The sequence below is a fragment of the Leisingera sp. ABM4_101 genome (assembly GCF_056158725.1).
This window is the reverse complement of sequence record NZ_JBSWTV010000002.1, coordinates 3,335,323-3,445,322: the sequence shown is the minus strand read 5'-3', so window position 1 is coordinate 3,445,322 and position 110,000 is coordinate 3,335,323. Positions and strand designations below refer to the sequence as shown.

The 110,000-nt window shown below is 61.3% G+C and carries 110 protein-coding genes, 5 tRNA genes and 1 pseudogene; 67 read left to right on the top strand and 49 right to left on the bottom strand.

What is annotated here, in order from left to right:
* Positions 1 to 84 precede the first annotated feature (84 nt).
* On the bottom strand, positions 85 to 1,140 hold the full coding sequence (locus ACXAEK_RS18045) for a glycosyltransferase family 2 protein (protein WP_475045306.1): 1,056 nt from the start codon (positions 1,138 to 1,140) through the stop codon (positions 85 to 87).
* Between the two features lie 321 nt (positions 1,141 to 1,461).
* Between ACXAEK_RS18045 and ACXAEK_RS18040 the strand changes: the two genes are divergently transcribed.
* The 9 genes from ACXAEK_RS18040 to ACXAEK_RS18000 all read left to right on the top strand — a co-directional run bounded on the left by ACXAEK_RS18040 (position 1,462) and on the right by ACXAEK_RS18000 (position 11,059).
* The gene (locus tag ACXAEK_RS18040) at positions 1,462 to 2,379 is read left to right on the top strand and encodes an AAA family ATPase (RefSeq protein ID WP_475043974.1); all 918 of its coding nucleotides are present in this window, start codon (positions 1,462 to 1,464) and stop codon (positions 2,377 to 2,379) included.
* Between the two features lie 58 nt (positions 2,380 to 2,437).
* The gene (locus ACXAEK_RS18035; protein WP_475043973.1) at positions 2,438 to 3,688 is read left to right on the top strand and encodes a vWA domain-containing protein; all 1,251 of its coding nucleotides are present in this window, start codon (positions 2,438 to 2,440) and stop codon (positions 3,686 to 3,688) included.
* A 111-nt stretch (positions 3,689 to 3,799) separates the two neighbouring features.
* A complete protein-coding gene (locus ACXAEK_RS18030; RefSeq protein WP_475043972.1) occupies positions 3,800 to 4,351 on the top strand; it encodes a YeeE/YedE thiosulfate transporter family protein in 552 nt (183 codons plus the stop codon).
* A gap of 3 nt (positions 4,352 to 4,354) precedes the next feature.
* Entirely contained in the window at positions 4,355 to 4,945 is a 591-nt protein-coding gene (locus ACXAEK_RS18025; RefSeq protein ID WP_475043970.1) for a DUF6691 family protein, read from the top strand.
* A gap of 145 nt (positions 4,946 to 5,090) precedes the next feature.
* The gene (locus ACXAEK_RS18020) at positions 5,091 to 6,074 is read left to right on the top strand and encodes an XdhC family protein (protein WP_475043969.1); all 984 of its coding nucleotides are present in this window, start codon (positions 5,091 to 5,093) and stop codon (positions 6,072 to 6,074) included.
* Entirely contained in the window at positions 6,071 to 7,072 is a 1,002-nt protein-coding gene (locus ACXAEK_RS18015) for a molybdopterin-binding protein (RefSeq protein WP_475043967.1), read from the top strand. Before ACXAEK_RS18020 ends, ACXAEK_RS18015 begins: the two co-directional genes overlap by 4 nt.
* 164 nt (positions 7,073 to 7,236) lie before the next feature.
* Positions 7,237 to 7,722, top strand: coding sequence for a (2Fe-2S)-binding protein (locus ACXAEK_RS18010; protein WP_475043966.1), 486 nt, complete (start codon positions 7,237 to 7,239; stop codon positions 7,720 to 7,722).
* A 98-nt stretch (positions 7,723 to 7,820) separates the two neighbouring features.
* A complete protein-coding gene (locus tag ACXAEK_RS18005) occupies positions 7,821 to 10,184 on the top strand; it encodes a xanthine dehydrogenase family protein molybdopterin-binding subunit (RefSeq protein ID WP_475043965.1) in 2,364 nt (787 codons plus the stop codon).
* Positions 10,185 to 10,270: 86 nt separating this feature from the next.
* Positions 10,271 to 11,059, top strand: a complete 789-nt coding sequence (locus tag ACXAEK_RS18000) for an FAD binding domain-containing protein (RefSeq protein ID WP_475043963.1) — start codon at positions 10,271 to 10,273, stop codon at positions 11,057 to 11,059.
* A 54-nt stretch (positions 11,060 to 11,113) separates the two neighbouring features.
* On the opposite strand, the gene ACXAEK_RS17995 is transcribed toward ACXAEK_RS18000, so the two are convergent.
* Positions 11,114 to 11,749 (bottom strand): methyl-accepting chemotaxis protein, encoded by a 636-nt coding sequence (locus ACXAEK_RS17995; RefSeq protein ID WP_475043961.1) that lies wholly within the window; start codon positions 11,747 to 11,749, stop codon positions 11,114 to 11,116.
* 136 nt (positions 11,750 to 11,885) lie between these two features.
* The gene (gene infC, locus ACXAEK_RS17990; RefSeq protein WP_337589023.1) at positions 11,886 to 12,347 is read right to left on the bottom strand and encodes a translation initiation factor IF-3; all 462 of its coding nucleotides are present in this window, start codon (positions 12,345 to 12,347) and stop codon (positions 11,886 to 11,888) included.
* Positions 12,348 to 12,792: 445 nt separating this feature from the next.
* On the opposite strand from infC, the gene ACXAEK_RS17985 reads away from it, so the two are divergent.
* Positions 12,793 to 13,410, top strand: a complete 618-nt coding sequence (locus tag ACXAEK_RS17985; protein WP_475043960.1) for a hypothetical protein — start codon at positions 12,793 to 12,795, stop codon at positions 13,408 to 13,410.
* Between the two features lie 72 nt (positions 13,411 to 13,482).
* Here ACXAEK_RS17985 and ACXAEK_RS17980 read toward each other — a convergent pair whose 3' ends face one another.
* From ACXAEK_RS17980 to cobA, 8 genes are all read right to left on the bottom strand, one after another.
* Positions 13,483 to 14,001, bottom strand: a complete 519-nt coding sequence (locus ACXAEK_RS17980; protein WP_475043959.1) for a hypothetical protein — start codon at positions 13,999 to 14,001, stop codon at positions 13,483 to 13,485.
* 131 nt (positions 14,002 to 14,132) lie between these two features.
* A complete protein-coding gene (locus tag ACXAEK_RS17975) occupies positions 14,133 to 15,803 on the bottom strand; it encodes a calcium-binding protein (protein WP_475043957.1) in 1,671 nt (556 codons plus the stop codon).
* A gap of 138 nt (positions 15,804 to 15,941) precedes the next feature.
* Positions 15,942 to 16,808 (bottom strand): ferredoxin--NADP reductase, encoded by an 867-nt coding sequence (locus ACXAEK_RS17970; RefSeq protein WP_475043955.1) that lies wholly within the window; start codon positions 16,806 to 16,808, stop codon positions 15,942 to 15,944.
* Positions 16,809 to 16,956: 148 nt separating this feature from the next.
* Positions 16,957 to 17,352, bottom strand: coding sequence for a DUF934 domain-containing protein (locus ACXAEK_RS17965; RefSeq protein WP_475043953.1), 396 nt, complete (start codon positions 17,350 to 17,352; stop codon positions 16,957 to 16,959).
* Between the two features lie 5 nt (positions 17,353 to 17,357).
* Positions 17,358 to 18,119, bottom strand: coding sequence for a phosphoadenylyl-sulfate reductase (locus ACXAEK_RS17960; RefSeq protein WP_475043951.1), 762 nt, complete (start codon positions 18,117 to 18,119; stop codon positions 17,358 to 17,360).
* 4 nt (positions 18,120 to 18,123) lie between these two features.
* Entirely contained in the window at positions 18,124 to 19,788 is a 1,665-nt protein-coding gene (locus ACXAEK_RS17955; RefSeq protein WP_475043949.1) for a nitrite/sulfite reductase, read from the bottom strand.
* The gene (locus ACXAEK_RS17950) at positions 19,781 to 20,089 is read right to left on the bottom strand and encodes a DUF2849 domain-containing protein (RefSeq protein WP_475043947.1); all 309 of its coding nucleotides are present in this window, start codon (positions 20,087 to 20,089) and stop codon (positions 19,781 to 19,783) included. The genes ACXAEK_RS17955 and ACXAEK_RS17950 overlap by 8 nt, the downstream gene beginning before the upstream one ends.
* The gene (gene cobA / locus ACXAEK_RS17945) at positions 20,089 to 20,844 is read right to left on the bottom strand and encodes a uroporphyrinogen-III C-methyltransferase (protein WP_475045304.1); all 756 of its coding nucleotides are present in this window, start codon (positions 20,842 to 20,844) and stop codon (positions 20,089 to 20,091) included. Before cobA ends, ACXAEK_RS17950 begins: the two co-directional genes overlap by 1 nt.
* Positions 20,845 to 21,054: 210 nt before the next feature.
* Between cobA and ACXAEK_RS17940 the strand changes: the two genes are divergently transcribed.
* Entirely contained in the window at positions 21,055 to 21,522 is a 468-nt protein-coding gene (locus ACXAEK_RS17940; protein ID WP_475043945.1) for an Lrp/AsnC family transcriptional regulator, read from the top strand.
* A gap of 47 nt (positions 21,523 to 21,569) precedes the next feature.
* Here ACXAEK_RS17940 and ACXAEK_RS17935 read toward each other — a convergent pair whose 3' ends face one another.
* Positions 21,570 to 21,716, bottom strand: a complete 147-nt coding sequence (locus tag ACXAEK_RS17935) for a hypothetical protein (protein WP_475043943.1) — start codon at positions 21,714 to 21,716, stop codon at positions 21,570 to 21,572.
* Between the two features lie 239 nt (positions 21,717 to 21,955).
* On the opposite strand from ACXAEK_RS17935, the gene ACXAEK_RS17930 reads away from it, so the two are divergent.
* Entirely contained in the window at positions 21,956 to 22,864 is a 909-nt protein-coding gene (locus ACXAEK_RS17930) for a LysR substrate-binding domain-containing protein (protein ID WP_475043941.1), read from the top strand.
* Positions 22,865 to 23,048: 184 nt separating this feature from the next.
* Here the strand turns inward: ACXAEK_RS17930 and ACXAEK_RS17925 are convergent, their stop codons facing one another.
* Complete coding sequence (locus ACXAEK_RS17925; RefSeq protein WP_475043939.1) at positions 23,049 to 24,233, bottom strand: cytochrome P450; 1,185 nt, start codon at positions 24,231 to 24,233, stop codon at positions 23,049 to 23,051.
* Positions 24,234 to 24,292: 59 nt separating this feature from the next.
* On the opposite strand from ACXAEK_RS17925, the gene ACXAEK_RS17920 reads away from it, so the two are divergent.
* The 5 genes from ACXAEK_RS17920 (at position 24,293) to ACXAEK_RS17900 (ending at position 31,077) form a co-directional block, all read left to right on the top strand.
* Positions 24,293 to 26,038: a sensor histidine kinase gene (locus ACXAEK_RS17920; protein ID WP_475043937.1), complete on the top strand. Its 1,746-nt coding sequence runs from the start codon at positions 24,293 to 24,295 to the stop codon at positions 26,036 to 26,038.
* Positions 26,035 to 27,264, top strand: a complete 1,230-nt coding sequence (locus tag ACXAEK_RS17915) for a sigma-54-dependent transcriptional regulator (protein WP_475043936.1) — start codon at positions 26,035 to 26,037, stop codon at positions 27,262 to 27,264. The genes ACXAEK_RS17920 and ACXAEK_RS17915 overlap by 4 nt, the downstream gene beginning before the upstream one ends.
* Before the next feature lie 657 nt (positions 27,265 to 27,921).
* Entirely contained in the window at positions 27,922 to 28,923 is a 1,002-nt protein-coding gene (locus ACXAEK_RS17910; protein WP_475043935.1) for a DctP family TRAP transporter solute-binding subunit, read from the top strand.
* Positions 28,924 to 29,023: 100 nt separating this feature from the next.
* Complete coding sequence (locus tag ACXAEK_RS17905; protein WP_475043933.1) at positions 29,024 to 29,701, top strand: TRAP transporter small permease; 678 nt, start codon at positions 29,024 to 29,026, stop codon at positions 29,699 to 29,701.
* Positions 29,701 to 31,077, top strand: coding sequence for a TRAP transporter large permease (locus tag ACXAEK_RS17900; protein WP_475043931.1), 1,377 nt, complete (start codon positions 29,701 to 29,703; stop codon positions 31,075 to 31,077). Before ACXAEK_RS17905 ends, ACXAEK_RS17900 begins: the two co-directional genes overlap by 1 nt.
* A 179-nt stretch (positions 31,078 to 31,256) precedes the next feature.
* On the opposite strand, the gene tpiA is transcribed toward ACXAEK_RS17900, so the two are convergent.
* The 4 genes and pseudogenes from tpiA to ACXAEK_RS17880 all read right to left on the bottom strand — a co-directional run bounded on the left by tpiA (position 31,257) and on the right by ACXAEK_RS17880 (position 34,359).
* Positions 31,257 to 32,006: a triose-phosphate isomerase gene (gene tpiA / locus ACXAEK_RS17895; protein ID WP_475043930.1), complete on the bottom strand. Its 750-nt coding sequence runs from the start codon at positions 32,004 to 32,006 to the stop codon at positions 31,257 to 31,259.
* Positions 32,007 to 32,144: 138 nt separating this feature from the next.
* A pseudogene (locus ACXAEK_RS17890) lies at positions 32,145 to 32,505 on the bottom strand (HesB/IscA family protein).
* A 178-nt stretch (positions 32,506 to 32,683) separates the two neighbouring features.
* Positions 32,684 to 33,892 carry a glycerophosphodiester phosphodiesterase family protein gene (locus ACXAEK_RS17885; protein ID WP_475043928.1) on the bottom strand — a complete coding sequence of 403 codons (1,209 nt, stop codon included), beginning with the start codon at positions 33,890 to 33,892 and terminating at the stop codon, positions 32,684 to 32,686.
* Between the two features lie 104 nt (positions 33,893 to 33,996).
* A complete protein-coding gene (locus ACXAEK_RS17880; RefSeq protein ID WP_475043927.1) occupies positions 33,997 to 34,359 on the bottom strand; it encodes an SUF system Fe-S cluster assembly protein in 363 nt (120 codons plus the stop codon).
* A gap of 247 nt (positions 34,360 to 34,606) precedes the next feature.
* On the opposite strand from ACXAEK_RS17880, the gene ACXAEK_RS17875 reads away from it, so the two are divergent.
* Entirely contained in the window at positions 34,607 to 35,383 is a 777-nt protein-coding gene (locus tag ACXAEK_RS17875) for a hypothetical protein (RefSeq protein ID WP_475043925.1), read from the top strand.
* 255 nt (positions 35,384 to 35,638) lie between these two features.
* Here the strand turns inward: ACXAEK_RS17875 and ACXAEK_RS17870 are convergent, their stop codons facing one another.
* The 3 genes from ACXAEK_RS17870 to ACXAEK_RS17860 all read right to left on the bottom strand — a co-directional run bounded on the left by ACXAEK_RS17870 (position 35,639) and on the right by ACXAEK_RS17860 (position 40,864).
* Positions 35,639 to 39,058 carry a Calx-beta domain-containing protein gene (locus ACXAEK_RS17870; RefSeq protein WP_475043923.1) on the bottom strand — a complete coding sequence of 1,140 codons (3,420 nt, stop codon included), beginning with the start codon at positions 39,056 to 39,058 and terminating at the stop codon, positions 35,639 to 35,641.
* Positions 39,059 to 39,698: 640 nt separating this feature from the next.
* A complete protein-coding gene (locus ACXAEK_RS17865) occupies positions 39,699 to 39,974 on the bottom strand; it encodes an NfeD family protein (protein WP_475043921.1) in 276 nt (91 codons plus the stop codon).
* On the bottom strand, positions 39,974 to 40,864 hold the full coding sequence (locus ACXAEK_RS17860; protein ID WP_475043919.1) for an SPFH domain-containing protein: 891 nt from the start codon (positions 40,862 to 40,864) through the stop codon (positions 39,974 to 39,976). Before ACXAEK_RS17860 ends, ACXAEK_RS17865 begins: the two co-directional genes overlap by 1 nt.
* Before the next feature lie 447 nt (positions 40,865 to 41,311).
* Between ACXAEK_RS17860 and tgt the strand changes: the two genes are divergently transcribed.
* From tgt to lon, 3 genes are all read left to right on the top strand, one after another.
* The gene (gene tgt, locus ACXAEK_RS17855; protein WP_475043917.1) at positions 41,312 to 42,442 is read left to right on the top strand and encodes a tRNA guanosine(34) transglycosylase Tgt; all 1,131 of its coding nucleotides are present in this window, start codon (positions 41,312 to 41,314) and stop codon (positions 42,440 to 42,442) included.
* Positions 42,443 to 42,571: 129 nt separating this feature from the next.
* Positions 42,572 to 43,708, top strand: coding sequence for a Hint domain-containing protein (locus tag ACXAEK_RS17850; RefSeq protein WP_475043915.1), 1,137 nt, complete (start codon positions 42,572 to 42,574; stop codon positions 43,706 to 43,708).
* Between the two features lie 237 nt (positions 43,709 to 43,945).
* On the top strand, positions 43,946 to 46,357 hold the full coding sequence (gene lon / locus ACXAEK_RS17845) for an endopeptidase La (protein ID WP_475043913.1): 2,412 nt from the start codon (positions 43,946 to 43,948) through the stop codon (positions 46,355 to 46,357).
* A gap of 320 nt (positions 46,358 to 46,677) precedes the next feature.
* Here the strand turns inward: lon and ACXAEK_RS17840 are convergent, their stop codons facing one another.
* A complete protein-coding gene (locus ACXAEK_RS17840; protein WP_475043911.1) occupies positions 46,678 to 47,733 on the bottom strand; it encodes a Glu/Leu/Phe/Val family dehydrogenase in 1,056 nt (351 codons plus the stop codon).
* 132 nt (positions 47,734 to 47,865) lie between these two features.
* On the opposite strand from ACXAEK_RS17840, the gene ACXAEK_RS17835 reads away from it, so the two are divergent.
* From ACXAEK_RS17835 to ACXAEK_RS17815, 5 genes are all read left to right on the top strand, one after another.
* A complete protein-coding gene (locus ACXAEK_RS17835; protein WP_475043909.1) occupies positions 47,866 to 48,321 on the top strand; it encodes an Lrp/AsnC family transcriptional regulator in 456 nt (151 codons plus the stop codon).
* A gap of 148 nt (positions 48,322 to 48,469) precedes the next feature.
* A complete protein-coding gene (locus ACXAEK_RS17830) occupies positions 48,470 to 49,000 on the top strand; it encodes an HU family DNA-binding protein (protein WP_475043907.1) in 531 nt (176 codons plus the stop codon).
* A 13-nt stretch (positions 49,001 to 49,013) separates the two neighbouring features.
* A tRNA-Val gene (locus tag ACXAEK_RS17825) sits at positions 49,014 to 49,088 on the top strand.
* 115 nt (positions 49,089 to 49,203) lie between these two features.
* Positions 49,204 to 49,773, top strand: a complete 570-nt coding sequence (locus ACXAEK_RS17820; protein ID WP_475043905.1) for a histidine phosphatase family protein — start codon at positions 49,204 to 49,206, stop codon at positions 49,771 to 49,773.
* Between the two features lie 75 nt (positions 49,774 to 49,848).
* Positions 49,849 to 49,924: transfer RNA gene (locus ACXAEK_RS17815), tRNA-Val, on the top strand.
* A 75-nt stretch (positions 49,925 to 49,999) separates the two neighbouring features.
* On the opposite strand, the gene ACXAEK_RS17810 is transcribed toward ACXAEK_RS17815, so the two are convergent.
* The 9 genes from ACXAEK_RS17810 to ACXAEK_RS17770 all read right to left on the bottom strand — a co-directional run bounded on the left by ACXAEK_RS17810 (position 50,000) and on the right by ACXAEK_RS17770 (position 55,188).
* On the bottom strand, positions 50,000 to 51,001 hold the full coding sequence (locus tag ACXAEK_RS17810) for a tyrosine-type recombinase/integrase (protein ID WP_475045303.1): 1,002 nt from the start codon (positions 50,999 to 51,001) through the stop codon (positions 50,000 to 50,002).
* Entirely contained in the window at positions 50,887 to 51,171 is a 285-nt protein-coding gene (locus tag ACXAEK_RS17805) for a helix-turn-helix domain-containing protein (protein ID WP_475043903.1), read from the bottom strand. The genes ACXAEK_RS17810 and ACXAEK_RS17805 overlap by 115 nt, the downstream gene beginning before the upstream one ends.
* On the bottom strand, positions 51,172 to 51,462 hold the full coding sequence (locus ACXAEK_RS17800; RefSeq protein ID WP_475043901.1) for a hypothetical protein: 291 nt from the start codon (positions 51,460 to 51,462) through the stop codon (positions 51,172 to 51,174). It abuts the gene before it with no gap.
* A complete protein-coding gene (locus tag ACXAEK_RS17795; RefSeq protein ID WP_475043899.1) occupies positions 51,459 to 52,139 on the bottom strand; it encodes a hypothetical protein in 681 nt (226 codons plus the stop codon). Before ACXAEK_RS17795 ends, ACXAEK_RS17800 begins: the two co-directional genes overlap by 4 nt.
* Positions 52,140 to 52,280: 141 nt before the next feature.
* Complete coding sequence (locus ACXAEK_RS17790; protein WP_475042550.1) at positions 52,281 to 52,622, bottom strand: hypothetical protein; 342 nt, start codon at positions 52,620 to 52,622, stop codon at positions 52,281 to 52,283.
* Complete coding sequence (locus tag ACXAEK_RS17785; RefSeq protein ID WP_475042552.1) at positions 52,619 to 53,029, bottom strand: hypothetical protein; 411 nt, start codon at positions 53,027 to 53,029, stop codon at positions 52,619 to 52,621. The genes ACXAEK_RS17790 and ACXAEK_RS17785 overlap by 4 nt, the downstream gene beginning before the upstream one ends.
* Positions 53,029 to 53,718, bottom strand: a complete 690-nt coding sequence (locus tag ACXAEK_RS17780; RefSeq protein ID WP_475042553.1) for a hypothetical protein — start codon at positions 53,716 to 53,718, stop codon at positions 53,029 to 53,031. Before ACXAEK_RS17780 ends, ACXAEK_RS17785 begins: the two co-directional genes overlap by 1 nt.
* The gene (locus ACXAEK_RS17775) at positions 53,715 to 54,416 is read right to left on the bottom strand and encodes a lambda exonuclease family protein (RefSeq protein WP_475042555.1); all 702 of its coding nucleotides are present in this window, start codon (positions 54,414 to 54,416) and stop codon (positions 53,715 to 53,717) included. Before ACXAEK_RS17775 ends, ACXAEK_RS17780 begins: the two co-directional genes overlap by 4 nt.
* A 403-nt stretch (positions 54,417 to 54,819) precedes the next feature.
* A complete protein-coding gene (locus ACXAEK_RS17770) occupies positions 54,820 to 55,188 on the bottom strand; it encodes a hypothetical protein (protein ID WP_475042556.1) in 369 nt (122 codons plus the stop codon).
* A 421-nt stretch (positions 55,189 to 55,609) separates the two neighbouring features.
* Here ACXAEK_RS17770 and ACXAEK_RS17765 point away from each other — a divergent pair, with 421 nt between their 5' ends.
* From ACXAEK_RS17765 to ACXAEK_RS17725, 9 genes are all read left to right on the top strand, one after another.
* Positions 55,610 to 55,819, top strand: coding sequence for a hypothetical protein (locus ACXAEK_RS17765; protein WP_475043898.1), 210 nt, complete (start codon positions 55,610 to 55,612; stop codon positions 55,817 to 55,819).
* 243 nt (positions 55,820 to 56,062) lie between these two features.
* Positions 56,063 to 56,299 carry a hypothetical protein gene (locus tag ACXAEK_RS17760; protein WP_475043896.1) on the top strand — a complete coding sequence of 79 codons (237 nt, stop codon included), beginning with the start codon at positions 56,063 to 56,065 and terminating at the stop codon, positions 56,297 to 56,299.
* A gap of 15 nt (positions 56,300 to 56,314) precedes the next feature.
* Positions 56,315 to 56,686, top strand: a complete 372-nt coding sequence (locus tag ACXAEK_RS17755) for a hypothetical protein (RefSeq protein WP_475043894.1) — start codon at positions 56,315 to 56,317, stop codon at positions 56,684 to 56,686.
* A 519-nt stretch (positions 56,687 to 57,205) separates the two neighbouring features.
* Complete coding sequence (locus ACXAEK_RS17750; protein WP_475043892.1) at positions 57,206 to 57,631, top strand: hypothetical protein; 426 nt, start codon at positions 57,206 to 57,208, stop codon at positions 57,629 to 57,631.
* A gap of 137 nt (positions 57,632 to 57,768) precedes the next feature.
* On the top strand, positions 57,769 to 58,614 hold the full coding sequence (locus tag ACXAEK_RS17745; RefSeq protein ID WP_475043891.1) for a hypothetical protein: 846 nt from the start codon (positions 57,769 to 57,771) through the stop codon (positions 58,612 to 58,614).
* 57 nt (positions 58,615 to 58,671) lie between these two features.
* Positions 58,672 to 58,929 (top strand): hypothetical protein, encoded by a 258-nt coding sequence (locus ACXAEK_RS17740; RefSeq protein ID WP_475043889.1) that lies wholly within the window; start codon positions 58,672 to 58,674, stop codon positions 58,927 to 58,929.
* Positions 58,930 to 58,960: 31 nt separating this feature from the next.
* Positions 58,961 to 59,386: a hypothetical protein gene (locus ACXAEK_RS17735; RefSeq protein WP_475043887.1), complete on the top strand. Its 426-nt coding sequence runs from the start codon at positions 58,961 to 58,963 to the stop codon at positions 59,384 to 59,386.
* A gap of 22 nt (positions 59,387 to 59,408) precedes the next feature.
* Positions 59,409 to 59,831, top strand: coding sequence for a hypothetical protein (locus tag ACXAEK_RS17730; RefSeq protein ID WP_475043885.1), 423 nt, complete (start codon positions 59,409 to 59,411; stop codon positions 59,829 to 59,831).
* Between the two features lie 38 nt (positions 59,832 to 59,869).
* Positions 59,870 to 60,331, top strand: coding sequence for a hypothetical protein (locus ACXAEK_RS17725; RefSeq protein WP_475043884.1), 462 nt, complete (start codon positions 59,870 to 59,872; stop codon positions 60,329 to 60,331).
* A 420-nt stretch (positions 60,332 to 60,751) separates the two neighbouring features.
* On the opposite strand, the gene ACXAEK_RS17720 is transcribed toward ACXAEK_RS17725, so the two are convergent.
* Positions 60,752 to 61,141 carry a helix-turn-helix domain-containing protein gene (locus ACXAEK_RS17720; RefSeq protein WP_475043882.1) on the bottom strand — a complete coding sequence of 130 codons (390 nt, stop codon included), beginning with the start codon at positions 61,139 to 61,141 and terminating at the stop codon, positions 60,752 to 60,754.
* Positions 61,142 to 61,515: 374 nt separating this feature from the next.
* On the opposite strand from ACXAEK_RS17720, the gene ACXAEK_RS17715 reads away from it, so the two are divergent.
* Positions 61,516 to 61,974 (top strand): hypothetical protein, encoded by a 459-nt coding sequence (locus ACXAEK_RS17715; protein ID WP_475043880.1) that lies wholly within the window; start codon positions 61,516 to 61,518, stop codon positions 61,972 to 61,974.
* A gap of 131 nt (positions 61,975 to 62,105) precedes the next feature.
* Here the strand turns inward: ACXAEK_RS17715 and ACXAEK_RS17710 are convergent, their stop codons facing one another.
* On the bottom strand, positions 62,106 to 62,360 hold the full coding sequence (locus ACXAEK_RS17710; RefSeq protein ID WP_475043878.1) for a hypothetical protein: 255 nt from the start codon (positions 62,358 to 62,360) through the stop codon (positions 62,106 to 62,108).
* Between the two features lie 303 nt (positions 62,361 to 62,663).
* Here ACXAEK_RS17710 and ACXAEK_RS17705 point away from each other — a divergent pair, with 303 nt between their 5' ends.
* From ACXAEK_RS17705 to nusG, 6 genes are read left to right on the top strand one after another with little or no spacing between them, the layout of a single operon-like run.
* Positions 62,664 to 62,930, top strand: coding sequence for a hypothetical protein (locus ACXAEK_RS17705; RefSeq protein WP_475043876.1), 267 nt, complete (start codon positions 62,664 to 62,666; stop codon positions 62,928 to 62,930).
* Positions 62,930 to 63,142 (top strand): hypothetical protein, encoded by a 213-nt coding sequence (locus tag ACXAEK_RS17700; protein WP_475043874.1) that lies wholly within the window; start codon positions 62,930 to 62,932, stop codon positions 63,140 to 63,142. Before ACXAEK_RS17705 ends, ACXAEK_RS17700 begins: the two co-directional genes overlap by 1 nt.
* Complete coding sequence (locus tag ACXAEK_RS17695; protein ID WP_475043872.1) at positions 63,139 to 63,525, top strand: hypothetical protein; 387 nt, start codon at positions 63,139 to 63,141, stop codon at positions 63,523 to 63,525. Before ACXAEK_RS17700 ends, ACXAEK_RS17695 begins: the two co-directional genes overlap by 4 nt.
* Positions 63,525 to 64,433: a hypothetical protein gene (locus tag ACXAEK_RS17690; RefSeq protein WP_475043870.1), complete on the top strand. Its 909-nt coding sequence runs from the start codon at positions 63,525 to 63,527 to the stop codon at positions 64,431 to 64,433. The genes ACXAEK_RS17695 and ACXAEK_RS17690 overlap by 1 nt, the downstream gene beginning before the upstream one ends.
* Positions 64,430 to 64,642 carry a hypothetical protein gene (locus ACXAEK_RS17685; protein ID WP_475043868.1) on the top strand — a complete coding sequence of 71 codons (213 nt, stop codon included), beginning with the start codon at positions 64,430 to 64,432 and terminating at the stop codon, positions 64,640 to 64,642. The genes ACXAEK_RS17690 and ACXAEK_RS17685 overlap by 4 nt, the downstream gene beginning before the upstream one ends.
* Positions 64,639 to 65,247: a transcription termination/antitermination protein NusG gene (nusG, locus tag ACXAEK_RS17680; protein ID WP_475043866.1), complete on the top strand. Its 609-nt coding sequence runs from the start codon at positions 64,639 to 64,641 to the stop codon at positions 65,245 to 65,247. Before ACXAEK_RS17685 ends, nusG begins: the two co-directional genes overlap by 4 nt.
* Before the next feature lie 146 nt (positions 65,248 to 65,393).
* Here the strand turns inward: nusG and ACXAEK_RS17675 are convergent, their stop codons facing one another.
* A complete protein-coding gene (locus ACXAEK_RS17675; RefSeq protein ID WP_475043864.1) occupies positions 65,394 to 66,305 on the bottom strand; it encodes a LysR family transcriptional regulator in 912 nt (303 codons plus the stop codon).
* Positions 66,306 to 66,439: 134 nt separating this feature from the next.
* Here ACXAEK_RS17675 and ACXAEK_RS17670 point away from each other — a divergent pair, with 134 nt between their 5' ends.
* Together ACXAEK_RS17670 and ACXAEK_RS17665 are read left to right on the top strand one after the other, a co-directional pair.
* Complete coding sequence (locus ACXAEK_RS17670) at positions 66,440 to 67,363, top strand: SDR family NAD(P)-dependent oxidoreductase (RefSeq protein WP_475043862.1); 924 nt, start codon at positions 66,440 to 66,442, stop codon at positions 67,361 to 67,363.
* 25 nt (positions 67,364 to 67,388) lie between these two features.
* On the top strand, positions 67,389 to 67,763 hold the full coding sequence (locus ACXAEK_RS17665) for a DUF4345 family protein (RefSeq protein ID WP_475043860.1): 375 nt from the start codon (positions 67,389 to 67,391) through the stop codon (positions 67,761 to 67,763).
* A 452-nt stretch (positions 67,764 to 68,215) separates the two neighbouring features.
* Here the strand turns inward: ACXAEK_RS17665 and ACXAEK_RS17660 are convergent, their stop codons facing one another.
* The 3 genes from ACXAEK_RS17660 to ACXAEK_RS17650 all read right to left on the bottom strand — a co-directional run bounded on the left by ACXAEK_RS17660 (position 68,216) and on the right by ACXAEK_RS17650 (position 72,292).
* Complete coding sequence (locus tag ACXAEK_RS17660; RefSeq protein ID WP_475043858.1) at positions 68,216 to 68,926, bottom strand: hypothetical protein; 711 nt, start codon at positions 68,924 to 68,926, stop codon at positions 68,216 to 68,218.
* 427 nt (positions 68,927 to 69,353) lie between these two features.
* A complete protein-coding gene (locus ACXAEK_RS17655) occupies positions 69,354 to 70,958 on the bottom strand; it encodes an ATP-binding protein (protein WP_475043857.1) in 1,605 nt (534 codons plus the stop codon).
* 368 nt (positions 70,959 to 71,326) lie between these two features.
* A complete protein-coding gene (locus tag ACXAEK_RS17650; protein WP_475043855.1) occupies positions 71,327 to 72,292 on the bottom strand; it encodes a GAF domain-containing protein in 966 nt (321 codons plus the stop codon).
* Between the two features lie 878 nt (positions 72,293 to 73,170).
* Between ACXAEK_RS17650 and ACXAEK_RS17645 the strand changes: the two genes are divergently transcribed.
* Complete coding sequence (locus ACXAEK_RS17645; protein WP_475045301.1) at positions 73,171 to 73,353, top strand: WYL domain-containing protein; 183 nt, start codon at positions 73,171 to 73,173, stop codon at positions 73,351 to 73,353.
* A gap of 131 nt (positions 73,354 to 73,484) precedes the next feature.
* Here ACXAEK_RS17645 and ACXAEK_RS17640 read toward each other — a convergent pair whose 3' ends face one another.
* The gene (locus tag ACXAEK_RS17640) at positions 73,485 to 73,826 is read right to left on the bottom strand and encodes a hypothetical protein (protein WP_475043853.1); all 342 of its coding nucleotides are present in this window, start codon (positions 73,824 to 73,826) and stop codon (positions 73,485 to 73,487) included.
* A 142-nt stretch (positions 73,827 to 73,968) separates the two neighbouring features.
* Between ACXAEK_RS17640 and ACXAEK_RS17635 the strand changes: the two genes are divergently transcribed.
* Entirely contained in the window at positions 73,969 to 74,706 is a 738-nt protein-coding gene (locus tag ACXAEK_RS17635; protein WP_475043852.1) for a hypothetical protein, read from the top strand.
* Here ACXAEK_RS17635 and ACXAEK_RS17630 read toward each other — a convergent pair.
* Positions 74,644 to 75,312 carry a hypothetical protein gene (locus ACXAEK_RS17630; protein ID WP_475043850.1) on the bottom strand — a complete coding sequence of 223 codons (669 nt, stop codon included), beginning with the start codon at positions 75,310 to 75,312 and terminating at the stop codon, positions 74,644 to 74,646. The two genes, ACXAEK_RS17635 and ACXAEK_RS17630, sit on opposite strands and share 63 nt — an antisense overlap.
* A gap of 723 nt (positions 75,313 to 76,035) precedes the next feature.
* On the opposite strand from ACXAEK_RS17630, the gene ACXAEK_RS17625 reads away from it, so the two are divergent.
* From ACXAEK_RS17625 to ACXAEK_RS17605, 5 genes are all read left to right on the top strand, one after another.
* Entirely contained in the window at positions 76,036 to 76,173 is a 138-nt protein-coding gene (locus ACXAEK_RS17625) for a hypothetical protein (RefSeq protein ID WP_475043848.1), read from the top strand.
* A gap of 116 nt (positions 76,174 to 76,289) precedes the next feature.
* Complete coding sequence (locus ACXAEK_RS17620; protein ID WP_475042943.1) at positions 76,290 to 76,850, top strand: terminase small subunit; 561 nt, start codon at positions 76,290 to 76,292, stop codon at positions 76,848 to 76,850.
* Positions 76,828 to 77,865 (top strand): phage terminase large subunit, encoded by a 1,038-nt coding sequence (locus tag ACXAEK_RS17615; protein ID WP_475043845.1) that lies wholly within the window; start codon positions 76,828 to 76,830, stop codon positions 77,863 to 77,865. The genes ACXAEK_RS17620 and ACXAEK_RS17615 overlap by 23 nt, the downstream gene beginning before the upstream one ends.
* A protein-coding gene (locus ACXAEK_RS17610) for an IS3 family transposase (protein ID WP_475038988.1) occupies positions 77,810 to 78,936 on the top strand; the annotation gives its coding sequence in 2 pieces (ribosomal slippage) (positions 77,810 to 78,074 and positions 78,074 to 78,936; 1,128 coding nt in all). The genes ACXAEK_RS17615 and ACXAEK_RS17610 overlap by 56 nt, the downstream gene beginning before the upstream one ends.
* Before the next feature lie 118 nt (positions 78,937 to 79,054).
* Complete coding sequence (locus ACXAEK_RS17605) at positions 79,055 to 80,719, top strand: calcium-binding protein (RefSeq protein WP_475043843.1); 1,665 nt, start codon at positions 79,055 to 79,057, stop codon at positions 80,717 to 80,719.
* Between the two features lie 263 nt (positions 80,720 to 80,982).
* Here the strand turns inward: ACXAEK_RS17605 and ACXAEK_RS17600 are convergent, their stop codons facing one another.
* The gene (locus ACXAEK_RS17600; RefSeq protein WP_475043842.1) at positions 80,983 to 81,270 is read right to left on the bottom strand and encodes a hypothetical protein; all 288 of its coding nucleotides are present in this window, start codon (positions 81,268 to 81,270) and stop codon (positions 80,983 to 80,985) included.
* 587 nt (positions 81,271 to 81,857) lie between these two features.
* On the opposite strand from ACXAEK_RS17600, the gene ACXAEK_RS17595 reads away from it, so the two are divergent.
* The 5 genes from ACXAEK_RS17595 to ACXAEK_RS17575 all read left to right on the top strand — a co-directional run bounded on the left by ACXAEK_RS17595 (position 81,858) and on the right by ACXAEK_RS17575 (position 84,334).
* Positions 81,858 to 82,220 carry a helix-turn-helix domain-containing protein gene (locus tag ACXAEK_RS17595; protein ID WP_475045299.1) on the top strand — a complete coding sequence of 121 codons (363 nt, stop codon included), beginning with the start codon at positions 81,858 to 81,860 and terminating at the stop codon, positions 82,218 to 82,220.
* A 365-nt stretch (positions 82,221 to 82,585) separates the two neighbouring features.
* On the top strand, positions 82,586 to 82,780 hold the full coding sequence (locus ACXAEK_RS17590) for a hypothetical protein (protein WP_475043840.1): 195 nt from the start codon (positions 82,586 to 82,588) through the stop codon (positions 82,778 to 82,780).
* Between the two features lie 1,160 nt (positions 82,781 to 83,940).
* Positions 83,941 to 84,017, top strand: a tRNA-Asp gene (locus tag ACXAEK_RS17585).
* Positions 84,018 to 84,099: 82 nt separating this feature from the next.
* Positions 84,100 to 84,176, top strand: a tRNA-Asp gene (locus ACXAEK_RS17580).
* A gap of 81 nt (positions 84,177 to 84,257) precedes the next feature.
* Positions 84,258 to 84,334: transfer RNA gene (locus ACXAEK_RS17575), tRNA-Asp, on the top strand.
* A gap of 51 nt (positions 84,335 to 84,385) precedes the next feature.
* Here the strand turns inward: ACXAEK_RS17575 and ACXAEK_RS17570 are convergent.
* The 4 genes from ACXAEK_RS17570 to ACXAEK_RS17555 form a co-directional block, all read right to left on the bottom strand.
* Positions 84,386 to 84,787, bottom strand: coding sequence for a nuclear transport factor 2 family protein (locus ACXAEK_RS17570; RefSeq protein ID WP_475043838.1), 402 nt, complete (start codon positions 84,785 to 84,787; stop codon positions 84,386 to 84,388).
* Between the two features lie 58 nt (positions 84,788 to 84,845).
* Positions 84,846 to 85,067: a hypothetical protein gene (locus tag ACXAEK_RS17565; RefSeq protein ID WP_475043837.1), complete on the bottom strand. Its 222-nt coding sequence runs from the start codon at positions 85,065 to 85,067 to the stop codon at positions 84,846 to 84,848.
* 123 nt (positions 85,068 to 85,190) lie between these two features.
* Entirely contained in the window at positions 85,191 to 86,069 is an 879-nt protein-coding gene (locus ACXAEK_RS17560; RefSeq protein ID WP_475043835.1) for an alpha/beta fold hydrolase, read from the bottom strand.
* Between the two features lie 302 nt (positions 86,070 to 86,371).
* Entirely contained in the window at positions 86,372 to 87,763 is a 1,392-nt protein-coding gene (locus tag ACXAEK_RS17555) for a M20/M25/M40 family metallo-hydrolase (protein WP_475043834.1), read from the bottom strand.
* A gap of 381 nt (positions 87,764 to 88,144) precedes the next feature.
* Here ACXAEK_RS17555 and hemA point away from each other — a divergent pair, with 381 nt between their 5' ends.
* From hemA to ispG, 3 genes are all read left to right on the top strand, one after another.
* Complete coding sequence (gene hemA / locus ACXAEK_RS17550; protein WP_475043832.1) at positions 88,145 to 89,380, top strand: 5-aminolevulinate synthase; 1,236 nt, start codon at positions 88,145 to 88,147, stop codon at positions 89,378 to 89,380.
* 130 nt (positions 89,381 to 89,510) lie between these two features.
* Positions 89,511 to 90,719: a helix-turn-helix domain-containing protein gene (locus tag ACXAEK_RS17545; protein WP_475043830.1), complete on the top strand. Its 1,209-nt coding sequence runs from the start codon at positions 89,511 to 89,513 to the stop codon at positions 90,717 to 90,719.
* 105 nt (positions 90,720 to 90,824) lie between these two features.
* On the top strand, positions 90,825 to 91,946 hold the full coding sequence (ispG, locus tag ACXAEK_RS17540; protein ID WP_475043828.1) for a flavodoxin-dependent (E)-4-hydroxy-3-methylbut-2-enyl-diphosphate synthase: 1,122 nt from the start codon (positions 90,825 to 90,827) through the stop codon (positions 91,944 to 91,946).
* Positions 91,947 to 92,025: 79 nt separating this feature from the next.
* On the opposite strand, the gene ACXAEK_RS17535 is transcribed toward ispG, so the two are convergent.
* Both ACXAEK_RS17535 and ACXAEK_RS17530 read right to left on the bottom strand, forming a co-directional pair.
* Positions 92,026 to 92,790 carry a DsbA family protein gene (locus ACXAEK_RS17535; RefSeq protein WP_475043826.1) on the bottom strand — a complete coding sequence of 255 codons (765 nt, stop codon included), beginning with the start codon at positions 92,788 to 92,790 and terminating at the stop codon, positions 92,026 to 92,028.
* Complete coding sequence (locus ACXAEK_RS17530) at positions 92,787 to 94,166, bottom strand: M48 family metalloprotease (RefSeq protein ID WP_475043824.1); 1,380 nt, start codon at positions 94,164 to 94,166, stop codon at positions 92,787 to 92,789. Before ACXAEK_RS17530 ends, ACXAEK_RS17535 begins: the two co-directional genes overlap by 4 nt.
* On the opposite strand from ACXAEK_RS17530, the gene ACXAEK_RS17525 reads away from it, so the two are divergent.
* From ACXAEK_RS17525 to ACXAEK_RS17510, 4 genes are all read left to right on the top strand, one after another.
* Entirely contained in the window at positions 94,165 to 95,310 is a 1,146-nt protein-coding gene (locus ACXAEK_RS17525) for a pyridoxal phosphate-dependent aminotransferase (RefSeq protein ID WP_475043822.1), read from the top strand. The two genes, ACXAEK_RS17530 and ACXAEK_RS17525, sit on opposite strands and share 2 nt — an antisense overlap.
* 70 nt (positions 95,311 to 95,380) lie before the next feature.
* A complete protein-coding gene (locus tag ACXAEK_RS17520; RefSeq protein WP_475043820.1) occupies positions 95,381 to 96,610 on the top strand; it encodes an N-acetylmuramoyl-L-alanine amidase in 1,230 nt (409 codons plus the stop codon).
* Positions 96,611 to 96,619: 9 nt separating this feature from the next.
* Entirely contained in the window at positions 96,620 to 97,408 is a 789-nt protein-coding gene (locus tag ACXAEK_RS17515; protein WP_475043818.1) for a phosphodiesterase, read from the top strand.
* 130 nt (positions 97,409 to 97,538) lie between these two features.
* Positions 97,539 to 100,040: a penicillin-binding protein 1A gene (locus ACXAEK_RS17510; protein ID WP_475043816.1), complete on the top strand. Its 2,502-nt coding sequence runs from the start codon at positions 97,539 to 97,541 to the stop codon at positions 100,038 to 100,040.
* Here the strand turns inward: ACXAEK_RS17510 and ACXAEK_RS17505 are convergent.
* Positions 100,034 to 102,034, bottom strand: coding sequence for a Hint domain-containing protein (locus ACXAEK_RS17505; protein WP_475043815.1), 2,001 nt, complete (start codon positions 102,032 to 102,034; stop codon positions 100,034 to 100,036). The genes ACXAEK_RS17510 and ACXAEK_RS17505 overlap by 7 nt on opposite strands.
* 225 nt (positions 102,035 to 102,259) lie before the next feature.
* Between ACXAEK_RS17505 and prfB the strand changes: the two genes are divergently transcribed.
* The 3 genes from prfB (at position 102,260) to ACXAEK_RS17490 (ending at position 105,932) form a co-directional block, all read left to right on the top strand.
* Positions 102,260 to 103,387, top strand: coding sequence for a peptide chain release factor 2 (gene prfB / locus ACXAEK_RS17500; protein WP_475043813.1), 1,128 nt, complete (start codon positions 102,260 to 102,262; stop codon positions 103,385 to 103,387).
* Positions 103,388 to 103,577: 190 nt separating this feature from the next.
* Positions 103,578 to 104,987 carry a calcium-binding protein gene (locus ACXAEK_RS17495; protein ID WP_475043811.1) on the top strand — a complete coding sequence of 470 codons (1,410 nt, stop codon included), beginning with the start codon at positions 103,578 to 103,580 and terminating at the stop codon, positions 104,985 to 104,987.
* Positions 104,988 to 105,161: 174 nt separating this feature from the next.
* A complete protein-coding gene (locus ACXAEK_RS17490; protein WP_475043810.1) occupies positions 105,162 to 105,932 on the top strand; it encodes a DUF2189 domain-containing protein in 771 nt (256 codons plus the stop codon).
* 2 nt (positions 105,933 to 105,934) lie between these two features.
* Here ACXAEK_RS17490 and ACXAEK_RS17485 read toward each other — a convergent pair whose 3' ends face one another.
* Entirely contained in the window at positions 105,935 to 106,732 is a 798-nt protein-coding gene (locus ACXAEK_RS17485) for a helix-turn-helix domain-containing protein (protein ID WP_475043808.1), read from the bottom strand.
* 236 nt (positions 106,733 to 106,968) lie between these two features.
* Between ACXAEK_RS17485 and ACXAEK_RS17480 the strand changes: the two genes are divergently transcribed.
* The gene (locus ACXAEK_RS17480) at positions 106,969 to 107,325 is read left to right on the top strand and encodes a S1 domain-containing protein (protein WP_475043807.1); all 357 of its coding nucleotides are present in this window, start codon (positions 106,969 to 106,971) and stop codon (positions 107,323 to 107,325) included.
* A gap of 31 nt (positions 107,326 to 107,356) precedes the next feature.
* Here ACXAEK_RS17480 and ilvN read toward each other — a convergent pair whose 3' ends face one another.
* Entirely contained in the window at positions 107,357 to 107,917 is a 561-nt protein-coding gene (gene ilvN / locus ACXAEK_RS17475; RefSeq protein WP_475043805.1) for an acetolactate synthase small subunit, read from the bottom strand.
* Positions 107,918 to 108,002: 85 nt separating this feature from the next.
* Positions 108,003 to 109,754: an acetolactate synthase 3 large subunit gene (locus ACXAEK_RS17470; RefSeq protein ID WP_475043803.1), complete on the bottom strand. Its 1,752-nt coding sequence runs from the start codon at positions 109,752 to 109,754 to the stop codon at positions 108,003 to 108,005.
* Positions 109,755 to 110,000 lie beyond the last annotated feature (246 nt).

Here is a 110,000-nt window from a genome sequence, read left to right as displayed (position 1 = left end):
TTAAGGCCAAAATTGGAAAAACCCATGCCTGAATGCGGCACCGCAGGGCCAATTCGGCGGCGTCCCGCCCGCCGGCAAAGACGGCTAGCGCTTGCCGGGGCCTGCCTCCGGGTCCTGGGCTGCAAATCCGCGCAGCATCGCCGCCGCGGCGGGGCTGATCAGCCGCGCAGGCGGCGCCATCAGCAGCCGCGCAAACAAGGCCCGGTACGGCTCCTGCGCCATCAGCGCGGCAAAGCGCGCCTGGCGCCAGGCCACCGCCTCCAGGTGCAGCCGCTGCAGCTGGGCATTCTCCAGCAGCTCCGCCTGCAGCGTGTTGCGCGCATCGGCATAACGGCCGGCAGAGGTGTCATGGGCCGTGCAGAAGTTCCGCTCCACCCAGTAATCCATACCCAGCTCCGCCTGCCGGTTGACCCGCCCGCGGTCGGCCTTCAGCACATAGCTTTCCATCGCGCCCAGCGGATAATGGTTCAGCTGCGCCAGCCTGTGGTTGGGCTGGCCGTAATCGGAGAACAGCCGCTTGGTCCGGAACGCCGGGCCCAGCTCGCGCCCTTCGCAGTCGAACCAGCGGAACCGCTCCAGCCGCGCCGGATCCCGGACGCTGCGCGGCCGGTGCACACCGCATTTGCGATAGGTGCCGTCATTGCGGTACAGCGTCTTGAACATCACCGCCCGCCAGGGCCAGTGAACCACCTCCGGAATGCAGCGGGTGAATTGCTCTGTCACCGGCGCATCCACATAGCGCACCACACCGCCATTGCCGAACAGCCGCCAGGTCAGCGTCACCGCATCCGCCTGCGGCAGGGCGGCCAGCAGGCCGGGCACCGTGCCATCGCCGGTCTTAATGCAGACAAATTCGTCGATATCCAGCACCAGCACCCAATCCGCCGCTTTCATCAGCGGATGCTTGTCCGCCGCCTTCAGCGCGGTGAACTGGATGCCGTTCTTGTCATAGGGGCCTTCGTTGCGCAGATGGGTCAGCTGCCCCATCGCCTGCAACTGGTCCAGCATTTCATCGGTGCCATCCTGGCAATCGTTTGAAAACACCAGGAAATCGGTGAAGCCCGCTGCCCTGTGGTGGGCCAGCCACTCCAGCAGGAACGCGCCTTCGTTGCGCACGCAGAGAACCGCCAGGATCCGCATCGCCGTCAGCCCCGCCGCCCGCAGGCCAGACCGCGCAGCACCGCCTGCGCCGGGCGCCAATGATGTGGATTGCTCATGCCTCAGCCTTGTTTCGTCTTTTGCGGCAGTGTTGCCTGTTGCAGCCCCTGGGGCAAGGCAGCAATGCCGGTGATCCGCAATCCGCACCCGGCTGTTGCGCCGCTGCCTGCGCGCTGCGGATCCTTGCCCTGGCCGCCGCATCCGCCGCAGCGGAACCGGCGCCCGCTTGCAGCTGCGGGTTGACCGCTGCGCCTGCCCGTGGCCTGTTGGCAGGGCAATCCAGCCGGGGCAAGGAGGCACCGCATGCAGGCACAATCCATCGAACAGGTGCAACAGCTGCTGTCGCAGCAGGGCTATGTCTGCGGCCGGGCGCTGGCCACGGTGGTGTTTCTCTCGCTGAAACTGGGCCGGCCGCTGTTCCTCGAGGGTGAAGCGGGCACCGGCAAGACTGAGATCGCCAAGGCGCTGGCCGCCAGTCTCGGCCGCCGCCTGATCCGGCTGCAATGCTACGAGGGGCTGGATGCCGCCAGCGCTGTCTATGAATGGAACTTCGCCGCCCAGATGGTTGCCATCCGCACGTCTGAAGCTGCGGGCGAGGCTGCAGGCAGCGCCGGCCGCGCCGCGCTGCAGAACGAGCTGTTCTCTGCCGATTACCTGATTGAACGCCCGCTGTTGCAGGCGATGCGCCCCGATGAAAACGGCGCGCCTGTCCTGCTGATCGACGAACTCGACCGCACAGACGAACCGTTTGAGGCTTTCCTGCTGGAGGCGCTCTCCGATTTCCAGGTCACGATCCCTGAGCTTGGCACCATCCAGGCGCCGGAGCCGCCAATTGTCATCCTCACCTCCAACCGCACCCGCGAAGTGCATGACGCCCTCAAACGCCGCTGCCTCTACCATTGGGTCGACTATCCGGACTTCGACCGCGAGATCGAAATCCTCCAAGCCCGCGCCCCCCAGGCCAGCCGGCAGCTCAGCCGCGAAATTGTCGCCTTCGTGCAGGCTTTGCGCACCGAGGATCTGTTCAAGAAGCCGGGTGTGGCCGAAACCATCGACTGGGCCAACTGCCTCTTGGCGCTCGACGTGATCGCCCTCAGCCCCGAGGTGATCGCCGACACCCTCGGTGCGATCCTCAAATACCAGGACGACATCGCCCGCCTGCACGGCTCCGAGGCTAAGCGCATTCTCGACCAGGCCCGGGCCAGCCTCGACGCCGCCTGATGCTTCATCTTTCTGGAAATACTCCGGGGGTATGGGGGCAGCGCCCCCATGAGCGCTAGTGCCTGACTACCCGCCGCTCACCCTGCCGGACAATCCCAAGCTGCTCCGCAACATCACCCATTTCGCCCGCGCATTGCGCAAGGCGGGCCTGCCCATCGGCCCGGGCCGGGTGCTGGACGCGGTCCAGGCCGTGGCGGCGGCAGGCTTTACCAGCCGGCAGGATTTCTATTGGGCGCTGCACGCCTGTTTCGTCACCAAGCCGGAACAGCGGGTTGTGTTTGCCCAGGTCTTCCGCCTGTTCTGGCGCGACCCGCGCTATCTGGAGCACATGATGGCCGCGATGCTGCCCGCGATCCGCGGCGTGCAGGAGGAGCGCGCCGCAAAACCGGCTGAAAAACGCGCGGCTGAAGCGCTGCTGGACGGAATGCTGGACCTGCCGGACACGCCGGAGGAAGAGCCTGAAGGAACCGAAATCGAGTTCGACGCCACCCTCACCATGTCGGCCGAGGAACGCCTGCGCAGTCTTGATTTCGAACAGATGAGCACCGCTGAAATTGCCGCCGCAAAACGCATTCTTGCGCAGCTGAAACTGCCGGTCACACCCATCCAGTCCCGCCGCCTGATGGCCTCGCCCAAGGGGCAGCGGGCCGACTGGCGCCGCACCTTGCGCAATGCCGCGCGCCAGGGCGGCGACCTGCAACAGATCGCCCGCGCCAGGCGCCGCATCCGCTGGCCCAATCTGGTGGTGCTCTGCGACATCTCCGGCTCGATGAGCCAGTACAGCCGCATCATCCTGCATTTTCTGCACGCAGCCGCAAACGCGAAGGGGCAGGGCTGGGCGCGGGTGCATGGGTTCACCTTCGGCACCCGCCTCACCAATATCACCCGCCACCTCGCACAGCGCGATGTGGATGCCGCCCTGGCCGCCGCCGGCGCGGAGGCGCAGGACTGGGAGGGCGGCACCCGCATCGGCGACTGCCTGCACGCCTTCAACCGCGACTGGTCGCGCCGGGTGATGGGGCAGGGGGCGGTGGTGCTGCTGATCACCGACGGTCTCGACCGCGGCGACCCGGAAGGGCTGGCGCGCGAAATGCAGCGCCTGCAGCTGTCGTCGCGCCGTCTGATCTGGCTTAACCCCCTGCTGCGCTGGGACGGCTTTGCCCCCAAGGCCCAGGGCATCCGCGCCATGCTGCCCTATGCCGACAGCTTCCGCGCGGGCCATTCCATCGCCTCGCTGCAAGACCTGGCGCAGGTGATCTCCAGCCCCCATGACGCGGGCGAGAAGGCGCGGCTGATGGCCCTGCTCTGATGCGGCATTAAAAGAATTCCAAAGTTGGAATGTGTATTGATCTGAATCAACCCGGCTTCCTGCGTCCTGTTATATTCTGAACTTGGAATGTAACGTGCGAAAGGAGCAAACATGCCACTCAACTGGAAAGCCGGGGGGCTCCTGCTGGGGCTGGTGTTCTTCCTGGCGGTGCTGCTGGTCAAACCGATCGGCGTATCCACGCAATTCGTGATCCTGAACGGAATTGCCGCAGATGCGGTGTCCCCGGATCTGGTGACGCAAACCGCCGAAGGATACACCTCCAGCAACGCCTACCTGGCGAAATCGGATGGCAAATATGCCAAGGCCGTGGCCAATCCGCTGAACTACAGCTTTGTCTTTGTGCTGGCGATGGCGCTGGGCGAACTCTTGTCAGCCAAGCTGCGCGGCGGCATCGCCAAGGGGGACCGCAGCATCCCCGCCCTGTGGCGCGCCAATTTCGGAGACTGCAAGGTCAAACGCTACGCCGGAGCCTTCTTGGGCGGGTTCATCGTGCTCTACGGCGCGCGGCTGGCGGGCGGCTGCACCTCCGGCCACATGATGTCGGGCATGATGCAGACCGCATTGTCGGGCTACATCTTCGCCGCCGGCGCCTTTGCCGCCGCCATCCCCGTGTCCATGATCATGTTCAAACAGGAGGCCTGAGCCATGACCACCATCATCCTGGCAATTGTCATCGGCGCCGCCTTTGGCGCGGTGCTGGACCGGATCGGGGCCTCGAACCCCACGGTGATCGGCAAGATGCTGAACCTCACCAATGTGAACCTGGCGAAATCCATCCTGCTGGCGATCGGCACCGGCTCGGTGCTGATGTTCGGCGGCCAGATGGCGGGGCTGGTTGACGTGGGCCACATGTCGGTCAAGACCGCCTATGCCGGTGTTTTCCTCGGCGGACTGCTGCTGGGCGCGGGCTGGGCCATTGCGGGCTATTGCCCGGGCACCGGCGTGGTGGCCGCTGCCACGGGGCGCAAGGACGCGCTGTTCTTTATCGCGGGCGGCCTCTTGGGTGCGGCTGCCTATATGGCCACCTATCCGGCCTGGAAGGCCAGCGGCCTCCTGGACAAGATCGCAGGCGGCAAGGTCACCCTCGGCACCGTTCCCGGCGCCAAGTATGAGGGGCTGATGGCGCTGCCCGGCGACCTTTTGGGCATCGTGCTGGGCCTTGGCTTCATCGCGCTGGCCTTTGCCCTGCCGGAACGGCTGGTGCCGCAGAAGGCTGCCGCGCAGCCGGCGCAGTAAGCCGCGCCAAGGGCAGAGGGAGCGCCCGCCGTGGGGGACGGCGGGCGTTTTCCTGTGTCCTGGGGCGGCTTCCGGCTTGAAACTTCCCGTGCCAGCGCCGAGGTTTAGGGGCAAGCGCCGCCCAAGCGGCTGGGGAGGACGCAAGATGCAGCAGCAAAGCACCCAATTCGAAAACGCGCCGGAAACTGCGCTGGACTGGCACCGCGCGGGCAGCGGCGGCGCCCTGGCCACCGTGGTACAGACCTGGGGTTCTGCGCCGCGCCGCACCGGGTCGCAGCTGGCGGTCTCCGGCGACGGGCAGATCCAAGGTTCCGTTTCCGGCGGCTGCGTCGAAGGTGCAGTGGTCATAGAGGCGCTTGAGGCGCTTCAGGACGGCCGGCACCGGCTGCTGGAGTTCGGCGTCAGCGACGAGGATGCCTTTGCCGTCGGCCTTGCCTGCGGCGGCACCATCAAGGTGCTGGTGGAACCCATCGGCACAGCCCTGCCTGAGGCGCTGCTGCAGGACCTGGTGCAGGCCCGAGCCAGCCGCACCCCCGTGGCTTATGAAGTGAACCTGGCGACCGGCACCCGCCGCCTGGTGCGCGGCGGATACAAGGACCGGATGCACATGGACCGCTCCGGGCTGGAGGAGGACGGCAAGACCTTCGTGGCGATCCACAATCCGCCCCTCCGGCTGGTGGCGGTGGGCGCAGTCCACATCACGCAAGCCTTGGTGCCGATAGCGCGGCTTGCGGGCTATGACCCGGTGATCATCGACCCGCGCGCCGCCTTCGCATCCCCCGAACGCTTCCCCGGCGAGACGCTGATGGACGATTGGCCGGACGAGGCGGTCGAAAAGCTGGGCCTCGACACACGCACCGCGCTTGTGCTGCTGACCCATGACCCGAAACTGGATGATCCGGCCTTGCAAGCCGCGCTTAAGGCAGATGTCTTCTACATCGGCGCGCTGGGTTCCAGGAAAACCCACGCCGCCCGCACTGCCCGGATGCAAGAGGCCGGTTTCACCGAAGACCAGATCAACCGCATCCACGGCCCCATCGGGCTGGATATCGGTGCTGCGGGACCGGCGGAAATCGCGGTTTCCATCCTGGCGGAAATGACCGCCGTCCTGCGCGGCAAACAGCCATGAGGTTCGGCCCGGTTCCCCTCAAGGACGCCGAAGGCGCAATCCTTGCCCACTCCCTGCAGGGTACCGCTGGCAAGGTGGCAAAGGGCACGGTGCTGAGCGCCGCAGACCTCGCAGGCCTCGCCGCCGCAGGCCATGATACGCTGACAGTTGCCCGGCTCGACCCCGCCGACCTGCACGAGGACGCCGCGGCCCAAGCACTGGCAAACGCTCTGGTACCGGACCCGTCCGCGCAGGGCATACGCATCTCCGGCGCAGGCACCGGGCGGGTGAACCTCTATGCCACCGGCGCCGGGCTGGTGCGGCTGGAGCGGGACAAGCTGGAGGCGGTGAACGCAGTTGACCCGATGATCACCGTTGCCACCGTGCCGGACTATCACCGCGCCGATGCGGGGGGCATGCTGGCGACGATCAAGATCATCTCTTACGGCGTGCCCGCCGATGCCATACGCCGTGCCAGCGCGGGCGCCGGCGATGCGATCCGGGTGCTGCCGCCGGTGTTTTCCTCCGCCACGCTGATTGAAACCACCGTGACCGCGGACACTCCACCGGACAAGGGGCGTGCCGCCATGGCAGGCCGGCTGCACCGGATGGGGATCACACTGTCGCCGCGCGTGGTAGTGCCCCATCAGGAGGACGCCCTGGCTGGGGCCATTGCCGCCGCGCCGGGGCAGCTGGTGCTGGTGCTGACCGGCTCCGCCACCTCCGACCCGCTGGACGTGGCTCCGCAGGCGCTGCGCAACGCAGGCGGCACCGTCACCCGGTTCGGTATGCCGGTAGACCCCGGCAACCTCTTGTTTCTGGGCGTCTTTCAGGACAAGCCGGTGATCGGCCTGCCGGGCTGCGCCCGCTCCCCGGCTCTCAATGGCGCCGACTGGGTGCTGGAGCGGGTGATCTGCGGCCATCCGGTGAGCGCGCAGGATATCGCCGCGATGGGAGTTGGCGGGCTCTTGAAAGAGATTCCCACCCGCCCGATGCCGCGCCGCGACGCAGAGGGATGAATGCGGCACTGCAGCAGGGGATTTGTGACGCAAGGTCACAACCATAGGTAAGCCCTGCTGACGCGAATTTGCGCAGGTTCCCCGCCGGAAAACACTTCGCGGAACGGGGTCGCCCGTGCTTAACTCCCCTCAGCCAGACAAAAACAAGCTAAAGGGAGGGTACTATGGCCAAGGTCTCCATGACCGTGAATGGCAAGGCTGCCAGCGGCGACGTCGAAGGGCGCACGCTTCTGTCTTCATTCCTGCGCGAGGAACTGGGCCTCACCGGGACCCACGTGGGCTGCGACACCAGCCAGTGCGGCGCCTGTGTGGTGCATGTGGACGGCAAGGCGGTGAAAGCCTGCACCATGCTGGCGCTTGAGGCCGAGGGTGCGCAGGTTGCCACCATCGAAGGGCAGGCCAATGCCGACGGCTCGCTCAACACCATCCAGCAGGCATTCCAGGACCATCACGGGCTGCAATGCGGCTTCTGCACGCCGGGCATGGTGATGTCGGCAGCAGCACTTCTGAAAGACAATCCCAAGCCCAGCGAGGCGGAGATCCGCGAATACCTTGAAGGCAACCTCTGCCGCTGCACCGGCTACCACAATATCGTCAAGGCGATCATGGCGGCCTCTGGCCAGGATGTTTCCTCCATCGCGGCGGAATGACAGGACGATCCCAGGCCGGCACCCGGCCTGAGCTGAACAAGGAGTGATTACCAAGAGGTGCGCCACAGGCAGCACCCTCCAGGGAGGAAGATCCAGACATGCCCAAAGATAACGGCATCGGCGCCAGCCCCAAGCGGCGCGAGGACGTGCGGTTCCTGACAGGAGCCGGCAACTATACCGACGACATCAACGTGCACGGCCAGGCCCATGTGCATTTCCTGCGCGCGGATGTGGCCCACGCAACCATCAATTCCATCGACACATCTGCGGCTGAGGCGATGCCTGGCGTGGTGAAGATCTTCACCGGCACCGATTTCGCTGAGGTGGGCGGCATCCCCTGCGGCTGGGGCGTGACCGACCGCCACGGCAACCCGCAGCAGGAGCCGCGCCACCCGATCATCGCCGATGGCACCATCCGCCACGTGGGGGAGATCGTCGCCGCCGTGGTCGCCGACACGATGGAGCAGGCCCGCGATGCGGCCGAGGCGATTGAGCTGGACCTGGGCGACAAGCCCGCGGTGGTCGATATGGCTGCCGCACTGACCGAAAGCAGCCCCAAGGTGCATGAGGATCTGACCTCAAACCTTTGTTATGACTGGGTGTTCGGCAATGACGATGATGCCGCCGTGCAGGCGGCCTTTGACAGTGCTGCACATGTGACGACGCTGGAGCTGGTCAACAACCGCCTGGTTGCCAACCCGATGGAGCCGCGCGTGGCGATCGGCGAATATAGCCGCGGGACGGATGAATACACGCTCCACACCACCAGCCAGAACCCGCATGTGATCCGCCTCCTGATGTGCGCCTTCGTGCTGGGCCTGCCCGAACACAAGGTGCGGGTGGTGGCCCCGGATGTGGGCGGCGGCTTCGGCTCCAAGATCTTCCACTATGCCGAGGAAGCCTTTTGCACCCATGCCGCCAAGGCCTGCGGGCGGGCAGTGAAATGGACCTCCACAAGGTCCGAGGCGTTTATCTCCGACGCCCATGGCCGCGACCATGTGACGAAGATTGAGCTGGCGCTGGACGCGGACAACAATTTCACCGCGCTGCGCACCAATACGATGGCCAATATGGGCGCGTATCTCTCGACGTTTTCGACCTCGGTTCCCAGCTACCTGCATGGCACCCTGATGGCCGGCAACTACAAGACGCCGGTGATTCAGGTGAACGTGAAGACGGTCTTCACCAACACGGTGCCGGTGGACGCCTACCGCGGCGCAGGCCGGCCCGAGGCGACCTTCCAGCTGGAGCGGGTGATCGACAAGGCCGCGCGCGAACTCGGCGCCGACCCGATTGCCCTGCGCCGCCAGAACTTCATCAGTGAGTTCCCCTATGAAACCCCGGTGGCGCTGACCTATGACACCGGCGATTACACCGCGACCATGGACAAGCTGGAAGCGGTGGCCGATGCGGCTGGCTTTGCTGCACGCCGCGCCGAGAGCGAGAAGAACGGCAAGCTGCGCGGCTTTGGCATCAATTGCTATATCGAGGCCTGCGGCATTGCACCCTCTAACATCGTTGGCATGCTGGGCGCGCGCGCGGGCCTTTATGACGCTGCCACCGTGCGGGTGAACGCGACCGGCACCATCAGCGTCTTTGTCGGGGCGCATTCCCACGGGCAGGGGCATGAAACCTCCTTCCCGCAGGTGGTCGCCGACATGATCGGCATCGACGAGAGCATGGTCGACATCGTGCATGGAGACACCGGCCGGGTGCCGTTCGGCATGGGTACTTACGGGTCGCGCTCCATCGCGGTTTGCGGTTCGGCCATGGTGCGGGCGACCGAGAAGATCATCGCCAAGGCCAAGAAGATCGCCGCCCATCTGATGGAGGCCTCCGACGCTGATATCGAGCTGAAGGACGGCCAGTTCACAGTGGCGGGTACCGACAAATCGGTGGCCTGGGGCGATGTGACCCTGACCGCCTATGTCCCCCACAACTACCCGCTGGAGGAGCTGGAGCCGGGGCTGGAGGAGACCGCGTTTTATGATCCGGCCAACTTCACCTATCCCTCCGGCGCCTATGCCTGCGAGGTGGAGGTGGATCCCGACACCGGCAAGGTGACGATCGAACGCTTCTCGGCCGCCGATGATTTCGGCAATATCATCAACCCGATGATCGTCGACGGCCAGGTTCACGGCGGGCTGGGGCAGGGCATCGGCCAGGCTTTGCTGGAGAATGCCGCCTATGATGAAGACGGCCAGCTGCTGTCGGCCTCCTTCATGGATTACGCGATGCCGCGGGCGGATGATGTGCCGTTCTACCAGGTGGACCATTCCTGCCAGACGCCGTGCACCCATAACCCCTTGGGGGTGAAGGGCTGCGGCGAGGCCGGCGCCATCGGCTCGCCGCCGGCGGTGGTCAATGCGGTGATCGACGCGCTGCAGTCGGGTGGCAAGGATGTGGCCCATATCGACATGCCGCTGTCGCCTGCGCGGGTCTGGGCGGCGATGAATGGATGAGGTGTTCGCGGGGGCGCTGCCCCCGCACCCCCGGGATATTTCCAGCCAGAAGAAGAGCCCGAACGCTCTTTGGAAAGGAAAAGAAGATGTATGAATTCGAGTTCGAGAAACCCTCAACCGTCGCCGAGGCCGTGGCCGCGCTGGCGGATGAGGACGCGCAGGCGCTGGGCGGCGGGCAGACGCTGATCCCGACGCTGAAGCAGCGGCTGGCGATGCCGTCGAAACTGGTGAGCCTTGCGGGCATCGCGGAGCTGAAGGGTGTCAGCGGCGGCGATGGCGTGGTCAGCATCGGCGGCGCCACAACCCATGCGGACGTGGCCGAGGCCGCGGCGGGCGCCTATCCGGCGCTGGCGGAGCTGGCCAGCCACATCGGCGATCCGGCGGTCAGGAACCGCGGCACCATCGGCGGCTCGCTGGCCAACAACGACCCGGCCGCCTGTTACCCGGCGGCGGCGCTCGGCAGCGGCGCCACCATCGTCACCAACACACGCGAGATCACCGCCGATGATTACTTCCGCGGGCTGTTTGAGACTGCGCTGAACGAGGGCGAGATCATCACCGCAGTGCGGTTCCCGGTACCGGAAAAGGCCAATTACCAGAAATTCCTGCAGCCCGCGTCCCGCTTTGCCCTGGTCGGTGTGTTTGTGGCGAAATACGCCGCGGGCGTACGCGTTGCCGTGACCGGCGCCTCGGAAGAGGGGGTGTTCCGCTGGGCAGAGGCGGAGGCGGCGCTGGATGCCAATTTCGCCCCGGATGCGCTGGATGGGCTGAGTGTGGATGCCGGCGGCATGATCGGCGATCTGCACGGTTCCAAGGCGTACCGCGCCCATCTGGTGGGGGTGATGGCCAAACGTGCGGTGGCCGCGGCGGGCTGATCCGCCAGGCCAGAACACATGCGCAGGCACCGGCAGACCGGTGCCTGTTGCACGTCAGTGCTTCAGATAGCTGGACATTTCCTCCAGCAGGGTCTGGGTCTTGCCGGACAGATCGCGGATTTCGCTGGCGATGACGGCAAAGCCCTTGCCCATGTCGCCGATCCGCGCGGCCTCGATCGAGGCATTGAAGGAAATGAACTTGATATTGCGGCCCACGCCCTCCGCATGGGCAATGGTGGCGCGCATGTTCTCCTCGCGGGCCTCCTCCCGCTGCTGCTGGGCGCCGCGCAGGCAGGCCACCATATCCTTGAGAAAGGCAGAGACCGCAGGCTCCAGCCGGTAGAGGCACAGCCCTGCCAGATCCGGGATCCGGCGCACCTCCTCCAGCGCGTCGCCGCCGGACTGGGTGACGGCGCGGTGAAGCGGCGCCAGCATTTCCAGGCAGGCCTGGCGCTTGTCCGCCAGCTCCTGCGGCAGGCTGTAGCTGCAGTCCGCCAGCAGCGCATCCAGCCCGCTGCTGAGCATGGCATGGGCGGCGGAAATCCGTTGCACCGACAGCGCCAGCGCGTCCGCGGCGGGCCCCTCGCCGGTGCCGTCGTGCTGCGCCAGCGCCAGCAGCGACAGCGCCGCAATGCGGCTGGGGCCGATGGCCATAAAAGCGGTGTTCTGGACGTCGGATAAACTGTTCATGCCTGCACCTTTGGGAACCTTGGCACCCTTGTACCGTGCAAGCGTTAAGGCAGCGCTAACCGCAATTGCGGCAGGCCATGAAAAAGCCCCGCAGGCATATCTGCGGGGCTGAATGGCGGTACCGTTCTGAGACGGATTATTTCTTGGCCAGCGGGCCGATCAGCATGATCATCTGGCGGCCTTCCATCTTGGGGAAGTTCTCGACCTTGCCGATTTCCTTGGTGTCCTCGGCGACCCGTTCCAGCAGCTCGCGGCCGAGGTTCTGGTGCGCCATTTCGCGGCCGCGGAAGCGCAGGGTGACCTTCACCTTGTCGCCGTTTTCCAGGAACTTGACCACATTGCGCATTTTCACGTCGTAGTCATGAGTGTCCGTATTGGGACGGAACTTGACCTCTTTGACCTCGATGATCTTCTGCTTCTTGCGGGCTTCGCTCTCGCGCTTTTGCTGTTCGTACTTGAACTTGCCGAAGTCCATGATCTTGCACACGGGCGGGTTGGCATTGGGCGAGATTTCAACCAGATCCAATCCGGCCTCTGCCGCCATGTCCATGGCCTTGGCCGGGTGCACAACCCCGACGTTTTCGCCATCGGCGCCGATCAGGCGGATTTCGGGGGCGCGGATTTTTTCGTTGACGCGCGGGCCGGTGTCGCGTTGCGGCGGCGCGTTATGAGGTCTGCGGGCTATGACTGCGATCCTTCTGTCATTGCAAAAAGTGCGGGAACGCTACTGCCCCCGCGCGTGTGATTCAAGGCTTATGGGCGGTATGGCGGCAGGAAAGCCGCTTTTCAAGGCCGCATGTTGCAAAAGGCCCTTAAAACAGGCGCAAAAGGCGGTTTGGCCGCGCCAAGGCAACGGTTTGAAAACACAGGATTGCGGCGGCGTTCCGCCAGTTTTGCACCTGGCGGCGGCAGCGGCCCGCCCGTGACGCCGAAAGCGCGAACTTCCCCCTTGAGCCGGGCCGGGCGGAGCGCCATGTGGCAGGCAGACGCCGCAGAGGACGCGGCCCGGCCCGGGTGCGGCCGGAAGAAGGAAGGAGTGGAATATGAAACAGCTAGTTATCCTGATTGCCCTGGGGGCCGCGGCAGTGGGCGGCTATGTGCTGCTGACAGGCCAGGAGGCGCAGGAGCCGGTGCCGGCGGATGCGCAGGAACAGCCGGCGCTGCAGGAAGAGCAGAGCAGCACCGAGCCGGAAGCGGCTGAGGAGCCCGCGGCGGCTGCCGAGCAGGCGGCGGAGGATGCCGCCACCGCTGTGGAAGAGGCGGTTGAGGCCGGTGCCGAGGCCGCAGGGGCCGCGGCGGATGCGGTGCAGGACACGGTGAATGAAGCGGCCGGTGCAGCAGCAGAGGCCGTGAACGGCGCAGTTGATGCGGCGCAGGGCACTGCGGATGCCGCCTCGGGCGCGGTGCAGCAGGGGGCGGATGCGGCCTCGGACAGCGCTGATGCCGCGGCGGATGCGGCGTCTGATGCGGCCAATGCGGCCGGCAGCGCTGTGGATCAGGCGGGCGAGGCTGCCAATGCCGCCGCTGATGCCGGCACAGCAGCAGCGGAGGCGGCGCAGGACGCGGCCTCTGAGGCGCTGGACAGCGTCAATGAGGCGGTGGAGGGCCTGCTGGAGCAGCCCGGCACCGCGGAGACCGACAGCACCGCAGGCAGCAACTGACAAGGCCGGGCGTTCGCCCTGGCAAAACAAAACCGGCGGCGGGCGGATCCGGGCGCCGGTTGCAAGACAGGATCAGTGGGGACGGGCCTGGGCCTGCTGGGCGACGCGGGCCATGTGATCCATGGGGGAGTGCGCTGCGGTTTGCGGCTGCGGCGCCAGGAAGGCGAGGAAGCTTTCCCAGCCGCCGGCGCTGCCGCCTGACTTGCGGGCGCGCTGGATCTGCAATTGCGCCACGCCTGCCAGGTCCAGCGGTTTCGACCCGTCATAGGCGCTGCCGGTGAGGCCGGCCAGATGGCTGCGGAATTTCAGCCCCATGGAGTTCAGCAGCAGCATCGGCGCGGTCACCGGCTGGCCCGCCTGCACCAGCGCATCGAACATCTCATCAATGCCGGCGGGGGTGATGGCGCGGGCGTCATAGCGTGCCTTGACCGCCGCGATCTTCTCCGGGATGGAGGGCTGCACCTGGCCGGGGCGGTTCTGAAACCCTGCCAGAGCCGCCTTGACTCGGGCTTTGCCCGCCTCGGTGCGGACGGACTGGAAGACGGGGGATTGCCCGGTGGCCATTTCATTCTGCATTGTCAGCTGCTCCATTCTGGATCTCAGCAACCGGAATACAGAATCATCCCCAACAAATGATAAACGGGACGCGGCAGCCGCCCGTCAATTCAGTGTCAAAAATGGGGCAGGCACCCCGCCTGCTTGTCCCCTCTCAAGGCCCGCCCCTACAGGAAATTGCCGGCATCATAGAGCGTGTCCACGGTCATGTTCAGGACAGTGATATCCAGCAGCCCGTCGTCGCTGGTAATCTCCACGGCGCCGTTTCTTTCGGCAAAGTTCAGCTCCTCAAATCCGCCGTAGCCAAGAAGAGAGAGCTTGTCCGATCCGGCCCTGAAGTCGGTGATCACATCGCCGCCGGTCTCCCCGTGGAACAGAAAGACGTCGTCGCCCCGGCCGCCGGTCAGCCGGTCGTTGCCGGTGCCGCCGTCCAATGTGTCCGAACCGCTGCCGCCCGCCAGGCGGTCGCTGCCGCTGCCGCCTTCGAGGCTGTCGTTGCGGCTGCCGCCCTTGAGCTTGTCGCGGCCATCACCGCCCTGCAGCCGGTCAAAGCCGCCGCCGCCCAGCAGCTTGTCCCTGCCGCCGCCGCCCAAAAGCGTGTCGTTGCCGCCGCCGCCTTTCAGCGTGTCGCGCCCGTCCAGCCCCAGCAGCATGTTTGCCTCGCCATTGCCGGTGATGCTGACCCGCTCAATGGATGTAAAGGCCATCGTGGTGGTGCCGCCGTCCCGGTTCCATTGGCCGGACAGGGTTTCGTTGCGGTAGCCGAAGCGGGCCTCGCCCTGCATCCCGCGCAGGTCCAGAACCAGACGGTCGTTGCCTTCGCCGGCCCGCCACTCATAGGCGCCCGCATCCAGCGCGGAGAGGCGCAGCGTGTCATTGCCGCCATGGCTGATCAGGCTGAAGTTTTCAAAGTTCCGCGCCGTCATCCCGTCCTCCAGGACAAGATCCTGACCGGACCGGAAGGCAATGTCCCTGTGTGCGTCCCCGGCGATTGCCAGCACCAGGTGGTCCAGGCCGGCGCCGCCGTCGGCGGATTCCTGATCGCCGCCCGTGGCGATGGTGTGGACCATGCTCACGGTGTCGTTTCCGGTGCCGCCCAGAATCCGGTCCAGGCCGGACCGGTCTATGCCGGTGGCGGAGAAATTGTAAATGTTGCCAAGCCGGTCGTTGCCGCCGCCGCCGGTCAGGGTGTCATCGCCAAAGAAACCCGCAATCGAGTCATCTCCGCCATTTCCGTGCAGTTCGTCGTTCCAGGCGAATCCGCTCAGCGTGTCGTTGCCGGATCCGCCAATCACATGAGCGCGTTCTATGCCGTCTGTGATCGGAAGGGATGCGCCTTCCTCCCATTGAACGCGCGGAAGCAAGACGCTGAGGGTTGTCTCGCCGTTGTCAATGATCCGGAGGCTGCCGCCACGCGAAGCAAAGCCTGGACCGAACACGGCTCCGGCAGAGGCCCAGGACAGATCGGCAACAAATGTGTCGGTGCCCCAGCCGCCGCTCACGCTTTTACTGCCGGGACCGTCCACATGCAGGACGTCATCGCCATCGCCGCCGTCCAGGGTGTCGCCGCCGTCACCGGAAAACAGCGTGTCGCTGCCGTCTGCGCCGATCAGCATGTCGTCGCCCGCGCCGCCGCTCAGGCTGTCGTCCCCGGTGCCGCCGTTGAGGGTGTCATTGCCGCCGCCGCCTTCCAGCGTGTCATGCCCGTTTTCCCCGGCAATGGCATCGTCCCCGCCGAAGCCGCGGATCCGGTCATTCCCTGCCTTGCCGTTTAACTGATCCGCCTCTGCGGTGCCGTCATAGAAGTCGCCATTCAACGTTCCAATCCAAACAGCCATTAAAAAACACCTTCCAATAATAAACCATAAATTGTCCCAATGCGATCTTTGCGAATGTTTTGGAAATTGACAAGTCCAACGAAAAAGGCCGCACCAGAACCGGTGCGGCCTTTGAGGAATGCTGTCTGGCTTTGCGGATCAGTCCAGGAAGGCTTTTTCCACCACAAAGTGCGCTGGCTTGGAGTTGGCGCCTTCTTCGAGCCCGTAGGTGTTCTCGAACAGATCCTTAAGCTCGAGGTTGAAGGCCAGGTTACCGCAGATCATCGCCCGGTCGCTTTCCGGGTTCAGCGGCGGCACGCCGAGATCGGCAAAGGCCTCGCCGGAACGCATCAGGTCGGTGATGCGGCCCATCTTGGGGCTCTCTTCGCGGGTGGTGGTCGGGTAGTATTTGATCTTCTTCCAGAAACCTTCGCCGATCACCTCGTTCAAGAGCTCGTCGTCCTTCAGGCTCTCGATCAGTTCGCGGCCATAGGTCAGCTCGCCTGCTTCGCGGCAGGTGTGGGTGATGATCACCTCGTCGAATTTCTCATAGGTTTCCGGCTCGCGCAGCAGCGAGGCAAAGGGGGCAAAACCGGTGCCGGTGGCAAAGAACCAGATCCGCTTGCCCGGAACCAGCGCGTCATGCACCAGGGTGCCGACGGGCTTGGGGCGCAGGATGATCTCGTCGCCTTCCTTGATGTGCTGCAGCTTGGAGGTCAGCGGGCCGTCCTGCACCTTGATCGAGTAGAACTCCATTTCCTCGTCCCAGGAGGGCGATGCGATGGAATAGGCGCGCAGCAGCGGCTTCTGCTTGCCGGTCTTGGGGTCCGGGTCGCCCATCAGGCCGATCATCACGAACTCACCGGAGCGGAAGCGCAGGGAGGCAGGCCGGGTGCAGCGGAAGGAGAACAGCCGGTCGGTCCAGTGTTTCACCTGGGTGACGGTCTGCGCGTCGGGCAGGGCCGGCACGGCTTTGGCCGGTTTCGGGTCGGTTGCTGTGTCGGTCACGGGTGTCATCTCATTCATCGGTTGCACTGCCGGAGGAGTAGCCGGCACCTCTGATTAGTCTTTGATACATGTCAGGGAAACCCCTTGTTTTGCGAAACCGGCCCCGTGCTGGACGCAACGGAACCGGTCTGGCAAAGGATTTCCCCGGGTTCGGGGGCTGGCTGGCTTAGCGGGCAGCGGTGCTGCCGCGCAGGCGGGCCTGGTAGCTGTGGTCCTTCCAGTTGGCACGGGCCAGCCACTGGTCTTCGGGCTGGCGTGCGGCCAGCTCATCACTCAGTTCCACCTCGTCAAAGCCGGAACGGCGGGCCATGGCGTATTGGTCGGCGATCACATGGCCAAAGGCGCGCAGGCGGCCCTCATAGCCTTTCAGCCGCAGCTGGCGGGCCAGGGTAAAGCCGCGCCCGTCTGCAAAGCTGGGGAAGCTGATCCGCACCAGCTCCACGCCGTCCAGCGACACCTCGTTCAGGTTGGCATCCGAGGCCAGCTCCAGCACGTTGGCGCCGTCAAAGCCGCCGGTCCAGTCGTCGGCAGCAAAGCCAGTGTCGGTCACGATAACAGTCATCTCACTCACGCTCCTGTGCGTACGAATTGGCCGTCCACCACGTGGATGCCGCATTCTTCCTTGTTCTCGCCGCGCCACCGGCCGGCGCGCGGGTCTTCGCCTTCCTTGACCGGGCTGGTGCAGGGCGCACAGCCGATCGAGGGATAGCCCTTGGCCACCAGCGGATGGCGGGGCAGGCGGTTTTCATCCATATAGGCGCGCACGTCCTCGGGCGCCCAATGGGCCAGCGGGTTGATCTTCAGCCGCCCGGTGCCGTCCTCGACTTCAAAGAACTCGAGCGCAGCGCGGGTGCCCGACTGGAACCGCTTGCGCCCCGTAATCCAGCCATCGTAGTTCGCTAGCGCCTTTTGCAGCGGCACCGTCTTGCGCAGGGTGCAGCAGGCGTCCTTGTCGCTGAACTTAAGAGCCCCGTAGGGGTCCTTCTCGGCGATGTCGTCGGCGCGGATGATGCGCACATTGCGCAGGCCCAGGCGTTCGCTCACCTCCTGCTGATAGATCAGCGTTTCGGTGAACAAGAGCTCGGTGTCCACGAACACAACCGGCGTCATCGGGTCGATGATCGCGGCCATGTGCAGCAGCACCACGGATTCCGCGCCGAAAGAGGAGACCAGGGCGATGTGGCCTGCGTCCCGCAATGCGCCCTCCATCACCGAGGTGGCCGAATGGTGGCGGAAGCGCGCATTCAGCGCCTCCGCCTTGGCGGCCAGCTCCCGGTCCCGGAGAAGCTCTGCTTCTCCGGCGGGCTTGTTTCCGGCTGTCTGGAACATCAGATCAGGCGACTTTCTTTGCAGCCTCGGGGTAAAGCGCGGCCTTGAAGGGATCCATGCCAACCCGGCGGTAGGTCTCGATAAAGGTCTCTTCCGCGTGCTCGCGCACTGCCAGATAGGTCTCCACGATCCGCTCCACCGCAGGCACGATCTCGTCATAGGCGAAACCGGGGCCGGTGCGGGTGCCGATGGCGGCGTTCTCCGAGGCGTCGCCGCCCAGGGTGATCTGGTAGTTCTCGACGCCGGCGCGGTCCAGGCCCAGGATGCCAATGTGGCCCACATGGTGGTGGCCGCAGGCGTTGATGCAGCCCGAGATCTTGATCTGCAGGTGGCCGATGTCATGCTCCAGCTTCAGTTCGTCAAAGCGGGTGGCAATCTCCTGCGCGACCGGGATCGAGCGGGCGGTGGCCAGGTTGCAGTAATCCATGCCGGGGCAGGCGATGATGTCCGAGATCAGACCCAGGTTGGCGGTGGCCAGCCCGTGCTCTTTCAGCTTGGCGTGGATCGCAGGCAGGTCCGACTTGTGGACATGCGGCAGGATCACGTTCTGCTGGTGGCTGATGCGCAGCTCGCCATAGCCGTACTGCTCGGCCAGGTCCGCCATCACGCGGATCTGCTCGGCGCTTGCGTCGCCCGGGGTTGCGCCATGCGCCTTGATCGAGATGGTGGCGATGGCGTGGCCTTCGGCGCGGTGCTGATCCAGGTTGGTGTCAGCCCAGGCGCGGAACACCGGGTCGTTCTCATAGGCGGTGTCGAACGCCTCAGTGGAACCAGAGCGGAACTCCGGCGCGGTGAAATGCGCCTTGATCTCTTCCAGCAGCTGCTGGTCGGTGCCGTCGTACTGGCCGCGGATGGTGAGGAAGGCTTCCTCGGTCATCGCGCGGTAGGTGTCGATGCCGTTTTCCGAGACGGTGATCTTGATGCGCGCCTTGTACTTGTTGTCGCGGCGGCCCAGCACGTTGTAGACGGTCAGGACCGACTCCAGATAGGGCAGCAGATCCGCCTGCGGCAGGAACTCGCGCAGGGTCTTGCCGATCATCGGGGTGCGGCCGAGGCCGCCGCCAACGATGACCTTGAAACCGATCTGGCCGTCCTGCTCAACCACCTGCAGGCCCACGTCATGCGCCTTGATCACGGCGCGGTCAGTGTCGCTGCCGGTGATGGCGATCTTGAACTTGCGGCCCAGGAACTGGAATTCCGGGTGGTCGGTGGACCACTGGCGGATCAGCTCGGCATAGGGGCGCGGGTCGGTGACTTCTTCCGCAGCCGCGCCGGCGAAATGGTCGGCGGTGGTGTTGCGGATGGTATTGCCCGAGGTCTGGATGGCGTGCAGGCCAACCTTACCCAGCGCGTCCAGCATGTCCGGCAGGTCGCGCAGTTTCGGCCAGTTGTACTGGATGTTCTGGCGGGTGGTGAAATGGCCATAGCCGCGGTCCCACTTCTCGGCCAGCAGCGCCAGGGCGCGCATCTGATCGGGGTTCAGGGTGCCATAGGGGATCGCAACCCGCAGCATATAGGCATGCAGCTGCAGATAGACGCCATTCATCAGGCGCAGGGGGCGGAATTCTTCCTCGGTAAGGGAGCCGTCGATGCGGCGCTCCACCTGGGCACGGAACTGGGCGTTGCGTTCAGCCAGGAAGGCTTCGTCAAACTCGTTGTACTTATACATTGGCTTGCGCCTCCTGCTTGCCATGGAAGTAGTTCGAGGGGCCGGTGCGGCGGAATTCCTCGCGGAAGTGGGTCGGCTCGGGGCCGTTCGGGCCTGCCTTGGCATCGGCCAGATAGGCGCCGACGATCTTGATGTTCTGCTTCTCCGCTTCGATCAGGCGCAGCTGGGCTTCGGCCTCATCGGTGATCAGCTCGGCCTCGGACATGTGCCGGGTCCAGGTGTTTTCAGCGGTGAAGTAGATCACGTCGCCTTCGAGCAGGTCGTTGGCAGTGATGACTTTGGGTGTAAAAGCGCGGGCCATTATGCAAGCTCCGTTTTGAGATCGTTCAGGGCCTGGACCGCTTTGCGCGGCGCAAGGCCCAGGAATGTAAGGGCAGGGCCGTCAAAACCAGCCGCATCCAAGTCGGCAGGCAGGCGGTCCAGATTGGTTTCCAGCACCCGCTGTTCGGGGCGCGAGGCGTTTTCGATGATCGTGACCGGCGTAGAGCGCGCGGCGCCATGCATGATCAGGCGGCCCTGCACAAAGCGGGCGGACTTCTTGCCCATGTACACGGCAGCAACCTCGCCCGGGCGCGCCAGTGCAGCCCAGTCGTGATCGGCAAAGCCGCTCATCGCATGGCCGGTCAGGAACCGGACCGAAGTGTTGCGGCCGCGCTGCGTCAGGCTCTGGCCGATGGCGGCCACGGCTGCGGAGGCGGCGGTGATGCCGGGGATGATGCTGTAGGCGATGCCCGCTTCCTCGCAGGCGGTCAGCTCTTCATCCAGGCGGGCAAAGATCGCCGGATCGCCGCCCTTCAAACGCAGCACCTTCTTGCCCTGCTTGGCCAGTTCCACCAGGCGGGCGTTGATGTCCGCCTGAGAGACCTGGGTGCCAAAGCCTTCCTTGCCGGCATCTTCCAGCACCGCTTGCGGGCCAGCCAGTTCCAGGATCTCTGCACTGACCAGACGGTCGTGCAGGATCACATCGGCGGCTTGCAGGGCGCGCAGGGCCTTCAGGGTCAGAAGCTCTGCGTCGCCGGGGCCGGAGCCCGCAAAGCACACCTGGCCTGCAACCATACAGTCCATGCTGCCACGGATGTGAGTGGCGGCATTGGCAGCATGTGTCGATGGTGCGGACATTCCTTTGACCCTCTGAGTGCGTTTGACTTGGGGGTAGATATAGGAAATATTCCCGGTATTGCGCTATATGGGCGTAGAAATAAGAACATTGGTTTTTCTGGGGCGCGACGCCGGGCCGATTGGTCCTCACATAAGGAGAAAACAGGAATGACGGTGCGGATCGACGGCACGGACCGGAAAATTCTGGCTGAACTGCAGCGCGACGCCAGCCAGTCGCTGGATGAAATTGCCCGCCGGGTGGGGTCCTCCAAGACCCCGGTGTGGAATTGCATCCGCAAGCTGAAAGAGGCCGGGGTGATCGGCCAGCAGACGGTGCTTCTGGATGCGGATTCCCTGGGGTTCGAGGCCTGTTTCTTTGTCCTCATCCGCACTTCGGAGCATGAGGCGGAATGGCAGGCCAAGTTCCTGAAGGCGCTGCAGGAACGCCCGGAGGTGCAGGAGGCGCACCGGCTGGCGGGCGACATCGACTATATCCTGAAAGTGCGGGTGCAGAACGCGCGTGCCTATGACGTCTTCTATCAGGCGCTGATTTCAGAGGTGAAAGTGCACAATGTGACCGCGCTTCTGTCGATGGAGGAGATCAAGTCGACCACCATGCTGCCGCTGGGCAGCTGAAGGCGCGCGCGGCTGCGGCCCGGCCATGGGAAGGCCGGGCGGCTCTGTTACAAAGGCGGGCGCAGCAGCAGATGCCGCCCGTCTTCCAGCCGCCAGGGGGAGGTCTCCCCGGCGGCGCTCTCCGGCTTCACGCCAATATCCGCCAAAAGGTGCGGAGAGATTTCGCTCAGCCGTTCCAGATCGCGGCGCGGCACCTGCACCTCCTGACGCAGTGCGGATATGCATGGGTGAGTTTTCCTCGACCCGAGAAAGCCCGCGATCCAACGAAGGACGCGGCTGGCCATAGAGGCGGCGGGCTGCGCTCCCGCATGTCCGAATTCAGTAACCATGGCAGTCCCTCCAATCTGGATGACAGAGGTACCGCCCGCAGGGGCTTGCGCGCAAACCAGTTAATCTCCACCATGGATCAGGAAAACTGACCCATGGTGATCTGATGCGCCTGCCGCCCCTCAATTCCCTGCGCGCCTTTGAGGCCGCCGCACGCCACCAGGGCTATATCGCCGCCGCGGAGGAGCTGTTCGTGACCCGCGGTGCCGTCAGCCGCCAGATCAAGATCCTGGAGGAGCACATCGGCGTGCAGCTGTTCCACCGCCATGCCCGCGGGGTGGAGCTGACGGAGGCCGGGCGGCGGCTTTATCCGGTGCTGACAGAGGCCTTTGCCAAGATGCTGCACGAGGTGGAGCGGATCGCGGCGGATGCCTCTGAGCTGCGGGTGATCTGCCCGCCGACCCTGTCGCTGCGCTGGCTGCTGCCGCAGCTGGAGCAGTTCCGCATTGCGCATCCGGAGATCACCCTGCGGCTGGCCACCGACTTCTATGGCAGCAAGGGGTTTGAACGGTCGGAGTACGATCTTGGCATTTCGCTGGAAAACATCCCGGGACGGCCTGCGGATATCGAGGTCATGCCGCTGTTCGGCATGATCCTCTCGCCTGCTTGCGCTCCGTCTTTGCTGCCGGATCTGGCGGAGGGGCCGGCGGCGCTGGCGGGTCTCAGGCTGCTGCACGAAACCCCGCGCCGCCAGGACTGGCACACCTGGCTGCAGCATTTCGGGGTGGAGGGGGTGGACCCGGCCGGCGGCGAGGTGTTTCCCAATCTCGATATGGCCACCCGCGCGGCGGTGATCGGCACCGGCGTGGTGATGGCGGATCTGGTCCTGTGCCGCGATGAACTGGAGCGGGGGGATCTGGTGCTGCCCTTCCCGGAGTTGGCCTGCGCTACCCCGCAAGGATCCTATGCGCTGATTGGCGAGCGGCAGAAGTGGAATGATCCCAAGGTGGCTGCCTTCCGGAGGTGGCTGCTGAACAGCCCGGGCATGGCGGCCCTGCCTGCCTTGCCGGAGTGACATCCCGGCCGGGCGCGGAAGGGCGCGAAAGGGGGCGCTGCCCCCTCGGCGCCGAGGCGCCTCACCCCCGGAGTATTTTGCGAAAAGTGAAATGGGGAGGGCGCCGCGCCGCGCCAGCGGCGCCCGGCCCAACCGCGCAAGGGGATCTGTGATCCCCGCGGCGCGGGCGGGAGCGCCCGGGTCTTCAGCTGCGGGTGACCAGCAGCCGGGTGAGCCCGTGGAAATGGTAGGTGTTTGCGTACTCCGGCTGCGCCGCCAGTTTCAGGCCGGGGCAGCGTTCGAACAGGATCGGCAGGGCGATTTGCAATTCCAGCCGGGCCAGCGGCGCGCCGACGCAGAAATGCATGCCGCCGCCAAAGCTCTTGTTCACCTTGGGCGGGCGGGCCGGGTCGAAACGCTCCGGGCTGTCCAGAACCTTGGGGTCGCGGTTGGCCGCGCCCAGGAGCAGCGCCACCTGATCGCCGCGCTGGAAGGTGTGGCCAAAGACTTCTGCCTCCTCATAGGCGTAGCGGGTGAACAGATGCACCGGCGGGTCGTAGCGCAGGATTTCCTCCACCAGCCTTTCGATGCCTTCGGGCGCCAGCCAGTCCGGGTTCCAGCCCTGCTGCAGCATCGTCTTCACACCGTTGCCCAATGCGTGAACGGTGGCCTCGTGGCCCGCGTTCAGCAGCAGCACGCAGGTGCCGACCAGCTCGTCAGTTGACAGCGTGTCGCCTTCTTCCTCAGCGGCGATCAGACGGGTGATCAGGTCGTCGCGGGGCTGGCTGCGGCGGATTTCAATGTAGCCGCGCAGGAAGTCCGTGAACTCTTGCGCCGCCTGGGCTGCGGTGTGTTCGGTCTTCTCCGTGCGCGCGGCCTGGTACATCGCCACCATCTTGTGCGACCAGTCCACCAGGCGGGGGCCCATCTCCTCCGGCACGCCCAGAAGGCGGCAGATGGTGGTGACCGGCACCTGGGTGCAATAGGCCTCCAGCAGGTCGAAGGGCTGGTCCGGGAAGGCATCGGTCAGCTGGTGGCACAGGCTGCGGATGCCCGGTTCCAGCGCCGCGATCCCGCGCGAGGTGAAGGCGCGCAGCACCAGTTTGCGCAGGCGGGTGTGGCGCGGCGGCTCTGCCTCCAGCATCGAATGCGCCTCTGCCGCCAGAAAGGGGGCCAGGTGGGCGGGGCCCGGTGTGCGCAGTTCCGCGGGCAGCTCGCGGCCGAAACGGCGGTCGCGCAGCAGCATATGCACCGCGGAATGGCCGAAGGCGGCCACCATGCCGATGTCCTGCCAGCGGTGCAGCTGGCCCTGTTCCCGGGCTGCGGCGTAGAAAGCATAGGGGTCCTGCACAAAGGCAGGATCGGTCGGGGACTGGATCAGCGTTTTCATGTACCGGTTGTTGCCGTTGCATCTGGTCAATGCAAGGGGCGCTTTGATAATCTGCCGTAATGAAAACACAGCATTACCTTCGCTGGAGCCTGCCTGCCGGGTTCCTTGCCGCGGTGGCGGCGCTGGCGCTTGCGGTCTGGTCCTATGGCTACCGGCAGGCGCTGAACGGCCTGGCAGAGCGCAGCGCGGCGGATCTGGCGCTGGCCTCGGACCGGGTCAGCACCCAGCTGCAGGTCTATCAGGAACTGGCCGTTCTGACGGCGGAACATCCGGCATTGGCGGATCTTTCGGCGCCCGCAGCGCGGCAGGCGGCGGCGGAGCTGCTGCGCGCGGTTGCCGACAAGACCGCGGCGCTGGATGTGTTCTTTGCCGCTGCGGACGGGCGGGTGCTGGCGGCGGCTGAAGGGGTGACCGGCGCCAGCGTGGCGGCGGAGGGTTATTTTGTCCGGGCCACGCAGGGCGCGCTGGGCACCGGTCACGGGGTGCTGCAGGCAAGCGGCAAGCGGGCTTATTTCTATGCGGCCCCTGCCTTTGCCGCGGATGGCCGGGTGCGGGGCGCGCTGGTGGTGGTCGCGGATGTGGGCGATGTGGAGCAGACCTGGCGCGGCTCGCTGCCTGCGGTGTTCTTTACCGATGAAGGCGGCGAGGTGTTCATCGCCAACCGGTCGGAGCTGTTGTTCTGGCGGCGCGGCGCGGACGGGCAGAGCCCGCGGGTGACAGGCCGGGAGTATTACGCCGGGCATGAGATCTGGTCGCTGAAGGGCGGCCCCTATCTGCCTGCGCAGGCGCTGCATCTGACAGTGGGGCTGCCGGTCATCGGCATGACCGGCGAAATCCTGGTGGATGTGGCGCCGGCCCGGCGGATCGCGCTGTTGCAGGCAGCGGCGCTGGCGGCGGTGTGCCTGGCGTTTGGTGCCATGCTGTTCATCGTGATGGAACGCCGCCGCACCCTGGCGGAGGCCAATGCGGTGCTGGAAAGCCGCGTCGGGCAGCGCACCCGCGACCTGTCGGCGGCCAACGCCCAGCTGCGCCGCGAGGTGCGCGAGCGCGAGGAGGCCGAGGCCGCCTTGAAGCGCGCGCAGCAGGAACTGGTGCAGGCGGGCAAGCTGTCGGCGCTGGGCCAGATGTCGGCAGGCATCAGCCATGAGCTGAACCAGCCGCTGATGGCGATCCAGCAATATGCCGAGAACGGTGCCGCCTTTCTGGAGCGCGGCAAGGCGGAGCGCACGGGGGAAAACCTGGGCCGGATCGCGGACATGGCGGCGCGGATGGCGCGGATCATCAAGAATCTGCGCGCCTTCGTGCGCAATGAGAGCGAGCCGATGGGGCAGGTGGATCTGCTGCAGGTGATCGGTGCGGCGGTGGAGCTGACGGCGCCGCGGCTGAAAACCGACCAGATTGACCTGCGCTGGACCCCGGAAGCCTTTGGCGGACCGGTATTTGCCTGGGGCGGCGAGGTGCGGCTGACGCAGGTTTTTGTGAACCTGATCAACAATGCCGCAGATGCCATGCAGGGGCAGGTGGAGAAGGTGATCTCGATCTCTGTCGAAACTGGCCCGCGGCTGCTGGTGCGGGTGCAGGACAGCGGGCCCGGCATCAAGGAGCCGGAGAAGATGTTCGATCCGTTCTATTCCACCAAGGCGGTGGGCAGTTCCGAGGGCATGGGGCTGGGGCTGTCGATCTCTTACGGGCTGGTGCAGAGCTTTGGCGGCAATATCCGCGGTGCCAACACCGGCGGCGGTGCGGTGTTCACGGTGGAGCTGGAGCCGTGGCGCGAAGGCGAAGAGAAGGGAGACGCCGCATGACCCGCAAGGTGCTGCTGGTAGATGATGACGCGGCGGTGCGCGAGGCGCTGGCACAGACGCTGGAGCTGAACGATCTGGATGTGGTGGCCTGCGGGTCGTTTGTGGCGGCGAAGGATCATATCACGCGCGCGTTTGACGGCATTATCGTGTCGGACATCCGGATGCCGGGGCGGGACGGGTTTCACCTGCTGGACTATGCCCGCGGCGCCGACGAGGAACTGCCGGTGGTGCTGCTGACCGGCGAGGGCGACATTCCGATGGCGGTGAAGGCAATGTCGCAGGGCGCCTTTGATTTCTTGGAGAAGCCCTGTGCGCCCGCCGACTTCCTGCCGGTCTTGGAGCGCGCGCTGAAGACCCGGGCGCTGGTGCTGGAGAACCGGCGGCTGAAGCACCAGCTGGAAACCGGCGACCCGGCGGCGCGGCTGCTGTTCGGGACCTCGCCGCAGGCCAAGGAAATGCGCCAGCGGGTGCGGGCGGTGGCGCCGACGGGCGCGGAGGTGCTGGTCACCGGTGCGCCGGGCAGCGGCATTTCCAAGGTGGCGGAGGTCATCCACCTGATGTCACCCGCCGCGCAGGGGCCCTTTGTGAAGCGCCCCGCCGCCGGGCTGGCGGCGGAAACCGTGGCGGAGCTGTGCCAGGAGGCGGCGGGCGGCTCGCTGTTCCTGGATGAGGTGCAGGCGCTGCCGGAGGCGGCGCAGTATGCGCTGCTGGCGCAGCTGGAGCAGGGCGGCGGGGTGCGGATCATCGCGGGTTCCAGCGCTGATCTGGCAGGCAGGGCAGAGGCGGGCGGGTTCAGCGCCGATCTGTTTTACCGGCTGGATGTGATGCGGGTGCGGATCCCCTCGCTGGCCGAACGGCCCGGCGACATCCCGGTGCTGTTCCGCCATTACGTGGCGCAGGCGGCGGAGCAGGCGGGGATCGAGGCGCCGGAGGTTTCGCAGGACCATCTGGCGGCGCTGATGGCGCAGGACTGGCCGGGCAATGCGCGCTCATTGATGTCGGCGGCGATGCGCTTTGTGCTGGGGATGCCGGAGGAGGCGGCCGCTGTCGCCGGGTTGGGGCTGGCAGAGCAGATGGCGCAGGTGGAGCGCTCGCTGCTGATTGCGGCGCTGGGGCGGGCCAACGGGCGCGCGGCTGCGGCCGCCGAAGCCCTGAAGCTGCCGCGCAAGACGTTTTACGATAAGCTGGCCCGCTATGGCATCCGGCCCGAGGATTACCGCCGCTGAGGGCAGCTGGGCTGGGGGCCTTGCGGTTCGTCCGGTCCGGCGTTTGGGCCGGGGTCGTTAAGGAGGCGGCGCCGCCGGGAAGCCCTGGGGGGGCCATGGGCGGAGGGAGGACGGGGGTCGCAAGCCCCCGTGTCCGCTGAAGCCTTCGATGCGGGACGCCCCTGCACCCAATGAAGAGGTGGTCTCGGGGGCCCTGTGATCTCCTGGTGGTGCGGGGTGTCAGCCCGCACCGGTGTCGCGACGGGATTGAGTATCGCAAGCCCGGGTAAAGGAGGCGCAAGCAGTGCGTACGGTGGGGACGCAACACCCCGGGCCGGGGCGCATTGGGAGAGGAGAGTTGCCTCCGGCGGGGATATTTTCAGCCAGAAGAAGGAAGCGATTCCCGTGACTGGCTGTCCGGCGCTAACATTTGTGCGGTTTTCCGCACAAAGCCCGGAAAGCCCTGTGCGGGATTTCGCACAGCTTGCGGAAAGCGCTGCTGATGCGTCTTGGACGTGCCCCGTAAGCCCATGCAAAGACGTGGAGAATCCCACGCTCTGGTGATTCCCGAATCAACTGTTGAGCGGTTTTCCGCAACTTGGGATGCTTTGCCCAGGCCTCAGCCCTGCGCTGAGCGCACCATCGGATTTACAGACGATTTTTCTGGGAGGAAAAACCATGAAATTCCTGACAACCGCCGCCACAGCATTGGCACTGGCCGTTACCGCAGGCGCCGCAAGCGCGGCCTGTGACGACGGTGAGATCGTGGTGAAATTCAGCCACGTCACCAACACCGACAAGCACCCCAAGGGGATTGCGGCCTCGCTGCTGGAAAAGCGCGTGAACGAAGAAATGGACGGCACCATGTGCATGGAGGTCTATCCGAACTCCACCCTGTACAATGACAACAAGGTGCTGGAGGCAATGCTGCAGGGCGACGTGCAGCTGGCCGCGCCCTCGCTGTCGAAGTTCGAGAAATTCACCAAGCAGTTCCGCCTGTTCGACCTGCCGTTCATGTTCAAGAACATCGAAGCGGTGGATGCGTTCCAGGCGTCTGAGACCGGCCAGGACATGCTGGACTCGATGCAGCGCCGCGGCCTGCAGGGCCTGGGCTACTGGCACAACGGCATGAAGCAGATGTCCGCCAACAAGCCGCTGGTCGAGCCCACGGATGCCAATGGGCTGAAGTTCCGCGTGCAGTCCTCTGACGTGCTGGTGGCGCAGATGGAAGCGATCGGCGGCAGCCCGCAGAAAATGGCGTTCTCCGAAGTGTACGGCGCGCTGCAGCAGGGTGTTGTGGACGGGCAGGAAAACACCTGGTCCAACATCTACGGCAAGAAGTTCTTTGAGGTGCAGGACGGCATCACCGAGACCAACCACGGCGCGCTGGATTACCTGGTGGTGACCTCCGTGGACTGGCTGGACAGCCTGGATCCGGCGGTGCGTGACCAGTTCCTGACCATCCTCAACGAGGTGACCGCGGTGCGCAACGCCGAGTCGACCAAGGTGAACGGTGAAGCGCGCCAGGCGATCATCGACGCCGGCGGCGTGGTGCGCGAACTGACGCCTGAGCAGCGCGCGGCCTGGGTCGAGGCGATGAAGCCGGTGTGGGAGAAATTTGCAGGCGACGTCGGCCAGGAAAAGATCGACGCGGCGCAAGCCATCAACGCAGGCCTGTAAACCAGGCCGCTCCGGGGTGCCCCGCGCGGGCGCCCCGGCTCAGGCAGGCGGCGCGGGGAGCCGCCGCCTGCACCCTTTCCGTAAAACTTGGGAGGCAGCCATGGCGGGGTCCAGAACCGGCCCGAGCGGGCTTATCAATTCACTCGAAGAAACCCTGATCGCGCTTCTGCTGGGGCTGATGACGGCGATTACCTTTGCCAATGTGATCGCGCGGTTTGTGTTCAATTCCAACATTCTATGGGCGCTGGAGCTGACGGTGTTCCTGTTTGCCTGGCTGGTGCTCTTGGGGGCGTCATATGCGGTCAAGACCCACGCGCATCTGGGGGTCGATGCCATCGTCAACATGCTGGCGCCCGGCGCGCGCCGCGCTGTCGGGCTGTTTGCCGCCGGCTGCTGCATCGTGTTCTCGCTGCTGCTGCTGAAGGGCGCCTATGACTATTGGGCGGTGTTTGCCGACCTGCCGCCCACTTCGGGGCGCTGGTTCCCGACCGGGTTCGACATGAAGGCGCGCAGCCAGAGCTTTTATGAGGTGCAGGACGTGCCGATGGTGGCGGCCTTCCGGTTCCTGGAGGACCTGATCAACTACGGCGACGCTTACGAGAAACTGCCGAAGGTGGTGCCTTATGTGGTGCTGCCGGTGTCGATGCTGCTGCTGGTGTTCCGCTTCATCCAGGCGGCATTCCAGATTGCCCGCGGCGAGGCGGACCGGCTGGTCGCCAGCCACGAGGTCGAAGATGAAATTGCAGAAGTGCAGGCGCAGCGCGGGGAGCATGACTGATGGAAGTGGTAATCCTCTTTGCGATGGTGATCGGCCTGCTGCTGATCGGGGTGCCGATTGCGGTGTCTTTGGGTCTCAGCTCCACCATCTTTCTGCTGATCTACTCCGACAGTTCGCTCGCATCGGTCGCAGGCACGCTGTTTGAAGCCTTTGAAGGGCATTTCACGCTGCTGGCGATCCCGTTCTTCATCCTGGCCTCCAGCTTCATGACCACGGGCGGCGTGGCGCGGCGGATTATCCGGTTCTCCATTGCCTGCGTTGGCCATCTGCCGGGCGGGCTGGCGATTGCGGGCGTGTTTGCCTGTATGCTGTTTGCCGCGCTGTCCGGGTCGTCGCCCGCGACCGTGGTTGCCATTGGCTCTATCGTGATCGCGGGCATGCGGCAGGTCGGGTATTCCAAGGAATTCGCGGCCGGTGTGATCTGTAACGCTGGCACCCTGGGCATTCTGATCCCGCCGTCGATTGTGATGGTGGTCTATGCGGCGGCGGTTGAGGTCTCCGTGGGGCGGATGTTCCTGGCAGGGGTCATTCCGGGCCTGATGGCGGGTTTGTTCCTGATGGTCACAATTTATGTGATGGCCAAGGTCAAGAACCTGCCCAAGGGCGAGTGGAAGGGCTGGGGCGAGATCATTACCTCAGGCCGTGAAGCGGGCTGGGGCCTGTTCCTGATCGTGATCATCCTGGGCGGCATCTATGGCGGCATCTTTACCCCGACTGAAGCGGCGGCTGTGGCGGCGGTCTATGCTTTCCTGATCGCCTCCTTTGTCTACAAGGACATGGGGCCGCTGTCGAATGGCGAGGGGGAGGCCAAGACGCCGCTGCTGAAGAAACCTTATGCGCTGGTGACGGCTTTCTTCCACAGCGATACCAAGCATACGCTGTTTGAAGCGGGCAAGCTGACCGTGACGCTGCTGTTTGTGATCGCTAATGCGCTGATCCTGAAGCATGTGCTGACGGACGAACAAGTGCCGCAGCATATCGCCAATGCGATGCTGTCCGCCGGTTTCGGGCCGGTGATGTTCCTGATCGTCGTCAACGTGATCCTGCTGATCGGCGGCCAGTTCATGGAGCCCTCGGGCCTCTTGGTGATCGTGGCGCCGCTGGTGTTCCCGATTGCCATCGAGCTGGGCATCGACCCGATCCACCTGGGCATCATCATGGTGGTCAACATGGAAATCGGCATGATCACCCCGCCGGTTGGCCTCAACCTGTTCGTGACCTCGGGTGTGGCGGGGATGCCGATGATGGGGGTGGTGCGCGCGGCGCTGCCGTTCCTGGCGGTATTGTTCGTGTTCCTGATCCTGATCACCTATGTGCCGTGGCTGTCGACCGTGCTGCCAAATGCGGTGATGGGGCCGGAGATCATAACGAACTAGGTAAGTGCCAAAAAGAAACGCCCCGGGAGACCGGGGCGTTTTTCGTTTCAGGGGAGGGGCGCTGCCCCTCTTGGCCTTTGGCCAATTCACCCCGGAGTATTTGCGGAAAGATGAAAAAAGCCAGGGCTTCATCTTTCCTGAAAATACTCAAGTCCGAGGGCCGCGCCGCAGAGCGCCGGTTAGCTGGCCTCAAGTGCCGCGATGATGGGGGAGAAATCGGCCGCCTTCAGGCTGGCGCCGCCCACAAGCGCGCCGTCGACGTCTGCGACGGCAAAGATTTCCGCGGCGTTGGACGGCTTGACCGAGCCGCCGTAGAGCAGGCGGATGCTGTCTGCGGTCTCCGCGCCGAAGCGGGCGGTGAGTTCAGCGCGCAGGAAGTTGTGGACCTCGGCGATCTGCTCCAGGGTCGGGACCTTGCCGGTGCCGATGGCCCAGACCGGTTCATAGGCGACCACGGTATTGGCGCCGGTCGCCGAAGCGGGGACGGAGCCTGCGAGCTGGGTGCCAGCCACATTGAGCGTGTCGCCGGCCTCGCGTTCGGCCAGGGTTTCGCCGATGCAGATGACGGCGGTGAGGCCCTCGCCGATGGCGGCCTCAGCCTTGGCGCAGACCTGGGCGTCCGTTTCACCATGGTCGGCGCGGCGTTCGGAGTGGCCGAGGATCACGGCTGCGGCGCCGGCGTCCTTGAGCATGGCCGCCGACAGATCCCCGGTGTGGGCGCCCGAAGCCTTGGGGTGGCTGTCCTGGCCGCCGATGGCGACTGCGCTGCCCCGGGCGGTGTCCGCGGCGCGCGACAGAAGCGTGGCGGGCGGGCAGATCAGGATGTCAGCGGCGGGGGAGGGATGGCTTTCCGCAAGTGCCGCCAGTTCCGCGAGGCTTGCGCCGGTGCCGTTCATCTTCCAATTGCCTGCTGCCAGTTTCCGCCGCATGGGGTGCCTCCGAAATGTGCTGTTTGGGCGTGACTGGTAGCACCGGCGGCGGGGCGGTGCAATTCGCTTGAAGGCCTGCCGGCAAAGCAAAAGGGCGGGGAAAGCCCCGCCCGGTATCTGTGCTGCTGCGGCGCCGGGTCAGGCGCCTGGCACCTCCTTGAAGGAGATCGAACTCGCCGCAGCCGCAGGCCTCTGCGACATTGGGGTTGTTGAACTTGAAACCGCTTTCCAGGAGCGTCACCTCATAGTCGATCTCGGTGCCGAACAGGAACATCTGGGCCATCGGGGCGATCAGGATGCGGGCGCCGTCCTGTTCCACAACCTCGTCATTCGGCGACGGCTCATCGACATATTCCATGGTGTATTCCATGCCCGCGCAGCCGCCCTTCTTGACACCGATGCGCAGGCCGGCATGGCCGTCCTTAGCCATCAGCCTGGCGATCTGCGCCGCCGCCTTGGGGGTCATGGTCACGGCCTGTTTGCCGGGAATGCCGAACATGGGTTTCTCCTTGGACTTACCATCTATCTAGGACGGCGCTTGGCGCGGCTCAACCCCGCAATGCTGCGGAATCGGGGCCGGAGGGAAGAATAACATAAATCTCTGATGCGGAAATTAAAGAGGCGGCCGCCCGGGCCGGGAAGGGCCGGTGATGCAGCGCTCCGTCAGGGGAAAGCGGTCAGAGCCCCATGCAGTTTGCGTAATAGGTGACTGTGGCGGGCCAGTCGGAGAAAACGCCCGCAACCCCCGCGTCCTGGGCCAGCAAGTCCAGGAGCTGGTAATACATGCTGTCGCCGGCGGTGAGGTCCGAGACCGATTGAAAGTACCAGCCGCCGCCCGCGGCCAGCGGGCCGGAGCGTTCCAGCGTCCAGGTGATCAGCTTGAGGCCTGCGGATTTGGCCGCCTTGGCATAGGCGGAGGGGACGATCTTGCCGTCCTTGGAAGTGACCAGCATCCACATCGGCGGCGCGATGTAGTTGACGCCCTGGGCGTGCAGCTGTGCAAAGTCATACGGGAAGGTGGCCGGGTCGTTTGCGTCAAACCCGTCCTGGCGGTAGCTGCTGTCCAGCAGCACCGCTTGTCTGCCGAAGGCGGGTTCGTGCTCGATCCAGTAGAGCACATCGGCGAGGCTGAAGCTTTGCACCCAGACATCCGCGGGCGGGATGCCGGCGGCCTTGTAGCTGTCGATCAGTTTCTGGGCGTAGTCTTCCTGGGTGAAACCGTTGAAGGGCATGGCCACGGCAGGCGGTTTCAGTTCCGGCATGAATTTGACGCCCAGGGATTGGAACAGCGCAATCGAATCCGCGTGGGTCATGCTGGCGGCCTCGCCGGCATAGAGCGTGGTGCGCCAGTCCGCGGTGCCGCCCTGATAGGCCTCTGCCGTGGCCGCGGTCCGGTCGGCGCTGTCCATCTTGGGCCGCAGGCTGCGGAATTCGGCCAGGGTGATCTCGGAGGTGCGGCACTCGGCACTGGCCGGGGTATCGCCGTTTGCCGGGGTGAAGGGCTGGATGCAGGTGGCGGCCAGGTCCGTGGTCAGGATATCCGTGGTGCGGTGCAGATCGTTCTGGGCGTGGCGGCAGACCAGTGCCAGATCCTTGGTGAAGGTGACGTCGCATTCCAGGATGCCTGCGCCCATGGCCGCGGCGGCGCGGTAGCCTTGGGCGGTGTGTTCCGGGAACATCAGCGGTGCGCCGCGGTGGCCGATGGAGAAATCCGTGCGCTGCGGCAGCTGGCCCGCGCAGGCGCGGAGCCGTTCCTTGAGCGCGCCATCCGGCAGCTGGCTGATCAGGTAATCCGGGCGCGGGCCATAGCTGAGCGCCGGCGGCTCGCCCAGGCTGGGGGCAGGGATCAGCAGCAGGGCTGCAGCGGGCAGCAGGGCAAGGCGCATGGGGCGGCTCCGGTATTGGGCCGGCGCAGTCTACGTCCGGTTGCCGGAAAATGAAAAGGCCCCCGCAAAATGCAGGGGCCGAATTCAGGCAGTGCCAAGGGGGCTTACATGAAGCCCAGTTCGAGGCGGGCCTCGTCGGACATCATCTCCATGCCCCAGGGCGGTTCCCAGGTGAGTTCGACATCGACGCTTTTGACACCGGGCACCGGGGAGACGGCATCAATGAGCCAGCCGGGCATCTCGCCGGCCACCGGGCAGCCCGGGGCGGTCAGGGTCATGATGATCCTGACGTCGTTCTCATCATTGATGTCGATTGTGTAGATCAGCCCCAGCTCGTAGATATTCACCGGGATTTCCGGGTCATAGACGGTGCGGCAGGCATCAGTCACGGCGTCGTACAGCGGGTGGCTGACGGAGGAGGGCGCGATCAGCGGTGCGCCTTCGAGCGGTTCGGAGGGGTTGGTCATGAGGATCCCGGTCTGATTTTCCGACGGTTTATATAGGAAATGTGCGCAGCGGCGTCCAGAGGGGGCGGGGCCTGCGCTGTCAATGTTCTGTTCGCCAGTGGTGCAAGGAAAGTTTGATTTGGCAGTGCCGGCGCGCTAAATTGTGGATCCCCCACGATGAATTCGTGAATGCTGCCCGAGGGTTGCAGGCCGTGTGCCGCTGTCCGGCCACGGGGTTGCTGCTTGCGGGCCGAGGCGGAGAAAAGCCATGCCTGGAAAGACTGCAAATTGCCAGAGGGCCGCTGCGGCGGCGATGGCTGCAGCGGCTGCAGGGGCAGCGGCCCTGGCCGGGATGGCCGGGGGGGCCGCCGCCCAGGGGGCCTGGCGCTGGCAGCTGACACCTTTTGCCCTGGCGCCTTCGGTGGAGGGCACAACAGAGCTGGGGCAGGCCGGGGGCGGGGTGTCCTTTGATGCGGGCGATGTTCTTGATCAGCTGCAGCTGGGCGGAATGCTGGCGTTTGAGGGGCGCCACAGCGGCGGTTTCGGGTTCCGGCTGCGCTATGCGGTGCTGGATGCCGAGGCGGTGGCAGGCAGCGGGCTGGGGCCGGTGGCCGCGGCCTATGACCAGAATGTGGGCGAGGCTGCGGTGACCTATGCCTTCGGGCGCGGCCGCGACCGGTTCACGCTTTATGGCGGGCTGCGCCATTGGGATGTGGATGTGACGGCTGCGCTGCCGGGCGGCGGGCTGGCGCGGCGCGGCGGCAGCTGGAGCGACCCGGTTGCCGGGCTGCGCTGGGAACGGCGGCTGTCGGACCGTTTCAGCGTCTCGCTGGAGGGGGATATCGGCGGCTTTGGCGCCGGATCCGAGCAAAGCTGGTCGGTGATGGGCGGGCTGATCTATGACCGCTGGAAGAACGCCTCGGTCTATGTGATGTACCGCGGACTTGGGGTGGAGTATGAGGAGGGCGTGCGCGGCACCGCCAGCTTCTTCCGCCATGATGCGGTGACCCACGGGCTGCTGGCCGGGGTTGGATTCCGGTTCTGAAGCGGGAAAACCGGCTTAGAGCTGCGCGTGCGGGGATTGGCCTGCAGGCGGGCCGGCTGGCATGTTGGGAGTTACCGTTATTTCGAGGCAGGACTAACGGGTTCTGAGCCTGGCGGCCAAAATCCGCGTGCAGTACTGGTGCGCCCTGTACTCTTTCCTGGACGAAGGCGCGGAGCTGGCCAAGCCGCGCAGACTCAGCCTTACCTATCGTCAGCTGATCAAGCAGGCCCGCCCCGGCCGACACCCATCAGGCCATCATAACAAGAGGTCTTGGGCTCCCAAAATGCTCAACCCATTGAGGCTGATTGCCATTTCGGCATCCACGTCGCTGTCCAGGTTTACTTCCAGACGCGAACGGGCGGTGTCGTATCTGACTTCAGCAGCCCCAGTGAAAGCCTGGTCCCGGCCTATCCATTCAAGGCTCTGGAACCCTGCCGTGCCCTGATCGCCGTCTATTTCGCTGAGGTTGATCTTGTCTCCCTGTTTCCTGCTGAAATCAGTGATGGTGTCCCGCCGCCGGGCACCCGGGCCGGAATCCCCGGCATTAAAGACAAACTCATCGGCGCCGCCGCCGCCCGTCAGGATATCCGCGGCGGAACCGCCAATCAGGCTGTCTCCTCCCTTGCCGCCAAGCAGAACGTCTTTTCCTGCGCGTCCCAGCAAAACATCGCCGCCCTTGTTGCCGTTCAAACGGTCATTGCCATTACCGCCATCCAGCCGGTCAGCCCCGCCAAAGCCGCTAAGCGTGTCAGCGCCCCCCAGGCCAAAGATGCCTTCCGGCCCGCCAGTGCCCTTTAGAACATCGTTCTGCCCGGTGCCCCTGATGTCATCGTCGAGGATCTGTGCCTTGGCTCTGACGACGCTGCTGGCTGCATTCAGCGCCGCAGGGAAACTGCCTGTTCTCAGAAGCAGGGAAAACGCTTCCGTCCCTTCGGCCCGGTAGTCAGGCAGCAGTTCCACATTGACCGCCGCTTTGGTCTGGCCGGGGGCAAAGGTGAGAACCCCCTTCGTTTCCACGTAATCCTGACCGGCAACAGCGGAATTGTCCTTGGTGGTGTAGCGGATTTTCTGGGTTTCGCTGAACGGATCGGACAGGGCAATTTCGAACACCGCAAACCGCCCGCCACCCGGGGGCTCTTCGACCTGGGCCGCAGTTACTTGAATGGTGCGGTCCAAATTGACCCCGTCGTCATCCAGAATAAAGGCCGAACTGTGCAGCACCTTGCTGCCGCCGGCAAATTCCGCTCCTGAGATGCCCGACAATTTGATGCCAAAGCTTTCATCGCTTTCGATGTCATTGTCGTGCCGTACCCGCACCTCGACTGTTTTTGAGGTCTCGCCCGGGGCAAAGACCAGAGTATCGGCGAAGGCAGGGTAGTCGACGCCTTCGGCGGCCGATCCTGCAACGGAGCTGTAGTCCACTTCGACTGTGTTGGCGGAGGGTTTTGAAAGGGTCAGGGTGAAAACCACCGTTCCGCCGAAACCCGATCCGATGCTTTCAACGGCATCCGCCGAGGAGACCGACAGCACCGGCCGCTTGCCCGCCCCGTCATCGTCCAGGATGGCAGCGGTGCCCACCAGCCCCTTGGCGGTGCTGCCAAGATCGCTGGTTGGGGTCACCGCCAAATGAAAGAACTCAGACGGCTCGACCGTCCTGTCACCGGTCAGTTCCACCTCGACCATCGCTTTGGTCTGGCCCGGGGCAAAGCGCAGCTTGCCGCTTGCTGCCAGATAATCGTCACCGGCCACGGCGCTGCCGTCGCGCGTCGTGTAGTCGAACACCAGCATGCTGGCAGCCGGATCAGACAGCTGCACTTCGAACAGCGCGCTGCGGGCACCGCCGTTGCCTTCCACAATCACAGGCGAAGAGACCATAAGGGCCCGGTCCAGATTGGCGCCGTCATCATCCAGGATGAAGGCATCCGCGCGCAGGACCTTTGACTTGCCTGCGAAAATACCGCCTGCCGGATCAAACAGCTCAATGCCAAAGCTTTCGTCGGTTTCGCTGACATTGTCATGCCTGACCCGCACGTCGACAGTTTTCGAAGTTTCGCCGGGCGCAAAGACCACCGTGCCGTCAAATCCGGGATAGTCGATATCTTCATCCGCGGACCCGGCCCGCGATCGGTAATTCACTTCAACAGTGTCCGCCGAAGGTTTTGACAAGGTGATCGTGAACACCACGGTGCCGCCGAAGCCCGAACCGATGCTTTCCACTGCATTTGCAGCGGCCAGCGAGATCACCGGCTTGGTGCTGCCGTCGTCATCCAGGATCGTTGCGGTTCCAGTCAGCCCCTTGGCCGAAGCGCCAAGCCCGTTGCCCGGAGTGACCGAGAGATGGAAAAATTCGCTCAGTTCCACCGCCTTGTCGCCGGTCAGTTCGACCTCGACAACCGCTTTGGTCTGGCCGGGGGCAAACCGCAGGGTGCCGCTTTGCGCAACATAGTCTTCACCCGCCCTGGCACTGCCATTCCGCGTCGCATAGTCGAATTCAAGCTGCACCGGAGAGGCTTCGGAAATCTGCACTTCGAACAGCGCGCTGCGGGCACCGCCGTTGCCCTCGGCAATGACGGGGGATGAGACTGTCAGCGCCCGGTCAACCCCGGCACCGTCGTCGTCGAGAATGAACGCGGAGGCCCGCAGCACCTTGGCGTTGCCGGCAAAGGCCGCGCCGCTGGGGTCGAACAGCTCAATGCCGAAATCCTCATCTGTCTCGTCCACGTTGTCGTGCCGGACCCGCACTTCGACTTTCTGTACGGTTTCGCCAGGTGCAAAAGTTACAGTGCCGTCAAAGCCTGGATAGTCGATGTCCTCATCCGCGGCACCTGCCAGGGAGCGGTAATGCACCGTGACCGCATCTGCTGCGGGGCGTGACAGCATCAGCGTGAAGACGGCAATGCCGCCAAAGCCTGAGCCGATGCTCTCAACCGCATTGGCCGAAACCAGCGACAGAAGCGGCTGGCCGCCGCCGCCATCATTGTCCAGGATGGTGGCGGTCCCTGCCAGCCCTTCAGCGGTTCCGCCGAGGCTGGCGTCAGGGCTGACGATCAGGTGGAAGTACTCCGAAGGCTCGGCAACCCTATCGCCTTTCAGATCAACCTTGACTGTTTTCTCGGTCTGGCCTGGCTGGAAGGTCACGCTGCCCGACTTTGCCACGTAATCCTGGCCTGCGGCGGCGCTGCCGTCCCCGGTCCGGTAATCAAGCGTAAGGCTTGAGGCCGGGGCCTCGGACAGACGGATGGTGAATTCCGCCTGCTGGGTGCCGCCGTTGGCTTCCACGATCACAGGAGAGGAAACAAAGACCGCACGGTCCTGCCCAGTGCCATCGTCATCCAGCACAAAGGCGCTTTGCCGCAGCACTGCGGCCCGCCCCGGGAAGGTCGCGCCGCTGGGGTTGAACAGCTCCAGGACGAACCCCTCGTCCGTTTCGCTGATCGAGTCATGCCGGACGCGGAAGTCAACCGTTTGGGTATCCTCGCCCGGCGCGAAAGTGATGGTTCCGGACGTGGCCGGGTAATCTATATCTTCGTCCGCACTGCCGCCGATGGTGCGGTATTGAACCGTCACGGCGTCCGCGGGCGCCTCGGACAAGGTTACCGTGAATGTCACGAACCCGCCAAAGCCGGATCCCACGCTTTCGATTGCGTCCGCGGAAGTGATGCTGATTGTCGCCATAGTGCCCCCCTGTCAAACTGCACGGCCTGGATGGCGTGCAAATGGGACTGCCTCAGGCGCGCGGCGGCGGCACAAAGGCCGCCCTGCAGCAGGCATGGGCAGTCGCACTCCCCCTTCACTGGGATGCGGAATTGCGGGAAGAATTGGCATATTGCCTGGCGGGCCTACACGCCCGAACCAATTGCTAGAGCTGCGCGGAAACGGCGCTTCTCTGCGTTTTCAAGTTTCAAAAACAGCCTGCGCTGCGCAGTGCCTGCCAGTGACCGGAACCTTTACCATCCCCAAACACCCCACAAAGCATCAACATCAAAAAAGGGAGATAGTCCGGGAACGATAAGGCCCTGCGGTTGATCGTGTCAACAATTGCAGGCGGTCAGAAGGGGGCTTCCTTGCATATAGCTGCTGTTGTGGCGGCAAATGCTGCTGCGGTCAAAGGCCGGCTTCACAGGACAGTCACAAACTCCGCAATGGGCGCCTGCTGGGCACAGCGGTAACGCGAGGTTGCCCGGAATGCGGTTGCGGCGAACGGCGGCGCCGTCCGGCAAGGGGGCTTCCCTTTGCCCCAGCGTCCGGCCAAGGAAGCGCATGAACCGCCTTGCGCGCGAGGCGGGCCGGAGCCCGGAAGGGCTCCGTTGCAGGGTCAATCGTTGATGTCGTGGTTGAAGGTTTTCACCTGGCCCTTGGGCAGGGCGAAGAGCTTGCGCATCACCAGCCAGGCCGCCAGCGACAGGGCGGCGAAGATCAGCAGAAGCGGCGGCAGGCTGAGGCCGGCACCGGCCAGCAGCAGCAGCGCCACCACTGCGGCACCGATGGCAAAGCCAAGGAAGACAAAGCCCGGCGCCAGCACCTCGAGGATGGCCAGCGCCAGTGCCCCGGCGCCCCAGACCCACCACAAGGCCCAGAAAGGAGCGTCCATCACTTGCCTCCTTTCAGCAGGTTGAAGGCGTTGCCAAAGGCTTCCAGCGCGTGGGCGGGGACCACGATGGTCTGCTTGCCGTCACCGTTGCCGAGCGCATTGAGCGATTCCACCTGTTTCAGCGCCACCTGATACTGCGCCGCCTCAAGACCGTTTTCGGCAATTGCCTTGGCCACCACCTGGGTGGCATAGGCCTCAGCCTCGGCCTGGATGCGGCGGGCCTTGGCGGTCTGTTCAGCCGCGTAAAGCTCTGCGTCGGCCTGCAGTTCGACGGCGCGTTTCTGGCCCTCTGCCTTGGTGACCTCCGCCCGGCGGGCGCGTTCGGCATTGAGCTGCTGCAGCATCGCGTCGCGGGTGGCCTGGTCCAGGTTCACGTCGAGGATCTCGGCGCGGGTCACTTCGATGCCCCAGTCATCCACCGCGGTCTCAACCGCTTCCTGAATGCGGGTGATCAGCTGGGCGCGGTTCGACTGCACCTCGTCCAGGTCCATCTTGCCGATCTCGGCGCGCACGATGCCGGCCACGGTGGTGGCAATGGCGCCGTCCACGTCGCGGATCCGGTAGACGGTCTTTTCCGGTTCCAGGATGCGGTAGAACACCGAAGTGTCTATCTGCACCAGCACGTTGTCCTTGGTGATCGCGTCCTGGGTGGCATTGGGCAGCTGGCGTTCCAGGATCGAGATCTTGTGGCGGGCCACGTCCAGGAAGGGCACGATGAAGTTGATGCCAGGCCCCAGCACCGAATGCAGGCGGCCAAAGCGCTCGACCACATATTTTTCCGACTGCGGTACGATCTTGATGCCCTTGAGGACAATGATAACCAGCAGCACGGCGCCCAGCAGATACAGCAGGTTGCCGGACAAAAGGTCGAGGAGCAGGTCTTCGGTCATATAAAATTCCTTTGGTTGGTCAGCAGGAGGTGCAGGGGCGGCGGGCGCCAGCGGATCAGACGGTCCTCCGGGCAGGGGCTCTGCGCCGGATGTCTTGGCCTTGTTCAATGATGTGCCCTATTGTGTGCAATGGTATACAAGTGGGGTTTTGCGGCGCCATTTTCAAGATATGTATGGCGCCTGCCGGCGCGGCCTGGCAAGCCCCCTGGATCAGATCCGCGGGCGGATTCAGCTGCTGGCGGAGGCATAGATGGAGTTATCCAGCTCTGGCTGGCAGAAACGTTCGCCGGGCACTACGGTCACATTCTCAGTCAGCGCCTGGCGGCCCATTCCTCCCGCCCGAGCTGCATTTGCGGCGGCTGGTCTGCTGTGGACATGGGCTTGGCTCCTTGGCATTAGGGGTGAATCACCGGGATGCCGGTTTGAGTGTAACGGCAGGAATACGAGATGGCAGAGCTTTTCAACTTTGAACTGAAGGCAACCGATGGCAAGGCGCGCACGGGTGTTATCAATACCCCGCGCGGCGGGATCCGCACGCCTGCCTTCATGCCGGTTGGCACTGCCGCAACTGTCAAGGCAATGATGCCGGAAAGCGTGCGCGCGACCGGCGCCGATATCCTGCTGGGCAATACCTACCACCTGATGCTGCGCCCGACGGCAGAGCGGATCGACCGTCTGGGGGGCTTGCACAAGTTCATGAACTGGGAGCGCCCGATCCTGACCGACAGCGGCGGCTTTCAGGTGATGTCGCTGGCGGGTCTCAGGAAGCTGACCGAGAAGGGCGTGACATTCAAATCCCATGTGGATGGCTCCAAGCATGAGCTGACGCCGGAACGCTCGATGGAGATCCAGCGCCTTTTGGGATCGGACATCGTGATGTGTTTCGACGAATGCCCGGCGCTGCCTGCGGACCGCGACCGGATCGCCGAGTTGATGCGCCTGTCGATGCGCTGGGCGGAGCGGAGCCGCGAGGCCTTTGGCGACCGTCCGGGCCATGCGCTGTTCGGTATCATGCAGGGCGGGCTGGAGCCGGATCTGCGCGAGGAAAGCGCCGAGGCGCTGAAGAAGATCGGATTTGAGGGCTACGCGGTGGGCGGCCTGGCCGTGGGCGAGGGGCAGGAGGCGATGTTCGGCTGCCTGGATTACGCCCCTGGGTTCCTGCCCGAGGATAAGCCGCGCTATCTGATGGGGGTGGGCAAGCCTGACGACATCGTCGGCGCGGTTGCGCGCGGTATCGACATGATGGACTGCGTGCTGCCGTCGCGCTCGGGCCGCACAGGGCAGGCGTTCACCCGCTATGGTGTGGTGAACATCAAGAACGCCCGCCATCAGGACGACCCGCGGCCGCTGGATGAGCAGTGCAGCTGCCCAGCGTGCTCGAACTATTCGCGTGCCTATCTGCACCATGTGTTCCGTTCCAACGAGATGATTTCGGGAATGCTGCTGACCTGGCACAACCTGCATTACTTCCAGGAGATCATGGCAGGAATGCGGGAGGCTATTGCTGCCGGCACGTTTGAGGCCTGGCAGAGAGATTTCCACGACACCCGCGCGCAAGGCGATATTGAGCGATTGTAGTCGCAGCAATTTAAATCAAATTCAGCAGGGGCAGGCGGTTTGGCGCCGCTGCACCCGCAATGAGGTAATCGGCCCTAAAGACTTCTGTGTTGAGGTGAACCGGATCCAATTTGTTTGAGAGTTTGATTTATGGCCGGTTACACCATGAGCATGGTTTACCTAGGAAACCTTGCTGAACTGGACACGGTTGACGGTAATGGCAGTGCCGAGAACCAGGCCGCGCTGCTGGGCAGTTATTACGGGGCCGGGGATGCGGCCTCCAACCATATCGTGGATGTGACCGCGACCGACAATGATTCCGATGGCGCCATTGAGGGCAATGATACTGCCAGCCCCGAAACCATCACCTATGATCTGGGGTCCGGGCTGGTCACGACGCAATATGATGCGGTTTTCAACGTCGATGTGACGGTGGACTTTCTGACTGACGGCGTGCCGGATTATTCTGGCGTTGGCGGCATCGTGCAGACCGAAACCGGCGATGTCTTCATGGTGATGATCGACGATGATGCCGGGCTGGGTGCCAATGATCTGGACGATTACCCGATCTCCTCGATCACCATCAATTCGATATCGAGCTTCGGGACATCGCAGGACGCTTCGGCCAGCGACGGGCAGAGCTTTGTGCCCTGTTTTGCAGCCGGGACCCTGATCCGGACGGCCCGGGGAGAGCTGCCTGTGGAACGGTTGCGGGCCGGCGACCGGGTGGAAACCCTGGACAACGGCCTGCAGGAGGTTGTCTGGACCGGGCGCAACCGGCTGAGCGCGGCGTTTCTGGCGCGGCAGCCGCATCTGTGCCCGGTGCGGATCGCCGCCGGTGCGCTGGGCGAAGGATACCCGGAACGCGACCTGATCCTGTCGCCGCAGCACCGGCTGCTGCTGACCTCGCCGGTTGCCGCCCGGATGTTCGGTGAGCGGGAGGTGCTGGTGCCTTGCCTGCGCGCAGCCGGGCTGCCCGGAATCACGCAGGTCCGGCCATCCCTGGGCGTGCATTATTATCATTTTCTCTGTGCGGAACATCAGATTGTCCGGGCGCATGGTGCCCCCTGCGAGAGCCTGTATCTGGGGCGGCAAAGCCTGGAGGGGCTGACGCCCGGGTCGCGCCGGGCCATTGCTGCGCTGCTGCCGGACAGGGTCAGGGCAGCCCAGCAGGGCCTGCTGCCGGGGGCGCGGATGATGCCCGCAAAGCAGGCGCGGCTGCGCCGCCTGGTCCAGCGGCACGGCAAGAACCGGCACCCGCTGCTGGCCCGGTTGCAGGCACTATAGGGCTGGTGGTCCCGGGCGATGCAGCAAACAGGAGAAAATTTAGGAACCAAGCACCAAATCTTTACCTCATTCGTGCCTTGTGATCCGGGACAGCTGCGGGCAAGGTGTCCCCCAGCCTTGAAGGCGGCCGGTTGAAAATCCCCGGCCGCTGCACCAAGTAAAGACCTCCAATGAGGAGACGGGCCAAAGCTGCCGGATACCGGGGCCGGGCCGTCTTGCCAAACCAAAGGACCGAGTATGCAAGAGCCACTCAATTCCTCCTACCCAGTCCTGCCGCTGCGCGACATCGTGGTCTTCCCCCACATGATCGTGCCGCTGTTCGTGGGCCGGGAAAAATCGGTGCGCGCCCTGGAAGAGGTGATGGCCGACGACAAGCAGATTCTGCTGTCCAGCCAGATAGACCCCTCCGAGGACGATCCCGAAACAGATAGCATCTACACCGTGGGTGTGCTGGCCAATGTGCTGCAGCTGCTGAAGCTGCCTGATGGCACCGTCAAGGTGCTGGTCGAGGGCCAGACCCGGGTTAAGATCACCGAGTTCCTGGAGAACGACAGCTTCTTCGAGGCCAAGGCCGAGGAACTGGCCGAGATGCCGGGCGACGTCACCACCACAGAGGCGCTGGTGCGCACAGTGGGCGACGAGTTCGAGCGTTACGCCAAGGTCCGCAAGAACATCCCCGAAGAGGCGCTGTCTGCCGTGGGCGAGACCGCCGAGCCGGCCAAGCTGGCCGACCTGGTGGCAGGCCATCTGGGTATTGAGGTCGACCGCAAGCAGGAACTGCTGGAGACGCTTTCCGTAAGCGAGCGGCTGGAGAAGGTCTATGGCCTGATGCAGGGCGAAATGTCGGTCCTGCAGGTCGAGAAGAAGATCAAGACCCGCGTCAAATCCCAGATGGAGAAGACCCAGCGCGAGTATTATCTGAATGAGCAGATGAAGGCCATTCAGAAGGAGCTGGGCGACGGCGAGGAAGGGGCCGGCGAAATCGCCGAGCTGGAAGAGAAGATCGCCGCCACCAAACTGTCGAAAGAGGCGCGCGAGAAGGCGGATGCGGAGCTGAAGAAGCTCAAGAACATGTCGCCGATGTCCGCCGAGGCGACTGTGGTGCGCAACTACCTCGACTGGATCCTGTCGATCCCGTGGGGCAACAAGTCCCGCGTCAAGAAAGACCTGAACAAGGCGCAGGATATCCTGGATGCGGATCACTATGGCCTGGAGAAGGTCAAGGAGCGGATCGTTGAATATCTGGCGGTGCAGCAGCGCTCGGTTAAGCTGAAGGGGCCGATCCTGTGCCTCGTCGGGCCTCCGGGCGTGGGTAAGACCAGCTTGGGCAAATCGGTTGCCAAGGCGACGGGCCGCGAGTTCATCCGCATCAGCTTGGGCGGCGTGCGCGACGAGTCCGAGATCCGCGGCCACCGCCGCACCTATATCGGCTCGATGCCCGGCAAGATCATCCAGGCGCTGAAGAAGGCCAAGACCACCAACCCGCTGATCCTGCTCGATGAAATCGACAAGATGGGGCAGGATTTCCGCGGCGACCCGGCGAGCGCCATGCTGGAGGTGCTGGATCCGGAACAGAACAACACCTTCATGGATCACTATCTGGAGGTCGAGTATGACCTCTCGAACGTGATGTTCCTGACCACCTCGAACAGCTACAACATGCCCGGGCCGCTCTTGGACCGGATGGAGATCATTCCGCTGTCGGGCTACACCGAGGACGAAAAGCGCGAGATCGCCAAGCAGCACCTGATCTCCAAGCAGGTGAAGAACCACGGCCTGAAGGCCAAGGAGTTTGAGCTGACCGAGGATGCGGTGACCGAGATGATCCGCACCTACACCCGCGAGGCGGGCGTGCGGAACCTGGAGCGCGAAATCGCCAAGGTGGCGCGCAAGTCGTTGACCAAGATCGTCAAGAAAGAGACCGACAGCGTCACTGTCACGGCGGAGAACCTTGATGATTTCCTGGGTGTGCCGAAGTTCCGCTTTGGTCTGGCCGAGAAGGAAGATCAGGTCGGTGTGGTGACCGGGCTGGCCTATACGTCTGTGGGTGGTGAGCTGTTGTCGATCGAGGCGCTGCGGCTGCCGGGCAAGGGCCGGATGAAGACCACCGGCAAGCTGGGCGACGTGATGAAGGAGTCGATTGAGGCGGCGTCCAGCTATGTGCGATCGGTGTCGCCGAAACTGGGTATCAAGCCGCCGCGGTTCGACAATTGGGATATCCACGTGCACGTGCCGGAAGGCGCCACGCCCAAGGACGGCCCCTCAGCCGGTCTGGCGATGGTGACGTCGATTGTCTCTGTGCTGACCCAGATCCCGGTGCGCAAGGACATTGCGATGACCGGCGAGGTGACCCTGCGCGGCAATGCGCTGGCGATCGGCGGCCTGAAGGAAAAGCTGCTGGCGGCGCTGCGCGGCGGTATCAAGACGGTGCTGATCCCGCAGGAGAACGAGAAAGACCTGCCCGATATCCCGGACAACGTGAAGGAGGGGCTGGAAATCATCCCTGTCAGCCATGTGTCCGAGGTTCTAGAGCATGCGCTGGTCTCCAAACCCGAACCCATTGAATGGGATGAGGAAGCAGAGGAAGCCGCAGCTGCCAAGGCGGCGCTGAAAGGCTCCGGCGAGGGGGCAGGCGCCACCGCGCACTGATCCGCTGATCCTGTCAGCAGGCAAAGGAAAAGGGCGGCCCAAAGGGGGCGCCCTTTTTTAGTGCCCTCTTCCGTTCCGGCCCTTCTTGCCGGGGCGTGTGTTCCTTGGTGCCGGGGCGGCTTTGCCGCAGGCCCTCCCGCCCGCATCTGGCTGCGCTTTCGCGCCGCCGCTGCGGTTGGGCATGGCGCCGCACCTGCGGTGCGGCGCGCGGCCTGCCCCGGAGGGGGCAGGCCGCCGGGCCCAAAATCCGGAGGATGCCCGGCCGCAGGCCAAGCGTCCTGCGGGTGCGGGAGTTCCCCGCAGCCCTTCTGATAATGGGGTCAGGCGGCCTTGCTGGCACCGGCCATCTTGGCCTGCACCGTGGCAACCGCAACTTCTGCCGGGCTGACATCCGCCGCCTGGGCCTGGGTCAGGATCGCCGCCATGGTTTCATCCAGCGCTTGCAGCTTCTTGGCGACGAAGCCCTCACGGTCCTTGATCTTCTGGATCTCGGTCGCGACGTTGATGATGCCGCCGCCGTTGGCCACGAAATCGGGCGCGTAAAGAATGCCGCGGGCGTGCAGCGCCGCGCCGTCCCCGGCCGTGGCCAGCTGGTTGTTGGCGCCGCCCGCGACGATATCCGCCTTCAGCTGCGGGATGGTGCGGGTGTTCAGGATGCCGCCGATGGCGCAGGGAGCAAAAACGTCTGCCTCGGCGCTGTAGATCCCTTCCAGGGGCACTGCCTTGGCACCGAATTCGGCAACTGCCTGTTCGACACGGGCCGCGTCGATGTCGGTGACCACCAGCTTGGCGCCGGCCTCGTGCAGGAACTGGCAGAGATACCAGCCCACGTGCCCCAGGCCCTGAACCGACACGGTGACGCGGTCCAGTTCGCGGCTGCCATGCTTGTGGGCGCGGGCGGTTCGGATTGCGTTGAAGATGCCGCGCGCAGTGACTGGCGAGGGGTCGCCGCTGGCGAACTCACCATCCGCGAGGCCGGCCACGAACCGGGTTTCCTCGGCCAGGATGCCCATGTCGGCCGGGCTCATGCCCATGTCTTCGGCTGTGAAATAGCGGCCGTCCAGCCCTTCGATGGCGCGGGCAAAGGTGCGCAGCAGCTCTGGCGACTTGTCCTTGGCCGGATCGCCGATGATCACCGCCTTGCCACCGCCGAGCGTCAGCCCAGCCGCCGCGTTCTTGTAGGTCATGCCTTCGCTGAGGCGTTTGACGTCGGTCAGGGCTTCGTCCTCGCTGGCGTAGGGGCGCATGCGCAGGCCTCCGGCTGCCGGGCCCAGCCGGGTGGAATGCACGGCGATAAAGCCCAGGAGGCCAGCGGATGGCTCCTCGACGCGGTAAATCTCTTCGTGGGTGTCTGATGCGACGGCCGTCACTGTCATTGGGAATGTTCCTCCTCAGCCTTCATTCAGGATACTGGCCCGGCGGCGCGGATTTTCACTAAAAACCGGAGGTGAAATTGTATGATTTGGCGAAAAACTCTAAAGTTTGGCGAACAAGTAGAGGTAATCGCCATGGATTCGATTGACCGCAAGATTGTGGCCGCGCTGCAGCGCAACGGCCGGCTGAAGATTTCCGAACTGTCGGAGATGGTCGGCCTGTCGCCCACCCCCTGCGCCCGGCGGGTGGCGAACCTGGAGGACAGCGGCGTGATCAGCGGCTATTCGGCGCGGGTGGATCAGGCCAAGCTGGGGCTGCCGGTGACAATCTTTGTCGCGGTGGAGCTGGAGCGGCAGTCGGCCGAGGCGCTGCAGGCGTTTGAAGCGGCAGTGCGCAAGTTCGACCAGGTGATGGAATGCTATCTGATGACCGGCACACGGGACATCCTGCTGCGGGTGGTGGCCGAGGATCTGCCGGATTTCGACCGCTTTCTGGAGGACCGGCTGATGCGGGTTCCGGGCATCCGCAACACACGGTCCAGCTTTACCCTGCGGACCATGATCCGGCGCGAGGCGCTGCCGGATTGCTAGGATCAGGATCCTAACCGGTTCACGGCGGCGGAGGTTTTGTGCTATCCTCTGTGAACAGGACAAGCCCGTCCGCCCGCCGCCCGGCTTTCTTCAGGGGCGGATCAAGGGGCAGGCGCCGGGCGCAATAACAGGTGGAATGGGGCATAAGATGGCACGAGCAACCAGCAAGAGCAGCACGGCTGCGCGCAAAACCGGGGCGCGCAAGGCAACCAGCCGCAAGACGGGCACATTGAGCGCGGGAGCAAAACCCGCAGCTGCGGCAGCTGCCAAGCCGCAGTCTAGGAAAACCCCGGTGCAAAAGGCGCCTGAGACCGCAGCTGCGGCGCCGGCGCCGGTGGTTGTTGCCGCAGCGGCGCCAGTGGTGTCTGCCCCTGAGCTGGCCAAGAAAGAACTGATTGAAATGGCCGTGGAGCGCAGCGGTGTTAAGAAGAAGGACGCCAAGCCGGTGGTGGAAGCGGTACTGGCCGCGCTGGGGGAGGCCGTGGCTGAGGGCCGGGAGCTGAACCTGAAGCCCTTCGGGAAGATGCGCATCAACCGCAGCCAGGAGCGCAGCAACGGTACAGTCTATGTCTGCAAGCTGCGTCAGCCCGCGGCGGCGCCGGAAGCCGCCAAAGAAAATGCCGGGGAGGGCGAAAAATCTTCCAATGACCCTCTTGCAGAGGCTGCGGCTGACAGTTAAAAGCCTGCCTCACGGGTGATTAGCTCAGTGGTAGAGCGCTTCGTTCACATCGAAGATGTCAGGAGTTCAAATCTCTTATCACCCACCATCATTGTGGAAAGGCGCTCCCTGAACAGGTTGAGCGCCTTTTCTTTTTTCCGGGGTTCCGCTGTGCGGCTGGTGCCGTTACCACTTTGCCTGAGGAACCGGGCAGGGGGCATCTGATGCAATTTCCGAAAATCTGGCTGCTGCGGCATGGGCAGACCGAATGGAATGCTGAACACCGCATTCAGGGGCAGCTGGAATCACCGCTGTCGGCGCTGGGGATCGAACACGCCCGGCGCCAGGCAGAGCTGATGGCGCCGGTTATGGCGCAGCGGCCTGCCTGTTTTGCCTCGCCGCTGGGACGGGCGCAGCAGACCGCCGATATCGCGCTGGGCGGCGCGCCTTTTGCGACCGACCCGCGCCTGGCTGAGGCTTATGCAGGCGACTTTCAGGGCATGACCCTGGAGGAGGTGGCGGCAAAGTACCCGCAGATCCATGGCGCCAACCCGCGCAATCTGGATCTGTTCTGCGAAGCGCCGGGCGGCGAAGGCTATACCAGTTTCCATGGCCGCATTCTGGAGTTCATGCAATCGCTGAGCGGCCCGTCGGTGGTGGTGGCGCATGGGCTGCTGGGGCAGGTGATGCGCGGCATCGTCTGCGGGCTGAGCCGGGACCGTATGGCGGCGCTGCCGAACGGGCAGGGCTGCGTGTACGTGCTGGAAAACGGAGTGGAAACTGTTTTGGAATGAGCTGGGCGCGGCGGAAAAAAATTTCTGATTTTCCTCTTGCGCTGCCCGGCGGCTTTGTCTAAATCCCCGCTCATCGGGTCGTTAGCTCAGTTGGTAGAGCGCTTCGTTTACACCGAAGATGTCGGGAGTTCGAGCCTCTCACGACCCACCATTCAACTCCCTGAAATCATTAGGCTTGATGCTCTGCCGACTGCGGATCTGCGAAGCGCGCAGCGGTTCCATGAACCTAGTTTGCTTTCCTGAAGTTCATGAAATCCAGCACCTCGGCCGCGTCCTGCATCTGATCAGGCAGGAATTGGGCGTAGGTTTTGAACGTGATCTGCACATTGCTGTGGCCCAGGTATTGCGAAACCTTTTCAATCGGGATGCCCGCGCCTAGCAGGTGGACAGCAGCTGTGTGCCGCAGCTCGTGAATAGTGACGTGGCCGATGCCCGCGCGCTCGATAGCATTGGACACGCCCTTACGGATGCTCTTAACCGGGCCGCCGGCATACTCGATCACATAATCGCTCAGCGCGGCATCGCTCGCGGTCTGCAGCGCTGCGCGGGCGCTGGCGTTCATTGGGACAACCGCGCGGCCTTTTCTGGTGGCGCCGTCCTCTTTGCGGAGGTTGATCACACCGCGCTCCAGGTCGATCCGGTCCCAAGTGAGGTCAAGGACCGCGCCGACGCGGGCCGCAGTGCCCAGTAGCAGGATCAAGGCGAGGCGAATATGCGGGTCATGCGCCGCGCTGATCAGCGCGCGGATTTCCTTGGTGTTCAGGATTTGCTTATCGCTGTCGGGCTTGGCCGGCCGCCAGATGTGGGGAGTGGCGCCCTCGAACATGCGAGCTTTCTTCCCGAAATTCAGCGCGCTCTGGAGATGCCCCAGCTCGGTCCAGATCGTTCCCTGTTTTTTCCCAGCTGCAAGGCGCTCGCGTTGGTAGGCCTGGCAAAGCGGCTTGTCGATATCCTGCGGCAGGAAGGGGCCGAAGTGGGGGAGGATAGCCTTGCCCGTGTAGCCCATCGTTTTCGCCGTGGGCTTTTCCCCCAAGTCTGTAACATAGGCGTCCCAGATCTGCTGCACTGTTGCGCCCCGGGGCATGGACTTAAAGGTCTCACGCCGGAAAACATCTACTGCCTCGGCTTCCGCTTCCTTTCTCGAGCGTGCCGCAAGCTGATACCGCTTTCGTTTTCCAGTTTCAGGGTCGTCCCAGTAGACGCAGAGGCCGCCGCGGAGGCGTCCGATGTTGATGTCTGGCATTCGAATTCCTCAACTGCGGATTGGGGGAAGCGGTACATTTTCCCGACGCGGAAATAACGGATCTTTTGGTTGCGTGCCAGTTCGCGCACGCTTTCGGCGGAGCAGCCCCAGCGTTCGGCCAGGGTGTCCGCAGAGAATGGGCGGGCTTGCTCCATCTATTTCACCTCCTGTAGTGCGGCGTTTTGATCTTCTGCCGAAGCGGGCACGGCCAGGGCTTGCTCCATGCGCTCCAGGGCCTTTCCGGCCTGCCTGGCGCCCGATGGGTCGAACTGGTTCCGACTTTCGAGGATGCGCAGGTTCGTCTGCGCAATGCGGATTGCTGCCTCCAGCTGGGCGCGGGTCGGTGTGGTGGGCACCGGCGGTACAGTGCGTTTGTGGCGAGGCCAGGATGCGAGGGCGATCACGCTGCTCGCGCCTATGGCGATGCCTGCGAGGAGTTCGATCATGCGTAAACCTCTGCGTGCTTGGGGGTCGGGCCGGGGGTGGAATTGGCCGAACGCGCCATTTGGATCAGAAGGTTCCTGAACTCTGGCGGGGTGGCGATGCGTGGGGTGCTGTCTTTGCCGCCACCCTTGAAAGCCATGAGGCCAGCTTTGCGGCAGTATTCGATCCCGTGACGCTCCACGGCCCACGCCGGGAAGTCCTCGTCTCTGACCGGGTTAACGCCCCAGCGCAGTTCGGGCAGAGGGTCGATGCCAACCGCATACAGCCATGTGGGTTTCGGGCAAAAGTGCCCGTACTGGCCCTGCTCAACGCGGCAGGCCCAGCCGCCGTGTTCGTCTGCTTTCACCCAGCCGCCTTTGCGCGGTGGTTTGGTGAGGCCGAAATGAGCCCATGCGTGGCTGTGTTCAGGGTGCTCCAAAACGCCGCCGAACCGGCGCACGTCAAACAGGGCCGATTTAAAACAGCCGCCATCGTCGCCTTTGCGCTCAACGTGCCCGCGCTTGATGTTGCCGGGCTGGCCTTTCCACATCTTCCCCCAGCGCTGGCAAGGGGGATGCGCCACGACGGGGAACGGGCCGCCGTACATGCGCGCGTCTTCTTCTTGGTCCCACGGCTGAACGTCAGGCAAATTGAAGTAGCTGCCGCCGGTTTGGACATATAGGGCTGCAATTTGGCTCAAAGGTCTTTTCTCCAAGGGTTTAAACTGCGTCTTGAAAGCAACCGGGCGGGTGTTTGCATAAGGGAGTGAACCAGGTTTGGCGGGTTTCTGGCAGCCCGCGGGGTGCGGCTGCTTCATGCTGGTTCGGGTGCCCGGTTGCTGTCAGGGCGCAGCGTTGATGCGATCCTGGGTGGCGGCGATCCAGTCGCGGTCTGAGCCGTACCATTCGACCCAGAGCGCGCGGTCGCGGTGGATGGCGATCTTGGTTGTGTCAAAGTCGCCCTGGTGGTGGCCGTCGCACAGCGGGATGGCTTCGTGATCCGGTACGCGCTCGTTGCCGTGGCGCTCGCAGATCGGGTGATGGGCTGTGGTCGGCGAAAGCTGAGTGAACCCGAAAGCTTCGCAAATACAGCAGGGTAGGGCGCGTACTTTGCGTAAATGCTCCGGGTTCGGTTTGGCCTTGAGCTGCTTGAGGCCAAGCGGGCCGCGGTTCATGATGTTCATTTCGCCACCTTTAGCCACGGGTCAAAGCCCATCTCCGAAATGAACCGCAGCTGCGCCTTGCGGAAGTACTGGGCGAACTCGCTCTCGTTCATCTTGCTGAAAGCTGTGGACTGCACGCGGATCTCCCATTGCCCGGTCAGAGGGCTGAAATACTCGTCGACATAGCCGCAGTATTTCTTGAGGTCGGCGTGCAGGCGCTCAGTCGTCGGCCAGACGTCGCAATGCTCTATGGCGGTGTGCAGGCCCGCCCAGTAGGCGGAGTTCCGGGGCAGGCCGCGGCCCTTGCGGGGCTTGGCCGTCAGAACCTGGCCGAGCACCAGATCCTCCAGCATCGGCGCGCTGTGCCGGCCGTAGGACTCAAGGCCGCCCGGCGTTTTGATCAGCAGGATATCGGGAGTCTTGTCCATTACGCGGCCTGCTCGTTGGTGCTGAACGGATCATCCTCGGTCACCGCGTCGTCATCCTCAGCCGCGGCCAGGTCGGCCTGCACTGCCATCTTCTGCAGCGCGTCGAGCTTGATCTCGGTGCCGGGCAGCAGGCCGTTGACGACTTTGCGCGCCCAGTTGTCGTTGGCTTTGACCTTCTCGCTGTTCCACCAGGCGGTGAAAGCAGCCTTGCCGTGTTTCGCTGCTTTTTCAGCATCCTGCAGGACGGCGTTGATTTCCTCGGCAGTCGGCTCGGCGGGCATCTGCTGCACTTGAGGTGCTGCCAGCGGCGTGACCGTGTGCTGCTTCTTCTTGCCCCGCGTTTCGGCGAGAAAGAACGACTGCGGCGCCTCCATGTGCGAAAGGTGCGAGATGCGGATGCCGCCGACCTTCATGCCGCCGTACTTCACATCGGGATCGAGATAGAGCGTCATGGAGCGGCCGATGTAAGCGGAGCTGTCGTCACCCCAGACGCGGATCAGCAGCCGACGCATGGTCTTGCATGGCTTGAACGGCTTGCCGTTGTCGCCTTCGAACTGGATCCAGACGGGCTGGTCTTCGGAGGTGTTCACCCTTACGCCAGTCACGCGGATAGTGCGGTCGCCACCGATCAAGTCATCGGCGTTCAGCTGGTCGGACTTGGCGGCGATGGTGTGCAGAATAGAGGTCACAGGATCATCCCTTCATAGTCGATACGTTCAGTGGGGGTGTAGACAGAGGCATTCGCTGTGGCGGCGCGGTATTCCGCGATGATACCCTGCACGTTCTCCTCAAAGGCGCGGGCGGCCTCGGCAATGGCCGCCTGATAGTCAGGATCCGGCACGACGCGATGCACCATCATCGGAAGGCCGTGTGAGAAGCTGATGAAGTCGCACCAGTCCCGGCCGGACAGCAGCAGGCCGGCCTGCACCTGGGCCATGTATTCCTTGGGGATGCCTTCGCCGCGCTCGCGGGCGGTGATGCTGGCGATGTGCAGATGCGGGTCGCGGCTCTTCACCTCGATCAGCCCGTCAGCGCCGACCAGGCCGTCAGGCGAGTAGCCGAAGTACGGGAAGCGGTCATTGGTGATGAAACCCACCTCGATCACGCTGGCGTATTTCTTGGCATAGAGGTCGCGGGCAACTTCCTCGTCGATATGGCCGCGCAGCATCTTCTCGGAGGTGAACGGATCTTCCTCCGGGATGCCGGTGATGCGCTGCACTGCGATCTTGTTGGCCAGGGCGCGGGTCTTGTCGTTTGCCGCCAGCTTGAGGGTCGGCGTCACGATCTCTTTGACTGCGCTGGCTGTCAGCACACCGCAGCGCAGCTGGTGCCATTCATCGCTGCCTTGCTCTGCGTTGTGCAGCTTGACGGGTGAAAACTGGTTCATGTCTCGCTTCTTTGGAAAAGACCCCCGGCGGCGCAGAGTTGCGGCAATGCAGCCGCCGGGGGTGAGTAGGGCGCCAGGACGTAGGACAGGAGGCGCCCGTCTGGGGAGGTTCAGGGTGTCTGATGCCACATGGTGCGCAGCGTCTCGGCGTGACCGGTTAGCTGGGCACCGATGGAAAGGGCGCCGATTGCCATGCAGGCCCAGAAGAGGACGTGCATTGCGGTGTGGCGGCCGCGGCGCGGGCGCTGCAGGGCAGGGTGTGCCCATGTGCTTGTGCTGAAGTTGTGATCGAGCCCCCGGCGAGCCGTTCGTTGTGAGTGGTGGCGCTTGGTAGCGCCCGCCGGGGGCGAGCCTGCTTCCTTGAGGAGTGGCTCAACCTTGGGTTTAACTTGTTTCATGAAAATCACTCTGCCGCAATAGCCAAAAGCGGCTCAGCTGCGCGGAGGAGGGCGGCAGCGTCAAACTTGGCGCCCTCGTCATCGTAGATGTTCTCGAACTCGGCCAGTTCCTCAGGGAAAGCCTCTTCCTCGAAATAGGCCTCGATGCGGGTCACCTCTGCTTTTCCAAAGCGCAGGGCCAGCTCATTGCGGCTGTAGAGCATGTCATCGACCAGGGCGAAGGCGATGGAAGCGAAGACCTCCCAGCCGCCGGCCTCACCGGTTTCCGGGTCAGCCGGCACGCGGGAAGCAGTCCAGCAGAACTCGGCTGAACCCTCGAAGTCCTCGCCGCTGCGATCCGTCAGTTCGATTTCCTTGAAGGCCGTGCTGTGCATCTCGGTTCTCCCTTTGCTTGGGAGTAAATTTACATATGAAAAATCATACGTCAATAAGAAATGTATGAAAAATCACACTTACGCTTTGGATCGATGCCACTGCCCCTGCTACACACTCCCCATCAGCGCCGCGTGTGCGAAAAGAAAAAACCGGCACAGGGCCGGAGGAGGGGGAGCAAGATCGTCGCCGGAGTTTAGGCGCGCTGCGGTACTAACCGGACGATCGCTTCAGCTGAAAATTTGAACTCCTGATCAGTGGCAAGCAGATCTAACCAAAGTCCGCTTTTCAGGGGTTTTGTGAACTTCAGTAATTGCATGTATAAATACAGATATAAAAACATGTGTAAATATATGTGTGATAACTGAGGGGAGAATTTTGTATGGATAAAAAACCATGCAAAAATTAGAACCGGGTGGAGCTATGACTGAAGAGACGACCGAGGCGGCAGCAGTGGGAAGACCACCTAAGAAAGAAGAGGATAAGGTGGGCGACCCGAAAGCGGTGACGTTCACGCCTGCGCAATGGGGGCGGGTCAACCGGCACCTGGAGGCCACGGGAAAGCAGTGGATGGAGTTCGCCCGCGAGGCAATTCTTGAGAAGCTGGATCGCGACGAAGAAGCCCCAAAATAGCCGATGTAGAGAAAACGAATTCCGAAAAGGCGCGTAGAGAAAATGCCCTCAGAATCCACAATGCCATCGGCTACTGCAGGCTATTTCCTGTTCGCCCCGGGGCGGCCTGAACCCGGCGGCCAACGGGAGGTCTTGGCCCAGCACGGCATTACAATGGACAACAAGGGGTGGTGGTTCCGTGATGAACTGAAGAGCAAAACCACGCGCCCGCGGTAGAAGCTTAAGGAGCGTGAAAGGCTGCTCTTGTGCTTGCGTTCTGGCGATACGTTGGTTGTGGCGGACGCGAAATGCCTGGGTTTTACCGAGGCGGATGTGAAGTGGTTTCTGGGGGAGGTTGGCAGGATCGCCGTTAAGGTGGTGGTCGGCGATGGTTCGCTAGTCATTGAGCCGGGCAGTGACACAGCGAAAATCACAAAGCAGATCGAGCTATCTCAGAACGCGATGCACCAGCGCAACTGGCGCCGCAATAAGTCGAAATAGCTTAAAACCGCGAAATTGAAGAAGTACCGTAGAGAGCAGAAGTTGGGGGCGGGAAACAGGTACTGGAGGAACACCAATGGCCATGAAGATCATAACGGGTGGAGAACTGATGAAAGAACAATGCGGGCAGTGGGTATGATCTCATTTCACTCTCTTGTATCTGGGACGGTTCAAGGAAGGGATAGGAGAGAGGATTTTTGGGAGCTGGTCTTGGATGATGCCAGGCAAAAGCTTTTTGTAGTGCACTCTTGGAGCCACATGGACGGCTACAATCCTTGGGTGTCTTCAGACGGTTCTCTTGAATACAGCGTGGCGGAGTTTTTGGAGGAGGGGCCAACCAGTGCCGCAGATGCCCTTAAAGCGGTTTTCAGTGAGAAGCCAAAGTAGGAGTTTCCAAGTGCCTAGCCCCAAATTCTAAGTAGGTGAAGGAGTGCGCATGTTTTCAATTTTTCAGGGCGAGCGCGGGGAATACGCAGAGTTTCTGTGCCCTAAATGTGGTTTTGAGGATCTGATGAACATGGATCAGGTCCCAGAAGCTGGCGAGCAGTGTTGGTGCCTTGGTTGCGGCGAAGAGTTAATAGCAGAGCGCAGCGACGAGTCCGAATAAGGAGGCTTAAGGAGCGGGAAACGTTGCTACACTGCCTGCGTTCCGGCGATACGCTGGTTGTAGCGGGCGTGGAATGCCTGGGCCTGTCAGAGGCGGACGTGCAGTGGTTCCTGGGTGAAGTAAGCCGGATCGGGGCAAAAGTTATTGTCAATGGTGGCTCTACGGTTGTTGAACCTGAGGCCGACACAACCGATATTGTTGAGAGCGTAAAGAGGTTCCAGAAGGCATTGCACATGCGCAGTTCCCGAGCACGGGGCAAGTCGCAAGAAAACAAGTAAAGATACAAAGGGAAATGTTTGATGTGGAAGGAATTTTCGCGCTGGAGCCCAGATGCCTATTTCGCTCGATTTGGCGCTCTGCTCATCGGTGTCGGGATTGGGTTGTGGGTTATCTATCGCTTACCTAGTGCGATAGAAAATCCGTTCCTTGCGGTGGGTTTGATAAAGGCCTTGCTGTTGCAAATTGTGATTACCTTTTTCGTCTTGTGGCTGCATGCAAGATTCCGAATGGAGAAGGGAAAGTACAGCCCGTCTGGGTTCCTTTGGTATTCATGGGGGATTCAGGTGTTTCTTTGGACGGCCGGACTTTGGGTTCTAGCACAATGGACGGTGGACGCTGACAAGGCTCACTTAGAGCCACTTTTTGTCGCGATCAGTCTAACCTCAGCCGTCATCGAGTACTGCAGGAGGCTGTTCTCCAGTAGCGGATTTGAAGTGTCCAAGTAAGGAGCCGGGTAGCTGAGCGCGGACCAAGTTAGGCGAGCGCAGGTGGACCGGAAGAGCGGAAGTCACGGCCAGGCAATATCTGGTGGTCCAAGCGCAGCGGGTGAAAGCCCCGCATCCAAAAAAGGAGCTTGCAGTATTTGAGGAAACAATTCTTTTCAGGGCAATTCGCTTTGGGTCTTTTTTCTGGTGTGGCTGTAGTAATTTTGCTGCTGCTCTTTCTGGTGGGGCTAAACTATTGTCCGAGCGCTCCTTGCTCTGAGGAAAATGCGGCCAGTTTCTTTCAAAACATTGTAGATGCATGGATTGAGCTAGGGCCAAGATCTGTTTCAGAGCCTGTACCTGCTGATAAATTCGGCCATCTTGATTTCTATAAACATAAAGGACTTAAGGCTCAAGAAGAGGCCGCTAGAGCCACAAACGTACTGGCGATCTTAACGCTTGTATCAACTGTTTTGGGGATTTTGGGGGCTGGCGTTCTAATTTGGACGCTGTTGGAAACAAAGGCGGCAACGAGAGTGTCGGCGCAAAGTCTGGATTTGATGCGCCAGTCGCATATCCGAGAGTCCCGTGCCTACGTGACGGTTTCAAAAACGGAGCTGGACTGTCGGGAGGGCGTAGTCGGTGTAAAATTAGTCTTCACAAACTCGGGGCCGACCCCCGCCCTCGGAATGTCATACGGCAGTTTTGTAAAATGGAATAGATCTCCCATGGGTTTTTCACGGCGACCGGTTTTCTATGACGAACGTTCGGTAACCCCGCTAGTGAAAGGCGAGGAGTTCAAGGTCGAGTTTGATGCTCCCCTGCCATCAGGGCAGTGTCAGGGCGAATTCACCATGGGTCTTACAGCAGTGATATTGATCACTTACAGGGATGTTTTCAGAGTAAGGCGGAGAACGCTCTATAAGGGTTTTGTGACAGCTGAGCAGCTTAATTCTGGAAAGAAAAATTTCCAAATTGCTTCTAGGCATAATCGCATCACTTGACTTCAAGATGCGTGCCGACTTTTTTTTAAATTACCATCCATCAAAGGAGACGAGCATTTGGGGAGCTTTCTTGACTACGTCGTGGCTGCCCTTGGTTTGGCTCTGCTGGTGCTTCTTTTTGGCTGGCCGCTTCTGAGTGTTGCATGCGCGTGTGTTGCCTATGTGAGGTACCACCTGTTCGGCATTCACTCTTCTTACATTGATGATCTATTCTATCGATCGTCTCGCGAGGAATTCACGCCACCGCCGAACATTCTCAAGGGGCTCACCCCCTTCGCTGCCATCGCTTTGATGGCGTGCCTGGTATTTATCTAGGTAGAAGATTGATCCAAAAAAGGAGCTGAAAGTGGCAGGGGGAGAAATCAATTCGTTGCGGTGGGATTTTGGTCGCGTACTTAGTATTTTTGAAAACCGCACTCTGACGCAGGGAATGAACTGGTTTCACAATTTCCCCGTAAACTGCTGTGAGTATGCATCTGCATACCTAGCGGCAGCTCTGGTGAGACGGTACCCGGATGGTGAAGTATTTGTAGTGCACGGCGAATTTAGTCAAACAGGCGAACAACATTTTTGGGTCGAAGCAGATGGTCATGTTCTGGATGTGACCGCACACCAGTTTCCAGAGTTTGATGGGCCAGTGTTTTTGCTAGGTCGCCATCCATTGGAAAGTAAGTTCGACCAGCTCGAACGCCTTACAGCTTCGGAGGCCTGTTCGAGGCTTTCTTCCATGAGTGAAGCATTTGTTGCATTGCTGTTGGTGGGCAACAGCTAAGGTCCATCAAAGGAGCAAAGGTGTGCCTGAAGTTCTTGTAATCATGACCTGCAAAGACACCGACGATGTGTTGCGAGGGGGAGGTTGCGGTTGGTGGCGGGTGAGCAAAGGCAGGGCGTCTCGTGCCGAGGCGGCCCTTCTTCTTCACAATGCTCATGATCGACGCAAGCCAGGGAATGTCGAGGAGCACAGGCGGCCGTTTCTCGCTGCTCGCATCAAAGATGTGGTTGGGGATAGTGATGGCCGGGTGTCCGTTCAATTCTCTCAAATCGCCGATGTCAGCGGGCAGGCCATACATTGGGCTGGACGTAACCCGTTCACTTATTCGGCAGCGGGCATTCTTGAAGGTTTGAAAATTGATGATTGGCAGGCCGTCCCTGAAGTTTCTGATCGGGACGCGCTGAACTACCGGAAGGTTTGGGACAGCACCAATCAGGTAGTCTAAACCAGTTAAATATCCACCAAAGGAGGCAGTTCAGGGAGATGGATGGAAAGAATTTCGAACAGTTTCAGTTGATCAACGAAAAGGCAATTGATACTTCAAACGCTGTTATTAAGACAGGCCTTCTGATCAATGGCGGTGCTACGGTCGCCGTGTTAAGCTTTGTGGCTGCTATCGCCAGTAATAACGGCAAGTATTCCGCGATGATAGTCGGCGTTTCGGATGCACTTATGCTGTTTTCCTATGGGGTTATTGCTGCTGTCATCGCGTCTGCACTGGCTTACTTCACGCACTTTTCTTTGCTCGCCTACTTAAACGCAAAGGTGGAAAACAAGAGGCGGGCCGTTTCTGCATGGAAGTGGGGGAAGCGACTTTTACATGTATCTGCAATACTTGCAGTTCTAGCGTCTGTTGTTCTTTTTGGTTTTGGTGCTCATGAGGTCAAAAAAGCGATTGTTGACGGTGCTGCGAGTTCCGCCGCCGATATCGATGTGTCCAACTAAGGAGGGCTTTGGATCCTTCCGAAGAGTGGGCATTCAATGCGACCTTTCCTTCCGCAATTGGCCGGGCTTCCTAGCCGCAACCTAAAGCCTGCTTAGGGCTCATCCTACCTTTCTCGCGCGTCCAAAGGTTGTCTTTCGCTGAGCCTGTCGCGCTAGTAGTGAGCTGGCGATTCCACTGCATATAGCGCCCGCACTGCGGTGCTTTCACGGTTTTCACTCTTCGTAGGCGCTACATGTTGTGGCTTGCGGTGTTCTCTATTTGTTCTTATTTGGGTGCTGCAAAGTGCAGGATGAGCCTCGGTCCCTGACCTCGCAGCGCCCCTCACGCTCCCATACCGCTTAGGCGGGAAAGCTGGCCGCAAGTCTGCTGCGGCGAAGTCAATTTGAAGGTATGGGGGACGTGAATGTCTGACGAGCAGGTTATTGAGGCTCTTCGCCGGGTTCTTTCTGAGTTTGATCGCGAGCGGCGATCTGAGCTTTTGCAGCGTTTAGCAGGAACTGAAGCTCCGACGGCTCTAGTTGCTGTAGTAGGTCGAGCACTTCCGCGTCTGACCTCTCTAGCTGGTGGTAGTCCGGCCCAACAGTTAGGCGCTTGATATCCACCCCAGCAGCCCTGGCGATCTTCAGAAGCGTTTCATAGCGAGGGCTGCCCGAAGTGCCCGCCAGAATGTCGCGAATAGACGTATGCCCAAGCCCGGCCTCCTTGGCCAACCGGCTTGGGTTCGAGCCAATTTCCTCGATCAAAGACCGAATATTCTCAGTGACTCGCGCGTTTATCGCATCAATATCCATGTAGTAAATTTCATACATACTGCCTCGCACTGCAAGTTATGAAAAATCATATTTACAGCGTATGAAAAAACATATATCGCTGTAGCTATGGATGACCTTTCTCAAAAAGTAGACCGATACCTGGATGAGACTGGCCTAGCGCCCTCATCCTTTGGCCGGAACGTGATGAAAAACCCCAACTTTGTCGCCGATTTGCGTGCGGGAAAGGGCTGGACGTCAAAAACGTACAAACGGGTTTCCTCCTACATCGACGCGCACCCACCGGTGCGACCCAAGGCGCGCGCCCAATGACCTGCGCCTCTGCTCCAATCTCTTAGCAAATCCAAACCCACCTGCATCCATGCTCACACAATGGAAGCGGGAGTTCCGAAACCCAAGGAAAAGGCCTTTCCATGCAGCCTAAGATCGCCGCGCAAATGTTTGACAACCTGGTGACGCAGGCGGGCGGCAAAGAAGCCGCTGCTTCCGTCATCTCTTCTGCTGTCGGGCACCCAATCAGCATTGGCACCCTCTCCAAGATCAAGGGCGGCAGCGCCGAGGTGCCGTTGCTCTGGGCCTGGGCGCTGATGGACGCCACCGGCAACCACTGCTTTGACAGCTACCGGACCGCCACGACGGTTCCGAATATGGATGTGTGCTTGTTCGCACTGTCGGGGCGCGCGTCGGAGGAGGGCGGTCAGGCCGTCGCTGCCGGCATCCGGGCCGCGCAGTCAGGCAAGGCCGGGGATCATGCCTCCGCAGCGGTCGAGTCACGTGAGGCCGCTGCCGAATTCACCAAGATGGCGGAGTACTTCGAGGCTCAGGTGGCGGACAACGTTTCTCAGATCAGCAGAGCGGAGGGCCGAGCATGACCTGCAAGTGCACCAGCGCCGAGCGGATCATCCGTGAACTGCGCAGCCAGCGCCAGGCAGTGGAGAGACTTAGGGGGGAAATCCGCGCCCTAGGGGGCGTCCCCGCATTTGAAGGCGGGGAGCTGCGCTGTTCAATTGGAAACCTCGCTCTCGAGCTGAGTGGCGAGGTTGCAGATCGCGACCTCAAGAAGGTCGGGAGGGGTCTCTGAAATGGTTGCCGCCATTGCCCTGAACTCTTCTGCATACTTCGCGAAGGTTGTTTCTGGCAGTATCCCTGCCGCGATCAGATCTTTGATAACCATGATCGTCAATTTTGAGTTCGTGAAGCCGACGATCTCCGCAAAAACCGCACTTGGATCGTCTGCCTGGTTTGTTTCTGAAGGCAAAGTTTTTCCTTTCGCTGCGTTGTGGAATACCGCGAAAGGTGCGCGCAACTGGGGTGGGAGTAAAGCCCCGGTTGTGCATCTTTTCCCACCGTGATGGTCAATCCTTCAACCACCCTGAATCCCCAACAGAGGCAGTGGCCAGTCGAGCAGTAGTTAAAGAGCCGGAGCGTGATTTTTTACCGGCCCAGATTGACCCCCTGAATTTGAACTGAAGACGGCGAGATTTTCGCCGGATCGGCGCGCGGCGCCAGACCCTCTCAACGAGTGAACCCGTCCTTAAGCACAGGAGGAATGCCTATGCCTATGAAAGATCCAACTCACCAGAACCTTGATGGTGGCGACCTGACCGCGCGCATCGCTGCGACAAAGGCGGGCCAGTGCACCTGGGCACGGCCGGATCTGAACAAGCGTTGCGCCGCCTGCGCTCACTACCGCGACGGCGAGGTGACCAAAGGCAAGAACCAGGGTTTCGGGTTCTGCGCTCTGGTGAAGGTGCATACCAAGAAAAGGGGCAAGCTGTTCGATGGGGTTGCAGCCTGGGCCTGCGGTCAGTTTGCGAGCAAGCACTGATGGCCGACGAACATCTGAAAGCCATTCCCAGCGTCGAAAGCGGCTTGCTCACCTTCCAGATGGATCGGGCGGGCTATGAGCTGTTAGAGCGGCTTCTGAAGTGGTCGGCTCCGGCGCGCTCTGACGACGCCGGCACATTCAAGCAAGCGAAGGACCGGGTAGACGGCGCATTCTTTGCTGGCGCCTCTCAGATGGGGTGGCTCCGCAAATGACTGCATTGATCCGCCCGACCTCCTTTCATACAGCCGACGCGGCCAGCGCTTGTACACCACCAGTCGGTGTACAGGCTGACCCGCTGGACCTGCTCTTTCTGCGCCTGAAACAGCAGCAAGAAGCCGAGGAAACGGCCAAAGACCGGGAGGCTGAACGCCTCGCCGCCATGATCGGTGACAACGGCGGCCCGCCGCTGGTCGAGCCCTTCGGGATCGATGCCCCCTGGTTTCAGTTCGCCAACGCGGAAGAGGTTGAGCGCCTGGCGAAGCTGCATGTGCGCATCGAGCGCCGCAAGCTGATCCTCTCTGAGGACGTGAACGAGCGGAAGAAAATCATGAAATGCTGCATTCGCAGGATGCGCAGGGCCGCGGGGAAGAACTGATGAGCGTCGAAGTTATGACACTCGTTAAACGCCGCAAGGTCGGTGACAAGACCATGAAAAGCGTTCTTGCATACATGGCTGACTGCGCTAGCGAAGACGGGTCCGGAATTTGGGTCAGCAAGCCCAACATGCAGGCGGACCTTGAGTATGGCAGCGTGCGCAGTATCCAGAACGCAGTGAAGGCGTTGCTCAGCGCCGGGCTGATTGAAGAAGTTGGCAAGCGGCCCTGTAAGAACGGTTACACCTATGAATATCGGATCGTGATTGAGGCTGTTCTTCGCCTCCCTTCGACCCGCAGCACCCCTCTGGAGACCCCCGCAATAAATGCAGGGGTTCCCCAAGATGTAGGTCAGCAGGCACAAGATATAGGGGGTGCAATAGATGCACCCCTGCAGCAGTTGCACCCCACCCCTGCAGCAGTTGCAGGGGTACCCCCGCAGCAATTGCACCCAAACCGTCCTAAGAACCATCAAGGAACCTATTGCGCGGCTGACGCCACGCACCAGGGCGAGTTTGATTTTGGATCTTTCTTTGAACGAGTTTGGCGAGCTTGCGCGAACAAGGACAACTGGGCAGCAACTGAAGCGGCGGTCAAAGCCCTGATCGATGCTGGCGAGCAGCCTAGCGATGTGCTCGCAGCGACTGATGCCTACCGCAAGCGGGTTTCCGGCTATGACCCTCAGCGGATCAAGCTCAGCCAGAACTTCTTTGCCGATGACTTCTGGAGGGCGCATGTGCCGGCGCCATCGGTGAAGGCGGATCCGAAGAAGGTGCTGGAGGCCCGTGCGGCCGATATCCGGGCCCGTAAGCCCTGGGCCCACACCATCCTCCCCAGCCAGGCCGGGGAATGCATCCAGGCAAACCTCATCACAGCGGCGGAATGCCAAGCAGCGGGGATCAACGTTTGAGCAAGATTGACAGCAAATACGAGGCCGACCGTTTCGCCATCGAAACGCAAGACGAGCGGGACGCCGAGTACATCCTGGAAGTCATCATGCAGCGCCAGCGCTACGCGGTCAGGACACGCGATGAGCTGGCCAGCGCAATTTCACGGGTCAGGGCAGGGCACCCGCTCCGCCACAAGAGAACAACCGGGCAGAAGAGGAACCACGCATGACCTGGTATCTGGGCATCACCACGACCAAGAATGTCACCCTGCCGCGCCATCTGCATTTCGAAGTGGACGCGGGCGGAGAGAGCGAGATCATCACCCAGGAGCGCGGTGAGTTCGCCGTAGAGCGGCAGCTGCGCGCCCTGGGCATCGAGGCCTTCGCCCCGCGCAAGATCGAGTTCAAGCGCCAGGGCAAGAAGCGCCATGCAGAGCCCGTCACCAGCGCCTACCTGCCTGGGTACATCTTCGCGGATATTCCGGCTGAGCTGTACGCTCAGGCCGTCCAGTGCCGCGGTCTGAACACGTCGCTGATGATTGTCAGCAGGCAGGAATTGCGGAAGCACGTGCAGCCGTTTCTGAGCAAAGTGGCGGAGGAGCACGCCGAGGCTCAGCGGATCATCGATAGCCGCGACAGGGCTGCGATGTGCCAGTTTGAGCCGGGGGCTGCGCTGGAGGTGCTGTCCGGGCCGTTCATGGGGCGCATTGTGAGCTTCACTGACATGGTTCAAGCTGCCCACGATATGCACCCGATGATTGAAGCGCAGACGCAGATGTTTGGACAGTCAGTGCGGGTTCAGGTTGATCCGCTTGATGTAAAGGGGGCGGCGTGAGGGAGACTGGAGCGGGACAAGGCCGACTTTCGCCGCAGCTGCAGTCAAGATGAACATACATGTCGTCTGTTGCGTGAAAGCAATCTGGCGGTAGCTGGAAGATCCTATCAAAAGAAAACGTAACGTTCACTTCCGTTCTTCTGAACTTAGGTCGTTCCTGAAACCCAAAACTCATTTCTTTTAGACTGAACATTCTTGGCAAGGAAATTCACTAACAAGCGGACCCTTGCCGTATTGCGCAAGTCCTTGTGCAGCAAAAGCCAAAGGTTACGGTAGGGTTTGGGTTTCTGGAACGGCGCCCGGATCAGGCCAGGGTGGCGGTCGCCCAAGCAGCAGGCAAGGTAGGCCATGCCAAGGCCCGACGCGGCCAGAGTGATTAGTGGCACGATGTCCGAGACCCGGTGGCGCAGCAGAGCTTTGGGATAGCAGCTATCCTTAACCCATTTAGCCGTTATGTCGCCTTCAGGCTCGTGCCAGCCGATCAGCGAGAGGCCCTCGCCTCCGTTGTCCCGCACCCTCTGGGCATATTCCTTGGTGCAGTACGCTGCCTGTGAAAGCTGCACCAGTTTGCGCCCGACAACATCCTGGGTGACTTCATCTGCAATGCGCAGACTAACATCCGCTTCGCGGCGGGTAAGGTCAGCCACTTCGTTACTGAAACGCATGTTCAGACTGATATCGGGGAATTGCTCAGCAAATTGCGCCAGGTCGTCCATGATTGAGGTCATCGCCAGCCCGTGCGGCAAGGTTAGGTAAATGGTGCCGCTGGGCTGCGCATCACGCCCGACTATAAGACGGGAGGCTGCGGTCATCTCCTCCTCGACCCGCTCAGCATAGGGCATCAGGTCCTCGCCCAGCTGGGTCAGCACCAGCCCGGCCTTGGAGCGGTCGAACAGCCGCGAGCCGACATTTTCCTCCATCACCGCTAGGCGGCGGGCCAGGGTGGTGTGGTTCACCTGGATTCTATCGGCGCCGCCCCGCAATGTGCCGCTGCGCGCCACCGCCAGGAAATACTTCAGGTCGTCCCAATTCAGTGAATGGCTTTCCTGTAGGGGCATTCCGGCCTCCCCGAATGGTTCATTTTTGAAACACCATGTCCAGTTCTACCCCTCTACAGCGCAGATCTCAACCATCTTAGCTAAAGCTGCAATGGCGCCGGAGTCGGTGCCGCAGCAAGCAAGGGAAGATTGCCATGAACTCCATTCAATCTGTTCTCATCACCGGTGCAAATGCCGGCTTGGGCCGCGAAAGTGCCCGCCAGCTGGCCATGCAGGACAGCATCCGGAAGATCTATTTGGCCTGCCGCAGCGAGGCTAAGGCCAAGGCAGCCAAAGCGCAGCTGGAGGCCGAGACCGGCCGCAAAATCTTTGAGATTGTCCTGATGGACGTGATGAAGCCGGACACGGTCCGCGCCGCAGTGGCCAAGCTGGTAACGCCGGTCGATGCGGTGATCCTGAACGCCGGGGGCAGCGGCGGCTCCACCCCCTTTGCCAAAACCAAGGACGGAGTCAGCCACATCTTCGCCGTTAACGTACTGGGGCATGTGGTGCTGGTGGACGAACTTCTGGAGCGCCAATTGCTGACCTCCACCGTGCTCTATGCCGGTTCCGAGGCGGCCCGGGGCATTCCGAAGATGGGGATGCCAGTGCCGGAAATGAAAACCTCTTCGGTGGCCGAATACGCCGCCGTAATCGACGGCAGCAAATTCGCTGACAAACCGGATCCGATGGTGGCATACGGCTATGTCAAGCTGCAGGCGGCGATGTGGATGGCTTCGATGGCTCGCCAGCATCCGCATATCCGCTTTGTTACTATGAGCCCGGGCGGCACAACCGGTACGGCCGGGTTTGACGATCTGCCGTTCCTCAAGCGTTTGTTTTTCAAGCATGTCGGTGGGGCGCTGATGCCCAGGCTAGGCATGATGCACAAGATTGAGATCGGTGCCAGACGCTATGTCGACGGGCTGCTGGATCCAAATTTCAAGAGCGGCCACTTCTATGCCAGCCAGGGCAAGTTTCCGACTGGTCCCGTGGTCGACCAGAAAAGCCAGACCGCAGGTTACGCCAACCCGGAATTCCAGGACAACGCAAACATGGCGGTACGCCGGTTCATCTGAGCCAACCAAGCGAGGGAGAAGAGAATTGGAACTTGCACTTCAAATCGTGATTGGCATGGGCACGCTGATGCTCGCCGGACTGGGGCTTATGTCCATGTTCAATCCGGGTAAGATGGCCGCCAATTTCGGCGTCGAGATCATCAGTGTAGTCGGACTTAGCACCATCCGCTCGGCAATGGGTGGTATGTTCCTGTCCTGCGTTGCTTTGTTGATGGCGGGCCAGCTGACCGGTGTGACCCTGTGGTTCATACCGGTTGCTGTAGTGATGGCGCTCATAGCTTTTGGGCGGCTGATCAGCCTGGCGTTTGACGGCGTCGACAGACAGGTTATCCCGCCCTTGGTGATTGAGCTGCTGCTTACCGCAGCTCTCGTAGCGGCTCACCTACAGGCTGCTGCTTGAGGGAACACTACAAAGAAAAAGGGCCGTTTCAGGAGCAGAGTAAACTGCTCTGCTCCTGGACTTTGATGCGAATGGCTATGATCCTGTTCAAGGTGGAATGGCAGCGCCCGCGCCCGCGCATTTCGGTAGCTGTCCTTTCGCGGCTGCATAGCGCCGGTAGCAGCTTGCTGCACGCGCGAGCACCTGGTAGGCGAGCAAAGACCGCTCAGGGCTCAAACCGCCTCTCTGCGCTCACCACAGTGGACAGCTGGATCGTCTCCAAAGTGCATGAATACTGCATAGCAGCGTAAGTCTGAATGATGGACTTCGATCAGCGTGTCTCAAAACTGTTCCAGAGAACGCTGAAACCATGGAAGCACAGACTAGGTAGGAACTGTTTTAAGCGAAGGTCGTGACGCCAGCCATCTAAAAACGCTGACGTCACCGCAGCTTGCAACCTAGGCTACAACTGCTTATTCGATGGTGCCTGCCATGGCCTTTTCTTCCAGAAGAACACCATCGACCACGGGGGTCATGCGCACGTCGCTACCGGAAATTTGCACACGCATACAAGCGACCTTATTGTTTTCAGGAGTGATGCATAGATCGTCTTTTTTTGAATTGTATGAGGCCGATCCGCCTGGGAAAGGAAAGCCCGAGGCATCAAAGGCTTCAATCGTCACCGTGCCCTTGGCATCAAATCCCCACACTGTCTTACCGTGAACGTCTTCAGCAGTAATGGTGCGGCCATGCAAAGTTCGGGCAAGCTTCCCGTCGAACGCGATCACGTCACGTAAAGGCACGCCAGTTTCATTGACAAAGTACCCCTCCCAAAGCTGACCATCCTCGCCCTCAGCCGGGACACGCAGAACCAGTTCGTGGTCGGTTAATTTGACAACATCAGCGCAAGTGCGCCGACGTTCATTTTCCAAGCAGACAGTCTGCCCTTTCACTTCCCATTTCGCTAATTCGTCCGGGCGGCCGCGGTTTTCTTCTTTCAAAATACCACCGTCAAGAAAGCTCAGAAACGATCCCTTTGGCATGTCGTCGCTCGCCATTCGTTTGCCTGAGAGTTGCTGCTCCAAGGCGCCTTCGGACGGGATCACAGTAGTGTTATTGGCTTCCGCCTGCATACATTGAGCGCATGTCATTAGCGCAGCGGTAAAGGTAAGAATTTTTTTCATGATCTATTACGTTCATCATTTGTGACGACCATGCAGAAATGCACGATCATGCTAACTACAAAGAAAAGCGGGCACTTTAGCACCCACTCGTGTCAGGGGTGTATTTCTGAACACGTTAATCGTCAATCGGTCAACACGGCTCATCCGGTGTTTTACCACGCTTAGGTTCGGCATCCAGCAACTGTCCGATCAACTTCAGCTTTACGGGTGCCAACAGCGGAAGCGTAGACGAGGTGGGTAGGTTCAGTGCTTGCGGCGAACGGCGGTTTTGTCCGGCCCGCCCGTCTTACCCTGCGGGACCTTGCAATAGCCGCTTAGCGTGGGGAACGACGTGCTGCGCTTGCGAGGGCCTGGTAGGCGATCAAAGACCGCTATGGACTCCAAATCATCTCTGTTGAAGCCGATCCAGTGCTAATCATTGAAATGCTTATGGTGAGACCGCGGCAGGAGTAGTGGTTTGCTCTCGCAGAAGCGTAGTCTTGGGCTGGCCCGAAGGAGTGCCTGCCTGAGCAGTCGGTAGCGGAAGTTGCATCGCAAAGACCGATCCTTTTCCAGGCTCAGATGTCAGTGAGATAGATCCGCCCATCAAGCAAACGAGGCGCTGCGTGATCGACAGTCCGAGCCCTGTGCCGTCAAAGCTTCTTGTATAGCCGTTATCGACCTGTTCAAAGGCGGCAAAGACAGCCTCCTTCTTGTCTTCTGGTATTCCAACTCCTGTGTCCTGAACTTCGATCACAAGCTGTGAACAAGGACCCGGGCGGACAAGAACCCTGACATGACCTTCCTTTGTGAATTTCACAGCATTCCCAACTAGGTTGAGCAGGCACTGACGCAGACGGCCAGCATCCCCGTTTGTCTGCACCGGCGTAGGCAAGTCGAAACCGGTATAGATTTCCAACCCTTTTTCCTGAGCCAGCGGCGACAACAGGGCAGCAACATCTTCAATGACCGCGTTCAGTTCGAACGGTGCAGTTTCGATCCTTAGCTGGCCGGCTTCGATCTTTGAAAAATCAAGAATATCGTTGATGACCAAGAGGAGCGCGTTGGACGAACTGAAAATAGTGCTGGTAAGTTCGCGTTGTTCCTCGTCGAGATCGGTCTCGTTCAGCAATTCGGTCATTCCCAAGATGCCATTCATAGGGGTTCGTAGCTCATGGCTCACATTCGCAAGGAACTCACCCTTGGCATCTGAAGCGGCTTCAGCCTCTGATCTGGCCAGGGCCAGTGCATCGGTATAATCCTGCAGCTTCTCTGCCATAGTGTTCAAAGCGGAGGCCAGGCTCCCAAATTCCTTCGGACCTCTTGCGACAATTCTTGTATCTAGCCGTCCTTCACCGATTTTTTCGGCGGCACCGACCAAGCCCGATATCTGATGAGAAATTCCCTTGACGACCTGATACGCGATGAACATAGCAACTGCGGTGAGTAGAGCGGAAACCGCGATAACCAAATTCCTGGCAGCAACTGCTTCACGGCTTGCGCTGGCCGCTACCTGGTTCGCTTTCGAGTGCCAGTTCTCTATCATTTCTTCAATGAGTGGTGAATACCGCTCATCAAATAACTCCTCAACGACATCTTCCTGGCGAGCGATTGCCTCATTTTTGCGGCCATCCGCTGCGAGTGTGAGAGTTGCCGACACCTCTTTGCTGATTTCAGAATGCAACGCCCGCAGTTCTGAGAGGAGTTCAATATTTTGCTCGGCCGCTTGGTTTCCGAGAATATGATTCTGCCGGGCATCCTCCTCGGCCAGCTCATTCAGTGCTGCGAATAACTCTTTGATTTGCAATCCAAATGCGCGGTGCTCGAATAGATCTGCCGTGTCATCAGACAAAAGAAAGTCGGTGACTTCCTTTACCTGTCTGACTGAAACTCCAGAAAGCTCAAGCAGAGTATCCAGGTTCTCATGTGCAAACTTGGTTCTCTGAATTGAGCTTTCGTCAGTCTTGTTTTGAAAAAAAGCTCCTCCGGCAATCACTGCCAGCTGAAGGAGGAAAAGGCACAGGATCAGACAAAGTTTGTTTCGGATACTCATCCAATACCTCGCCGCTTCTTCAGAACATCTCCCTACGTAGCAGGGGTTTCCGAGAACGGAGTACGCTTCCTGGAACACCGCCCGTCACTCGGATCAACCTGTACTCAATGCCAAAACAGTTAAGTTTCAGGAAAGGCTCTAGCAGATTGGAGATTTTTCACGGCAGATTTCTGCTTATGCGAGCGTTCAAGTGCACCGCCATGATGCTCGGCCAAGGCCAACTTTCAGGTGCCCGTCATGCTGCGCAAGCAACAGGGGAGGGCCAATGGAGTGGCCGCTTAGGGCTCAATACTTTCAAACCTGAGCAGTTTTGGTAACGCAGTTGAGCACTTGAATGCCTTTGAAGCGTTGCTTGATCCGAGCATAATCTATTGGCTTGCCAGGCGCCGTCGAAGGATTTCAGAACCGAGCCTGCTCTTCAGTATCGAGAGCAACTCGGTCTCAAGCTTGTGCGTGGTGATAGGGGTGTCGTGGAAAACAACAAAATGTCCGACTGTTTTCCCTTCACCATCGTCTACCCGAACTCCGAGATATGCATCAAATGGCGCGGTACGGTATCTTTCTTGTTCTGGATAGGCATCGGCTAGACCGGATTGGATGCGAAACTCTTCGCGGGTCTCTAAGTGTTCACAAGGCCGCCCCTTAAATGAGAGTGATTTTCCTTCCATCTCATGCAACCATCTCCCACCCTCAGTGTAGGCCAGAATGTTGAAATTCTTACCGCTTTCACGCGAACACTCCGCAACAAAAACTGCTTTGGCCCCCAACAGGACCTGAATTTGCTGTGTGATCAGATGGAAAACACTTTCCGAGGAGTGTGCTTCCGGTCCGCGGGCAAGAGCCTTGAGGATCCGCATCATACGCAGGTTTTCCAGTTCTGTCGCGATCCGGCTGGTAAAGTCAGAGATCGTATCAAGAATTTGGTCGCATTCCTCTGCCGATGTTTGGCGGCGCCAGCCCAGTTGTATTAGGCCGATGACTTCGCCGTGAATGTTGGTAACGGGGTATCCAAGGAAGCTTTCCAGCCCCTTATGCTGCAACAGTTCATCTTGCGGGAAAGCGGATTGAACACCCTTGTGCACCAGCACCAGTTGCGCAGTTTTGATGGCCTCTAGGCAAGGTGTGAAGCAGGCATCGTATTCGAAGCACTGGAGCAACTCGTTATCCATCCATCCGGCCTGGACTTGAAATAGCTCCCGGTCGGTCACCTTTAGTTCGCTGATTGCGACAAAATCCACCTGAGCAACTTCTTGCAAGAGGTCGACAAAAGTTTGCAGAAACTCTTGTCCAGTGCTTGATGAAAGTAGCTCAAGATCACTCGATGAGGGAGGCAAGTTCAACTCTCCTGGCTGGTCCGAAAGGGGCATGGGCACTCTGGCAGGCGCAGCCTAACTGCGATTTTACTGATTGCACCCTTTTTGCTTGCACCTGGCAAGCACCTAAAACTTGAAGACGGCTTTCTGGTGTGGGCGACTAGGAACCAAGAAAAGCTGCGTGAGCAAAAAAACGAGTGCGAACAACGGCAGCTTCGGGCTCATCTCAACTGTGCAGAATAGTCATCGCTTACTACCCTTTGAATGAATGAGTTTAAGCCTTCGCCAGTTTTGGCCAGCCCAACCATCTGACTGAGGTTCATTATACCCACTGACTCTTCTGTGTAGCGGTAGATCGCGCCACTTTTGAATTCTACGTCGATGTGCGTCGACCCAATGTCATATGCCATGACGCAGGAGGCAGTGTCCCAAGCACGGTATGGTGTCATCGTCGAATTCCTTTTGGGGAGCGTATTATTGGTTTAGGCCACTTGAGTATGCATACCTCGCGAGTTGACGGCAGCAAGCGCAGGTCCAAGCGAAGCGACAATTTTGGGCCACCTTTAGTTGCAGCGACATGGCTTTGTGTCAACGTGGCAGCACATTCCTTTTGGTCAGGGCTTTCGACATCCACCGCTACGCCTCAACACAGCTTGCTCCTCGGGCCCCATAGTAGGCGGTAGCTAAAGAGAAAGCAGTTTTGGCGGTAAATCTCATAATAACCACTTCGAAACCTTTCATTCTGGTTAAAGCCATTCCCTTTTGGGGTGTTTTGGTGAAGTGCTACTCTCCCAGGTCGAGGCGGTAGCTTGAATGATCTAAGTCAATTCTGAAGGAGAGCCGCATTACCTAAATCGTCAAGGGACGCTTTTGCGCCATGCCATCAGGGAGCGCTATCGATTGCAGCTTATCTACACGACCGGGATGGCAGCACAACGGACCGGACCGTCTGGCCACTGTTGATCGCTTTCCTAGATCGCACGCGACACCTCGTGGGATGGTGTGAGGCCAAGGAAGACTATCGGCATTTCAAGACTGAACCCTATTGTTCAAAGCTGGAGGTAACTCCAGGCACTCTTTAAGACGGGAAAGCAAGGGTTGCTCTGCTGGAAGTAGCCTGGGCAATACAAGGCCCGAGACTGGAGCCTTTGAAAAATTGGATGCAGGTGCGGTAATGCTTCAAGCGGTGTGTGCTGGAGCGCAGGTTTCAATATTAGTGGTGTTGATTTCCTCGAAGTTCAACTAAACCACGAAGAGCTCTTAAAAATACTTGCCGGTCGCTCTGGCCAACTAAGGAGAGCAAGGTGGCTGCTTCTCTTTGATCTTGCCGCAGATCCTCACTGGAAGCGGGCAGTTCGGATGAAAACATAGGCGCTCTGGAAACGAGCAAGGCAAGCGCATCTTCATCAAGGCCTTCCGTCAAACGAGCCCAAAAATCGAGGCTTCTTCCGGACATCTTGCAAGCCTTGTTTAGAAGCTCAAGGTCAGCGGCCTGAAGGCTTGAGTTATCATCGTTTTCTTTAGCGTGCCCTATATCCGTGTCTGTCCGTTTCAATTGAAATAGGTCCCTTGTTCAATGCTTGGTGCACGCAACGATTGTTGGTGTGGGTTTTTACTCATGTCATTGTTGAGAATTGCTTTACCTGTGTCAATCGGTAGGCTAGAAAAGTCACATATGTGAACTTTTGGGGGCTTTCATGATTGCTGATCGAATTGATGCTGCCTGTAGGGTTGCCGGTGTACGGTTAAAGAGAGCCTGTACAATCTCGGGGGTGAATTACGGTACACTCAGAAGTCAGATGAGGAACAACCGCGAGATTCCCGCTTCTACCTTGGCTCTTCTTTCTGCCGGTTTGCACATTCCCATTCAATTTTTCTTCGAACTGCCTGCTGAAGCCCATTCAAGCGCAGCGAACTTGAACCGATGGCGAGCGGCGGAGGTGGCAAACACAGAACATGCTGCCTGTTCTAGGGCAGGGTTCAACGTCACAACAGATCACGTATTGGACTGGTATCACCAAGAAGGTGGACAACTGAACAACTGGGAGTGGTTTGAAGATCAAGTTGATCTCTATGAACGGATTGAACCAACAGACAGAATAATGCACCCGATCCAGATTGGGAAACGCAGTGCAACTGCTGAGAGGCTAATGCTGGCCGGAAACCGCGACTTCTATAGGATCGTTGGAAATTTTGAAGAGAGGATCCTCGAACGCGCCATGCACTCACACAGAATGCTCGAAGAAGTGCCATACATCGTCACAGATGAGGAGCTTGATGTCGTAGTAAAGGGACAAAGGGTCAGAGGAGGCTATCGAAAGGTGACTATGCGAGTGACCGACACTCGTGGAGAGCCGGTCACTGCAGTCTTTTCAAAGGTTACCTGGCTCAACGCTGCTGACAATATGAGAGAAATGAACAGCGTTGAGGCCTAAGATCATTTGATCATTGGCCAATCCCTCCGGGATTGGGTCCGCCCAGCTAATTGCATTTCGATACTTTCCGTTGAAACCATAGTCGTCAGCAAGGCGCCGGTGCTTGTAGGCGATGATCGTGTACATCCAATCGAAGTCCCAGCGCATTGCGGAAAGCAGCTTTACGTACTGAGCGAAGTCCCCCAGCCGCCGTATGCCGCCCCGTTCATCTGGCGCCACCTCAATGCCGCCGAAGTAAATCAGCCGACCCCTTAGTTCATCTACCAGGGGCTGTGATACGCTAGCAACGACGTCGTCTCTGCCAACATACTTAGAGGCCGCGAGGTTCCTGAAGTAGTTTCCGAAGTCTTTCTCGCCAAGGTCAACTAGCTTGGCTGAGATACAGAAAATGCATCGGCCGTCTCTCTTTAGGAACAGCCATAGAGCGCGTCCGGATGCCAATTCATCTTCGCTAACTTCCGACATAGGATGCACTTTCTTTTTTCCCACTTCTTTTAGAAGGGTTGGAAGTTCCTTCGGATTTTCACACACGTAAAGTGTGAGGCCTTCAGCATTGAAGCGCTCTTCAATGGCCTGCATATGTGAGTGAATGTTCTGACGTTCCATTTCCGTCTCCTTTTGAAAGATCGAACTTGCACCCGCATGGCGAGCGGGCAGAACTAGGATTCCCTTCTTTTGGGAGGCAGAACACGACTTATTTATTGTTCAGGAGTTGAGGCAGACGTCGAAGTAGGTCTCTGGTAATAGTCGGCTAAAGCGTTCGGGAACAAAATTCCGGATGCGCCTGTCTTGTTCAATCAGCTAGTTGGATGCTCTTAGCTAGGTGTCGGTCCATATTGCCCAGGAGGTGGATATTGTGTTCGGCCAGGCCAGCCCATTGGGGGCTGAGATCTCAAGGGAAACTATGAACTCTAGCAGGGGCAACTTTCAGATCTTCATGAACCTGCTGGGGCCTTCCTCCAAAGAGCGACTATGGCTACGTTCGGCGCCGACATAGTTTTCGACTTGAAGGATCAAGATCTGGTGCCGGATCGAAAAGGCGAGCGGTAATTGGTGGCTTTCAAAAGAAGGTTGAGGTGCTCTCTTTCCGGTTTTTCGAACTTACACCACGGCTTGATGCTGTCTCAAGATGTGGTATAGTTCGACCAACGACCGAATTGCGCGTGTATCGCATGGCTCCGGGCCGGCCGCGTGGCGTACCTGACGGGATAATCAGGAACAGGCGGAGCTAAAGGGCTTCGTCGCTGACGCTTCCATTGCATCCAGAGCTTGAACACCTGCGTTGCCCGGGCACGGGCCGTTGCGCTTTCCCCATACCGAGGTGACACTATGCCTGACATGATCCAGAGCTATCTGGCCGATATCGCTCGCCGCGGCGGCAAACAGCCGGCGGGCTGGCGGGATGACCCAAGCCCCATGCAAATCGCCAGGCTGAGCGATGCTGCAGGCAAAGCAGCGCAGAAATAGCACAAAGGCAACATCGCTCACCGGTGGGATACCGGGATCGGGGCGGATCAGTTGCCGAAATCTGACAATACCGGGCGGGATGCCCAACAATCTCCACAACAGACGGGAAGTCGATCATGGCGCTCACTGCAAAGCAGGAGCGTTTCGTTGCGGAATACCTCATCGACCTGAACGGAAAGCAGGCAGCAATCCGGGCGGGATACAGCGAGAAAACGGCAGAGCAGCAGGCGTCGCGCCTGTTAAGTAATGTTAAGGTTCAAGCTGCGATCCAAGAGGCCCAGGCGAAGCGTTCAGAGAAGACAGGAATTACCCAAGAGCGGGTTCTGCAGGAGCTGGCGCGGATCGGTTTTGCTGACATCCGCAAGGCCGTTGCCTGGGGTAGCGCACCTGATGGCGCGGTAGATGAAGAGGGCAATCCGGTTCTGTATCCGGTTGAGCTGTTGCCCAGCAGCGAGGTGGACAACGACACCGCCGCGGCCATTTCGGAGGTTTCTCTGACTGCCCAGGGGGTGAAGCTGAAGATGCACGACAAGCTCAGCGCGCTGGACAAGATCGCCCGGCACCTTGGCATGCTGAACGGATCCGGGGCAGGGGAAGACGAGGCTCCCGCGCTGAACATCAACATCAATACGGCCGCTCCGGTTGGTGACGTGCGTGTCACACGATCTGACAGTTAGCGCGCCGCAGGGGATCTTTCTCTCCGGGCTGAATACCAAGTTCCGCGCCTATGTCGGTGGCTTTGGATCCGGCAAGACCTATGTCGGCTGCCTGGATCTTGGCCTCTTCGCAGGCAAGCACCCGAAGACAGTGCAAGGGTACTTCGCTCCGACTTACCGGGACATTCGGGATACCTTCTGGCCGACCATGGACGAGGCGGCTTTCACGCTTGGGTTCACAACCAGGATCAAGACCAGCGACAAGGAGGTCGAGCTTTACCGCGGCCGGTCCTACTACGGCACCACCATATGCCGGTCGATGGATGACCCCGGTGGCATCGTGGGCTTCAAGATCGCCCGAGCCCTGGTGGATGAGATCGACATCCTCTCCAAGGACAAGGCCGAGGCGGCGTGGCGGAAAATCATTGCCCGGATGCGCCTGGTCATTCCCGGCGTCGTCAACGGAATTGGTGTAACGACCACCCCCGAAGGCTTCCGCTTCGTCTATGACAGCTTCAAGCGGGATCCGAAGAGCAATTATTCCATGGTGCAGGCCAGCACCTACGAGAACGCGGATTTCCTGCCGCCGGACTACATTTCAACGCTGCTGGAGGATTATCCCGAGGAGCTCATCAAGGCCTATCTGATGGGCGAGTTCGTCAACCTGACAAGCGGCACTGTCTACCGCAGTTATGACCGGCAACGGCACCAATCCACGGAGAGTATCCAGCTGCGCGAGCCTCTGCACATTGGCCAGGACTTCAACGTGGGCAATATGGCGTCTGTTGTCTTCGTCCAGCGCGGCGGCGACTGGCACGCGGTTGATGAGCTGCAGGGGCTGCAGGACACGCCGCATCTGATCCAGGTTCTCGGTGAGAGATACGAGGGCCATCACATCACGGTCTATCCCGATGCCAGCGGCGGTGATCCTCCCCCAATGAAGTGGTCCGCCGTTATGTTTAGGAAAACGGAGGATCAGAATGGGAACGAAGCGACACAAGCCGGAAGAGATTGTCACGAAGCTGCGGCAGGTTGAGGTGCTTGTCGGTCAGGGATTGCAGCGCGTGGATGCGATCCGCGAAGTGCGCATCACCGAGCAGACCTACTACCGCTGGCGCAAGCAATACGGCGGGATGGGAACCGACCAACTCAGAGAGCTCAAACGGCTGCAGAAAGAGAACGAGCGGCTGCGTCGCGCCGTTTCGGATCTGACCCTGGACAAGCTCATCCTGTCGGAGGCCGCAAAGGGAAACTTCTGAGCCCCGCTCGCCGCCGGGCCTGCATAGATCATGTGCGCAGTCGGTTCAGCGTGTCGGAACGGAAGGCCTGCCGTGTCCTGGGGCAGCACCGTTCCACGCAGAGAAAATTGCCACGAGGCCGGGTCGACGAGGCGCGCCTGATCGCGGACATGATTGAGCTGGCGCGCCAATACGGCCGCTACGGTTACCGGCGGATCGCGGCCCTGCTGAGGGATGCAGGCTGGCAAGTGAACGACAAGCGTGTCGAACGCCTGTGGCGGCGTGAGGGGCTGAAAGTGCCTGCGAAACAACCGAAGAAAGGACGGCTCTGGCTGAACGACGGCTCCTGTGTCCGGTTGCGGCCCGAATATCGCAACCACGTCTGGAGCTACGACTTCGTGCATTGCCGGACCGATGATGGGAAGGCCTTCCGCACGCTGAACATCCTCGACGAACATAGCCGGGAGTGCCTGGCTATCCGGGTGAAGCGGAAGCTGAACTCAGGTGACGTAATCGATGCCTTGAGTGACCTGTTCATCCTGCGGGGCGTCCCGGCCTACATCCGGTCCGACAACGGTCCTGAGTTCGTGGCACAGGCTGTCCGGGACTGGATTGCTGCGGTCGGCTCCAAGACCGCCTACATTGAGCCGGGATCCCCCTGGGAGAACGGATACTGTGAAAGCTTCAACGCCCGGTTCCGCGATGAACTGCTCAACGGAGAAATCTTCTACAGCCTGCGCGAGGCTCAGATCCTGATCGAACAATGGAGGAAGCACTACAACACAAAAAGACCACACAGCGCCTTGCGCTATCGCCCACCGGCTCCGGAAACACTCGTCCCGATGGACCCGAGGCCGGTCATGCACTAACAATCAAACCGGACCACTCAGGTGGGGCTGATCACTCGTTGTGCAAGGAACGTCGTCAGCGTCTGCGGTATACTCGCCACGAGAGGACACCATCGTTTATATCGATCCTGAAAAGGATATGTACGGAATTTACTCCCAGGACTACATAGAGAAAGAATTTGATGGTGAAGTTCCAAAAGGTTTTATCACAACTCAAGTAGATGGACAGGGAAGCGCCTATTATCAAGTTCGAGACCTGGTAGAGCAAATTAATCGTGTGCCTGAGTCGGCTGACTTAGTAGATGGTGTTCTTCAGCATTACTATGTAAGTACGGGGCTGGATGCTGTTGATGAAGAGAACGCTTTTATGTTCTCTCAATATGACCGTTTTGTCGATCTTCTGGACCGTTCAGATTCTATGGACCCGGTTTCGTTTCATGTCACAGAGTGGAATTCGAACTACTACGGAGAAAATGCGCGCGGACTTGAACATGCATCGATGTTGGTTGAGATGTTTTATGAGCAAATCACCCATGGAATCGATGTTTCCCAAATTTGGCCGCTCACCTTTGACACCACACAAAGCATTACATTGACGGATGTTGAGCAGGAGAACTTGACGATTGCTGGTGAAACATTTTCCCAAATGCGCGATAGGCTTGTTGGTAAATCACCAGTTCTCGACTGGTCACTAGAGAGTGAAGTTGATGTGCATGGTTTCGGGAATGATGATGAGTTCTCATTTATTGCTTCCGACCGTGGCGGTGAAACCCGCGATAGTTTCAAGCTTGATTTTTCGGAGATCGTAGGTGATGACCTGTACTTCATCAAATCTACTATGCTCACTGATGGCGGTAAAGGTGGCGCCGACCATAGAGCTGATCCGGTTGTGATCAACGGCGAGAGCTCCACGTCTGACGATGGGACTGTGGTAATCTCCCTAGATCCCTGGGCACTGAACTTCATCGAATTTACTAGAATCGGAGATGGTGACGACCATATCGATGGAAGCGATAGCAAGGACGTTATCTATGGCCGTGCAGGCGACGATTATTTTGATGGGAATTCTGCTGCTGACCGGCTTTTTGGTGAGGAGGGAAATGATACTATCAACGGCGGCGTCGGGCGCGACTACCTGCACGGTGGAAAGGGACGGGACGTGCTTCAGGGGGGGGCCGGTAAAGACAAAATTGTTGGGGGCGCGGGCAATGACACCGTTATGGGTGGAGCATGGCATGACACGATCATGGGTGAAGGTGGAAAGGATCGGCTAGAAGGTGGAAACGGACGAGATTTGATCTACGGTGGAAGGCGAAGTGATACTATTTCCGGCGGAACCTGGGATGACACGCTTGATGGTGGTGCTGGTCGCGACAACATCCTAGGAGGAAAGGGGCGCGACAAAATTGACGGCGGTGTTGGAGGTGATCTGCTTGATGGTGGAGAGAGCAATGATACCATCGATGGCGGAAGAGGAAGTGATTACATAAACGGTGGAGAAGGTTCGGACAAAATCTACGATGGATCAGGCCGTGACACAGTTTTCGGCGGCGAAGGCGCCGATCATTTTGTTTTCACTTCGGATGGAAAGCAGGATGTTTTGGGCGACTTTGAGGTCGGACTTGATCTTCTTGACTTGAGAGCCTGGGGAAGCAATCACGTTTCGTCTCTGAAATTCGACCAAGTCGCTGTTGATGGTGAAATTACAACCACGATCTCGACCGATGATGAACGTCTGGTTCTGTCCGGAGTTTCCGTTGATGAAATTTTGTCTCTGGTAGAAGGAGAGACTTTGCTCCTTTAGGGGCGAGAAACATTCTCGACATGTCAGAAGGTCGTTGCAGTTCGTGCTATACTTGGAGATGCGGAGCGGTGAACCAATTTGGGCGTGTATCGCAGGGCTCCCGGCCGGTCACGTCACGTACCCTACGGAGGGGGGCTCAGAAAAAGCCGAAGCTTAATGGGCTTACCGCAGAGGCTGCCATTGTAGTTTGCGATCTCGGTTCCAAAAACAGAGTTCGAGATGCTTGGTGACTTCAGCGTCCGCCGAGGCCACCAGAGCTTGCTTCAGGGCTTAGGTTGGCGTGGTTTTTCAACTATTCTAAGATGTTGTTCGCCAATACTTCTTACCTCTTTAGGCCGGGCTCGCGCTTCGATCTGACGCTCGATCCCTGTTATCAAGTCTTCGTCAATAGGCGGTAAAGACTTGTCAGCTTGTTGTGGGAGGGGTCTGAGATCAATGATCTCGACATTTCCAAACTCCAGGTTTTTCTTTAGTTTTAGCAATCGATTGCTAGATATCGGAGCGATGTTGTCCCAACTGTACTTCTCGGGGGCGTCAAAGATGCTTGACATGTGACTTCTCCACGATTTCCCACCCGTGGGTGCCCGAGGAGTTCTTGCCTGAAGTGCCATTGCGCTTGCTCTAAAGGCCCGCTTTAGTGGCTTGTTGGAGTAGAACATAAGTTGAACTGACCTTAGTAAACAAAACGTGAATCATTCCACTTTTGCGCGAATTTTAGTGATATAGATTACCTCTGTGGGCGTAGATTTCCCTTGTGCCTTCCCCAAGTTTTGCGGTTCATCCGGCCGAGGAATTCACCGAGCATGGGTGGATTGATCTTCGGGGGTCGGAATGGCAGAAGCACCGGCGAGCACTCCTCGCGAAATTTGGCGCCCTGGATCTTGGATGAAGTTTGTTACGGCCACTCACTTTGCACAAACCTGACGCTCTTGGCTGTACTAGCAGCACTTGCAACGAATGACGGCGTTGTCCCGGCACAGCCACCATCGGACGGACGACTGGAGTTCTGGTAACTGCTCCGCCAAGTGCAGCCCTTCTGCCAGACCCAATAGTCTTTCCCCATCGCGGGAAGTTGTGGTTTTCTGCTCAATTATGGATAGTGTGATAGCGTCGAAAGTTGAAAGAGAAAGAAGCCTACATGCCGCATCCAGTTGATGTCCACGTTGGCAAGCGAATTCGCCAACGGCGTTGGCTCATTGGGAAAAATCAGCAAGATTTGGCGTCTGAAGTCGGCGTAAAGTTTCAACAGATCCAGAAGTACGAGAAGGGCGAAAATCGTGTAAGTGCATCACGTCTTTGGGAAATCGCTTCTGCTCTTGGAGTGGACATCACCCACTTCTTTGAAGGTGTGGAGGAGACAGAAGGGGCCTCGGCTGGTAGCAGCCTTTCGGCCGAAATTCTGGAGGCCAAGGAGGCCGCTGATCTCGTCAGGGTTTTTTACAGCCTTCCAGAGGAGAAGCGTGTTCAGCTAACACGTCTTGCAAAAGTTCTCGCTACCTAAGAACCAGGCCCGGCAAGCGGTTAGGGTGCTGCCGGGCCTGAATGGCCTAGAAGGAGTGAACGGGAGCGCCAATACTCTCCCACTCTTTGTGCGTGCGATCTGTTGCTTTGGCGTTTGCGCTTCGTCAAAGGTCCACAGTAGGGGGAGAGACCTTCAAGCCAGCTAAAGAACGAACAGGTGGCCAAGCGGCGGACGGCAATCAGTTGCACCTCACAGGTGTAGGGGGTTCCAATCTAAGCGCCGGCGACTTCATATTCTGATAGCAGGTAGCTTTCAATTCGACCCGGCTCTGGCGGTCGGGCGTTTTCTATGTCTGGGGATGGCTCGCCTGGTGCTAGTCTTCTGCCGCGAATGAGGAGTTGACTATGCCTAAGGAAAAGTCGGCCCGTGAGCGTGCGGCGCGGGCGCTATGTGAGTTCGAGGGACACCCGCCGAACGCAAAGATGGACGGCGCCCCTATGTGGATGTCTTACTTGCCGGAGGTGGATGTGGTGCTTCGAGCGGCTCTGGGTGATGAGGCCTTGGCAGCCATGAAAACTGCAGACGAGAGCCCAGAATAGGAGACCTGCGGGCGGTGTTGCTAGCGCCCGCAGGATCATCTGCCTAGATGACAAGGGAGAACGGGTTTCCCCTTGCTCTCTTTTTAGGTGAAAATGGTTAAGGGGGCGCTTACGCTTCGTCAAAGGTACATAAAAAGGGCGCCCCGGGGGTGAGGCGCCCAATCTATCAGGTCTTCGCAAGGTAGTGAGAGCATTGACCACTCTCAGGGTGATTTTGGCATAGGATTGTTGAGGAACCGTAAAAGGTTCATCCAAGTAAGGAGTGTCAGCCCGTCAGTGGCCGAAATCTGACCTCTCCATCTCCGGCCGCGTCGGCAGCCCGTCAGGTGTCGGCTGTCGTGCACCTCCAGCCATTCCTTGATAGACACCCAGCGTGTCTGGATGCTGGGCGGATCGCGGTATCCGTCCAGAGTGACAAGCCGGCGCTGCAGATCGGCGAACCACTGAATCTTGAGCTTCAGCCCGTGCCGCTTTGCCCAGGCTTGGACTGGTGCCTCCCAGCCATCATGCCCAGCGGCCTCCATCGCTTGGCGCAAATCCTCTGGAGCGGTCCAGGGCCGGCCCTTCATAGCGGGGCCAGCTCGCGCAGAGCCTTGGCCATGTTGAGATAGCCCGGGTATCCGCGCTCATGGAACATCTGCTAATACTAGGCCGCCCAGGGCTCTCGGCGTTCCTCTTCGAACACGTTGTGCCTTGAGCCCTTGCGCACGCTCACTTTGCCGTCTGGCAGTCTCTCTACCTTGATGGGTTTCCCACTCACTGACTGCTCCCGATTCCCTGTCCGGCCAACATTTACGAAGTGCGCCCTGGTTCCATGAACTGGCGTGAACCGGCATACACTGCGAAAACGCCGGAATCGCACCCTTTAAAAACAGCTCCATTGACTGCAAAACAATAGCCTGCGTGCCTATAGCTTCGTTTACACCGAAGATGTCGGGAGTTCGAGCCTCTCACGACCCACCATCCCCCTCTCGCCGGATCAAGACGATATTCACGCAAGCCGTTGCTGCGGCAGTGTTTTTCACGTTGTTTCAGCGTGTTGGCCGGGCTGGCGCATTTTTTTCCGGGAAAGTCGGGAAAAAGGCAAAACACCGCTTGACGGGTCCCGGGGCGGAGAATATTACAGCCCAACATTCAGCAGCGATGCTGGATCGCAGCGGGCGGTTGTAGCTCAGTTGGTTAGAGTACCGGCCTGTCACGCCGGGGGTCGCGGGTTCGAGCCCCGTCAACCGCGCCACTGCTGCGCCTCATCCTGAGGTCAAACAGGATCCGCCCCGGAGGGGACCTGGACTGGAAACGGTCCGCCGCAAGGCGAAAATGCGGTTGTAGCTCAGTTGGTTAGAGTACCGGCCTGTCACGCCGGGGGTCGCGGGTTCGAGCCCCGTCAACCGCGCCACTTTCGCCCGCCGCCCTGGCGTTTCAGGGTCCGCCCCGGAGGGGATCAAAGGTCGGAAACGGCCAGCCGAAAGGCCCATGCGCGGTTGTAGCTCAGTTGGTTAGAGTACCGGCCTGTCACGCCGGGGGTCGCGGGTTCGAGCCCCGTCAACCGCGCCACTTTCTTCCCTGGAAATGAAGCTTCACAGCTGCCCTGGCAGCCGCTGGCTGTTAGCCGTTCAATCTGGCACCTGTTTCCGGGGTGTCCTGGCTGAATGTGTTGAGCCAGGTCCCGCCGTCTTTCTCCCAGAGCGATGAGATCAGCATGGTCTTCCACTCCTCCGAACCGGCAGGCCGGTAGGACGCCCGGTAGGAGAGGAGGGCCGCGGTGCTGCCAATGCAGCGCAGGCGGGCGCCGCTCAGCTTGTTTTCCGCCATCACCGGCCCATCTTCCAGCTGCCCGCAATGATCGGCCTTGTTTGCAAAGCCGCTGGGGTATACGCCGAGAAAGTCTTCCGAGAGGACTTGCGCGTCCAAACGCTGGTCGCCGAGAACCATGGCCTCCCAAACCCTGGTTTCCAGGGCGAGGATACCGTCCAGCTGCGGGCTGTCAGTCAGAATCGTTTGTGTCATGATGCCAGCCTGACCGCCGGAGGCCGGTCAGGCAAGCAGCCGGTTGGCTGCAGCGGCTTCAGAGCGCAGGCGGCGCCGGGTCGGCGCCGGTATCGTGGCGCCATTCTGTCAGGTCGGTGTTGATCCACTTTCTCAGCCGTTCCATGTCCGGAGACCCGTTTGCCTCCAGAAACCGCAGCAGCACACGGGTGCCGTGCTGGTAGCCTGCGCGGTAGCTTTCCTCCGGGTCGGTCTGAGTGCCTTCAAATCCCGGCGGCCGTTTGAACCTGCTTTGAACCATTTACTCTCTCCGTCTTCCTGGGCTCGCGCGCCCTAGGGCAGGCTAGGGCAAGAGCGATAAGCAAGTCTTAACCCGGGTGCGTAAAACGAACGCAAACCCGTGCGGTAGGGGCTGTACAGGCTGTTACATGGGCGGCAGGCGCCTGAGAAAGTCCAGAAGGGCGGCGGCAGTATCCTGTGGCGCGCTGTCGATGAAGAAATGCCCGCCTGGCAGGCTGCGGGCGGTCATGTCCTGCAGGTGCGGCACCCAGGCGGCGGCGACGTCATAGGCCCGGGCCATGGCGCCATCGGCGCCGTAGAGAACCAGTGCCGGGCATTGTACCTGGCGGGCGAGGTCACGGGCATCGTGGTTGAAGTCCACTTCAATCGCGGCGCGGTAGTCGTTGCACATGGCGCGCACGCAGGCCGGATCTGCCCAGGCACGGCGGTAGGCTGCCAGTGCGGCAGGCGGAAAATCATCCAGCGCAGCGCCGCCCCAGCCCAGCAGGCAGCTTTCGAAATAGGCCTGCGGATCGGCGCTGATCATGCGCTCCGGCAGCGGCGCGGGCTGGGCCAGGAAGAACCAGTGGTAATAGGTGCGGGCGACCTGCTGCGTCAGCTGGTCCAGCAGCAGATGGGTCGGAATGATGTCCATCACCGTGAGGCTGGCAACGGCTTTGGGCGCGTCCAGTGCCAGCCGGTGCGCGGTGCGGCCGCCGCGGTCGTGGCCTGCGAGGTGAAACCGGGGATGCCCCAGCGCGTGCATCAGCGCCAGCTGGTCGGCGGCCATATTGCGGAAGCTCATCGCCTCCACGCCTTCGGGTTTGGTGCTGGCGCCATAGCCGCGCAGATCCGCTGTCACCACGGTGAAATGGCGGGCAAGGGCGGGGATGCTCTCCTCCCACATTTCCTTGGTCTGCGGGAACCCGTGCAGAAGCAAGAGCGGCGGGCCTTCGCCGCGGCGGGTATAGGCGATCTGCTGGCCATTGACTTGCAAGGTGCCGGTTTCTGTGCCGGACGGCATGGGCTCTCTCCCTTGAACTGGGCGTCCCGCGTATTGGAGCTGCAGCCGTGCGCCGGATCAAGCCTGCCGCTGCGTTTCGGGCAGAGCGGAAGGCTCCCGCGCCTTGGCGCGGCATCAAAGATGCCGCACCGAAAGCCTTGGGCCCGGCGCCGTGCTAAAGCACGGCGCGCGCCGCCTTTGGCGGCGCCATGCCCAACGGGAAGAGGGGCGCATCAGTGCCCCGATGACGGGCGGGAGAACGCCCTTTTTTCTTAGCGGGAAGGCAAGGGCGGGGCGGGCTATTCGCAGGCCCCGCCAATGAGTTACTTCGCGCTCAGCGCGTCCAGGATGCGGGCCCAGGAGCGCATGCCCTTGTGGAAGCTCTTCAGGTCGTATTTCTCGTTCGGCGAGTGGATGGCATCATCATCATTGGCAAAGCCGACGAGCATCAATTCCATGCCGAGGATCGACTTGAAGAAACCCGCGATCGGGATCGAGCCGCCCATGCCGCAGAACACTGCCTCGCGCTGCCATTCGTCCGACAGCGCGGCGCGGGCGGCGGTGAATTCGGGGCGGCTGATGTCCATGACTGACGCCTTGGAGCCTTCGAGATCGTTGTCCCAGACCACCTTGCAGTCGGGTTTCAGCTGCGCCTCGACGTGTTTGCGGATCTTTACCCGCAGCGCGTCAGGGTCCATGTCGCCGACCAGGCGGCAGGTGATCTTGCAATGCGCCTGTGACGGGATCACGGTCTTGGAGCCGGCGCCATTGTAGCCGCCCCAAAGGCCGTTCACCTCCAGCGTCGGGCGGGCCCATTGCTGTTCCAGGACCGAGCGGTCCTTTTCGCCATGCGCCTGGGTGTAGCCCGCATTGTCAAGGTAGTCCTTTTCGTCAAAGCCGCAGCCTTCCCACTGGCGCAGCTGGTCCTCGGGCACCTCATGCACACCTTCATAGAAGCCGTCGACGGCGATCTTGCCGGTCTCTTCGTCATAGAAAGAGGCGACGATGCGGCTGAGTTCGCGCAATGGGTTGAGGCCGGGGCCGCCGTAGTGGCCGGAGTGCAGGTCAATGCGCGGGCCGATCACGGTGAATTCATCCTTCAGCATGCCGCGCAGTTGCGAGGAGATCGACGGCACCCCGCGCGACACCATCGAAGTGTCGCAGATCAGCGCGATGTCGGCCTTCAGTTCTTCTGCGTTGGCCTCCATGAAGGGAATGAGCGAGGGGGAGCCGCTCTCTTCTTCGCCCTCGAAGAAGAAGGTGATGCGGCAGGGCAGGGAGCCGTTGACGGCCTTCCAGGCGCGGCAGGCCTCGACAAAGGTCATCAGCTGGCCCTTGTCGTCCGAGGAGCCGCGGCCGCGGATCACGGTGCCGTTTGGGGTTTCCTCCAGCTGCGGCTCAAACGGCGGCGTGTTCCAGAGGCTCAGCGGGTCAACCGGCTGAACATCATAATGGCCGTAGAACAGCACATGCGGGGCGTCGGTGTTTTCCTCGCCCACATGGCCGACCACCATCGGGTGGCCTGGGGTGGTGCGCTTTTCCGCCTTGATGCCGATGGCGTTCAGGTCGGCGACCAGCCAGTCGGCGGCTTTGTCGCAGTCTGCCTTATAGGCAGGGTCGGTGGAAATCGACTGGATGCGCAGCAGTTCCATCAGCCGCTCTGTCGCGGCGTCTAGCTCTGCGTCGATCCGGTCCAGAACGTCATTCAGTGCCATTTTGCTCTCCTGTATGTCGGGGAGGCCCAGGGTAGGCCGTTTTGCCGCGGACCCTAACAGCGCGGTAAGGGAGGGGCCAGAGGTCCCGGGGCTGGAAATCCATGGCATTTTCAGCTGCGGCGGTTTCCGATCCTGCACATTATTCGGAAAACCGGGAAACAGATACGACGCAAACGGACACAGGTTGGCCGCAGCTGTCCTTGCCCGGCCTCTGTTTAAGTTTTATTTGACCTGCATCAATGTTGCGCACCCCCGGCGGCGCGTATGCAGTTGATCGGAGGGGGCGCCTGCGGTAACCATTCCCGGACGTGAATGTGGTCTGACCGCCGGACGGCCGAGCCCTTTACACAGCCCGCGTGCTCAGCCGGAGCACAATTAGCTATGGAGATGCCGGTGGACTATACCGCGAAACTGGACGCAGCGATTGCCAGCCTTCACGACGAGGGCCGTTACCGGACCTTCATCGACATCGAGCGCAAGAAGGGCCATTTCCCGCATGCGGTCTGGACCCGGCCGGATGGCCGCCAGCAGGATATCACCGTCTGGTGCGGCAACGACTATCTGGGCATGGGCCAGCACCCGGTTGTGCTGGAGGCGATGCATGATGCCATCAACTCGACCGGCGCAGGATCGGGCGGCACCCGCAACATTTCCGGCACCACGGTCTATCACAAGCAGCTGGAGGCCGAACTGGCCGATTTGCACGGCAAGGAAGCTTCGCTGCTGTTCACCTCGGCTTATATCGCCAATGATGCGACGCTGAGCACGCTGCCCAAGCTGTTCCCGGGACTGATCATTTATTCCGACGCGCTGAACCACGCCTCGATGATCGAAGGCGTGCGCCGCAATGGCGGTGCCAAGCGCATCTTCCGCCACAATGACGTGGCGCATCTGCGCGAGCTGCTGGAGGCGGACGATCCCAAGGCGCCCAAGCTGATTGCCTTTGAATCGGTTTATTCGATGGACGGCGATTTCGGCCCCATCGCCGAGATCTGCGACCTGGCGGATGAATTCGGCGCGCTGACCTATATCGACGAGGTCCATGCGGTTGGCATGTACGGCCCCCGCGGCGGCGGCGTGACTGAGCGGGACCGTCTGGCCCACCGCATCGACATCATCAACGGCACGCTCGCCAAGGCCTATGGCGTGATGGGCGGCTACATCGCGGCCTCGGCCAAGATGTGCGATGCGATCCGCTCTTATGCGCCGGGTTTCATCTTCACCACCTCGCTGGCGCCGTCGGTGGCGGCAGGGGCGGCGGCCTCGGTGGCATATCTGAAAGGCGCGCAGGAGCTGCGCGACAAGCATCAGGACCAGGCCAAGGTGCTGAAACTGCGCCTGAAGGGTCTTGGCCTGCCGATCATCGATCACGGCAGCCACATCGTGCCGGTAATCGTCGGCAACCCCGTTCACACCAAGGTGCTGTCCGATCACCTGCTGGAAGATTACGGCATCTACGTCCAGCCGATCAATTTCCCGACTGTGCCCCGCGGGACAGAGCGGCTGCGGTTCACGCCCTCGCCGGTGCACGGCCCCAAGGAGATCGACGCGCTGGTTCATGCAATGGACGCATTGTGGTCGCATTGTGCGCTAAATCGTGCCGAACTTGCCGGGTAACATACTGATCAGTGTAAATTTACCTTAGGTGTGTTACGCTGTTGTCAATCAATGAGCGGATCTGAGTCGCATCTGTGATTCTTTCACCGCTCAGCAGTAGATTGCGGCAGGCATTGATGGGACGGCAGGCATGATCGGGCGCTTCACCCAGCGCAAGCACGAAGAGCATGGAGAGGTCGCGGAACCGAAAGGTTTTGACGACTTCGAACTCAAGCTCGGTGACGTTATGCGGGGCGAACGGGCGACAATGGGCAAATCGCTGCTCGACGTCCAGCGCGAGCTGCGGATCAAGGCCTCCTATATCGCTGCCATCGAAAATTCAGACCCCACCGCCTTTGACACGCCCGGCTTTATCGCCGGGTATGTGCGGTCTTATGCCCGCTATCTGAACATGGATGCGGAACAGGCGTTCCAGGATTTCTGCAAGGAAAGCGGTTTTGCCGTGGCGCATGGCATGTCCGCCGAGGCCTCCAGCCGCAGCAAGTCCGGCGGCGCGCCTGCCGCCGCGTCCAAGGGCCTGGGCGGCGATGCCTTTGCCTCGCCCAATACCCCCTTTATCCCGGCCCCCAGCAGTTTCCTCAGCCAGATTGAGCCGCGCGCGGTTGGGTCTCTGATGGTGCTGGCCGGGCTGATCGGCGGCATTACCTATGGCGGCTGGGCGGTGCTGAAAGAGGTGCAGCAGGTGCAGTTTGCACCGGTGGATCAGACCCCGGCAGTGCTGGCGGACCTGGACCCGCTCAGCAGTGCCGTGCTGGAAGTTGCCGAAGGCGCCCAGGATCCCGCGGCTGAAGCGCTGGACCGGCTATACCGGCCGCAGGCGCTAGACGTGCCGGTGCTGGTCGCGCGCGATGCGCCGATTTCGACACTGGACCCTTCCACGCTTGGAAATTTCGCGGCGCCGGAACTGCCGAGCGTCGCCCTGGCGGAGGCCAGCATTTCCTATGAGCAGGATGCGTTGTCGCAACCGGTTCCGCAGGTCGTGGCGGAAATCAAACCGGGTGTGGAAATGGTGGCGGTGCGCCCCTCCTGGGTGCAGGTCACGGCTGCCGATGGCAGCGTGATCCTGGAAACCATCATGGATGCGGGCCAGCGTTTCGAGGTGCCTCTGACGGAGGATGCGCCAAAGCTGCGCACCGGGGAAAGCAGCGCCATCTATTTTGCCGTCAACGGCGAGCATTTCGGCCCGGTGGGCGAGCGCGGCCAGGTGTCCAAGAATATCGAGCTGTCGATGGATGCCATCACCGGCCGGTTTGAACTGGCAGACCTGACTGACGGGCGCAACGAGGCACTGGCGACCTTGGTAGCTGAGCTGCAAGCGGCCCAGCCGGCGTCGCAGTAAACGGATCTTCAGGAATTCCCGCAAGACGCCCGGTGCCGCCATTGCAGCGCCGGGCGTCAGCACGTATCTAGGCGGTAACAGGATCCAGCCGGGACACATGCCGCAATGTCGATCAATCACATCCGCCCCTGGCGCCATATCGAGCGCCGCAAAAGCCGCCAGATCCATGTGGGCAACGTGCCCGTCGGCGGTGATGCCCCGATTGCGGTGCAGACCATGACCAACACGCTGACCACCGATGTGGCGGCGACGGTGGCGCAGGTCCAGGCCGCGGCTGAGGCCGGGGCTGATCTGGTGCGGATCTCGGTGCCGGATGAGGCCTCGTCCAAAGCGTTGAAGGAAATCGTGCGCGAAAGCCCGGTGCCAATCGTCGCCGACATCCATTTCCACTATAAGCGCGGGATTGAGGCGGCAGAGGCAGGAGCGGCCTGCCTGCGCATCAACCCGGGCAACATCGGTGATGAAAACCGTGTGGCCGAGGTGATCAAGGCAGCGCGCGACCACAATTGCTCAATCCGGATCGGGGTGAATGCCGGCTCCTTGGAAAAGCACCTCTTGGACAAATACGGCGAGCCCTGCCCGGAGGCGATGGTGGAGAGCGGGCTCGACCATATCCGCATCCTGCAGGATCATGACTTTCATGAATTCAAGATCTCGGTGAAAGCCTCCGACGTCTTCATGACCGCTGCCGCCTATCAGCAGCTGGCGGAAGCCACAGACGCGCCCATTCATCTTGGCGTGACCGAAGCCGGCGGCTTTGTTTCCGGCACTATCAAATCTGCCATTGGCCTGGGACAGCTGTTGTGGATGGGCATTGGCGACACGTTGCGCGTCAGCCTCTCTGCCGATCCGGTGGAGGAGGTGAAGGTGGGGTTTGAGATCCTCAAATCCCTTGGCCTGCGCCACCGCGGCGTCAATATCATCTCCTGCCCCAGTTGCGCGCGTCAGGGCTTTGATGTGATCAAGACGGTAGAAACCCTGGAGAAGCGCCTGGAGCACGTTAAGACACCGATGAGTCTCAGCATTATCGGCTGCGTTGTGAACGGCCCGGGCGAGGCGCTGATGACCGATGTCGGCTTCACTGGCGGCGGCGCGGGCTCCGGCATGGTCTATCTGGCCGGCAAGGCCAGCCACAAGATGTCCAACGAACAGATGGTCGACCACATCGTCGAGGAGGTCGAGAAAAAGGCCGCGCAGATCGAGGCGGCCCAGGAAGCGGCGGAGTAATACTCCAGCCGTTTCATCTTTCCAGAAATACTCCGGGGTCCGGGGCAGCGCCCCGGTCCTGCCGGTTCAGCTTAACCGATCAGCTCTGCTGCTCGCGGATCTCCGCCACCATGATCTCCATCTGGTCGGCAGGCAGGTAACCGCGCAGCAATTCATTGCCCAGCACAAAGGTCGGGGTGCCGGAGATGGCCATTTTCTGCGCTAGCGCGCGGGTCTGGCGCAGCTCGGCAGTGACCTCTTCGCTGTCCATCTTGGCAAAGATCGCCTCTGCATCCAGCGAAAGGCCATCGGCCAGGCGGCGCAGCGCAACCTCGTTCGGCTCGGCGCCGAAGTCGATCAGCGCGTCATGCACTTGCTTATAGGCGTCAGCACCGGCCACGTGTTTGGTGGCTACGGCAAAACGCGATGACAGAACCGACGCCTCGCCCAGGATCGGGAATTCCTTGATCACCAGGCGGATGTTGCCATCGCTTTCCAGCAGTTTGGCGACTTCGGGTGCGGCGCGGCGGCAGTAGCCGCAGCGGTAGTCCATGAACTCGACCAGGGTGATGTCGCCATCCGGGTTGCCGCCGACCCAGGAATAGCCATCGTTCACCAGCTCCTCCATATTGTCGGCGACCAGCACGTCGTCGCGCGCGGCTTCGGCCTGCTGCTGGCGCTGTTCCAGCAGGTCAACGGCTTCCAGGATCAGTTCCGGATTGGCCAGGATGTAGTTGCGGACTTCTTCGCCAAAGGCCTCGCGCTCAGCCTCCGTCATCGCGCTGACGTCAAAGGCCTGGGCCGGGGCGCCCAGCAGGGCGAGCGCTGTGGCCGCCGCGGCGGCTGTGCGGGTGAAAAGGGTCATTTTCGTCTCTTCCTCTTTTGAGCTTTTTCATAGGCTGTCAGCACGTCCTGAGCCCGCCGCGCAGCGGCAGATCCTGCAGGCAGCAAAGCGACGGCCCGTTTGGCATGAATGCCGGCGTCCCGCAGGCGCCCTTGCAAGGCATATCGTTCGGCGGTGACCAGCGCTGCCATGCCGCGCTGGCCGGTTTTGGCATAGGCCAGCGACATGTCGCGCAGCAGCACCGTGTTGCGGAAATCGATGGCGCGGGCCTTCTCCATGGACTTGAGGGCTGCCTTGGGCTGGCCGGCCGCCAGCTGGGCGCGGCCGTAGCCGGTCAGGATCAAGGGATCCCTGGGGGCCAGCTTGACCGCGGTGGCATAGGCCGCCAAGGCAGCGCTCCATTGGCGGTTCTCGATCAGGATCTGGCCCTTCATCTCGTGGTAGAACGGATCGGATGGCCGGATTGCGAGCGCGCCGTTCATCGCCCTGATCGCCTTCTTCAGGCTGTTCTGCCTGTGATAAGCCGCAGCCTCGCGCATCAGGCGGACGTCCTTGAATTGTTCTTCACGCACCCGGCGCAGGGTCCATTTCGGGGCGCGGGTGAAGGCCGACAGTTTGCCGCGGACGCGGGCGAACCAGTATTGCGCTTCCTGGCTGGCTGCGCCCTTGTCGCCGTGGGCTGCCAGATAGGCCTTGGCCGCGCGGATGCGGTCGCGGCTCAAGGGGTGGGAGCGGGTGTAGGGGTCCTGGCTGGCGGCGCTGAGAACCTCCTGGCCTGCAAAGGCGCGGTGAAGGTCGACCAGCCCCTGCGGGCTGATGCCTGCGCGGTTCAGATAATCGGCGGCGGAGCGGTCGGCAGAGCTTTCCTCGGCCCGGGTATGGGCCAGGAAGCTGCGCAGCGCGGAGTTCTGGGTGCCGATGGCAATGCCGGCCGCCGCATCCCCGCCGCCGGCTGCCGCGGCAAGTGCGGCTAGTGCCAGGCCCAGCCCCGCGGCACTGTTGGCAGAGCGCAGATTCTGCATCCGCCGCGCCAGATGGCCGTTGGTGATATGGGCGGCCTCATGGGCGATCACCGCTTGCAGCATTTCCGGGCTGGTGACCTTTAGGATCAGTCCGTAATGCACGAAAATCGTTCGCGAATCCACAACGAAGGCATTGAAGGACGAGTCATTGACCAGAAGGATCCGCACCCGGTTCGCATTCAGCCCCGCAGCGCGCAGCACTGGCGCCGCCAGGCGGTTCAGCCCGTGTTCAATGTCCGGATCGCGCAGCAGCGAGATCGACGCAGCCTGCGCCGCTGAGGCTATCTGAATCAGCGCGCAAAGCAAAAGAGCCGGGATTGACGCCAGCCGGAAGAAACGGTCAAAACTCATGCGCGCACATTGGGAGATAAGCATGCGAAACTCAACCCGGTCCGAGGTCGATCCCTTCATTGTGATGGATGTGATGGAGGCTGCCCGCAAGGCTGAGGAGGCAGGCCGCCATATCATTCACATGGAGGTGGGCCAGCCGTCGACCGGGGCACCGGCCGGTGCGTTGAAGGCGCTGGGGAATGCACTGGAAAACAATGCCTTGGGCTATACAGTTGCCTTGGGTCTGCCAGCCCTGCGCAAGCGGATCGCGCAATTGTACGGGGAATGGTACAACGTCGATCTGAACCCGGAGCGGGTGATCGTTACGCCGGGCTCCTCCGGCGCCTTCCTGCTGAGTTTCACGGCGCTGTTTGACAGCGGCGACCGTGTCGGTATCGGTGCGCCGGGCTACCCCTCTTACCGGCAAATTTTGAAGGCGCTGGGGCTGGTGCCGGTGGACATCCAGACCGCACCGGAGAACCGGCTGCAGCCGGTGGCGGCGGATCTCAAGGGGCAGGACCTGGCCGGGCTGATGGTGGCCTCACCTGCCAATCCGACCGGCACGATGCTGGATCACGCGGCGATGGGCGCGCTGATCGACGCGGCACGGGACGAGGGCGCCAGCTTTATCTCCGACGAGATTTATCACGGGCTGGAATACGAGGCGAAGGCGGTTACTGCGCTGGAGCTGACCGACGAGTGTTATGTGATCAACTCCTTCTCCAAGTTTTTCTCAATGACCGGCTGGCGGGTGGGCTGGATGGTGGTGCCGGAGGATCATGTGCGGGTGGTGGAACGCATCGCTCAGAACATGTTCATCTGTGCGCCGCACGCAAGCCAGGTAGCGGCGCTGGCGGCGATGGATAGCGAGGATGAGATGCGGCAAAACCTGGCCGTCTACGCAAAAAACCGCCAATTAATGCTGGATGGTTTGCCGAAAGCCGGGTTCAGCAGGATCGCGCCGCCGGACGGGGCGTTTTATGTCTATGCCGATGTGTCGGACCTGACCAATGACAGCCGCAGATTTGCCGCGGAAATCCTTGATAAGGCTGGGGTTGCGGTGACGCCGGGACTGGACTTCGATCCCGTCCGCGGCGCCACCACGCTGCGGTTTTCTTATGCGCGGTCAACTGCGGATATCGAGGAAGGCCTGGCGCGGCTCACCCGGTTCATGGCGGAGCGCGGCTGAACGCAGAAGGCGGATTTCCAATCCAGCCGTAATTGCCTAGTCTGCCCGCCAAAAGACCAAGAGGCGTGGCATGGGCAGACTGTTCAAACTTACCGCACTGATCTGGATGCTGGCCGCAGGCGCCTGGGCGCAGGGGTTCAGCGGCCTGGCCCGGATCGACCCGGAAACCAGCCGGGTGACGGATGCCTGGCAGGGGGCTGAGGTTTCCCTGGGCCTCAGTCAGGGCGTGCCGTTCCGGCTGTTCACATTGGACGGGCCGCCGCGGCTGGTGCTGGATTTTCAGGAGGTGGACTGGACCGGTCTGACGCCGGAGGCGCTGTTGCAGGGGGAACAGGTCTCCGCGGCGCAATTCGGCACCTATGTGCCGGGCTGGTCGCGGCTGGTGCTGGAACTGGCAGCGCCGATGAAGGTGTCCCAGGCGGCGATGACGGTGGATCAGGTGACCGCTGCGGCCCGGCTGATGGTCTCGCTGGAGCCTGCCACGGCAGAAGAATTTGCCGCCAAGGCCGGCGCCCCGAAGGACCCGCGCTGGGACTTGCCCGCGCCGGAGGCGGTGCAGGGGCGAGGGGTACGGGATGAAAACGCGCCCTTGCTGGTGATGCTGGACCCTGGCCATGGCGGCATTGATCCGGGCGCCGAACGGGACCACCACAGCGGCCATGTGGTTGAGAAACACCTGATGCTGCAGTTCGCGCAGGAGCTGGGCGAGGTGCTGATACGGTCGGGGCAATTCACCGTTCAGCTGACCCGCGATGACGATTACTTTGTGTCGCTGGAGCGCCGCATCGCGCTGGCGCATCAGGCGGGGGCAGATGTGTTCATCTCGCTGCATGCGGATACGATTTCCGAAGGCCGGGCGCATGGCTCGACCGTTTACACGCTCTCCAAGGAGGCCTCGGACGTGGCCTCAGCCAAGCTGGCGGAGCGGCATCTGCGCGGTGATCTCTTGTCCGGCACCGATCTCAGCCAGGCGGACGACGGGGTGACGGCTGTGATGCTGGACCTGGCCCGGCAGGAAACCCAGCCGCGCAGCGACGCGCTGGCGGCGGCGCTTATCAAGGGATTGCGTGAACAGGGCCGGCCGATCAACAACCGGCCGCTGCGCTCCGCCGGGTTTTCGGTGCTGAAATCCGCTGACATCCCTTCGGTGCTGGTGGAGATCGGCTTTTTGTCCAGCAAGCGGGACCTGAAGAACCTGGTGGATGCGGACTGGCGGGCCAAGGCGGCGCGCGGCATCCTCGACGGGCTGATTGCCTGGCGCATCGAAGACGACGCCCGCCGCGCGCTGGTACGGCAGTAGGGGGAGGCAATGAAACTGATCTGGATGTCAGATCTGCATTTCGAGGCAGAGGGGCTGGTGCTGGGCTATGATCCGCGAGCAAGGCTGCAGGCGGCGGTTGATTATATCTCGGCACGTCACAGTGACGCTGCGGCCTGCCTGACCACCGGTGATCTGGTAGAAACGGGAACTGTTCAGAATTACAGGGCGTTGCAGGGGCTTCTTAACCAATTGCCAATGCCGGTTCTGCCCCTGGCCGGCAACCACGACGACCGCGACGCCCTGCGGGAGGTGCTGCCGCTGCCAGGATCTGCGATGCCCGGCTTTGTCCAGTACCGAGCGGATTTTGCCGGGCTTTGCGTTTTGGGCCTGGATACGCTGATCCCCGGAGAAGACGCAGGACTATTATGCGCTGAGCGGCTGGACTGGCTGAAGGCAGAGCTGGATGCTTTGGACGGCCAGCCGGTGATTGCTGCCATGCATCATCCGCCGCTGAAGCTGGGCCTGCCGATGCTGGATCCGGATAATTTGCAGAACGGGGATGCGCTGCTGGACCTGCTGGCGGATTATCCCAATGTGCTGCACCTGCTGGCGGGCCATGTGCACCGGCCGTGTTCCGGCACCGCGCGGGGTATCCCCTTCACCACGGCAAAATCGGTGCTGTATCAGGCGCCGCCGCCGCGCCCGGAGTGGGATTGGAGCAGCTTCCGGCCCGCGGCGGAGGCACCTGCGCTGACGGTGCTGGAGCACAGCGCGGCCGGGCTGGTGCTGCAGCAATGCCAGTTTTGTGACCACGCCCATGGCGGTCCCGCTGCGTAAGACGCCGCATCAGGCGGGGAAATGTGATAGGATTCTCCCATCTTTCCCGGCATAGATCCGCTGTTTCCTGTTTTGACCCCGAGGATTGCCGCGCCTATATAGGCGACACCTCGCGAGAAAGGCCAAACCCGTGCTCAGGTTCATACTCTCCTTCTTCGGTTCCATCTTCAGCACCATCACCCTTGGGGTGGCGATGGTGGCACTGACCATCGGGGCGGTGTTCTGGATCTACGGGCGCGACCTGCCGAGCCATGAATCGCTGGCCCAGTATCAGCCGCCTACGATCAGCCGGATCTATTCGGGCGAGGGGCATCTGATCGACGAGTTTGCCAAGGAACGCCGCCTGTTTACCCCGTCGGCGGAAATCCCGGATCTGGTGAAACAGGCCTTCATCTCGGCAGAGGACAAGAATTTCTACAGCCACGCAGGCTATGACGCACGCGGCATCGCTGCGGCGGCGATCGAGGCAGTGCGGTCGCGCGGCCGGAACGTGCGCGGCGCCTCCACCATCACCCAGCAGGTGATGAAGAACTTCCTCTTGTCCGGCGACCGCCGGGCAGAGCGCAAGATCAAGGAGATCATCCTGGCCACACGGCTGGAGGAGACGCTCGACAAGGAGCGGATCCTGGAGCTGTATCTGAACGAGATCTTCCTGGGGCAGAACTCCTATGGTGTGACGGCGGCGGCGCAGACCTATTTCAACAAGACCTTGGGTGAGCTGGAACCGCATGAGGCGGCGACGCTGGCCTCGATGCCCAAGGCGCCGTCGGATTATCACCCGGTGCGCCAGAAGGAGCGTCTGCTGGCGCGGCGCAACTACGTGCTGCGTGAGATGCGCGAGAATGGCTATATCTCCAAGGACGTCTATGAGGTCGAGGTGGCGCAGCCGCTGCGCTCCGTCCAGAATGGCGATTTCGAGGGTTTCCGCACCGCACTGCCGCCACGCGACTATTTCACGGACGAGATCCGCCGCCAGCTGACCGAGGATTTCGGCGAGGGCGAGTTCTTCACTGGCGGCTTTACCGTGCGCGCAACCATCGACCACGAAATGCAGGCCGAGGCGGCGCTGGCGATGCGCGGCGGCTTGCAGAAATACGACCGCTCCCGCGGGATCTGGCGCGGCACCGGTGTTACGCTGGAGGAGGCACAGCTGACGGATGAGGCCGCCTGGCGCGTAGCGCTGGCGTCGGCCGAGGTGTCCCGCGACATTGATCTGGGCGGCAAGTGGTATCCGGCGGTTGCGCTGGAGGTGGGCGACCAGTCCCTGACCGTGGGGGTTGAAGGTGCTGAGGGCACCGGCACCGTGCCGCGTTCCGACATTAAGTGGATGAAGGGCAGCTTCAAGGACAACATCAGCCGCGGCGACGTGGTGCTGGTGCGGGCCGAAGAAAAGAACGGTGAATTCAGCCACTGGTCGCTGCGGCAGGTGCCGGAAGTGCAGGGCGGCTTTGTCGCGATGGACGTGAACACCGGCAGGGTTCTGGCGATGCAGGGGGGCTTTTCCTACCAGCATTCGGTGTTCAACCGCGCCACCCAGGCGCTGCGCCAGCCGGGCTCCAGTTTTAAGCCGTTTGTCTATGCGGCGGCGCTGGACAGCGGCTACAGCCCGGCGACCATCGTGGTCGACGCCCCGATTGAGATCAACACACCGCAGGGGCTGTGGCGGCCCAAGAACTCCTCCAACAAGTTTTATGGCCCGACACCGCTGCGCACGGGTATTGAACAGTCGCGGAACCTGATGACCATCCGCCTGGCGCAGGAGGTCGGTATGCCGGTGGTGGCGGGATATGCAGAACGCTTTGGCGTCTATGACAACATGGGGCCGTTCCTGGCTAACTCGCTGGGGGCAGAGGAAACCACGCTCTATAAGATGGTGGCGGCCTATGCGATGTTTGCCAACGGCGGCGAGCGGGTGCAGCCGACACTGGTGGACCGGGTGCAGGACCGCTTTGGCAAGACCATCTACCGCCACGACGACCGTGACTGTGTCGACTGTGCCGACCCTGCGCTGGCCCCTGGCCAGGCGCCGCGCATCGTCACCGACCGCGAGCAGGTAATGGACCCGATCACCGCCTATCAGCTGACGTCGATGATGAAGGGTGTGGTCGACCGTGGCACCGCTTCCAGTGTCATCAACCTGCCGGTGCCTGCCGCGGGCAAGACCGGCACCACCAATGATTCCCGCGATGTCTGGTTCGTCGGCTTCACCTCCAACATCGTGGCGGGATGCTACATGGGTTTTGACCAGCCGCGCCCGATGGGCCGCGGCGCCTATGGCGGCACCATGTGCGGGCCGGTGTTCCAGCAATTCATGAAGAAGGCGACCGAGAAATTCGGCGGCGGCCCGTTTGAGGTGCCCGAGGGCGGTCATTTCATCAAAATCGACCGTTACACCGGCGCGCGCCTGCCCAACGACGCCTCTGGCGCCTATGTGGTCGCGGAATATTTCCGCGACGGGTTCGAGCCGATCTTTGGTCTGACCTACGATGGCGGTTTTGCCATGGGATCAAACCTGCCGCTGATCGAAGAGGTGCAGGAATCAGGCCGTCAGGTTACCACCTCCAGCGGCGGCACCGCCGTGCTGGGGCCCAAGGCAACCTTTGGCACCATCAGCTCCGGCGGGCTTTATTGATCCGGCGGGGTTTGCGGCCGCAGCAGCGCGGCCTCATGGCGCGCGGCGCACAGGCGGGCAGTTTTGCCGCCTTCGCCGTTGTGCCAGCGCAGATCTGGCATGATGCGGAACAACTCTTCGCGCACGGGACCCTCCAGGGCTGAAACCGCCTGAACACCGGGATGAAAGCTCTCGGTGGCGGCGCCTTCGGCATAGATGATCTCATGCTGGTCAAACAGCACATGCACATAGGTGACCATTCCGCCCGGCTCGCGCCGGATGGAGCGGTCGTTCAGCATATGCACCGCTGAGACCAAAACCTCGCGGTCACCGAACAGCAGGCTGGCCTGAGGGCCGGTGAAAAGCATCCGGTGCTGCGGCGAGACCAGAAGGTCGCGCTCCGCCCCGAATTGGCCCGCCTTGATGCGGATGGGGGCCAGATTTCTTGAAGCAGGCACCGTTGACTGGCTGATCCAGCGCACGGGCTGCAGCCCGTTGTCCCGCGTCATCACCTGATCACCCGGGCGCAGGGTCTCAATGGCGCGCATACCAGCGGCGGTGGCGATACGGGTGCCGCTGGTGAAACAGATGATGGTCTCGATGCCGGAGAAATGCACGGTGCTGCCGTCCAGCAGCTTGGCTGTGCCGGTCAGGCTGCCGCCGGTGTTGTCAGTAATGTTCAGCGTGCCGGTGTCGAGCTGGCCGTTGAAATCAAGCGTGTCACCCGCGGTTTCGCCATCGTCGCCGCCAGTGATGGTGATATCGCCGGTGATGAAGGTCTCGTCCGGCGCGATTGTGAAATAGTCATCACCATCGCCGCCGCTGGCGGAATTGCCCTCACCCGCGGTGATGCTGTCATCCCCAGCGCCGCCATCCAGCGTGTCGGCACCGCTGCCGCCGTCCAGCGTGTCGTCGCCGCCCTGGCCATAGATCACATCATCTCCAGCACCGCCTGAAATGCTGTCATTGCCATCGGAGGGCGTTTCCGGCGGCACCGTGAAGGTGATGTCGGTGACCATATAGTCAGAGCCGTCGGTGCCATCGGTCTGCAGGTTGGCGGACAACACCAGTTGGTCAAAGGGGCCATAGCCGTTGATGTCGACAGTTCCGATGCCGCTGCCCGCGGTGTCCTCGGTAAAATCGCCCTGGGCGACCAGCACGCCATCCTTGTAGATCGCCCAATGCCCCTCTTCGCCGAAACCATCGGTATAGAGATGCTTGAAGGAGAAGCTGGCGTCTTCGGTGTCCTGGTCGAAATCGACGATCAGCTCTTCGGAGATGCCGGAGGCCTTGTCATAGCCGATCTGCTCATAGACGTTGCCGCTGTCAGTATCCGAAATCGCACCCGCAACCCCGAAACCGCCGTCGTAGTAGTCAATATTGGCGGCGCTGGCGTTGCCGGAAATGTCCTTGGCGGTCACCGTGAAGCCGCTGCTGGTGTCGGTGACATTTGACGCATTGATGCTTTGATCAGAGTCGGTCAGGCCCGCTTCGCTGCTGCTGTCGCCATAAATGGTGTCAGCGCCTGCGCCGCCCTCCAGGCTGTCGTCGCCTGCGCCGCCGAACACCATGTCGTTGTCCGCACCGGCATCAACAGTGTCGTTGCCGGCGCCTGCCTCCACCGTGTCCTGATTGCCGGATGCACCGCCGCCGCTGCCGTTGTCGATCTGGTCGCCATCGCTGTCGGTATAGCTGCTGTCAATATTGTCAGCTCCGCTGGTGCCCTCCACGGGACCGTCGGTGTCTGTATAGGCTGGCGGGTTATCCGCGGTGGCGGAACTGACGGAATCCGGCGGGCCCAGGTCCGGCACGAAATAGACATTGCCATCAGCGGCCAGGTAGTAGACCCCGGTTTCGACCTCGTTCGTGTAAGGCGTGCCGCCATGGGTGCCGGTCCAGCTCCAGCTTCCGGCGCCCAGGTTCTGGTCGGTGGTGAAAGAGGAATAAGTGGACGTAATCGTATCGCCGTGATCGAGCGAGCCGTCTCCAAGCTGGACAAGATATCCGCTGGGCATAGTCCAAGGTCCCCGGTTTCCGGACGGCAGCCCGCCCGTCAATGTTCCAGCGGTCAGACTGCATGAGCCCGCGTTAAGGCGGCGTTTGCCTTCCTTGGAAATTTATGCGGAATTTTAAGAGGTTTTTCTGCAGCACCCGGCAGGCCTGCGGCCGGTCTGGCCGCTTGCCCGCGGCGCAAGGGTGGTTTATCACGCAGTCCTGATCTCAGATTGCAAGGACCTCCCATGCGCGCGGAAACCCAGAACATCGTTGCAGACATCGAGAAATCGCTGGAACTGCTGGCCCAGCGGATGAACTGGGAAACCGCCGAATACCGGCTGGAGGAGTTCAATGCGCGGGTCGAGGATCCGAACCTGTGGGACGATCCTGAAGCTGCGCAGAAACTGATGCGCGAGCGCCAGGCGCTGGTGGATTCCATTGATACCTACAAGGGCATCCAGCAGGATCTGTCCGACAACATCGAGCTGATCGAACTGGGTGAGATGGAAGATGACGCTGAGGTCATCAAGGATGCCGAGGCGGCGTTGGCGGCGCTGAAGGAAAAGGCAGCTGAAAAAGAGCTGGAAGCGCTTCTGGACGGCGAGGCCGATGCCAATGACACTTTCCTGGAGATCAACGCTGGTGCTGGCGGTACAGAGAGCTGCGACTGGGCCTCGATGCTGGCGCGGATGTATGTCCGCTGGGCCGAGAAGAAGGGTTACAAGGTCGAGCTGCAGTCCGAAAGCGCAGGCGACGAGGCAGGCATCAAGTCTGCTGCCTATAAGATTTCCGGCCACAATGCCTATGGCTGGCTGAAGTCCGAGAGCGGCGTGCACCGGCTGGTGCGGATCTCGCCCTATGACTCGGCGGCCAAGCGGCACACGTCGTTCAGCTCCGTCTGGGTCTACCCGGTTGTGGACGACAACATCGAGATCGACGTGAACCCATCCGACATTCGCGTCGATACCTACCGCTCCTCCGGTGCGGGCGGCCAGCACGTCAACACCACCAACTCAGCAGTGCGGATCACCCACATCCCGACCGGCATCGTGGTGACCTCGTCCGAGAAATCCCAGCACCAGAACCGCGATATCGCCATGAAGGCGCTGAAATCGCGCCTCTACCAACAGGAGCTGGACCGCCGCAACGCTGCCATCAACGAGGCGCATGAGGCCAAGGGCGATGCCGGCTGGGGCAACCAGATCCGCTCTTACGTGCTGCAGCCCTATCAGATGGTGAAGGACCTGCGCACCCAGCATGAAACCTCTGATACCAAGGGGGTGCTGGATGGTGACCTGGATGGTTTCATGGCGGCCACGCTGGCGCTGAATGTCTCTGGCAAGAGCCGCGCGGACGCGCAGGCCGAGGACTGATCCGGCACCGCCGCAAAAACTGGATATCCGAATGCACAGAGCCCCAGGGCAGCTAGCCTGGGGCTCTTTTTCCACGCGCGTTCTTTTTATCCTCTGCTTATGGTAAACTAAACCCGCGGTTTTGGCTTATTGTTTCCAGTTCCGGAGCCGCTGTTAAAGATTTCAGTCAGGTAAAGAGAGGGATGGTGCCATGGCCGATTTTGAGCTGAATTTGGCATTTGACGGTGAAACTGAGATTCCCCGGCGCGAGGGGCAGCCCGCGGTCCCGTGGGGTAACAGGTTTCTCAATTCCTACAACATTTTTGAAAGCGATCCGGACAACCGCCTGATTGTGGACGCAACTCTGTCCGGCGAGGACTGGATCGCAAAAATCCTCCGCTTCGGTGATGAGGCAAGAACCAATGTGACGCAGATCACGGACGCCGGCAGCGGCGCCGGCCGCCGGATTGACTATCTAGAGGTTGGCTACAACTCTGAAATTGAACTGGACTCCACCCGCATTCGCCAGATCAACGGCTGGGACGGCGAAAGGCATATGGTCACGCTGGGCAACAACCAGGAAGGCAGCACCTTTTCCATTTTCCTGTTTGCCGCAGAAAACATCCTGACCACGGGCAATGCGCATGTGTTCAGCATACAGACCGGTCTTGGCAGCAGTGATGTGGACCGTGCCAAGGGCGATGTGATCACCATCGGGACAGGTGGCGCTGGGACGGTTCGGACCGGTGTAGGGGACGACAAGGTGGTGATCCGCAATGGGTTTGCTGAGTTCGTCAGCACGTCAAACGGCAATGATACGGTGATTGCTGGCGCCAGCGGTGCTGGTGTCATCCGGACCGGGGATGGCAAAGACACCATCCGCACCGGCACGGAATGGGTGGAGCTGATCTCAGCCGGCGGCGGCAATGATACGGTTGTGGTCGGCACCGGCGGCGGCGGCGTGGTCCGGCTGAGCGGCGGCCGGGACGTGGTAAAAGTTTCGGAAACCAATCCGGATTTCGGGCTTCATATCAACGGCGGACGCGGCAAAGACACCGCGGATTTCTCAAAATTCTCCACCGGTATTGTGGTCTCGCTGGACCTGGATGGCGCCTGGCAGAATCCTGGCGCGCGAGGCGGGAGGCTTGACGCGGACGGGCGCGGGTTCTTTCAGCTGACGGGAGTTGAAAACCTGGCGGGTACCGCAAGGGGCGACAGGCTGACGGGGGATGGCGGTGCCAACCTGTTGTCTGGCAAAAGCGGCAATGACCGGCTTTTTGGCCTTGCCGGCAACGACACGTTGAACGGCGGCGGCGGTAAGGACCGGCTGAATGGCGGGGCCGGCAGCGACACGCTGAATGGCGGCCGCGGCAATGATACGCTCGATGGGGGCGGCGGTGCCGATACCTTTGTGTTTGGTTCTGGCGGCGGCGATGATCTGGTCAGGGATTTTACCGATGGCACCGATCTTTTTCAAATCCGGGGCCACAGCGGCGGGTTTGCCAATCTGGCAATCTCAGACAACAGCGGCGACCGGCTGATTGCCTATGACGGCGGCAGCATCCGGCTGGACGGCGATGCTGGGCTTGGGCTGACTGCAGATGACTTTGCCTTTGTCTGACGCCTTCCAGCGGCGGAACCAGGGGCGGGCCGCGAGATCCGCCCCTTTTTCGGCTCAGGGGGGCGGCGCGTTGACGGCGGCGGTACCCGTCAAACATTTATTCAAGAGGCATTTTTTAATAGCTGGTTCGCGGTTAGGCTGTCTAAAAAAGAAGAAGAGGGAGGACTAACTGCAATGACACCTGAAAAGCCCTTTGGCGTGCCGCCGCTGAAACCGGTCACCACACCGATGCTGTTTGAAGCGTTGCGCCGGGGCTGGGCTGACTTCCGCAAAAAGCCGCTCTACGGGCTGTTCTTTGCTGCGGTCTATGTCCTGGCTGGCTGGGGGATGGCCTGGGTCACTGTGCGCACCGGCACCACCTATTGGCTTGTGCTTGCCGCCATCGGCTTCCCGCTGATCGGCCCGTTCGCTGCAGTCGGGCTCTATGAGGTCTCGCACAGGCTGGAGCAGGGCAGGGGCATTGCTGTCGGCCGGATCCTGGGCGTGGTGCTGCAGCAGAGCCGCCGCCAGCTGCCATCGATCTGCGCCATTATTGTGGTGGTGTTCTTGTTCTGGTTTTTCCTTGGCCACATGATCTTTGCCCTGTTCCTGGGTCATGCCACGATGACCAATATCACCAGTTCAGCTGAGGTGTTTCTGACTGCCAACGGGTTGACGATGCTGGCCGTGGGCACGGTGGTGGGCGCACTGTTTGCGCTGCTGCTCTACATGATCACAGTGATCTCTCTGCCGCTGCTGCTGGACCGCGAAGTGGATTTCGTCACCGCAATGATCACCAGTTTCCAGTATGTGCAGCAGAATTTCGTGGTGATGATGATCTGGGCCGCGCTGATTGCCGGGGCCACTTTTGCGGCGCTGCTGCCGTGGTTTCTGGGGCTGTTCCTGGTGCTGCCGCTGCTGGGGCACGCCACCTGGCACATCTACCGCCAGGCCTCCGCTGAATAGCCTCAGCGGAAGGGCTCTCCGGTGTGCAGCAGGCGCTGGTGGAACGGCAAAAGTTCCGTTTCATCTGCAAAGCCCGCGCTGCGCGCCGCGTCCAGCACCTGGCGGGTGTCCCGGCCAAGGTGCTCATAGACCATGCGTGTCACCCGTTCGCCAGTGCTGCCTTCACGGACGGTGCGGGCAACGTAGCCGGACCAGAAGTTGTTCTCCAGAGAGGCGGTCCGGGCCAGGTAATTGAAGGAATAGGTCATCGATTTGCGCCGGGCGATGACAAAGGCAACGCCATCCTCGTGGCCGCTGACATAGCCGCGGAACTCCCGCGCTTCGGGGGTTGCGGACAGGCCCTGGCTGAGCATCGCTTCCTTGGCCTCAAACCCTTTGATGTAGGTCACGCCAGCGTCCCGGAACACATAGACAAGACCGATCACGAATTTCTCGTCATTGATAAAACTGCGGCGGGTAAAACGGTAAAAACCGGTTGGGAAAAACTCTTCCCTCAGATGCTGCACACCCTGGCCCAGAAAGTCGGCCAGAAACGGGCCATTGATCACCTGGCCGGCTTTGGACAGTTTGTCCACGGGGTCCAGAAGAATGCGGGCGTCCACCTCAAAGAAGCGGCAAATGCGGTCCAGAACATCGGGGCGCGGAAAGCTTTCCCCGGCCAGATAGCGGTTGAATTGCGTGCGGTTGATGCCCAGTTGCCGCGACAGTTCCGAAATAGAAGGATATTGCCGGGATAATTGACGCAAATTGGCGCCAAACATGTTCCTAAGATCGGCTGGCGAGCGGTTCTGGCTGATCATCCTGGCCTCTGTAAGTGTGATATTTTGCGGCGAATTTGCGCTGCACTGGAACAGGTTATGCGAAAATCCGGCGGAACTGCACCAGATGTTGAACCTGACCGGCGTCAAGTCTGTTGCTAAGTCACGTCAGGAGGCGTGTCAAGCCGACACAAAAACTAGTGCTCCGGCACGTATTTTATCATGTTGGCGTCACTTCAATTGTATCAGAATTGGCAGGCGGCAATGCGAGGACTGGTATGATTGGAGTTGTTTTATGGAGTGACGAATCCCTGAACAAAGCCGTTATCTGGTGCGATGATCAGGGCGACTTGGCCTTTTATACAGGAAAGGCCGGGGGAAAATTCCAGGAACTGAATCCAGGTGATTGGGTTGAGTTTGATTTAACTTTGAGCGGCAATTGCAGGATCGCGGAAAACCCGTCGCTCCTGATTGAGCAGGGCAGCCCTGGGCTGGCTGACCGGCTGTGCGCCGCAGCAGGCGGTTGCAAGGATGCCGCGGCAGAGGCTCAGGACAGCGGAACCGTGGTGCCTTTTCCCATGACCGCGGAAAAAAAGCGGCGCGTTTCCGCGCCGCGTCACTTCAGACAAGGCTGAACGCCGGCACGTTGCCGTGCCGGTTTTTGGATCAGTTCCCGCGCAGCAGCGCCGCCACTCCGGTACGGGCGATCTCGGCCAGGCCAAGCGGACGCATCAGGTCCGCAAAGGCGTCAATCTTCTCCGGCGCGCCTGTGATTTCAAACACAAAGCTGTTGAGGGTGCTGTCGACCACATTGGCGCGGAAGATATCCGCCAGCCGCAGCGCTTCGACACGTTTTTCACCTTCGCCGGCCACCTTCAGGATCGCCAGTTCCCGCTCCACAGCATCGCCTTCGACGGTCAGGTCATGCACGTCGCGGACTGAGACGATGCGGCCCAGCTGCGCCTTGATCTGCTCGATCACCTGCGGCGTGCCGGTGGTGACGATGGTGATGCGCGATAGATGGCCGGTATGGTCCACTTCGGCCACGGTCAGGCTTTCGATGTTGTAGCCGCGGCCGGAGAACAGGCCGATCACACGGGCTAGAACACCGGGTTCGTTTTCCACCAGCACTGCGATGGTGTGGCGCTCCTGCACGTCCGAGAACGTCGGGCGCAGGTTATAGGCGGAATGGCGGGTGGAGCCTTTTTTGATATGCAGGGCAGACATTCGTGGTCTTCCTCTCGTATGTCGCTGCCAGGAAATTTGAATTTCCTGGCAAATTTCTTCGAAGAAATTTGCGGCGCCGCCGCGGTTACACCAGCACTGCGCCGCCGGCCTGGATGACGCCCTGCGTCTCCGCCTCGCCCAGCAGCATTTCGTTATGCGCCTTGCCCGAGGGGATCATCGGGAAGCAGTTCTCATGCTTCTCGACAAGGCAGTCGAAGATCACCGGTCCGTCGTATTCGATCATCTCCATGATCGCATCGTCCAGGTCCGCAGGATCGCTGACCATGATGCCCTTGGCGCCGAAGGCCTCGGCGAGCTTCACGAAATCGGGCAGTGCTTCGGACCAGGAGTGGCTGTAGCGCTCACCATGCAGCAGTTCCTGCCACTGGCGCACCATGCCCAGGCGCTCATTGTTGAGGATGAACTGCTTCACCGGCAGCCGGAACTGCACCGCAGTGCCCATTTCCTGCATGTTCATCAGCCAGGAAGCTTCGCCCGCGACGTTGATTACCAGCGCGTCGGGATGTGCCATCTGCACCCCGATCGAGGCCGGGAAGCCATAGCCCATGGTGCCGAGGCCGCCGGAAGTCATCCAGCGGTTCGGATCCTCAAAGCCCAGGTATTGCGCCGCCCACATCTGGTGCTGGCCAACCTCGGTGGTGACATAGCGGTCGTGGCCCTTGGTCAGCTCTTCCAGGCGCTGCAGCGCATATTGCGGCTTGATGGTCTTTTCCGAGTTCTTGAAGGACAGGCAGTTGACCGCGCGCCAGTCGTCGATCTGGGCGTGCCATTTCGCCAGTGCCTCGCGGTTCACCTTGCGGCCGCGTGCCTTCCAGACCTTCAGTACGTCTTCCAGCACATGGGCGACGTCGCCGACAATCGGAATGTCGACCCGGATCACCTTGTTGATCGAGGAAGGGTCGATGTCGATATGCGCCTTTTTCGAATTCGGGCTGAAGGCATCCAGACGGCCGGTGATCCGGTCGTCGAAACGGGCGCCGATGTTGATCATCAGGTCGCAGCCGTGCATCGCCAGGTTGGCCTCGTAGAGCCCGTGCATGCCCAGCATGCCGATCCAGTTCTTGCCCGAGGCCGGATAGGCGCCAAGGCCCATCAGGGTCGAGGTGACCGGGATGCCGGTGGCATCGACCAGCTCGCGCAGCAACTGGCTGGCGGCATTGCCGGAGTTGATCACACCGCCGCCGGTGTAAAACACCGGGCGCTCGGCGGCTTCGATGGCGGCGACCAGCTCGGTGATTTCCTCCATGTCGCCCTTGACCTGCGGCTGGTAGTGCGAGGCGGCCGGTTTCGGGCCGTTGTATTCGCCGGTGGCAAACTGCACGTCCTTGGGGATGTCGATCAGGACAGGGCCAGGGCGGCCCGAAGTGGCGACATGGAAGGCCTCATGCAGGGTGCCCGCCAGGCTGTCGGTATCCTTGACCAGCCAGTTGTGCTTGGTGCAGGGGCGGGTGATGCCGACAGTGTCGGCCTCCTGGAAGGCGTCCGAGCCGATCATGAAGGTCGGAACCTGGCCGGTCAGAACCACCAGCGGGATTGAGTCCAGAAGCGCGTCCGTCAGGCCGGTCACCGCATTGGTGGCGCCGGGGCCGGAGGTCACCAGCACAACGCCGGGCTTGCCGGTGGAGCGGGCATAGCCTTCGGCGGCATGCACCGCGCCCTGTTCGTGGCGCACCAGCACGTGGCGGATGTCATTTTGCAGAAAGATCTCGTCATAGATCGGCAGCACGGCGCCGCCTGGGTATCCGAAGACTACGTCCACACCCTGATCCTTCAGGGCTTGGACAACCATCTTTGCGCCGGTCATTTCACGTGTCATCTGCTTTTTGCTCCAATTGGCGGCATCGTCCGTTACGCATAAAAAAAGCCCCCGATTTCAGGTCGGAGGCGCATGGGTTCGATTATGGTCTACCGTCACCGGCCCATGCGCTTGGTTCCTACGATTACGACTAGTGCGTTCACGTCACTGGCTCCTTACTGCGTTGCAGCGGACATTATGAGGGCTGGACAGGGGCGTCAACCGCCTAAGGTGTCAAAAAAGCCCCGTGCGGAGACATTTTCTTGC

Bases quoted from the DNA above. Each gene is read 5' to 3' on its own strand.
- ACXAEK_RS18045 (WP_475045306.1), bottom strand. From the start codon at position 1,140: ATGCGGATCCTGGCGGTTCTCTGCGTGCGCAACGAAGGCGCGTTCCTG.
- ACXAEK_RS18040 (WP_475043974.1), top strand. From the start codon at position 1,462: ATGCAGGCACAATCCATCGAACAGGTGCAACAGCTGCTGTCGCAGCAG.
- ACXAEK_RS18030 (WP_475043972.1), top strand. From the start codon at position 3,800: ATGCCACTCAACTGGAAAGCCGGGGGGCTCCTGCTGGGGCTGGTGTTC.
- ACXAEK_RS18025 (WP_475043970.1), top strand. From the start codon at position 4,355: ATGACCACCATCATCCTGGCAATTGTCATCGGCGCCGCCTTTGGCGCG.
- ACXAEK_RS18020 (WP_475043969.1), top strand. From the start codon at position 5,091: ATGCAGCAGCAAAGCACCCAATTCGAAAACGCGCCGGAAACTGCGCTG.
- ACXAEK_RS18015 (WP_475043967.1), top strand. From the start codon at position 6,071: ATGAGGTTCGGCCCGGTTCCCCTCAAGGACGCCGAAGGCGCAATCCTT.
- ACXAEK_RS18010 (WP_475043966.1), top strand. From the start codon at position 7,237: ATGGCCAAGGTCTCCATGACCGTGAATGGCAAGGCTGCCAGCGGCGAC.
- ACXAEK_RS18005 (WP_475043965.1), top strand. From the start codon at position 7,821: ATGCCCAAAGATAACGGCATCGGCGCCAGCCCCAAGCGGCGCGAGGAC.
- ACXAEK_RS18000 (WP_475043963.1), top strand. From the start codon at position 10,271: ATGTATGAATTCGAGTTCGAGAAACCCTCAACCGTCGCCGAGGCCGTG.
- ACXAEK_RS17995 (WP_475043961.1), bottom strand. From the start codon at position 11,749: ATGAACAGTTTATCCGACGTCCAGAACACCGCTTTTATGGCCATCGGC.
- ACXAEK_RS17985 (WP_475043960.1), top strand. From the start codon at position 12,793: ATGAAACAGCTAGTTATCCTGATTGCCCTGGGGGCCGCGGCAGTGGGC.
- ACXAEK_RS17980 (WP_475043959.1), bottom strand. From the start codon at position 14,001: ATGGAGCAGCTGACAATGCAGAATGAAATGGCCACCGGGCAATCCCCC.
- ACXAEK_RS17975 (WP_475043957.1), bottom strand. From the start codon at position 15,803: ATGGCTGTTTGGATTGGAACGTTGAATGGCGACTTCTATGACGGCACC.
- ACXAEK_RS17970 (WP_475043955.1), bottom strand. From the start codon at position 16,808: ATGAATGAGATGACACCCGTGACCGACACAGCAACCGACCCGAAACCG.
- ACXAEK_RS17965 (WP_475043953.1), bottom strand. From the start codon at position 17,352: ATGACTGTTATCGTGACCGACACTGGCTTTGCTGCCGACGACTGGACC.
- ACXAEK_RS17960 (WP_475043951.1), bottom strand. From the start codon at position 18,119: ATGTTCCAGACAGCCGGAAACAAGCCCGCCGGAGAAGCAGAGCTTCTC.
- ACXAEK_RS17955 (WP_475043949.1), bottom strand. From the start codon at position 19,788: ATGTATAAGTACAACGAGTTTGACGAAGCCTTCCTGGCTGAACGCAAC.
- ACXAEK_RS17950 (WP_475043947.1), bottom strand. From the start codon at position 20,089: ATGGCCCGCGCTTTTACACCCAAAGTCATCACTGCCAACGACCTGCTC.
- cobA (WP_475045304.1), bottom strand. From the start codon at position 20,844: ATGGTTGCAGGCCAGGTGTGCTTTGCGGGCTCCGGCCCCGGCGACGCA.
- ACXAEK_RS17940 (WP_475043945.1), top strand. From the start codon at position 21,055: ATGACGGTGCGGATCGACGGCACGGACCGGAAAATTCTGGCTGAACTG.
- ACXAEK_RS17930 (WP_475043941.1), top strand. From the start codon at position 21,956: ATGCGCCTGCCGCCCCTCAATTCCCTGCGCGCCTTTGAGGCCGCCGCA.
- ACXAEK_RS17925 (WP_475043939.1), bottom strand. From the start codon at position 24,233: ATGAAAACGCTGATCCAGTCCCCGACCGATCCTGCCTTTGTGCAGGAC.
- ACXAEK_RS17920 (WP_475043937.1), top strand. From the start codon at position 24,293: ATGAAAACACAGCATTACCTTCGCTGGAGCCTGCCTGCCGGGTTCCTT.
- ACXAEK_RS17915 (WP_475043936.1), top strand. From the start codon at position 26,035: ATGACCCGCAAGGTGCTGCTGGTAGATGATGACGCGGCGGTGCGCGAG.
- ACXAEK_RS17910 (WP_475043935.1), top strand. From the start codon at position 27,922: ATGAAATTCCTGACAACCGCCGCCACAGCATTGGCACTGGCCGTTACC.
- ACXAEK_RS17905 (WP_475043933.1), top strand. From the start codon at position 29,024: ATGGCGGGGTCCAGAACCGGCCCGAGCGGGCTTATCAATTCACTCGAA.
- ACXAEK_RS17900 (WP_475043931.1), top strand. From the start codon at position 29,701: ATGGAAGTGGTAATCCTCTTTGCGATGGTGATCGGCCTGCTGCTGATC.
- tpiA (WP_475043930.1), bottom strand. From the start codon at position 32,006: ATGCGGCGGAAACTGGCAGCAGGCAATTGGAAGATGAACGGCACCGGC.
- ACXAEK_RS17885 (WP_475043928.1), bottom strand. From the start codon at position 33,892: ATGCGCCTTGCCCTGCTGCCCGCTGCAGCCCTGCTGCTGATCCCTGCC.
- ACXAEK_RS17880 (WP_475043927.1), bottom strand. From the start codon at position 34,359: ATGACCAACCCCTCCGAACCGCTCGAAGGCGCACCGCTGATCGCGCCC.
- ACXAEK_RS17875 (WP_475043925.1), top strand. From the start codon at position 34,607: ATGCCTGGAAAGACTGCAAATTGCCAGAGGGCCGCTGCGGCGGCGATG.
- ACXAEK_RS17870 (WP_475043923.1), bottom strand. From the start codon at position 39,058: ATGGCGACAATCAGCATCACTTCCGCGGACGCAATCGAAAGCGTGGGA.
- ACXAEK_RS17865 (WP_475043921.1), bottom strand. From the start codon at position 39,974: ATGGACGCTCCTTTCTGGGCCTTGTGGTGGGTCTGGGGCGCCGGGGCA.
- ACXAEK_RS17860 (WP_475043919.1), bottom strand. From the start codon at position 40,864: ATGACCGAAGACCTGCTCCTCGACCTTTTGTCCGGCAACCTGCTGTAT.
- tgt (WP_475043917.1), top strand. From the start codon at position 41,312: ATGGCAGAGCTTTTCAACTTTGAACTGAAGGCAACCGATGGCAAGGCG.
- ACXAEK_RS17850 (WP_475043915.1), top strand. From the start codon at position 42,572: ATGGCCGGTTACACCATGAGCATGGTTTACCTAGGAAACCTTGCTGAA.
- lon (WP_475043913.1), top strand. From the start codon at position 43,946: ATGCAAGAGCCACTCAATTCCTCCTACCCAGTCCTGCCGCTGCGCGAC.
- ACXAEK_RS17840 (WP_475043911.1), bottom strand. From the start codon at position 47,733: ATGACAGTGACGGCCGTCGCATCAGACACCCACGAAGAGATTTACCGC.
- ACXAEK_RS17835 (WP_475043909.1), top strand. From the start codon at position 47,866: ATGGATTCGATTGACCGCAAGATTGTGGCCGCGCTGCAGCGCAACGGC.
- ACXAEK_RS17830 (WP_475043907.1), top strand. From the start codon at position 48,470: ATGGCACGAGCAACCAGCAAGAGCAGCACGGCTGCGCGCAAAACCGGG.
- ACXAEK_RS17820 (WP_475043905.1), top strand. From the start codon at position 49,204: ATGCAATTTCCGAAAATCTGGCTGCTGCGGCATGGGCAGACCGAATGG.
- ACXAEK_RS17805 (WP_475043903.1), bottom strand. From the start codon at position 51,171: ATGGAGCAAGCCCGCCCATTCTCTGCGGACACCCTGGCCGAACGCTGG.
- ACXAEK_RS17800 (WP_475043901.1), bottom strand. From the start codon at position 51,462: ATGATCGAACTCCTCGCAGGCATCGCCATAGGCGCGAGCAGCGTGATC.
- ACXAEK_RS17790 (WP_475042550.1), bottom strand. From the start codon at position 52,622: ATGAACATCATGAACCGCGGCCCGCTTGGCCTCAAGCAGCTCAAGGCC.
- ACXAEK_RS17785 (WP_475042552.1), bottom strand. From the start codon at position 53,029: ATGGACAAGACTCCCGATATCCTGCTGATCAAAACGCCGGGCGGCCTT.
- ACXAEK_RS17775 (WP_475042555.1), bottom strand. From the start codon at position 54,416: ATGAACCAGTTTTCACCCGTCAAGCTGCACAACGCAGAGCAAGGCAGC.
- ACXAEK_RS17770 (WP_475042556.1), bottom strand. From the start codon at position 55,188: ATGCACAGCACGGCCTTCAAGGAAATCGAACTGACGGATCGCAGCGGC.
- ACXAEK_RS17765 (WP_475043898.1), top strand. From the start codon at position 55,610: ATGACTGAAGAGACGACCGAGGCGGCAGCAGTGGGAAGACCACCTAAG.
- ACXAEK_RS17750 (WP_475043892.1), top strand. From the start codon at position 57,206: ATGTGGAAGGAATTTTCGCGCTGGAGCCCAGATGCCTATTTCGCTCGA.
- ACXAEK_RS17725 (WP_475043884.1), top strand. From the start codon at position 59,870: ATGGATGGAAAGAATTTCGAACAGTTTCAGTTGATCAACGAAAAGGCA.
- ACXAEK_RS17720 (WP_475043882.1), bottom strand. From the start codon at position 61,141: ATGTATGAAATTTACTACATGGATATTGATGCGATAAACGCGCGAGTC.
- ACXAEK_RS17715 (WP_475043880.1), top strand. From the start codon at position 61,516: ATGCAGCCTAAGATCGCCGCGCAAATGTTTGACAACCTGGTGACGCAG.
- ACXAEK_RS17705 (WP_475043876.1), top strand. From the start codon at position 62,664: ATGAAAGATCCAACTCACCAGAACCTTGATGGTGGCGACCTGACCGCG.
- ACXAEK_RS17700 (WP_475043874.1), top strand. From the start codon at position 62,930: ATGGCCGACGAACATCTGAAAGCCATTCCCAGCGTCGAAAGCGGCTTG.
- ACXAEK_RS17695 (WP_475043872.1), top strand. From the start codon at position 63,139: ATGACTGCATTGATCCGCCCGACCTCCTTTCATACAGCCGACGCGGCC.
- ACXAEK_RS17690 (WP_475043870.1), top strand. From the start codon at position 63,525: ATGAGCGTCGAAGTTATGACACTCGTTAAACGCCGCAAGGTCGGTGAC.
- nusG (WP_475043866.1), top strand. From the start codon at position 64,639: ATGACCTGGTATCTGGGCATCACCACGACCAAGAATGTCACCCTGCCG.
- ACXAEK_RS17675 (WP_475043864.1), bottom strand. From the start codon at position 66,305: ATGCCCCTACAGGAAAGCCATTCACTGAATTGGGACGACCTGAAGTAT.
- ACXAEK_RS17670 (WP_475043862.1), top strand. From the start codon at position 66,440: ATGAACTCCATTCAATCTGTTCTCATCACCGGTGCAAATGCCGGCTTG.
- ACXAEK_RS17660 (WP_475043858.1), bottom strand. From the start codon at position 68,926: ATGAAAAAAATTCTTACCTTTACCGCTGCGCTAATGACATGCGCTCAA.
- ACXAEK_RS17655 (WP_475043857.1), bottom strand. From the start codon at position 70,958: ATGAGTATCCGAAACAAACTTTGTCTGATCCTGTGCCTTTTCCTCCTT.
- ACXAEK_RS17635 (WP_475043852.1), top strand. From the start codon at position 73,969: ATGATTGCTGATCGAATTGATGCTGCCTGTAGGGTTGCCGGTGTACGG.
- ACXAEK_RS17630 (WP_475043850.1), bottom strand. From the start codon at position 75,312: ATGGAACGTCAGAACATTCACTCACATATGCAGGCCATTGAAGAGCGC.
- ACXAEK_RS17625 (WP_475043848.1), top strand. From the start codon at position 76,036: ATGCCTGACATGATCCAGAGCTATCTGGCCGATATCGCTCGCCGCGGC.
- ACXAEK_RS17620 (WP_475042943.1), top strand. From the start codon at position 76,290: ATGGCGCTCACTGCAAAGCAGGAGCGTTTCGTTGCGGAATACCTCATC.
- ACXAEK_RS17605 (WP_475043843.1), top strand. From the start codon at position 79,055: ATGTACGGAATTTACTCCCAGGACTACATAGAGAAAGAATTTGATGGT.
- ACXAEK_RS17600 (WP_475043842.1), bottom strand. From the start codon at position 81,270: ATGTCAAGCATCTTTGACGCCCCCGAGAAGTACAGTTGGGACAACATC.
- ACXAEK_RS17595 (WP_475045299.1), top strand. From the start codon at position 81,858: ATGCCGCATCCAGTTGATGTCCACGTTGGCAAGCGAATTCGCCAACGG.
- ACXAEK_RS17590 (WP_475043840.1), top strand. From the start codon at position 82,586: ATGCCTAAGGAAAAGTCGGCCCGTGAGCGTGCGGCGCGGGCGCTATGT.
- ACXAEK_RS17570 (WP_475043838.1), bottom strand. From the start codon at position 84,787: ATGACACAAACGATTCTGACTGACAGCCCGCAGCTGGACGGTATCCTC.
- ACXAEK_RS17565 (WP_475043837.1), bottom strand. From the start codon at position 85,067: ATGGTTCAAAGCAGGTTCAAACGGCCGCCGGGATTTGAAGGCACTCAG.
- ACXAEK_RS17560 (WP_475043835.1), bottom strand. From the start codon at position 86,069: ATGCCGTCCGGCACAGAAACCGGCACCTTGCAAGTCAATGGCCAGCAG.
- ACXAEK_RS17555 (WP_475043834.1), bottom strand. From the start codon at position 87,763: ATGGCACTGAATGACGTTCTGGACCGGATCGACGCAGAGCTAGACGCC.
- hemA (WP_475043832.1), top strand. From the start codon at position 88,145: ATGGAGATGCCGGTGGACTATACCGCGAAACTGGACGCAGCGATTGCC.
- ACXAEK_RS17545 (WP_475043830.1), top strand. From the start codon at position 89,511: ATGATCGGGCGCTTCACCCAGCGCAAGCACGAAGAGCATGGAGAGGTC.
- ispG (WP_475043828.1), top strand. From the start codon at position 90,825: ATGTCGATCAATCACATCCGCCCCTGGCGCCATATCGAGCGCCGCAAA.
- ACXAEK_RS17535 (WP_475043826.1), bottom strand. From the start codon at position 92,790: ATGACCCTTTTCACCCGCACAGCCGCCGCGGCGGCCACAGCGCTCGCC.
- ACXAEK_RS17525 (WP_475043822.1), top strand. From the start codon at position 94,165: ATGCGAAACTCAACCCGGTCCGAGGTCGATCCCTTCATTGTGATGGAT.
- ACXAEK_RS17530 (WP_475043824.1), bottom strand. From the start codon at position 94,166: ATGCTTATCTCCCAATGTGCGCGCATGAGTTTTGACCGTTTCTTCCGG.
- ACXAEK_RS17520 (WP_475043820.1), top strand. From the start codon at position 95,381: ATGGGCAGACTGTTCAAACTTACCGCACTGATCTGGATGCTGGCCGCA.
- ACXAEK_RS17515 (WP_475043818.1), top strand. From the start codon at position 96,620: ATGAAACTGATCTGGATGTCAGATCTGCATTTCGAGGCAGAGGGGCTG.
- ACXAEK_RS17505 (WP_475043815.1), bottom strand. From the start codon at position 102,034: ATGCCCAGCGGATATCTTGTCCAGCTTGGAGACGGCTCGCTCGATCAC.
- prfB (WP_475043813.1), top strand. From the start codon at position 102,260: ATGCGCGCGGAAACCCAGAACATCGTTGCAGACATCGAGAAATCGCTG.
- ACXAEK_RS17495 (WP_475043811.1), top strand. From the start codon at position 103,578: ATGGCCGATTTTGAGCTGAATTTGGCATTTGACGGTGAAACTGAGATT.
- ACXAEK_RS17490 (WP_475043810.1), top strand. From the start codon at position 105,162: ATGACACCTGAAAAGCCCTTTGGCGTGCCGCCGCTGAAACCGGTCACC.
- ACXAEK_RS17485 (WP_475043808.1), bottom strand. From the start codon at position 106,732: ATGATCAGCCAGAACCGCTCGCCAGCCGATCTTAGGAACATGTTTGGC.
- ACXAEK_RS17480 (WP_475043807.1), top strand. From the start codon at position 106,969: ATGATTGGAGTTGTTTTATGGAGTGACGAATCCCTGAACAAAGCCGTT.
- ilvN (WP_475043805.1), bottom strand. From the start codon at position 107,917: ATGTCTGCCCTGCATATCAAAAAAGGCTCCACCCGCCATTCCGCCTAT.
- ACXAEK_RS17470 (WP_475043803.1), bottom strand. From the start codon at position 109,754: ATGACACGTGAAATGACCGGCGCAAAGATGGTTGTCCAAGCCCTGAAG.